Raw genomic sequence first — 114,369 nt, forward strand, 5'->3', positions numbered from 1 at the left:
AGGCAGTCCGAGACTCGGGTGATGAAGTCCGCGAACTGGCCGCCGGCCAGGCCCTGCAGTGCCAGCACCAGTGCAATGGAAACCACTGCAATGATCAGCGCGTATTCCACGACCTGTGCGCCTTCCTCATCCTGGAGGAAGTGGTGCACAGCGCCGCGCCATTGAGGTGATAAGTACATGGTTTCCTCCTGTGAGGGGTGTCAGGGCGAACGCTTGCTGCGTCAAATCATTCGCAGGTCGACGTGGTCAGGCAGTTGGAGACCCGGGTGATGAATTCGCTGAAGCCGCCACCGTCTTCAGTGAGCGCCTTGAGTGCAATCACCAGCGCAATGGAGACCACGGCGATGATCAGTGCGTACTCGACGACCTGTGCGCCTTCGTCGTCGCGGACAAAGGACAGCAGGGAATTGCCAAATTGATGAGCGATATGGGACATGGTGAACCTCAGTGTGTTGAAAGGTGGGAGACACATATGAAACATTGGCTCTAGGCCGGTAGCTGGCGTGCAAGGCCGGTGTGCGGTCTGGACTCCTTTCGAACTCAAGTGGTTGTGATGGACAGTGATGGGTCAGGTGCTACTGGGAATCGGGGCGTCAGGGGGTGCCGCCGCCGCCCCCTCCCGCACCGGAGTTGCTGGAGCTCAATGAGCCGCCAATATTGATGACGTTGACGGCCTGGGGCGGGTTCTTGTAGCTTTGCTCGTACCGCTCTAGGGTGTGCCGGGTGGCACGGCCATCCATGCCGCTGGCGGCATCGGCGCCGATGCCCGGCGTCTTGCCCGCATCAGGGTTGATGGTCATCTGCATGCGGGCAGAGCGGACGGCGTCTCCGAAGCGGGCGTCGTAGTGGGGGGTGGTGCTGCCGCAGCCAGCCAGCAGTGCGGCGGTGGCCAGGGGAAGCAAGGTGGTGCGAATGGACATGGCGGCCTCCGGTTCAGGTGGGCGGGTTTTGGGGAGCCGGGCGGCTGGCCGGGGGCTCAGCCGAAGGCAGCGTCTGCACTTCCGGTGTGGCGGTTGCAGGAACCGGTGTTGCCATGGTGGCCGGTGCATCCGCCGGGGCTTGCTTGGGCGATGGCGGCGGCGTGGAGCTTTCCAGCGCACCGTTCAGGTACACCTCGGCACGCGAAGGCGGCACATGGTTGTCGGTGGGTACGGAGGGCGCTTGGGCCAGTGCCTGTACCAGGCGCGGGGTGATGATGAACATCAGCTCGGTCTGGTCCGTCTGGAACTCGGTGCTGCGGGCCAGTGCCCCCAGCACGGGAATCTCGCCCAGTCCCGGAAAGCGCTTGATGGCTTCGGTGATGTTGTTCTTGATCAGCCCTGCAATGACCAGGCTCTGGCCGTCATTGAGCTGCACCGTGGTATCGGCCCGGCGCACCGACAGCGAGGGGATGACGGAGGTGACCCCGTTGATGGAGGTGAACGGTGAGCCGGTCTGGGACAGGTCGGACACTTCGGACACCAGCTTCAGGTTGACGCGTGCATTGCCCAGCACCGTGGGGGTGAACTTGACGCCGATGCCGAACTCTTTTTCTTCCAGCGTCATCACTGGCACACCGTTGGTGTTGGTCTGCGCCACGGGAATGAAGATCTTCCCGCCGGACAGGAAGCTGGCCTGCTGGCCACTGATGGCCATGATGTTGGGTTCGGCCAGGATGCGGACCAGGCCATCGTCCTTCTGCCCATCGATGTTCAGCGCGCCTTTGCCGACGCGCAGGGCGCTCAGCAGGCCGCCGCCGCCGCTCAGGAAATTCGACACGACGGAGTAGGTGTTCATGCCACCGCTGGTGATGCGCTGGCCGCTGAAGCTGGAGCCCAGCTTGTCGAGCAGGGTCTTGCTCACTTCGGCGATCTTGACTTCCAGCATCACCTGGTGGGGCGAGGTGGTGCGCAGCAGGTTGACGATCTTCTTGCTGTCGCTGTAGGCCCCGGCCAGGGTGACGATGTCGTCCAGGCGCAGCGGATTGCTGATCTCGCCGCTGAGCACCAGGGCGTTGTCGGCGCCCTGGATACGGATGCCGCGTTCCTCGGGCATCAGTTCAGCGAGCTTGGCCTGCAGTGGGCCCGGATCGATGGTGACGACCACATCCTTGATGAAGCAGGTGCCCTGGGCGTTCTGCAGGATGACGTTCATGGCACCCGACTTGCGGCCCCGGAAGAACAGGTCGCGGGGGCTGAGCAGCTGCACTTCGATGTCGGCAATGCCGTTCTGTGCCTGTGCCTGGCCGGCCATGGCGGTGGCGGGGGCTGCCTGGCCGGCTGCGGGTGTCTGGCCGCTCACCAGGATGCGCGCCATGGGCGAGCTCAGGGGGATGACGACGGATTTGCCCAGCGTGACGGTGGCGGGCTCCTCCATGCGGATGGCGGTACATTGCCGGGTGGGCGAGGCGGCACGCGGTGCCGCAGACGCTGCGGCAGGTGCCGCCATGGCCATGGCAGGGGATGCGCCAGCGGGCTGGGCATCGGCGGCCAGCGCGGATGATGCGCTGACCAGCAGCAGGTTCACTGCTGCACAGAGATGGTGGTATTTCACGGCCGGCCTCTCTCTCTCTCTTGGATATGTGGGTAGCGTGGATGTCAGAAGCAGTTGAGGGTGCTGGTGCCGCCCTGGATGACTTCGACACAGGTGGCTGCCGATGGCAGTGGTGCGGGCCGGGCGCGGGGCGCGACGGGCTTGGCCACAGCCACCTTGACGGGGGCGCTGGGCGGTGTGGGTTCGGCCGTGCCGAACAGCTGGTGCTTGGTGATGCCCGCAGTGCTGACGGGATCCTTGTCAATCTGGTTGCGCAGCACCAGGGACAGGTTGCCTACGCTGCGTGCCAGATCCAGTTTCTCGGCCTCTTCCGGGCTGAGTTCGAGCGTGACGGCGCTGACCACCTTGGGCTTGGTTTCGTCGCGATCGGCTTCCTGGGCCACGGCCAGTACCAGCACGTTCTCCAGCACGGTCTTGCTGATCTGGCGCGCATCGTCCGATTTGCCGCCTTGCTCGGTTTGAGCGTTGACCACCACATCCACGTGGTTGCCTGGCAGGGCGAAGCCCGCCACGCCCACCACATCGTTCACCCGCACGGTCATGGCCCGCTTGCCCGGGGCAATGACGGCGGCCAGGCCGCCCCGGGTTCCCACGGGGGCCAGCTTGCCTTCCAGCACCGCCTCCCCGCGCAGCACGCCGACCTTGACGACACGGTCCTGCAACTGCTGGATGTCATGGAAGGCGCCGTTCGGGATGGACCCCCGGGGCCAGTCCACCGTGCTGAGCATGGTGGGAAGAATCTTGCTGCCCAGAGGGATGTCGCTGACAGCGACCACCACCTTGTCGGCATCGATGCTGCCGCGCTGGGCAACCCAGTTGGCGGCGTAGACCGCAGCGGCCAGGCTGGCAAGTGCAGCGAGGACGAACAGACCCAGGGCCTTGAGGTTTTTCATGGGGACCTCCCGCTATACCGTAGTGATGGTTAAACCCAGGTGAATTGCCGGGCGATGAGAAACGATGCGGTGCCCAGCGCAATGCTCACCCCGTAGGGCAGCGTGCCCACGGATGGCGCTGAACTGGCGCGTGCATCGGGACGGATCCCCGCGGCGACGGAGATGAACAGCAGCTGTGTGGTCTGCCGTGTGTTGTGCAGCAGCTTCCTGGCGGCCCTGTGCCACAGTGCGTAGGCCAGGGCAGCAATACCGCCAGCGATGAAGACGAAGATCACGGCATGCCAAGTGCCGTCAGGACCCAGGAATGCGCCCGCCATGGCCATCAGCTTGACGTCCCCCGCGCCCATGGCGCGCAGCAGGTACAGCGGCAGCATGAGCACCAGCCCCAGGCCCAGACCGCCCAGTGCCCAGAGAAATCCGCCGCCGTGGTGGGAGGAGGTGGTCAGGCTGTAGAGCAGGGCGGTGGCTGCACCACCGAAGGTGAGGGCATTGGGAATGCGGCGGGTGCGCAGATCGCAGATGGCGGCGGCCAGCAAAAGCAGCAGCAGCAGCAGCGAGCGTGGCTCGGTGAGCAGTGCGCCCACCAGGTCGGCTCCGGCGCGAAGTTCTGAAAAGTCCATGACCAGCCTCCACTCTCTGTGCTTGCTGAACCGTGTCCGTCACCGTGGCCGGTGTTGATCGGATGCGATCCAAAAGTGACATTGCAAGATAGATAATCTCTATCGGAATATTTATCTTGTTTTGAGAAATATTAGGCCTGGTGGATATTTTTCACAATCGAATAGTGCGTAAGAAATCTCCGATACCCATCGACGCAGTTACATAACCGTCGCTGTAGGCTAAATCGCATCTGACCCCATATGTAATTGCGACGTATTTGTATTTTGTTTACGGTTGGTCGATTCAATAAAGTGGAAAAGACCTTGTATGTCCGGGTGTGCCTGCGCTGGTCGCCAGGTGGGTCGGAGGGGCGGCTACCTGGCCCTACCTGGTTTGCGCCGGATGCCCAGGGTTTGCGCGCCGTGTAGGGCAAATTCCTGTGCGCTTTGGCGCTCCACTTTTGCAAGCAAATCCAGTCTGCCGGCGGCCGATCATCTAGGGATTTAATGGGTATTTATTATTTAAAAAAGATAAATATAAGTGGCAATCTATAGGCAGAACTGAGAATTTTTTGAGATGTGAATAGTAGTTTCTTGTGTAACTGGAAAAATATATATTCACAATTCGTTCAGGTGATATTTGGTTTTTACCAACCAGATAAATATTCAGAATCCGTTCAGGTCAATCACATGGTCCATGGTATTTCCACCTATTTGGAAGTGGCTGCTGGAAAATGCGAGTCAGAAAAAAATCTGCTGTCGCGGAACGCGAACCATCCTTGCGTATCTCCACGCTGCTTTCGGAAAGGTCTGGTGGAAGGGGCCAGGGGGCAGGCCGCAGTGCTTCACCGCAGATTGCGGCGTGCTTTGCCGGTGCATTCCTGCTGGGAGTGCAGGGCACAGCGGTGGCGCGGCATGCTGCAGAAGCGGCATGGGGAAAGCCGCTGTGGAGGCTGGAGCCGGCACCGCACCGTTGCACCGCCAAGAAAAAAAAAGAGCGCTTCACAGGAAGCGCTCTGGGTGCGGGGCGTAGACGGGGTCTACATGTTGTTGGGCAGTGCAGTCACGATCTGCGGGAAGAACCACAGGATCACCAGGGCCAGCACCATCAGGAAGAAGTAGGGTGCGCAGACGCGGGCGATATAGGTGATCTGCTTGCCCGTCATGCCTTGCAGCACAAACAGGTTGAAGCCCACGGGCGGCGTGATCTGCGCCGTCTCCACGGTGATCACCAGGAAGATGCCGAACCACAGGGGGTCGATGCCAGCAGCCTGGATGATGGGCAGCACCACGCTCATGGTCAGCACGATGGTGGAGATGCCGTCCAGGAAGCAGCCGATCACGATGTAGAAGATGCCCAGCACGATGATCAGCATGGCGGGCGACAGGTGGAGGCTGCCCACGAATTCCGCCAGCTGGCGCGGCAGGCCGATGTAGCCCATGGACAAGGTCATGAAGGCAGCCCCGGCCAGGATCAGCGCGATCATGCAGTACAGGCGCGTGGCACCGAACAGGGCGTCCTTGAAGTTCTTCCAGGTCAGCGCGCCTTGCACGGCCGACAGCACCAGCGAGCCGACCACGCCAATGGCGGCGGCCTCGGTTGCCGTGGCAATGCCCGAATAGATGCTGGCGATCACTGCCGCAATCAGCAGCACGACCGGAATCAGGTGGCGCGATTCGTAGATCTTCTCCTTGAGACTCATGGTCCCGTCGGCCTTGGGCACCTTGCCGGGGTTCAGCAGCGCCCAGATCATGATCCAGCCGCTGAACATGACCGCCAGCATGATGCCCGGCAGTACGCCGGCCATGAACAGCTTGGAGATCGACATCTCGGCCGACACGCCGTAGACGATCAGGATGATCGATGGCGGAATCAACAGGCCCAGGGTGGCCGGGCCGCCCAGCGAGCCGATCACCTGGTCCTGCGGGTAGCCGCGCTTGAGCAGCTCGGGCACATTCATCTTGCCCACGGTGGCGCAGGTCGCGGCGGAGGAGCCCGACACGGCCGCAAAGATGGTGCAGCCAATCACATTGGTGTGCAGCAGGCGGCCGGGCAGGGCGTTGACCCAGGGGGCCAGGCCGCGGAACATGCTCTCCGACAGATTGGTGCGGTAGAGGATTTCGCCCATCCACACAAACAGCGGCAGGGCGGTCAGCGTCCAGCTGCTGGCCGACCCCCAGATGGTCATGGCCATGGCATCACCGGCGGCGCGCGCGGTGAAGAACTCCATGCCGAACCAGGCCACGCCAGCGAGGGTCAGGCCGACCCAGACGCCGCCCGTGAGCAGGGCCAGCAGCACCACGATCAGTGCAATGCTTGCGGTAATTTCATTCATGGTGCGCGTCCTCGTTCGCAACGGCCTTGCGCTTGCCCATCAGCTCCAGCACCAGTTCGTCGCAAAAAGCGATGAAGAAAACAATGGTGCCCAGGGCCATGAAGATCTGGGGAATCCACATCGGCGTGGCATCGATGCCCACCGAGATATCGTCAATCTCCCACGACTGGTACACCAGGCGTGTGGAATAGAACGCCAGAAAGCCGGCCAGCGTGGTGGCGATCACCAGGGCAGTCACTTCCATGGTCTTGAGCGCCTTGCCTTTGAGGGCGCCCAGCAGCAGGGTGACGCGGATGTGCTCGCCCTTCTTGAGCGTGCTGGCCAGGGCCATGAAGCCGCAGCCGGCCATGGCATAGCCCGCATAGGCATCGGTGCCCGGGGCGTTGAAGCCGATGACGCGGCTCAACACCGTGAGCAGCACCATCACCAGAATTCCGATCATTCCCAGGCCCGCCAGCCAGGCCGTAGATCCGTACAGACCATCTAAAAATTTGCGCATGCTTGTGTTCCGCAGCAGGGGTTGAACCGGTCCCATCGGACAAGGCCCTTGCGCTGCCTGGTGCAATGCAAGGGCCTTGTTTCAGGGCTGCAACCGATTACTTGGCCTTCTTGTAGGCGTCCAGAATGGCCTGGCCGTCCGCACCGGCCTTTTCGGTCCACTCCTTGACCACGGTCTCGCCGACCTTGGCCAGATCGGCCTTCAGCTGGGCGGAGCCGGTTTCGATGCTCATGCCACCGGCCTTGAGCGCGGCGATGGACTTGGCATCCACTTCCTTGGATTCCTTCCAGCCGCGGGCTTCCGCGTCGGCTGCGGCCTTCAGCACGGCGTCCTGCGTGGCTTTGTCCAGCGCGGCAAAAGCCTTCTTGCTCACGGTCACGGCATTCTTGGGGATCCAGGCCTGCACGTTGTAGTAGTACTTCAGGTTTTCAAACAGCTTGTTGTCGGCACCGGTGGCGCTGGAGGTGATCAGGCCGTCCACCACACCAGTGGCCAGGGCTTGCGACAGCTCGGCTTCCTGCACGGTCACAGGCTGTGCGCCGATCAGCTCGCCGATGCGGGCGGTGGTGGGCGAGTACACGCGCCACTTCATGCCCTTGAGGTCGGCCACCGAGTTGACGGGCTTCTTGGTGTAGATGCCCTGGGGCGGCCAGGCCACCGAATACAGCAGCACCTGGCCTTGCTTGTCCAGCAGCTTCTGCAGCGCAGGCTTTTGCGCCTGGTAGAGCTTGAAGGCTTCGTCGTAGCTGCTCACCAGGAAGGGCAGGCCGTCTGCGCCGAAGATCTGCGATTCGTTCTGGAAGCTCACCAGAAAGAACTCGCCCATTTGCGCATTGCCGGTTTGCACGGCGCGCTTGATCTCGGGCATCTTGAACAACGATGCGCCGAAGTGCGGCGTGATCTTGAGCTTGCCGCCGGTGGCAGCGTCCACCTCTTTCACAAACAGCTCGTTGTTCTTGGAGTGGAAGTTGCCGGGGCCGTAAGCGGTGGCGAAATCCCACTTGGTTTGGGCAGCGGCCGCACCGGCAAAACCGATGCTGGCGACCAAGGTGGCGGTAGCGCAAAAGATGCGACGCTTCATGTTGACTCCTTGAGGAAGGGCTGAAAGATGCAGGTGGTCACGTAAGGCAAGTTACGTGCCAAAAGTAGCATTGGTTTCAACAATCATCCATAGGGGATTTCAACGATGATGCAGTTGCGTAGGTGTTGTAGCTTCTTATTGTTGAGAGTCTGAATTCAGATTGTTCAACTAAATTGGTGCATATCCCTGTGGCGGTGCACCTTCCTGGGGATTGGAATCACGGCAGCTGGCGGGCATAGACGGCCAGCACCATGCGTTCGGATTGCACCAGATAGGTCTCCAATTCCTGGGCAGCCTCCTTGGTCTGCCCATCCATCAACATCTGCAGCAGGCGCGCGTTATGGTCGACGTAGGGGGCATGAAGGTATTCGGGATCGTCCAGCATGCCGAAGGCCAGCCGCAGTTCGGCGGCCAGGTGGGCAAACATGGAGGACAGGCGTGCACTGTCGCTGAGCGCCACGATGCCCGCATGGAAAGCCATATTGGCCGAGCCCACGGTGCGCCAGTCCTTCACCTGGCGGGCGGCCAGGGCGTCGTCCACGGCCTGGCGCATGCGTTTGTGCGCAGGGTGCAGCGGCCATGCCTTCTCCAGCGACTGGCATTCGATCAGCCGGCGCACCCGGTAGATGTCAATGATGTCGGCAATGGAGGGGGTGGCCACGGAGACCCCGCGGTTGGGTTCATGCCGCAGCAGGCCTTCCTTGATCAGCGTGCGGAAGACCTCCCGCAAGGTGTTGCGCGAGATGTCCAGTTGCTGGCTCAGCGCGGCTTCCGACAGGCGCTGCCCGGCGCGCAACTCGCCGTGGATCAGCTGTTGGCGGATGCGCTCGGCCACGGCATCGCTCAGGCTCGTGGATTCGTTGCTGGAGGGGTCACGTGGGCTTGGCATGGCAGATTGGTAAGGAATTTGCTAGATATTGTTGAACAAAGCGCTGGCATGTGGCGCAAGGAGCATACAAGATGGATTTGAACAGCGATCTGGGTGAGAGCTTTGGTGCCTGGAGCATGGGCGACGATACCGCCATGCTCGATATCGTCAGCAGCGCCAATGTGGCATGCGGCTTCCATGCGGGCGATGCCGCTGGCATTCTGGCCACCTTGAAGGCGGCCAAGGCGCGCAATGTGGTCGTGGGCGCCCATGTGGCCTACCTCGATCTGGCCGGTTTCGGCCGCCGCAACATGGATGTGGCCAGCAGCGATCTGGTGGCCGACGTGATCTACCAGATCGGCGCGCTGCAGGGCCTGGCCCAGGCGGCGGGCACCACGGTGCGGTATGTGAAGCCGCATGGCGCGCTCTACAACACCATTGCCCAGGACCGGCGCCAGGCCACCGACGTGATCAACGCCATCAAGGCGATCGATCCCTCGCTGGTGCTGATGGCGCTGGCGGGAGCACCGCTGATCGGCTGGGCGCGCGACGCCGGCCTGACCGTGGTGGCCGAAGCCTTTGCCGATCGTGCCTACACCCCCCAGGGGGCCCTGGTGTCGCGCCGCGAAGCCGGTGCTGTGCTGCACGATGAAACCCTGATCGCCCAGCGCATGCTGACCCTGGTGCGCGAAGGCGTGATCGAGGCCGTGGATGGCTCCATGGTGCGGGTGGAGGCCGATTCGATTTGCGTGCATGGCGACAGCCCCGGGGCGGTGTCCATTGCCCGTGCGCTGCGCCAGCGCTTTGAAGCAGAAGGCGTGCAGATCGCCTCGTTCGTGGCATGAGCTGCATGCGTTTTCTGCCGGTCCACCGCCAGGCCCTCATGGTGGAGCTGGACGATCTGCAGCAGACCCTGGTACTGCTCCAGTCCCTGCAGGCCGAGCCGATTGACGGCGTGCAGGAGCTGGTGCCTGCTGCGCGCACCATCCTGGTGTACTTTGCTCCGCACCGGGTAACGGCGGCGCAGCTGGTGCAGGCAATTGCGGGCCGCAATCTGCAGGGCAGCGTGCAGCGCTCGGATGTGCTGGTGGAAATTCCCGTGCGCTATGACGGCGAAGACCTGGCCGATGTGGCGCAGATGCTGGGCATCAGCGCGCACGAGGTGGTGCAGCGCCACACCGGCAGCGAATGGTCGGTGGCGTTCACCGGCTTTGCACCGGGCTTTGCCTATCTGTCAGGGGGCGACCCCATTTTCAACGTGGCGCGCCGTACCACCCCGCGCACCAAGGTGCCGGCGGGCGCGGTGGCGCTGGCCGGTACGTTCAGCGCGGTCTACCCCCAGGCCAGCCCGGGCGGCTGGCAGATCATCGGCGTGACGGATGCCGCCATGTGGGATCTGGCGCGTGACCTCCCCGCGCTGCTGCAGCCGGGCTACCGCGTGCGGTTTGTCGATGCATCCACCGCCAGCGCCGGGGCAGACCCGCGCCTGGCGGATGCAGCACCCGTCCAGGCTGCGGCGGCGGTGCCCCCCGCAGCCATGGGGGACACCGGCCAGGCGCTGCGGGTGCGCGCCACCGGGTTGCTGACCGTGTTCCAGGACCGTGGCCGCCATGGACAGGCGGGCCAGGGGGTTTCGGCTTCCGGCGCCATGGACCAGGCGGCTTTCAAGAGCGCCAACCGCCTGGTTGGCAATGCCAGCCACCTGCCGGTGCTGGAGACCGTGGGCGGCGGCCTGGTGCTGCAGAGCGTGGGCGAGAACGTGGTGGCCGTGACCGGCGCCGACGCGCCCCTCACTATCACCACCGCAGCCGGCCGCCGCTGGAATGCGCCGCGGTACGCGGCCATTGCGCTGGCCGATGGCGACAGCCTGGGCCTGGGGCAGCCCACGACCGGTGCCCGCTGCTATGTGGCGGTGCGCGGCGGCTACCGGGTGACCCCGGTGCTGGGCAGCGCATCCACCGATACCTTGGCCCTGGTGGGCCCGCCCGCCCTGCACAGCGGTCAGCTGCTGCCTGTGGAAGCGGCCTTGCATGCCGTGGTGGGCGATGCGGCCCTGGCACCAGACCTGCTGCCGGCCCCCGGCCAGGAGGTGGTGCTGGATGTGGAGCTGGGCCCGCGCACCGACTGGTTCACGCCCGAGGCCGTGGCCCTGCTGGCCAGTCAGCGCTGGCAGGTCACGCCCCAGTCCAACCGGGTGGGCCTGCGCCTGGCCGGCGACGTGGCCTTGGCGCGTGCCATCACCAGCGAGCTGCCCAGCGAAGGCACGGCCCTGGGCGCCATCCAGGTGCCTGCCAGCGGCCAGCCGGTGCTGTTTCTGGCGGACCACCCCCTGACCGGGGGCTACCCGGTGATCGGCTGTGTGGCCCCCCACCACCTGGATCTGGCGGGGCAGATCCCGGTGGGTGCATGGATTCGTTTTAAGCCCGTTCGTGCATTTGCAGTGTTGAACCCTGCCGTGGCGGACTGAGGAAGCTGTATGAAAAAAGTCCTGATTGCGAACCGCGGCGAGATTGCCGTGCGCATTGCCCGCGCCTGCGCCGACTATGGTGTGAAGTCCGTGGCGGTGTATGCCAATGCCGACATCGATGCCTTGCATGCCCGCACGGCCGACGAAGCCTATGGCCTGGATGGCGACCAGCCTGCCGACAGCTATCTGCACATCGGCAAGCTGCTGGCGATTGCCCAGAAATCCGGCGCCGATGCGGTGCATCCCGGCTATGGCTTTCTGTCGGAAAGCGAAGCCTTTGCGCGCGCGGTGCTGGATGCCGGCCTGATCTGGATCGGCCCCCGGCCCGAGACCATTGCCCAGTTGGGCGACAAGGTGGAAGCCCGCAAGATTGCGCTGAAGGTGGGCGCGCCGCTGGTGGCGGGCACGCCCGGCCCGGTGCAGAACGCCGATGAGGTGCTGGTCTTTGCACAGCAGCATGGCCTGCCCATCATCATCAAGGCGGCGTTCGGAGGCGGTGGCCGCGGCATGAAGATCGCGTGGCGCATGGACGAGGTGGCCGAGCTCTATGCATCGGCCGTGCGCGAGGCCGTGACCGCCTTTGGCCGCGGCGAGTGCTTTGTTGAACAGTTCCTGGACAAGCCCCGCCATATCGAGGCGCAGGTGATGGCGGACACCCACGGCCACGTGGTGGTGATGGGCACGCGGGACTGTTCGCTGCAGCGCCGCAACCAGAAGCTGGTGGAAGAGGCGCCTGCGCCCTTCATCACCGAGGAGCAGCGGGCACGCATCCACAACGCCGCCAAGGCGATCTGTGCCGAGGCGGGCTATGTCGGCGCCGGTACCGTGGAGTTTCTGCTCAGCGACAACGGCCAGGCCGGGGGCGCCATCTCTTTCCTGGAGGTCAACACCCGCCTGCAGGTGGAGCACACGGTGACCGAGGAAACCACGGGCGTGGACCTGGTGATCGAGCAGCTGCGCGTGGCCGACGGCCTGCCGCTGTCCGTCACCGAGACCCCGGTGCCACGCGCGCACTCCATCGAGTTCCGCATCAATGCCGAGGATGTGGGGCGCGGCTTTCTGCCCACGCCCGGCCCGGTGCTGAAGTTCGTTCCGCCATCCGGCCCCGGTGTGCGCCTGGACTCCGGGGTGGAATCGGGTTCGGTCATTCCCGGCAGCTTTGACTCCATGATGGCCAAGCTCATCGTGACGGGCGCCACGCGGGAGCAGGCCCTGGCCCGTGCCCGCCGTGCGCTGCGCGAGTTCCAGATCGAAGGCGTGGCATCGGTGCTGCCCTTCCACCAGGCGGTGATCGGGCACCCGGATTTTGTGGGACAGGACGGTTTCAAGGTGCATACGCGCTGGATCGAATCGGGCTTTGCCGAGCCGCTGGCCGCTGCCGTGCGTGCCGAGCCGCTGCCCGACGCCAGCCTGGTGCGCACGGCCATCGAGATGGACGGCCGCCGCGTGCAGCTGGGCTTGCCCGCGGTGCTGCTGCAAGGCCTGGCTGCTGGCGGCGGCGGTGCCGTGGCTGTGTCTTCCGCCCCGGAGGCGGTGGATGCAGCGGCCGTGCAGTCCCCGATTGCCGGCAATCTGCATGCCTGGAAGGTGGCGGATGGCGATGCGGTCCAGGAAGGCGATGTGATTGCCGTGATGGAAGCCATGAAGATGGAAATGCAGGTGTCGGCGCACTGCAGCGGGCGCATCACGCTGGCGGCGGCCGCCGGCACGGCCCAGACGCTGGGGGCGGTGATCGCGCACATCCGCTGAATGGAAGGGGCGGCAGATCAGGCTGGGCACCGTGCTTGACATTGACATGATGTCAATCTCTACAGTCATACTCCACAACCTTGGAGAGTGTGATGAACGCTGCAAACAGACTGCCTGCCCATTTCGATTTCACCGTAGAGGGAATGACCTGCGCGTCCTGCGTGGGCCGGGTGGAGCGTGCGCTCAAGAAGGTGCCCGGTGTGCAGGAGGCGGTGGTCAATCTGGCTACGGAAAAAGCCAGCCTGCAGCTGGATGATCCGGCGCAGGCTGCCACCATCCTGCCGTTGGCGGTGGCGGCCATCGAGAAGGCCGGCTATGCCGTGCCCCAGCAGACCGTGGATCTGCAGGTCGGCGGCATGACCTGCGCGTCCTGCGTGGGGCGGGTGGAGCGGGCGCTGAAGAAAGTGCCCGGCGTGCAGGGCGCCAGTGTCAATCTGGCCACGGAGCGCGCGGCCGTGCAGGTCAACGACGGCACCGATGTGGGGGCGCTGATTGCCGCCGTGGCCAAGGCCGGCTACGAGGCCAGCGTGGTGCCGCAGGCCGGATCCGGCAAGGCGGTGGACGACGCGGCGGCCGAGCGGCAGGCGCAGGAGCGGGCCTCGCTGCAGCGCGCGCTGGTTCTTGCCGCAGTGTTTGCACTGCCCGTGTTCCTGCTGGAAATGGGCGGCCACATGGTGCCGGCTTTCCACCATTGGGTGTCCCACACCATCGGCACGCAGAACAGCTGGTACCTGCAGTTTGCACTGACGGCCGTGGTGCTGTGTGGCCCGGGCCGCCGCTTCTTTGAAAAAGGCATCCCCGCCTTGCTGCGCGGGGCGCCGGACATGAATTCACTGGTCGCCGTGGGCACGTCGGCCGCCTTTGCCTATTCGGTGGTGGCCACCTTTGTGCCGCAATGGTTGCCGACCGGCACGGTGAATGTGTACTACGAGGCGGCGGCGGTCATCGTGGCGCTGATCCTGCTGGGGCGCTTCATGGAGGCGCGTGCCAAGGGCAATACCTCCGAAGCCATCCGCCGCCTGGTGCAACTGCAGGCCAAGACCGCCCGTGTGCGCCGCGATGGGGTGGTGCTGGAACTGGATATCGCCCAGGTGCATGCCGGCGATGTGATCGAAGTGCGGCCGGGCGAGCGCATCCCGGTGGACGGGGAGGTGGTCGAGGGCCAGAGCTTTGTCGATGAATCCATGATCAGCGGCGAACCCGTTCCGGTCGAAAAGACCGTGGGTGCCGAAGTCGTGGGCGGTACGGTGAACCAGAACGGTGCCCTGGTGTTCCAGGCCACCAAGGTGGGGGCCGACACGCTGCTGGCGCAGATCATCCGCATGGTGGAGCAGGCCCAGGGCAGCAAGCTGCCGATCCAGGCACTGGTGGACAAGATCACCATGTGGTTTGTGCCCGCGGTGATGGCGGCGGCGCTGCTGACCTTTGCCGTCTGGTTGGTCTGGGGCCCTGCACCTGCGCTGAGCTTTGCGCTGGTGAATGCCGTGGCCGTGCTCATCATTGCCTGCCCCTGCGCCATGGGCCTGGCCACGCCGACGTCCATCATGGTCGGCACCGGCCGCGCCGCGCAAATGGGGGTGCTGCTGCGCAAGGGCGAGGCGCTGCAGCAGCTCAAGGATGCCAAGGTGGTGGCGGTGGACAAGACCGGCACGTTGACCAAAGGCCGCCCGGAGCTGACCGATCTGGTGCTGGCCGACGGGATGCAGCGCAGCCAGGTGCTGGCGCAGGTGGCGGCTGTGGAAGACCGCAGCGAGCACCCGATTGCCCGCGCCATCGTGGATGCGGCCCGTGCCGAAGGTCTGCAGATCCCGGCGATCAGCGGGTTTGAATCCGTCACCGGCTTTGGCGTGCGCGCGCTGGTCGAAGGCCACCGGGTGGAGATCGGTGCGGACCGCTTCATGCGCGAACTGGGCCTGGGTGTGGACGGTTTTGCGGCCGAGGCGCAGCGCCTGGGCGGCGAAGGCAAGACGCCGCTGTATGCGGCGGTGGATGGAAAGCTGGCGGCCATGATTGCCGTGGCCGACCCCATCAAGCCCACGACCCGGCCGGCCATCGAGGCGCTGCATGCGCTGGGCCTGAAGGTGGCGATGATCACCGGCGACAACCGCCACACCGCCGAAGCGATTGCCCGGCAGCTGGGCATTGACGAAGTGGTGGCCGAGGTGCTGCCTGGCGGCAAGGTGGAGACCGTGCAGCGTCTGAAGGCCGAGCACGGCACGCTGGCCTATGTGGGGGACGGCATCAACGACGCCCCCGCGCTGGCCGAGGCCGATGTGGGCATTGCCATTGGCACGGGCACCGACATTGCGATCGAGGCCGCCGATGTGGTGCTGATGTCGGGCGACCTGTCGGGTGTGCCGAATGCGATTGCGCTGTCCAAGGCCACGATGAAGAACATCGGTGAAAACCTGTTCTGGGCCTTTGCCTACAACGTGGCGCTGATCCCCGTGGCGGCGGGCCTGCTGTACCCGTTCAACGGCAAGCTGCTGTCGCCCGTGTTTGCGGCCGGGGCCATGGCGTTGTCCAGCGTGTTTGTGCTCTCCAATGCGCTGCGGCTCAAGCGGTTCAAGGCACCGCTGTAAGACCGCAGGCAGCCGGGGCGAGGCTGCGGCATGAAAAAAGCGCTTCCGGGGAAGCGCTGGAGGGAAGGGCAGTCCGGGGTCAGGACGGCAGCTTGGGCACGTCGATGAAGTCGTCCAGGCTCAGCCCCTTTTCTTTCAGCAGCGCTTCCAGCACAGGCTTCAGGCGGCCCAGGCTGGCTTCCACGGTTTCGCGCACCGTGTCCACCACCACCTGGGTGCTGCGTTCGATCTCGATGTTGACCAGATCGCCCACCTGCTTGCTGCCGAACACGGTCATGCGCAGCGTTTCGGGAATCAGCCAGACCTCGAACCAGCCTTCCTTGCGGTTCACCTCGGCCACCGTCAGGCTGGCGCCGTTGACGGCGATATAGCCTTTGGCAAACACATAGGGGCGAAAGGCTTCGGGAATGCCGAAGCGGATCTTGTGGTTGGTGTCGGTGCGCACGATGTCCAGCAGTGGCGCGGTGAAGTCCACATGGCCGGACAGCGGGTGGCCGCCGATTTCGGCGCCGTCCTTGGCGGCACGCTCCACATTCACATGGGCGCCGGCCTTGTAGCTGCCCAGCGTGGTGATGGCCAGGCTTTGCTGCATCACGTCGAAGGTGGCGCTGGTGGGCGAGAGGTTTTCCGTCACGGTCAGGCAGACGCCGTCGTGCGAGACACTGGCGCCCACCGCCAGGTCCTGGCAGAAGCCTTCGGGGAATTCCATGGTGAAGGTGCGCAGACCGTCCTGGTCGCGCAGCGCGGCAATGGTTGCCACGGCCTGAATGATGCCGGTGAACACGGGTGGGTTTCCTTGGGACGCGGCCGCTGCGCTTGCGCGCGGCAGCCATGGTGCAAAACGCTTATTGTGCCCGCGGCCCTGGCGCACGGCGGGCTTGGCCCTGTTGCCAATGCGGCAGCCGCTCAGGCGGCCAGTGCGGCGCCATCCCAGTGGCCGCTGACCAGGCCCAGAGGCTTTTTCAGTGCCCGCACCCAGGCGCAGTCCGGCCAGGCCTCCATCTGCACATTCATGCCGGCAAATACGCCGTAGCCGGGACCGGCGGCGATCTCCCCGTCGGCCTGCAGGGTCTCGCCTGTGCGGATGCTGCAGGCGGCGCGGATATCGCCCAGCGCCTTGATGCCCCAACCCGCCTGGATGTGGTTGCCGCAGTCCAGGCTGTCCTGGGTGGCAATGCCATGGCCTGCGTCCAGCAGGCCCTGCACGGCGATGCGGCCGCCCGCGCGCAGGCCCTTGCCGCAGTGCAGGGCACCCTGCACGTCCACTTCCTGGCCGATGTGGGCCTGTCCTTGCAGCGTCACATCGCCGCCGCAGCGCAGTTCCCAGCCGGCGCGCAGTTCTGCGGCGCGCAGGGCACCTTGCACTTCCACGCTCCAGGCGGCCTTGATGGTGTTGCCGGCCTGCAGCAGTTCGCCGCAGAAGATGGCGCCGCCGCTGTGGATGTCTTCTCCCGCTTCCAGCGTGCCGGCGCGTATGCCGCCGCCCACCTGCAGGCTGCGCCCCACCAGCAGTTGGCCGCTGACGCGCACATCGCCGTGGACGATCAGCGTGCCGGCGTAGACCAGGTTATCGGCCTCCAGGTGCTCCAGCTCCAGCACGGTGTTGGTGGGACCGAAGTTCTCCAGCAGCCAGCGTGCGTCGTCCACGCGGCCTGCGGCCACCTGGGTGTCCATGGCCGCCTGGTAGTCGCCACCGCCCAGGTTGTTGCGCACAAACCAGCGGTACCCCATGGCGCAGGGGTTCTTGCCGCGCAAGAAAGTTTGGGTCAGTTCCATGTCCATCGTTCAACCTCGTCCATTCCGTGGGGGAAATGGGCGCGTGGCGCGGCCTGCGGGCGTGGTGGGGCCGTGGCTGCGCGCATGCGCCTTTGCATGTGCAAGTCGTGGAGGCCGTGCGGAGGAAAGGGACTGTGTGTGCCTTATGCCTTCCGCACGGCGGCGGAAAGCATGGCCGTAACGCCACTGAGGCTGACGAAGGCGGTCGGCACGCCATGGCGGCGGGTGTGCAGGGCACGCAGCACACAGGCACGCACCTGCGGCACTGCAGCAAGGGCAGCGCGGCGCGGGCGGGCAGAAAGGGAAGGGTGCGTGCAGACCATGGAGGAAAATTGCTGCAAATTATGCCTTGCCTGCTTTTTCGGCACGGGGCGCTGCGGTATCGCTGTTACAAGTCGGCCTGCCAGATGACCGTTTGGGCGATACCTGCACCCTGACAGGTATTGCCTGCTTTGGGTAACATCACGGCCCTTGCGGGCGCGCGCGCCGCTGGGGTGGCCGTTGTTTGTAACAACCGCACCGCCCGGTGTGTGTGCGCGGCATGCCACCGCGTTCCCTGTTTTTGCGGGTTGCAGTTTCCTTCCGGCCTTGGGTGCCGGTGGTTGTCCGCTGCAGCCGGCCCCTATTGCGCGCGACTGCGCACCCTGCCATGCCATCCAACCAACCCCCTTCCTTCTTCAGCCGAATCGCGATTGCGATCGGCAGCTTCTTTGCCATTCTGGGCGACGGCCGCCTGGCGGCCGATGTGCGCCGCGTGCGCGCCGGCGAAGCCCTGGCCGCCGACGTCCAGCCCACGGAAGTGCGCGTTGAAGTGCCGGTCGAGAAGGTGGTGGAAGTCCGTGTGGAAGTGCCTGTGGAGAAGATCGTTGAAAAGACGGTCGAAAAGCGGGTGGAAGTGCCTGTCGAAAAGCTGGTGGAAAAACTGGTTGAGAAGACCATTGAAGTGCCCAACCACGCTGCCGCCCTGCAACTGCTGGGCCTGATGCAGCGGGAAGCCCGGTTTGTCGACTTCATCCAGGAAGACGTGGCGCCCTACACCGATGCGGAAATCGGTGCCGCCGCCCGCGTGGTGCACGAAGGCTGCCGCAAGGTGCTGCGCGAGCATTTCGCGATTGCCCCGGTGCGCAGCGAAGCCGAAGGGACTCGCATCACCCTGCAGGCCGGCTTTGACGCGGCCGCCGTGCGCCTGACCGGCAATGTGGTCGGGCAGGCGCCGTTCACCGGTACCCTGGGCCACCGTGGCTGGCAGGTCACCGAGGTGAAGCTGCCCCAGCTGACCGACAGCCAGGCGGCCAAGGTGCTGGCGCAGGCCGAAGTGGAGCTGTAAACCATGACTGTGTTTGCCTCCATTGCCGCATCCGGTGCGGCCCAGCCCGCAGTGTCTGCTTCCGGCTCTGCTGTTGCTGCCGCGCCCGCCACGACCACAACCCCTGTCCCGTCCGCTGCGGCCGCCCGCTACAGCATTGGCATTGACCTGGGCACCACGCACTGCGCGCTGTCCTATGTGAACAAGACGGCCAGCGACGGTGAAACCGTGGTGCAGGGCGTGCTGGAGATTCCCCAGCTGACGGCGCCCGCCAGCGTGGAAGCCAAGCCGCTGCTGCCGTCCTTTCTGTACCTGCCGCACGAGAGCGAGCTGACCGAGGCCGAGCGCCGCCTGCCCGGCGCGGCCGCGCAGGACTTCATCACCGGCGAGTTCGCCCGCAGCCGCGGTGCGGCCACGCCCATCCGGCTGGTCAGCAGCGCCAAGAGCTGGCTGTGCCACCCCGGCGTGGACCGCCGCGCAGGCATTCTGCCGCCCGATGCGCCCGAGGAAGTCAGCCGCATTTCGCCGCTGACCGCGTCCATCCGCTACCTGGAGCACCTGCGCTGGGCCTGGGAGCAGGCCCATCCCGAGGCCCCGTTTGCCGAGCAGGACATCACCGTCACCATTCCCGCATCGTTCGATCCCGCAGCGCGCGAGCTGACGGCCGAGGCATGCAAGGCCGCCGGCTTTGACCGGCTGACCCTGCTGGAGGAGCCCCAGGCGGCGCTGTACAGCTGGATCCAGGCCAGCGGCGGCCAGTGGCGCAAGCAGGTCCGGCATGGCGACATCATTCTGGTGGTGGACGTGGGAGGCGGCACCACTGACCTCTCGCTGATCGCCGTGCTGGAGCGCGAGGGCACTCTGGAGCTGCAACGGATTGCCGTGGGCGAGCACATTCTGCTGGGCGGCGACAACATGGACCTGGCCCTGGCCTATGGTGTGGCGCGCAAGCTGGCACAGGAAGGCAAGCAGCTGGATGCCTGGCAGACCCGCGCGCTGGCCCATGGCTGCCGCAGTGCCAAGGAGCAACTGCTGGCCGATGCGGCGCTGCAGTCCGTGCCGTTGGTGGTGCCCAGCCGGGGCAGCAAGCTCATCGGCGGCAGCATCCGCACCGAAGTCACGCGCGACGAAGTGCTGGCCATGCTGGTCGAAGGCTTCTTCCCCCAGGTGGCCGTCAGCGACAAGCCCAAGACCCGCGCCCGGGGCGCGCTCACCCAGCTGGGCCTGCCCTATGCCCAGGATGCGGCGGTCACACGCCATCTGGCTGCGTTCCTGACCCGCCAGGTCAACGCCCTGGCCGACATCGACGGCCTGGACGGCGACCAGGTGGACGGTTCCACCTTCCTGCACCCCACGGCCATCCTGTTCAACGGGGGCGTGCTCAAGGCCGGGCAGATCGAGCAGCGCATTGTCGAGGTCATCAACGGCTGGCTGGACGATGAAGCCTGCCCGCCCGTCCGCCTGCTGGACGGTGCCAACCTGGACCTGGCCGTGGCACGCGGCGCGGCCTACTACGGCCATATCGCCACCAGCGGCCGCGGCGTGCGCATCCGCGGCGGCACGGCCCAGTCGTATTACGTGGGTGTGGAGTCGAACATGCTCGCCATCCCCGGCATGGAGCCGCCGCTGTCCGCACTGTGCCTGGTGCCGTTCGGTATGGAAGAGGGCTCGGAAGTGGCGCTGCCTGACGAGGAGTTCGGTCTGGTCGTGGGCGAGCCCGTGCGCCTGCGCTTCTTTGGCTCCAGCGTGCGCCGTGCCGATACCGTGGGCACCATGCTGGACTTCTGGGGGCCGGAGGAACTGGTGGAGCTGCAGGAGATCGAGTTGAACCTGCCGGCAGCAGGCCGTGTGGCCGGCGAGGTCGTGCCGGTGACCTTGCAGGCGCGCGTGACGGATATCGGCACGCTGGAGCTGAATGCCGTGCCGGTGGGCGGAACCGAACGCTGGAAGGTGGAGTTCGACGTGCGTGCGGAGACCGCCGCCGACGCTGCCGCCTGAAGTGGCGGTCCCTGGTGAAAAAGCCCGCTGGCCTATGGGTCTGCGGGCTTTTTTTGTGGATGGATGGCGGCGCCAATGCCCTGCCTGCCAGCAGGGGCCTGGCCTTGCATGCCACGGCATGCGGAACCGGTCTCGGTATGATATTGATAAATCTTTATCAATAGACTGTGAAAACCTTTTCCGCTTCTGCGCCCCTGGCGCTGCCCGGTGCCGGCCGGCTGCAATCGATTGACGCCCTGCGGGGACTGGTCATGCTGTTCATGCTGCTGGACCATGTCCGCGAGACCTTCTATCTGCATCTGCAGGTGCCGGATCCGATGGTGGTGGCCGATACGCCGCCGGGCCTGTTCTTCCCGCGCATGCTGGCCCATCTGTGCGCCCCGGTGTTTGTGTTTCTGACCGGGCTGGGCGCCTATCTGTACGCCAGCCGCCACGCCGATGCCGGGCAGGCGCGGGCGGCGGCTTCGGGCTTTCTGTGGCGGCGGGGCCTGTTCCTGGTGCTGCTGGAGGTGACGGTGGTCAACTTTGCCTGGACCTTCCAGTTTCCCCCGGCCAAGGTGTTCCTGCAGGTGATCTGGGCCATCGGCCTGTCCATGCTGGCGCTGTCGGTGCTGGTGTGGCTGCCGCGCCAGGCCTTGCTGCTGCTGGGGGCGGTGCTGGTGGCCGGGCACAACCTGCTCGACGGCCTGCATTTCCCCGCCGGCCATCTGCTGCACGCGCCCTGGGCCATCCTGCATGACCGGGGCTGGCTGGAACTGGCCGGGGTGCAGCTGCGCACCTCCTACCCGGTGCTGCCCTGGATCGGCGTGATCGCCCTGGGCTATGGCATCGGCCCCTGGTTTGGCAGGGCCTGCGAGGCGGCACAACGCCAGCGCCGCCTGCTGGTGGCGGGCGCGGCCTGTCTGCTGGGCTTTGGGGTGCTGCGCACGCTGAATGTGTATGGCGATGCGCCCTGGCAGGCCGGTGCCAGCACGCTGCACACGCTCATGTCCTGGTTCAATGTGACCAAGTACCCGCCGTCGCTGCTGTTCCTGCTGCTGACGCTGGGGGTCGGGTTGCTGCTGTTGCACGCATTCGAGGCGCGGACCGGCCGCCCCTGGCTGCAGCCGCTGGCCACGCTGGGCGCGGCGCCCATGTTCTTCTACGTGCTGCACCTGTATGTGCTGAAGTTCATGTACCTGGCGGCCGTGGCCGTCTGGGGGACCAACCAGGGGCAGTTGTTCGGCCTGGACCACCTGCTGTGGCTGTGGGTGCTGGCCGCCGTGCTGGCCGTGGCACTGTACCCTGCAGTGCGCTGGTTTGCTGCGCTCAAGCAGCGCCGGCGCGACCTGGCATGGCTCAAGTACCTGTAGGCCGGCGTCGGCGGTGCCGGCGGCGGCACAATACCGCTTCCTTGAAGCAGCCCCCGCCATGACGTCTTCCATGCAACGATCCACCAAGCAGCGCACCGCCATCCAGCAGGCCATGACGCAGGCCGACCGGCCGCTGGCACCGCCGGATGTGCTGGAACTGGCCCAGGCCACACTGCCGGGCCTGGGCATTGCCACGGTGTACCGCGCCCTCAAGGCCATGGCGGAAGAGGGCGTGCTGCGCGAGGTGCACCTGCCCGGGCGCAGCCCCATGTACGAGGTGGCCCACCACGGCCACCACCACCACTTTCAGTGCAAGCAGTGCCAGCGGGTGTTCGATGTGCACGCCTGTCCCGGCAATCTGGCGGGGCTGGCCCCGGCAGGCTTTGTGGTGGAAGGCCACGAAATCACGCTCTATGGCCGCTGCAGCGACTGCGCGGCCCTGCCGTCCTGAAGGCACGCGGCGTGACCCGGCCTTCCGCGTCTGCGGCCTTTGTCGTTGGCATCGACCTGGGCACCAGCCACACCGTGGTGGCCAGCGTGCCCGTGCGCGGCGCGGCGGCCGAGATTGCACTGCTGCACATTCCCCAGCGCAGCACGGCGGGCGAGGTGGCGCTGCTGCCCCTGCTGCCCTCGGTGCGCTACCAGGCTGCGCCGGGTGAGCTGGGCGAGGCCTGGCAGCAGCCCTGGCCACCGCAGGGGGCGTCGGCCGATGCCCCCGCCGTCATCGGCCGCTGGGCGGAGGACCTGGGGGCATCGGTCCCCGGCCGCCTGGTGGCCAGTGCCAAAAGCTGGCTCTCCCACGCCGGCGTGGACCGTACGGCAGCCATCCTGCCCTGGGGGGCTGCAGAAGATGTGGCCAAGGTTTCGCCGCTGGCGGCCTCTGCGTCCTACTTGGCCCATGTGAAAGCGGCCTGGGACCAGGCCCATCCCGCCGCGCCGCTGCAGGACCAGATCGTGGTGCTGACGGTGCCGGCATCGTTTGACGAAGGCGCGCGTGCGCTGACGCTGGAGGCGGCAGCGCAGGCCGGTCTGCCCGGCGTGCAGTTGCTGGAAGAGCCCAAGGCCGCGTTCCACGACTGGCTGGTGCTGCAAGGCGCGCAATGGGCGCAGCAGCTGGCGGACAGCCGCCTGGTGCTGGTGGTGGACGTGGGCGGCGGCACCACCGATCTGACCTTGATCCGTGTGGACCCTGCTGCCGGCGCCGCGGATGGCAGCCTGCCCACCTTGACCCGCACTGCCGTGGGCGAGCATTTGATGCTGGGCGGCGACAACATGGATCTGGCACTGGCCCACCAGCTGGAGCCGCAGTTTGCGGACGCCGGCCAGCGCCTGCCTGCGCAGCGTTTTGCCCAGCTGGTGCAGCGTTGCCGCATGGCCAAGGAGCAATTGCTGGCCGCCGATGCCCCGGAACATGCCCGCATCACCCTGCTGGGGGGCGGCAGCCGCCTGCTGGCGGCCACGCAATCCGCCACGGTGACCCGTGCGCAGGTGCAGCAGTGGGTGGTGGATGGGTTCTGGCCGCCTGCACAGACCACCGACCAGCCGGGCAAGCGCCAGGGTGCGCTGCGAGGGTTTGGCCTGCCGTATCCGGCGGATGCGGCCATCACACGGCATCTGGCGGCGTTCCTGGCCCAGCATGCCGGTGGCGCCTGGCCCGACACCGTGCTGCTGAACGGGGGCGTGTTCCATGCGCATGCGATGGTGGAGCGGCTCACGCAGCAGCTGTCCGCCTGGCGCGGCAGCCCCGTGCGGGTGCTGCACAACCCCCACCCGGACTGGGCCGTGGCGCGTGGCGCCGCAGCCCACGGCCTGGCGCGCGCGCAGCAGGAACATGCGGCATACGACGCCCTCTCTGTGCCCCCTCCAGAACATACTGAAAGCGCTCCGGAAACGACCACCACCCGCAAGCCTGCGGCCGCGGCCCTGCCGGTGATCGGCGGTGGCGCGGCGCGCAGCTACTGGCTGGTGCTGCCGGGCAAAAAGGGCGCAGCCCCGCAAGGCCTGTGCCTGTTACCGCGCGGCACGGAAGAAGGCGTGCGCATGGTGCTGTCGGGCCGGCGCTTTGCGCTCAAGCTGGGCCAGGCCGTGCGCTTCAGCCTGGTGGCGCACAGCGGCAACCTGCCGGCGCAGGCCGGACAGCTGGCAGCGCTGCACGGCGAAGGCTGGGTGGAATTGCCGCCCATCGCCACCGTGCTGCCGGCACCGGAGGGCCACAGCACCGCGCAGATCGAGGTGCAGCTGCAGGCCTGCATGAGCGAGGTCGGCACGCTGGAGGTGCGCTGCGTGGCGGTGGTGGATGCCACCCGGTCCTGGCTGCTGCCCTTCCATGTGCGCGCTGGCGGCCAGGCCGTGGATGCCGGCGCGGCGCCCGTGCCGGCAGAAGGCTCTGAGAACCCGCAGGAAGGGGACAGAACGGCGCAGCACCTGCCCCAGGCCGCAGCCCAGATCGAACGCATCTTTGGCAACCAGGCCCAGGAAGTGGGGCCCAAGGAGGTGCGCCAACTGCGCCAGTCGCTGGAAAAGCTGCTCGGCCCGCGCGAGGGCTGGGAGGTGGCAACGCTGCGCACGCTGTTCGACGCACTGTTGGCGCGGGCCAAGCGCCGCCGCCGCACGCCCGAGCATGAACGCGTGTGGCTGAATCTGTCCGGCTGGTGCCTGCGCCCCGGTGTGGGGGCGCAACTGGACGGCTGGCGCATGGCGCAGGTCTGGGCCTTGTATGCCCAGGGGCTGGCCCATGCCAAGGAGGCCGCCAACTGGACCGAATGGTGGGTGTTCTGGCGGCGCGTGGCCGCGGGCCTGGATGCCGCGCAGCAACTGGCGCTGCTGGAAGACGTGGCCGGCCACATGCAGAAAGCCGTGCAGCAGACGGCACGCAGCGGTGGCAAAAGCAGCCATGGCAGCTATGACGACATGCTGCGCCTGTTTGCGGCTATGGAGGCCGTGCCCTGGCAGTACCGCCAGGAAATGGGCCAGTGGATGCTGCAGCGGCTCCAGCGCGAGGGTGAATCCGTGCAGACCTGGTGGGCCATTGGCCGCCTGGCCGCGCGCCAACCGCTGGCCGCCAATGCGCACCTGGTGATGCCGCTCGAAGCGGCGCAGGAGTTTCTGAACGCCACCCTGGCCCAGGACTGGCGCAAGAACGACACCGCGATGTTTGCCGCGGTGCAAATGGCCCGGATGACGGGCGATCGCGCACGCGATCTGCCGGATGGAGTGCGCACCCAGGTGCTGGAAAAAATGCAGGCCAGCGGTGCGCCCCCGCGCTGGGTGGCCATGGTGGAGCAGGTGGTGCAGATGGACGCCGAAGACCAGAAACGCAGCCTGGGGGACAGCCTGCCGCCCGGGTTGGTGTTGCTGTGAGGGCGGTGCGTGCCGACGGTGGCGGGAGGCTGGGCAGTTTGGTCGACAGCGCCCTGGTGCACAGAAAAATGAACAAAAGGTGGTGGACGTGATACCTGTGGTGGGATCTTTTTCGATGCCCAGGCGAAACCGCCTGGTCCTGGTGCTGCTGGCCTTGCTGGTCATCGCCCTGGGCCTGGCCTCCCGGCGCGGCCTGGTGCCGTTTCCGGCGGCGCTGGGCAACTACCCCGGCGATGCACTCTGGGCCTGGGTGGTGTTGCTGTGTGTGGCCTGGGTACGGCCGGCCATGCCGCGCACCCGGCTGGTGGCATGGTCGCTGGCCATCGCGTTTGGCATTGAGTTTCTGCAGCTCTACCAGGCCCCCTGGATACAGGCGCTGCGCGCCAACAAGCTGGCGTATCTGGTGCTGGGCAATGGCTTTGATCCGCTGGATCTGGTGGCTTATGGGGTGGGCATTGCGCTGGGGTCGGCGGTGGATGGAGCCTGGGGGCGTGCCGTGGCCCGCCGCGTGCAGGAGAGCGGTTATGCGGCGCGGTATTGACTGGCGCCGCGCCGCAGTGCTGGCGCTGTGCGCCAGCCTGTGGGGGGCGTGGGGCCTCCCGGTGCAGGCCGGGACGGCGGGCGCAGCCCCGGCTTCCCAGTTGCGCTGCGGCTGGTGGGAAAACCCCACACCGTCCAATGCCTGGTTGAACGACCGCGACGGCAGCTGGACCGTGGGTTCACAAGGCGGCCTGCAGGCCGAAGGGGACTGGCCCAGCTTCACCGACGCGCAATGGGTGCGCACCAATGGCTATTACGGCTACGGCTGTGCCTGTCTGCGCGTGGTGGCCGACGCCCGCAGCCAGAAGGTGGAGCGCATTCTGTCGGCCCGGGCCAGACCGCTGGCCGCCTGCCGGCAGGACCGGCGACTGCGCGAGCCGCTGCGGCCGGAGTGAGCGGCGTGGGGCGCTGGGTCACATCTGCGTCCCCGCCCGCATGCAAGCCGCTACGATGGCTGCACATGGTGTGCCGGCAAGCCCGTTCCGGGTGCGCTGTGCGCCCACCTACCGTTGTCCCTGCAGGAGTGATTGCATGACCATGCCGACCCAGACCGTGATTCCCCAGCTGCGCATGACCGACGCGGTGCGCAGCCTGCAGTTCTATGTGGACGGGCTGGGTTTTGCCGTGGACTGGGAGCACCGCTTTGAACCCGGCTACCCGCTGTTTGTCCAGCTGTCCCGCGACAGCGGTGCGGGCCGGCAGCTGATCTTTCTGACCCAGCACCGTGGCGACTGCGAGGTGGGCGGTGCCGTCTACTTTGTGGTGCCCGATGCGCGCGCGACGCTGGCAGCGTTCGAGGCGCGGGGCATCTGGCCCACCAATCCGCTGGAGGCCACGCCCTGGGGAAGCTGGGAATTTCTGCTGACCGATCCGGACGGCAACCGGCTGCGCTTTGCGTCGGACCAGGTCTCGGACGCCGTGGAGCACGGGGGCCAGGGCGGGGCTCAGTAGCTGGCGTCCGCGATGGCCTGTCCCACCTGGCGCAGCGCTGGCTCCAGCACGTCCAGCGGCACCGATCCCAGCGCCAGGCGCAGGGCGTGCGGCACCTGGGCGGTGGTGGCGAACGGCTCGGCGGTAGAGACGGCAATCCCTTGCTGCAGCAGGGCCGCCGCAATCTGGTCGGCACGCACTTCGGGCGGCAAGGGCAGCCACAGAAAGTAGGACTGCGGGTGGTGGACCCGGGACAGACCGGGCAGCAGCGTGCCCAGCACGCGGGCTGCCAGTTGTTGGCGCAGCGCGGCGTCTTCGCGTTTGTGCGTTTCCAGCCGGGTGACGGTGCCGTCTTCCAGCCAGCCGCAGGCGATGGCGGCCATCACGCCCGGGGTGTTCCAGGTGGTGGCGCGGATGGCACGCTCCAGCGCGGGCACCCAGTCCAGCGGCGCGGCGGCAAAGCCCACCCGCAGACCGGCCGCCACATTCTTGGAAAAACCGGACACATACACCGTGCGCTCCGGCGCCAGTGCGGCCAGCGGCGGCGGGGCCGGGTCGGCCAGGTAGGCATAGGCGCCGTCTTCGATCAGCGTCAGGTCGTGCGCACGCGCCAGCTCCACCAGCTGCAGCCGCTGCGCAAGAGGCAGCACCCAGCCCAGCGGGTTGTGCAGCGTGGGCATGGTGTAGACCGCACGCACGCTGCGCTGGCGGCACAGCTGCTGCAGCGCGGCCAGGTCGGGTCCCTGCGGTGTGGCGGGAATGGGCAGCAGCTCCAGGTGCAGCTGCTGCGCCAGCAGCTTGAAGCCGGGGTAGGTGAGTGCGTCCACGGCCACCACGTCGCCGGGCGCAAGCCGCGCCATCAGCGCCACGGTCAGGCCGTGCTGGGCGCCGTCCACCAGCACCACCTGCTCACCGCTGACCTGCAGGCCGCGTGCACGCAGGTGCTGGGCCACGGCGGCGCGGTCGCGGGGGCGGCCGCCATGGGGCTGGTAGCGCAGCAGGGCTTCCAGGTCGCCGGTCAGGGCCAGCTGGCGCAGCGCGGTGCGCAGCAGCTCGGCCTGGCTGGGCAAGGTCGGCACGTTGAAGCTCAGGTCCACACTGCCCAGCGCAGCGGGCGGAATGTCGATGCCGTGGCCCGGCGGCAGTGCGGTTTCCTTGACGAAGGTGCCACGCCCGGTTTCGCCACTGACCAGGCCCATGGCGCTCAGCTCGGCATAGACGCGGCTGGCCGTGACCAGGGCCAGGCCTTCGCGGGCCGCGAGCTGGCGGTGCGTGGGCAGGCGCGTGCCGGCCGGCAGCTGGCCGCTGCGGATGGCGGCGGCCAGGCGGTCCACCACGGTCTGGTAGCGGGAGGTGCGGGCAAGGGAAGGGGTGGCCATGGGGCGGATCAGCGCAGCAATTGCAGCCATCGCAACGGCTTTGTATGCATGACAATTTTTTGATTGTATTGGGTTGTGTGCCTAGCATGGCGGCCTTGTTCCTGTTGCACCGCGTTCCACTGCCATGACTCCCTCCGCCCAAGCCGCTTCGACGTCCACCCCTGTCCACAGTTCCCAAGGCTGGCTCAACGGCCTGATCGGGGTGGTGATCTTCAGCGGCTCGCTGCCAGCCACACGGCTGGCGGTGTTGGATCTGCCGCCGGTGTGGCTGACGGTGGCGCGTGCCAGCATTGCCGGGGTGTTGGCACTGGCGGTGCTGCTGTGGTGCCGGCAACCGCGGCCTGCGCGCTCCCAGATGGTGTCGTTGGCCGTGGTGGCCGTGGGCGTGGTGCTGGGCTTTCCGCTGCTGACGGCGCTGGCGCTGCAGCATGTGCCGGCGGCGCACTCGATTGTGCTGGTGGCACTGCTGCCGCTGTGTACGGCGGTGTGCGGGGTGTGGCGCGGCGGCGAGCGCCTGCGGCCGGCGTTCTGGGCGCTGTCGCTGCTGGGGGCGGCCCTGGTGCTGGGGTTCGCGCTGTGGGCCGCTTGGCAGCAAGGGGGGGAGACATCGTTGGTGGGCGACGGGCTGATGCTGCTGGCCGTGGCGGTCTGTGGCCTGGGGTATGCGGAAGGGGCCAAGCTCTCGCGCAGCCTGGGCGGCTGGCAGGTGATCAGCTGGGCGCTGGTGCTGTCGCTGCCGGTGATGCTGCCGCTCACCCTGTGGCTGTGGCCCGCTGACCTGGGCGCTGTGCGCGCCCCGGCCTGGTGGGGGCTGGCCTATGTGGCACTGTTCAGCATGTGGCTGGGCTTTGTCTTCTGGTACCGCGGGCTGGCGCAGGGCGGCATTGCGGCCGTGGGGCAGTTGCAGCTGTTGCAGCCCTTGCTGGGGTTGGCGCTGGCAGCCTGGCTGCTGGGCGAGGCGGTGAGCCCGGCCATGCTGGCGGTGACCGTGGCCGTGATAGCCTGTGTGGCCGGGGCCAAGCGGGTGGCCTGATCTGCCGTGCAGCGCGCCTCAGCGCGCGGTGATGGAATGTGCCACCGGGGCACCGCCGTCTTCGCGGCGCCAGGTGGTTTCCATGCGGAAGCGCGCAGGGATGTACCAGTTGACCGAGGCGGCCAGCAACTGGTCCTGGGTGTCGTAATAGGCCCGCACCACATGCAGGGCCGGGCTGCCGGCGGGCAGGCGCAGCAGGTGCAGCGCGGGATCGGGCATCAGGTCGGCTTCGATGCGTTGGCGGATGCTGTCGGCCTCCACGCCGCACAGCGTCTTCAGCAGCGTGTAGATGCTGGGGTGGTCGCCATGCAGGTGGGCAATGATTTCCGCGAAGGCCGGACGCAGGTAGATCTGTGAGTACGACATGGGACTGACCTGTCCCGTGGGGTGGCGCATGGCGGTCAGTTCCATCCACACCGATCGCTGGGGGCAGTGCAGGATGGCGGCCAGGGCGGCATCGGCCTCCTTGCGCTGGCTGGCCAGCACTTCCAGACGCGTGCTGTCGCCATAGGTCATCGCATCCTGGAAGGTGCTTTCCGAGGTCAGCACATACGGCACCACCGGCTGGGTGGCCCGCACCACGCTGCCGGCGCCGGGCTGCTTGCTGATCAGACCTTCCTCCACCATGCGGCGCGTGGCTTCACGCACCGTGTGGCGGCTGACGCCGTACTGGGCGCAGAGCTGGACTTCCGTGGGGAAGCTGCTGTGCACGGGGTACTGCCCGTTCTGGATGGCGGCGCACAGCTGCTGGTAGAGCTGCTGGTAGAGCGGGCCATCGGCAGCCACAGGGCGTTTGGCCGTGCGGGTGGCGGTGTGCGAAGAGGGCGTGGCGGTTCGGGGCATGCGGGATGCAGTGTCGCAGAGAACGCAATCCTGCGGACAGGTTAAGCCATGTCAAAGCGGGTTTGTCCGTACATTGTTTTAAATGTACGTACATTACATTTTCATGCATCGGATTTGAAAGTGCCCGGCCATGTCTCTCCCCCCTCTCCAGTCCTCCCCGCCACCCGCCCAGCCATTTCAGGGGCTGGTGGTGGTGGAACTGGGTCACAGCGTGGCAGCACCTTTCACCGGACTGATCCTGGCCGAAATGGGCGCCGAGGTCATCAAGGTGGAAAAAGCCGAAGGTGACGATGCACGCCGCTGGGGCCCGCCTTTCTGGGAAGGCGAGGGCGCCTATTTCCAGGCGCTGAACCGCAACAAGCAGTCGGTGGTCTGCAATCTGCGCGATGCGCAGGAGGTGGCGGCGTTGCGCCGTCTGATCGCCGAGCGCGCGGATGTGGTCATCCAGAACCTGCGCCCCGGCCATGTGCAGCAGCTGGGCCTGGATGCGGCCACGCTGCGGGCAGACAAGCCGTCGCTGATCTACTGCAATCTGGGAGCCTTCGGTGCGGTGGGTCCGCTCAAGGACCGCCCGGGCTACGACCCGCTGATGCAGGCCTTCGGCGGCATCATGAGCACCACCGGCGAGCCGGGCCGGGCTTCGGTGCGTGTGGCACCGTCCATCGTCGACATGGGCACGGGCATGTGGGGGGCCATCGGCATCCTGGCCGCGCTGCACCGCCGCCACCAGACGGGGGAGGGCGAGACGGTGGATGTTTCGCTGTTCGAGACCGCCGCCACCTGGGTATCGCTGCTGGCCGGCCAGGTCATGGCCAGCGGCCAGCAGGTGCAAAAGCAGGGCTCGGGAGCGCCCGGCATTGCGCCCTACAAGGCCTATGCCACCCGGGATGGGGAGGTGGTGATCTCTGCCGGCAGCGATGCGCTGTTCCAGCGCCTGTGCGGCGTGCTGGGCCACCCGGAATGGGCCACGCAGGCCCGCTTCATCGACAACCCGCAGCGCGTGGCGCACCAGGAGGCGCTGTACCGCCTGATCGACCCGCTGGTGGCAGCCCGGCCCACCGCCCACTGGGTGGAGGCGCTGGAAGCCGCCGGCGTCCCTTGTGCCCCGGTCAACACCGTGGGCCAGATGCTGGAGCACGCCCAGACCCAGGCGCTGGACCTGGTGCATCCCGTGCCCGGTACGGGCATGCGCTTTGTGGCGCTGCCGCTGAGTCTGGACGGCCAGCGCCCGCGCGTGCGCAGTGCGCCGCCGGCGCTGGGCGCCCATACCCAGCAGCTGCTTTTTCCGGAGCTGGCATGACACAGGAGCCATGGATGGATGTGGTGAACACCGCCTACGAGACGCTGGATGTGGCGCTCGTGGGCCCGCACGTGCTGCAGGTGACGCTGAACCGCCCCGATGCGGGCAATGCCCTCAACACCCAGATGGGGCGCGAACTGCTGCAGCTGTGGAGCGCGCTGACCGAGGATGCCGGCCCGGTGCGTTGCGTGGTGCTGACCGGTGCCGGGGGGCGGATTTTCTGTGCCGGAGGCGATCTGAAGGAGCGCAACGGCATGACGCAGCGCCAGTGGCAGCTGCAGCACGAATTGTTCGAGCGCATGTACTGGACGCTGACCGACCTGCCGCTGCCGGTGGTGGCCGCCGTCAACGGCCACGCCTATGGCGGCGGCATGGAAATGGCGCTGTGCTGCGACTTTGTCTATGCCAGCGAGGTGGCGCGCTTTGCCCTGCCTGAGGTGACGCTGGGCATCATGCCGGGCGCCGGTGGCACGCAGAACCTGCCCCGTGCCGTGGGCGAACGCCGGGCCAAGGAGCTGCTGCTGACCGGCAAGCCGCTGTCCGCCACGCAGGCGCTGGAGTGGGGCGTGGCCAACAGCGTCTACCCCATGGGCGAAGTGCTGGAACGGGCGCACGAGACGGCGGCGGTGATTGCCGGCAACGCGCCGCTGTCGGTACGGCAGATCAAGAAATCGGTGCGCTATGGCGGCCAGATGGAGCTGCGCACGGCATACCGTTTCGAGGTGGAAGCCTACAACCACCTGGTGGGCACCCAGGACCGCATGGAAGGCGTGCGTGCCTTCAACGAGAAGCGTCCCCCCGTTTTCACGGGGCAGTGACGCCCCCGGGAGCCCGTGTTTGAACAGCCAATTGACAGTGCGAGGACAGCCATGACCGAATCTGCCGTGGTCCACATCGAGGCCGGTACCGACTATGCCGACATCCGCGACAGCGTACGCCGCGTCTGTGCCGACTTTCCGGGCGCCTACTGGCGCACGCTGGAGGAGACCGGTGCTTACCCGTCGGAATTTGTCCAGGCGCTGACCGATGCCGGTTTTCTGGGGGCGCTGATCCCCGAGGAGTACGGCGGCAGCGGCATGCCGCTGCGCGCGGCGGCCGTGATCCTGGAGGAAATCCATGCCAGCGGCTGCAATGCCGGCGCCTGCCACGCCCAGATGTACACCATGGGCACGGTGCTGCGCCACGGATCGCAGGCGCAAAAAGACCTGTACCTGCCGCAGATTGCCGCCGGCACGCTGCGCCTGCAGGCGTTTGGCGTGACCGAACCCACCACCGGATCGGACACCACCAAGCTCAAGACCCGTGCCGTGCGCGAGGGCGACAGCTATGTGGTCAACGGCCAGAAGGTCTGGACCTCGCGGGCGCTGTACTCCGACCTGATGCTGCTGCTGGCGCGCACCACGCCGCTGGAGGAGTGCGTCCGCAAGAGCGACGGTCTGTCGGTCTTTCTGGTGGACATGCGCGAGCTCAAGGGCAAGGGGCTGGAGATCCGCAAGCTGCCGGCCATGGTGAACCACAACACCACCGAGATCTTTTTCGACAATATGCGCATTCCGGCCAGCAGCCTGATCGGCGAGGAAGGCAAGGGGCTGAAATACATTCTGGACGGCATGAACGCCGAGCGCATTCTGGTGGGCGCCGAATGCATTGGCGATGCGCGCTGGTTCACCGACACGGCGGTGCAGTACGTCAGCGAGCGCCGGGTGTTCGACCGGCCCATCGGCCAGAACCAGGGGGTGCAGTTTCCCATCGCCAAGGCCTATGCCGAAATGCAGGCCGCCGATCTGGTGCTGCGCCGTGCCTGTGCCCGGTTTGCGGCCGGCCTGCCCTGCGGCGAAGATGCCAACATGGGCAAGCTGCTGGCCTCCGAAGCCTCCTGGCACGCGGCCGAAGCCTGTCTGCAAAGCCATGGCGGCTTTGGCTTTGCCACCGAATACAACGTGGAGCGCAAATGGCGCGAAACCCGGCTCTACCAGGTGGCGCCGATCTCCTCCAACCTGATCCTGTCCTATGTGGGTGAGCACATCCTGGGCATGCCCCGGTCGTACTGAGGAATGGAGATGACGTTTCCTCTGGGCTGCTGCACAGTATCCGTCGATCACATTGCCCCGGCAGGGGCGGTCCCGGTTCCGGTGCGGGCTGAGGGCGCGCAGCGCCAAGGAGCAACACGATGCCGATAGCTGAATTGACCCCGGTGGCGGCGCCGCCCGCCCGCCCGAAGAACCCCTTGCCGCTGACGCAGGCGCTGGCGCGCTATGTGCGGGCGCCGCACTTTGGCGGCCAGGAGGTGGCGGCCTGTGCCTTGGCACTGACCGGCACGCTGGACACGCTGGCCACGCTGCTGGCGGGCCAGAACGAGCCGGTGGTGCGCATCGTGCGTGCCCATCTGGCGGCCAGCGGCACCGGCCCTGCCGAGGCGCCGGCACCGTCGCTGCAGCAACTGCTGGGCACCGCCCAGGCGGCCCTGGTGAATGCCGTGGCCGGCCATGCGCTGGACTATGACGATGTGGCCATGTCAGCCCACCCCAGCACGGTGCTGGTGCCCACGCTGTGGGCCGAGGCGCACCGCCTGGGCGCCAGCGGCGCCGAACTGCTGCGTGCCTATGTGGTGGGCTACGAGGTCTGGGCCGAGCTGTTCAGCCGCGAAAGCGGGCAGTACCACCTCAAGGGCTGGCACCCTACCGGCGTGTTCGGTGTGGTGGGTGCGGCGGCCGGCGTGGCCTACCTGAACCGGGAGGCACTGACCGAAGGCCAGGTGGCGCAGGCGCTGTCGCTGGCGGCCAGTTCGGCGGCAGGGCTGGTGGCCAATTTCGGCACCATGGCCAAACCCTGGCATGCGGGCCGTGCGGCGGCGGCCGCGATCGATGCCGTGCGGCTGGCACAGCTGGGAATGACGGCCGCAACCGATGTGTTCGAGCACCATGCCGGCTTTCTGGCCGCGCTGTCGCCCACCGGCGAATGCGATCTGCAGCGCCCGGCCACCATCGGCGGTGTCCCCCGGCTGCTGAGCTGGGGGCTGTCGATCAAGTGCTATCCGGTGTGCTACTCGGGCCACCGCGTGATCGACGGCGTGCTGCAACTCAAGGCCGCCCATGGGCTGCAGCCCCAGGACGTGCAGCGCGTGGATGTGACCATTGGCAATGCCCAGGCCAGCATGCTGCGCAACCACCGCCCGGTGAGCGGACTGGAGGCCAAGTTCAGCATCGAGTTCGATGTGGCCTGCGCCCTGGTGGCCGGTGATGTGGGCCTGGCCCAGCTGACCGATGCCTTCACCCAGCGCACCGACATGCAGGCGCTGATGGCCAAGGTGCAGGTACACACCACCGAGCGCAGCGACCCGGTCGATCCGGCCTTTTCCGTGGCCGACAGCGTGCGCATCACCACCCGTGACGGCCGGCGGCTGGAGACCGGAGAGATCCGTTTCCCCAAAGGCCATGCCATGCACCCGCTCAGTGCCGAAGCACTGCGCAGCAAGTTCCTGGACTGCGTGGCCTACAGCGGCCTGCCGTGCGACGGCGCCGCGCTGTACGACGCCGTGCGCAGCCTGGACCAGATGCCCGATGTCCGCGCGCTGGCGCAGCATCTCTGAAGGAGGAAGCCGATTCCCTGATACCCCCTGCAAGGCGTGTGCCGTGCACCGGCTCCACAAGGGCCGCATGCCCCGCGCTGCAGCAACCGCCCACCGGCGGTGGAAGACCGAAAGTGAGGCCGTCCCGTCTGGCTGTTGCCGACCGGACGCATGCAAACCCGGTGCGCCGTATGCCAACGATAAACACGGCGCGCTGTTTTGACGGAGTCCACCATGTCCGATCTGTTAGTTGCTTCTTCCTCCGTCTCCTCTGCCGGCTGGCGCCGCCGCGAATGGCTGGCCGCCGGTGCCGGCCTGCTGGGTGCCGGCCTGCTGCCCGGGGCCGCGCGTGCCCAGGGCTGGCCCGACAAGCCCATCCGCATCATTGCGGCCCAGGCGCCGGGATCGTCCAACGATGCCACTTCGCGGGCGCTGGCCGACTATCTGTCCACCAAGCTGGGCGTGCCGGTGGTGGTCGAGAACAAGCCCGGCGGCGTGGGCATGATTGCTGCCGACACCATCGTGCGTGCCCCGGCCGACGGCTACACGCTGCTGATGACGCTGCACAGCCAGCCGGCCCAGGCACCGGCCCTGCTCAAGCGCCTGCCGGTGGATCCGGACAAGGACATCGTGCCGATTGCCGCCATCGGCGTCGGGCCGGTGCCGGGCGTGGTGCACAAGGACTTTCCGGCCAAGACCATCCAGGAAGTGATTGCCTATTCCAAGAAGAAACCGGTCAATGTGGGCAACTACGCCGTGGGGTCGGGCTGGCAGCTGATGCTGGACCAGCTGGTCAAGGACACGGGGGCGCAGTTCAACGTGGTCAACTACAAGGGCACCGGCGCCATGCTGATGGACCTGTATGGCGGCCAGATCGACATGGGGGCCGGTTCGCTGGCCGGCATTGGCGGCGGGCTCAAGCAGGGCAGCGTGCGGCCGGTGGTGATTGCCATGGGCAACCCCTCGTCCAAGCTGCCGGGTGTGCCGACCTGGAAGCAGGCCGGCTTCAGTGGCGCGGCCTACGAGAACCTGCCCGAATGCAATATGTTGTTTGCCAAGGCCGGTACCCCCCAGGCTCTGGTCGACCGCCTGGCCCAGCTGGTGCACAGCAGCTACACCGAATCGGAGCGCATCAAGAGCGTGCGCGAGACCCTGTCCGATGAAGACCCGGCCCTGACCGGTGCTGCGCTGCGCGCCTTCATCGACCGCACCTGGCCCACCTACCGCCAGCTGACCCGGGCGGCGGGGATTGCGGCGAGCTGAGCTTCGCCTTCCGGGTGCTGGACATGGCGCGCCGCAGTGCGGATTTCTTCAGGCGGCACGGCACGCGGGTGCCGGTGCCGCCGTGTGTTGGCAGGGGGCGACAGATGCGGGTTGCATTTTGTGCACGGTCCACGCGGTGGCGCTCGGCGCCCCAGAGGTGGTCGGCTGATCCTTGCGAAATGGGAATGGGAGTATCTCTTTTTCTCATGCCCCGGGATGGCCCGCATTGCTGAGAATGTGCACTGTATGGACGGCTCTCTCCCAGTGCGCACACTTTCCGTTTTGCAGGCCGCGTTGCGTGCGGCGTTCGAGCGCTGGATGGTCTTGTGCGAGCTCACGGCCCGCAGCGACGGTATTGCACCCGAGGAACTGCAGCGGGAGCTGGACTGGCTGCGCGGCCGCAGTGCGCTGCTGGTCCAGCGCAGCACGCCGCAGCAGATGCGCCAGCTCATTGCCGATCTCCAGAACGCCGAATCCTGGGTGCACGCCAGCCTGCGCCTGCGGATGCAGGCCCTGCCTGGGGGGGAGGGTGGTGGCACGCAGGTGACTGCCGCAGGCTGTGGAGGCCGTGCAGCTTTGCTATGTTCCGGCAAATACCAGCACTGCGCAGTTTTCTGCCCTTCCACCACCATGCCTCCTGTCAACCATTTCAAACGTGCCCTGCAAGCCGGCCAGGCCCAGATCGGTCTGTGGTCCACCCTGCCGTCGCCCTATGTCAGCGAACTGATCGCCGGCGCGGGCTTTGACTGGGTGCTGCTGGACACCGAGCACACCCCCACCGATGTGCCGCAGATGCTGCAGCAGCTGCAGGCGGTGGCGGCGGCCCGCCCGCGCGAGGGCCTGGGCTGCAGCCATGCCGTGGTGCGCCCGGCGTGGAACGACAAGGTGATGATCAAGCGTTATCTGGACATTGGCGCGCAGACGCTGCTGCTGCCTTTTGTGCAGAACGCCGATGAAGCCCGCGCGGCGGTGGAGGCCGTGCGCTATGCGCCCCAGGGCCTGCGGGGCATGGGGGGATCGATGCGCGCCTCCAACTTCGGCCGTGACGCCGACTATGTGGCCAAGGCCGCCGACGAGATCTGCCTGCTGGTGCAGGTGGAAACCGGCGAGGCGCTGGACAACCTGGAGGCCATTGCCAGCGTGGACGGTATCGATGGCGTGTTCATCGGTCCGGCCGATCTGTCCGCCAGCCTGGGCTACCCCGGCAACGCGGGCCATCCGGACATGGAGGCGACGATCGACCGGGCGCTGGCCACCATCCGCGCCTGCGGCAAGGCGCCGGGCATTCTGGCGGTGAACCCCGACCGTGCCCAGGCCTGCCTGGACAAGGGAGCGCTGTTTGTCGCCGTGGGCATGGACATGCTGCTGCTGCGCCAGAGTGCCGATGCGCTGGCCCTGCGCTTCAAGCGCCCGGGGGATGCGGCGGTCAGTGCATCCATGTATTGAGTGTGGTGTCCGCCGCTTTCTAGAATGGGTGCTGACGGGCGCCCAGGGCGCACCGCCACTTTCTATCAAAAACGCAGCTGCTTCTGCACTTGCAGCAAGGTTTTCACAGGCATTGGATACTGAAAACCTTTGTGCCGGTGCACCACAGCGCCTGTTTTCCCAATGCCCCTGGAGCGACCGCTCCGGGACTCTCCCTCTCAGCCATGGATGGATTTCGCATGTCGCATGCCTACCCCGATACCCAACTCCTGATCGACGGCCAATGGGTCGACGCCGCCAGCGGCAAGAAGATCGCTGTGCACAACCCGGCCACGGGAGCGGTGATCGGCCATGTGGCCCATGCCGGTATTGCCGATCTGGACCGTGCACTGGCCGCCGCGCAAAAAGGCTTCCAGGTCTGGAAGAACACCAGTGCCCACGAGCGCCAGGCCACCATGCGCCGTGCCGCGCTGCTGCTGCAGGAGCGCGCCGACGCCATTGCCGCCGTGCTGACGCAGGAGCAAGGTAAGCCCCTGGCCGAAGCCAAGGGCGAGGTGCTGGCCGGTGTGGGCATCATCGACTGGTTTGCCGACGAGGCGCTGCGCCTGTATGGTCGCATCGTGCCGGCCCGCCGCAGCGATGTGCTGCAGCAGGTCGTCAAGGAGCCCGTGGGCCCGGTGGCGGCGTTCACGCCCTGGAACTTCCCGGTCAACCAGATCGTGCGCAAGATCAGCGCTGCCCTGGCCACCGGCTGTTCCTTTCTGTGCAAGGCGCCGGAAGAAACGCCTGCCGCGCCCGCCGCGCTGCTGAAATGCTTTGTCGACGCCGGCGTGCCCGCGGGCGTGGTCGGTCTGGTCTACGGTGATCCGCATGAAATCTCCAGCTACCTGATTCCCCATCCGGTGATCCGCAAGGTCACCTTCACCGGCTCGACGGCCGTGGGCAAGCAGCTGGCCGCCATGGCCGGCGCCCACATGAAGCGCTGCACCATGGAGCTGGGTGGCCACGCGCCGGTCATCATTGCCGAAGACGCCGATGTGGAGCTGGCCGTCAAAGCCGCTGGCGCTGCCAAGTTGCGCAACGCCGGCCAGGTCTGCATTTCGCCCACGCGTTTCCTGGTGCACAGCAGCCTGCAAAAGCAATTCACGGAAAGCGTGGTGAAGTACTTTGAGTCCGTCAAGGTGGGCAACGGCCTGGAAGCCGATTCCAAGATGGGCCCGCTGGCCAATCCCCGCCGCGTGACAGCCATGAAGGCGCTGGTGGAAAACGCCCACGCCAAGGGTGCGGATGTGCTGCTGGGCGGCAAGGCCCTGGGCGATGCCGGCAACTTCTATGCACCCACCATCCTGGGCAATGTGCCGCTGGATGCCGATGTGTTCAACAACGAACCCTTCGGCCCCGTGGTTGCCATGCGCAGCTTCGAGAAGCTGGATGAGGCCATTGCCGAAGCCAACCGCCTGCCCTATGGCCTGGCGGCCTATGCCTTCACCCGCTCGCTGAAGTCGGCCCACCAGCTCAGCCAGCAGGTGGAAACCGGCATGCTGTGGATCAACCAGCCGGCCGTGGCCTCGGCGGAAATGCCTTTCGGCGGCATCAAGGATTCGGGCTATGGCTCCGAAGGCGGCACGGAAGCGCTGGAAGCCTATCTGATTCCCAAGGCCGTCTCGATTGCCATGGTGTGAGCACCGGCCCCGCTGGCGGGGCTGCTGCTGCAAAACGGCCACCTGCAGGTGGCCGTTTTGCTTTCTGCCGTGCAGCCGGCTGGCCCGGCCGGTTGCAACATCTGGCTTGTCCTACAGCCAGCGGCCGAGAGGGCATTGCAGGATGCGGTGCAGAAGCACCTGTGTGCCCGCGAAAGGAGCCTCCATGCCCTCCAAAGCCCCTACCTTGCAAGCGCTGTTCGTGCAGCTCGGTCTGGCGGCAGATGAGCTGGCCATCTTGCGTTTCATCCGCCAGCACCGCCCGATGCCCCCCGAGGTGGACATGCTGCATGCCCGGTTCTGGACCCCTTCGCAGGCCGCGGTGCTGTGGCGGCTGCGCCGCCGGGGGCCACACTGGGTGGAAGTGCTGGACCAGTTGGAGGCCGCCTTGCGCGGCCACCACGGCCAGCAGCAGGAAAGCGCCTGACCTCGGTGTTCTTGGGTGAGCGCAGACCGGCAGGGACGGCCCGTGCGATGGGGCGCTGCAGCGGCGTCGGCCCTCAGAGCAGCTGCGGCAGCCACAGATTCAGCAGCCAGCCAGCCCCCAGCAGCCAGCCGAACAACACCAGTGCCAGCAGCAGCGGCCGGGTGCCGGCCGCGCGCACAGCCGCGATGTGGGTGGTCAGGCCCAGGGCGGCCATGGCCAGGGTCAGCAGCAGCGTATCCAGCTGCACACCGGCCTGCACCAGCGCAGCGGGCAGCACGCCCAGGGAATGGATGCCGGCCACCAGCACAAAGCCCAGTGCAAACCAGGGGATGGTGATGCGGCGGTGCGGGGCGGTGGCCTTGACGGAGCCGCTGTCCGCGGGCTGGTGGTTGGCGCGGCGCTCGCTGCGCGCCAGCCACCACGACAGCACCAGCAGAAACGGGGCCAGCATCATCACCCGCACCATCTTGGCAATCACCGCCATGTCGGCCGCATCGCGGCCCACGGCTTCGCCGGCGGCCACCACCTGGGCCACTTCGTGCACGGTGGAGCCCACGTACAGGCCGTACTGCTGGGCGCTCACCTCGAACCAGCCATGCGCCGCATTCCAGTGAAACAGTGCGGGGTAGAGAAAGGTGGCCACGGTGCCGAACACCACCACGGTGGCCACGGCCACCGCCACATCGGACGCCCGGCCCTTGGCCACTGGTTCGGTGGCCAGCACGGCGGCCGCACCGCAGATGGCGCTGCCGGCCCCCACCAGCAGGCTGGTGCGCGGATCCAGGCCGAACACGCGCCGGCCCAGCCATTGGGCCAGCACAAAGGTGCTGGAGAGCACCAGTGCGTCGATGGCGATGCCTGCCCAGCCCAGCTGGCCCATGTCCTGGAAGGTCAAGCGCAGGCCATACAGCACGATGCCGACGCGCAGCAGCCGCGCCTTGGACAGGCCCACGCCGCTGGCGCAGGAGGCGGCCAGGCGGGGGTAGACGGTGTTGCCCAGCACCAGGCCCAGCACGATGGCCAAGGTCAGCGCGCTCAGGCCGCGCTCGGCCAGGGCCGGCAACGTGGCGGCCCACAGGGAGGCGGCGGCGATGGCACCACACAGCAGCAGACCGGGCAGCCACTGCTGCAGGTGCTGGCCGGCACGGGCCCAGACGGACAAGGGAAATGTGGAAGTGGACATGGTAGACACGGCCGTCCACGGGAGTGAAAAGCGTGCCAGGACCGGCCTGGAGCGTGGGCGACGGTCTGCACTTTAGATAATTTGGTTATATTTGTATAACCGATAGTTTGTGTAAAGACTATCGATGAAACAGGTAGATTCATGCGCCAGATCACGCGAAAAGGAGAGCGCCCATGCTGCATCTGACGCTGCGCCAGGTGGAAATTTTCTGTGCCGTGGCCCAGTCCGGCAGCACCGTGGCGGCGGCCCAGGCGGTGTCGCTGTCCCAGTCCGCCACCAGCGCTGCGCTGCAGCAGCTGGAGCGTGCGCTGGGCAGCCAGCTGTTCGAGCGGGTCGGGCGCCAGCTGGTGCTCAACGATGCCGGCCGCGCCCTGCTGCCCCAGGCGCTGGGGCTGCTGGAGCAGGCGCGCGGCATCGAGCAGGCGTTTGTCGTGCAGGGCAGTGGCCTGCCGGTGCGGCTGCGGCTGGCGGCCAGCACCACCATCGGCAGCTATGTGCTGCCGCCGGTGCTGGCGGCGTTGGCGCGCAGCCACCCGCAGGTGGCAGTGGACCTGCAGATTGCCAACACCGCCGAAGTGGCCGAAGCCGTGCTGGCGCTGGAGGTGGATCTGGCCTTGATCGAAGGGGCCAGCCACTGGCCGGGGCTGGAAGTGCAGCCCTGGCTGCGCGACGAGCTGGTCATCGTCAGTGCACCCCACGACCCGCTGGCAAGGCAGGCCGCCGGCCAGCCGCTGGCATCCGACGCGCTGCGCAGTGCCCGCTGGCTGCTGCGCGAGGCGGGCTCGGGCACCCGCGAGATGGTGGAGCACGCGCTGCTGCCGCACCTGCACCAGCTGCATGCGGCCGCCACCCTGGGCAGCTCCGAAGCCATTGCCCGCTGCGTGGCCCAGGGGCTGGGCATCAGCTGTCTGCCACGTGTGCTGGTGCAGCCTTTGGTGGATGTGGGTGAACTGGTGGTGCTGCCCACCGTGCTGCCGCAGATGCAGCGCTATTTCTCGCTGGTGCAGCGGGCGGGCAAGCGGCGTTCGCCGGCACTGCAGGCGTTTGTGGACGCCTGCCGGGCGATTGCGCCGTCCTCCACGGATTGAGTGACCGGGCGGCTGCCAGGGTGGCAGCGGCTTCGCCAACGTGCCACTTCGCTTGCGGCCGGCACTTTTGGCCCTATATTGGAATCACAAGCCCGGCGCGGGCTGCGCAGCGCCGGATGCCATCACCAGGGAGGCCACCATGAAAACCATCGACGAAATGCTGCACCTGGACCTGCTGACCCACGAACAGCACCTGCAGATCAGTACTTGGATTGACGCTGCTGACACCCCCGAAGCCATTCTGCAGATGCCCGCCTCCCTGTGGCAGGCCGTGGAACGCGCCAGCCAGGCCATGGGCGTGAACGAGGATTTGCTGCGGCCGCCGGCACTGGACGCGGGCAACGCCGTCTTCGGCTGACGCGCTGCAGGCGGGGAGCGGAAATCCCCCTACCATCGCGGGCATGCTGCTGAATTCGCCTGCTCCATCCCCGTTTCGTGTTCGCCCGGCCGCTGCCACCGATATCGACGCCATCTTCCATGTCCGGACCTCGGTCCGGGAGAATGCACTCACGGTGACCGAACTGGCGGCGCTGGGCATCACGCCCGCTTCCATCCATGCGGCGATCACAGAGGCTCCGTGTGCCTGGGTGGCCGAACGCGATGGCGAGGTGGTGGGCTTTGCCATGGCCGATCTGCCCGAGGCATGTCTGTTCGCGGTGTTCGTGCTGCCGGAGCATGAGGGGCAAGGGGGGGGACGCCAGCTGATACAGGCCGGAGAAACCGCGCTGTTCCGGCACCACCCGGTCATCTGGCTGGAAACGGATGCGGCCAGCAGGGCCGCTGCGGTGTACTGGCATCTGGGGTGGACACCGGCCGGCGATGCGGGCGACGGGGATGTGCGCCTGCAAAAGCTGCGCCCCTGACGCGAGAGCGGGAGCCGCGCAGGGGATGCCGCCCTGACGGATGCGACACGCAGCTGTGGCAATGGCCTCGGGCATCCCGGTTCGCGCAGGCGTCCACGGCAGCGGCTTCGGTGCGCTGCCGCAGTGGTGCTTACTTCTTGAGCGGAATCGGCGTGCCTGCGGGCACGGCCACAGCGGTGACGCTGTTCTGGGGTGAGCCTTCGATCACCCGGTCGGAATAGGTCATGTAGACCAGGGTGTTGCGTTTGGCATCCACCATGCGCACCACGCGCAGGCGCTTGAACAGCAGCGAGGTCCGTTCGGTGAACACTTCTTCCTGCTGGCGCAGCGGCTGGGGAATCTGGATGGGGCCGGTGGCCTGGCAGACGATGGAGGCTTCAGAGCGGTCTTCGGCCAGGCCCAGCCCGCCCTTGATGCCGCCGGTCTTGGCGCGCGAGACATAGCAGGTCACGCCGCCCACCTTGGGGTCGTCATAGGCGTCGACCACGATCTTGTGGTCCGGGCCAATCAGCTTGAACACCGTGTCCACGGCGCCGATCTCTTCGGATGCGGCGGCGCGGGTGGCCGGTGCCAGGGTGGTCAGGGCCGCCAGCAGCAGGGCGGACAAAGCAGGGCGCAGGGCAATGTGGTGCATGGCTGCCAAGCATACGCGCTGCGCGGGTGCGCGCCGGGCCGGCGATGGCACTGTGCCAGGCCCTGGTTTGCGAGGGACCACGGGCAGGCGTGTACCGGCCGCGGGACAATAACCGTCCTCCACCACGGCAGCCGGGGCGCACCGCGCGCCCAGACTGGTGCCCGGTGGAGCAGGCATGCCATGGCGGTTGCCGGACCCCGGGTCTTTCGGGTGTCTGCGACGGCAGCGCTGCATGCCTGCAGGCCCGGTGCACCGGGTGTCCAGCGCATGGCGCTGGCAGAACCGTCCGCCCCGCGATGCCGGCCCTGGCTGCCGCTGCGTTGCGGCATGGCCCACAGCCCCCGTGCAGTCTCCACGCACGCGCGGCTTCTGAATTCAGAGTTTCCACCCGGTGGCACAGGCTGCGGGGTGGGCTTTTCTTTTCCCGGGGGAAATGGTTTGGTAGGAATGCGAGAGAAGAACGTTGCGGCGTCGCCCGTGCTGGGCCGGTCTGCGCTGCTGTGGATGGCGCTGGCCTGTGGACTGTGCGCGGGCGGCAATTACTTCAACCAGCCGCTGCTGCACTCGATTGCCCGGCACTTTGGTGTGGACCAGGGGGTGGCGGCACTGTCGGTCACCTTGGCGCAGTCGGCCTATGCGCTGGGTCTGCTGCTGCTGGTGCCGCTGGGCGACATGCTGGAGCGGCGCGGTCTGGCGGTGGCCTTGATGCTGCTCGCGGCGGCCGGCCAGGCCATGGCGGGCTGTGCACCGTCGGTGGGCGGTTTCATGCTGGGCACGGTGGTGGCGGGCCTGTTTTCCGTCGCTGCCCAGGTGCTGGTGCCCATGGCGGCGGCGCTGGCCGCGCCCGGCCACAGCGGCCGCAATGTGGGGACCGTGATGACCGGACTGCTGCTGGGCATCTTGCTGGCGCGCAGCGTGGCGGGCCTGGTGTCGGCATGGGCCGGCTGGCAGGCGGTGTACCAGGGCGCAGCGCTGTTGATGGTGCTGGTGGCCTGGTGGCTGTGGCGGGTGCTGCCCACCTCGCGCACGGCGCAGCCGGTGGCCTATGCCCAGGTGCTGTCCAGCATGCTGGAGCTGCTGCACACCCACCGGGCGCTGCGCCAGCGCACACTGGCCAGCGGGCTGGCGTTTGCCTCGTGCAGCGTGCTGTTTGCCACCATGGCCCTGCAGCTGTCGGCCTCACCGCTGGCGCTGGATGATGCGCAGATCGGCCTGGTGGGGCTGGCAGGCGTGGCCGGGGCACTGGTGGCATCGCGCGCCGGACGCTGGGTGGACCGGGGCCTGGGGCGTACCACCTGCACGGTGGGTGCCATCGCACTGGTGGCGGCCTGGCCCATGCTGTGGTGGGGCGGGGAACACCTGGGCTGGTTTGCCCTGGGCCTGGTGGTGATCGACCTGGGCCTGCAATGCCTGAACATCACCAACCAGGCCACGGTGGCCCAGTTGCTGCCGGCGGCACGCTCGCGCATGAATGCCGTCTATATGACGGGGTATTTTGCGGGGGCGGCAGCGGGCTCGGCCCTGGGCACACTGGCCTGGCACTGGGGGCAGTGGCAGGGCGCCTGCCTGCTGGGGGCGGTGCTGGCGCTGGGGGCCGCACTGGCGGCAGTGCGGTTGCGTGCGCCGGCGGGGCAGATGGCTGCCGCCTGAAGTCTCGCGCTTTCTCTGTGGTGGCCGTAGCAGAGGCCACAATCGCAGGCGTGGTCTGCGCATGCCGAACCCGGCATGCGGCAGGCCGTTTTCTGCAGGACACCGCTGTGCACCACCTTGCCTCCCTGTTGCTGATCGCCGGCATTTACCTGGCCGTGCTGGCCAGCCCTGGCCCCAATTTCTTCATCCTCAGCCAGATGGCGCTGGATGGCCGTGCCCGGGCTGCGCGCTGTGTGGTGCTGGGGTTGACGACGGGGTCGGTCGCCTGGGTGCTGCTGTCGATTGCGGGGGTTGCCACCTTGCTGGCCCGGCACCCGCAACTGGGCACGGCATTGCGTGTGCTGGGGGCGGCCTACCTGGTCTGGTATGGCGTCAAGCTGTTGCGCTCTGCCTGGAAAGTGCCGGCGGTCAACGCAGCACCGTCCACGGCGTTGGCGGCGGCGCAGTCGCACTGGGCGGCGTACCGCACCGGCTTGCTGACCGGCCTGACCAACCCCAAGGGTGCGGCGTTTTGGACCAGTGCGTTTGCCGCCATCTTTCCGGATGCGGCGCCGCTGTGGTTCTACGGTGCCACGGTGCTGCTGGTGGCGCTGATGTCGCTGGGTTGGCACCTGGGCATCACGCTGGTGTTCGGCATTCCGGCCCTGCGCAGCGGCTATCTGCGCATCGAGCGTGCCATCAACGGCCTGTCCGGTGCCGCCCTGGTGCTGCTCGGTTTGCAGCGCATGGTGGCGCGCTGAAGGGCGCTTCCAGACGGCACCGGCGCCCTACGCCTGCAGCGGGCCCCCGGGCAGCGGTACCTGCAGGCCCACTTTCAGGCAGTTCAGCGCCACCGAGGTGCGAAAGCGCCGCACATTCTCGTCCCCGCCGAACAGCCGGGTGGTGATGGCTTCGAAATCCGCCATGGTGGCGGCGGTGATGACCAGCAGGTAGTCTGCCTCCCCGGTGATGGCGTAGCACTGCTGCACGGCGGCTTCGTCCTGGATGCGCTGGCGCAGGCCGGCGGTGCGCAGCGGGTGTTCGTCGTGCACATGCACTTCCACCAGCAGGGTCAGCGGGCGGCCTAGGCGGGAGGCGTCCAGCACGGCGGTTTCCGCGCGGATCACGCCGCTGTCCCGCAGCCGGCGGATGCGGCGCTGCACGGCGGCGGCCGACAGGTGCACGGTCTGCGCAATGTCACGCTGCGCCACGGTGTTGTCGCGCTGCAGCAGGGCCAGGATGGCCAGGTCGAAATCGTCCAGAGACAGCGTGGAGGGTGTGGGCATGGAATGAGTGAAAGTTGCGTGAAGCCAGTCTATTCAGAGGCAAAAAACCAGGGGTGGCGCAATATATTCTCGCCATGTCGAATGTACGCAATGCACGCTGGCTGCCGTGGCTGGCCATCTTCGGTTCCGTGGTGTTTCTGGGGCTGGGTACGTCCTGGGCCAAGCACACACTGTTTCCTGCCGTCGGTGCCCAGGGCACGACGGCGGTGCGGGTGGGTTTTTCGGCGCTGATCCTGTGGCTGCTGTGCCGGCCCTGGCGCTGGTCGCTGTCGCCGGCGGACCGGCGGGCCGTGCTGCTTTACGGGGCGGCGTTGGGGGTCATGAACCTGTCTTTCTACATGGCGCTGCGCACGCTGCCGTTCGGCGTAGCGGTGGCGATCGAATTTTCCGGGCCGCTGGCGGTGGCGGTGTGGGCGTCGCGCCGGGCGCTGGACATGGTCTGGGTGCTGCTGGCCGTGGCGGGCCTGGTCCTGCTGCTGCCGCTGGGCCATGCGGTCAGCAGCCTGGACCCGGTGGGCGTGCTGTGGTCGGTGCTGGCGGCGGTGTGCTGGGCCAGCTATATCCTGTTCGGCAAGCGCATCGGGCATCTGCCGGTGGGGCATTCGGTGTCGCTGGGGCTGGCCATGGCGGCGCTGGTGGTGATTCCGGTGGGCGTGGCCCATGCGGGCAGCGCGCTGCTGGCGCCTTCGGTGTTGCTGGTGGGGCTGGGCGTGGCGGCGGTGTCGAGCGCGGTGCCGCTGTCGCTGGAGATGGTGGCCCTGCAGCGCCTGCCGCCCCAGGCCTTCGGCATCATGATCAGCATGGAGCCGGCGGTAGCCGCCGTGCTGGCCTTGCTGCTGCTGGACGAACAGCTGAGTGCCGTGCAGTGGCTGGCGATCAGCCTGATCGTGCTGGCGTCCATGGGCAGCGCACTGGCGGTGCGGCGGTCGGAACCGGCGCCCTGGGCGGCACAGCGGCCGGCCGAAGCCTGAATGCCGCCGGACGCCGCAGCCTTGGCGATCCGTTGACGGCACACACGGGCAAGATGGCACAGACGGTGCCGGGGCCCAGCGGCTCAGGCGCAGTGAGCGCACTTCCTGTCTGCATCGCTCGCGGTGCATCCGAACGCAAAAAAGCCCCGGTGACGGGGCTTTTGCAGGGGCGGTGCAGAGCAGGCTCTGCGGGCAGGCCGGAGATCAGACTTCGGCGATGCGTTTTTGCAGGTGGGCCAGGGCTTCCTCCACCTGGTCGACCAGCACCAGGCACAGGTCGCCGGGCTGCAGACGTGCCAGTGCATGGTCGATGGCGATGAACTCGCCATGGATGTCGGTCACATAGCTGGTGCGGCTGGCGCCTTCCAGGCCCTTGCGCAGCAGGGCGATGACTTCGCCGTCCTCGCGGCCGCGCTGGCAGGCGTCCTGGTACAGGACCACATCATCGAAGGCGTGGCCCAGGATCTGGGTCTGCTCGGTGATGTCCTGGTCGCGGCGGTCGCCGGCACCCGAGATCACCACGCTGCGCTTGTTGCCGGGCATGCCTTCGACCGCCTTGGTCAGCGCACGGATGGCGTCCGGGTTGTGGCCGTAGTCGGCAATGATGGTGGCGCCCTTGTAGTCCATCACATTGAAGCGGCCGGGGGCGTTGTCGCTGTCGTTCACAAAGCCGGCCAGGCCGCGCTTGATGGTGTCCCAGGGCAGCCCGGCACCCCAGGCCGCGCCGATGGCGGCCATGGCGTTGTCGACCTGGAAGCCGATGGTGCCGTTGCGGGTGACGGGAATGTCGCGCAGCGGCACGGATTCGCGCCACGAGCCTTCGGCGGCGACGATGGAGTCACCGTCCACATAGACCACGCGGTTGCCCTGGGCACGGTGGGTGGCCATCACGGGGTGGTGGCGGTCGGCACCGAAGAAGATCACCTTGCCGGTGCAGAACGGCGCCATGGCCGAGACGTGCGGGTCGATGGCGTTGAGCACGCCGTAGCCGTTGGGGGCCACGTTCTGCACGATGACGCGCTTGAGCACCATCAGCTCATCGACGGTGGTGATGAAGTTCAGGCCCAGGTGGTCACCTTCGCCCACGTTGGTGACCACGGCCACCTGGCAGCGGTCAAAGCCCAGGCCTTCGCGCAGAATGCCGCCACGGGCACATTCCATCACGGCGGCATCCACCTCGGGGTGGCCCAGCACGTTGCGAGCGCTCTTGGGGCCGGAGCAGTCGCCGCTGTCGATCTGGCGGCCGTTGACGTACACACCGTCGGTGCTGGTCATGCCCACACGCAGACCTTGCGAGGTGAACAGCTGGCCGATCAGGCGGGCGGTGGTGGTCTTTCCATTGGTGCCGGTCACGGCCACCAGGGGGATGCGGCCGTCGTCGCTGCCGTTGAACAGCAGATCGACCATGGGCACGCCCACGTTGCGGGGCTTGCCATAGGACGGGGCCAGGTGCATGCGCAGGCCGGGGGCGGCGTTCACTTCGACGATACCGCCGTTCTGCTCTTCCAGCGGGTGCAGCACGGATTCGCAGATCACGTCCACGCCGCAGATGTGCAGGCCGATGGTCTGGGCAGCTTCGATGGCGCGGGCCGCCACTTCGGGGTGCACGTCGTCGGTCACATCGGTGGCGCTGCCGCCGGTGGACAGGTTGGCGTTGTTGCGCAGTACCACGCGCTGGCCCTGGGCAGGCACGGATTCGGGGGTCAGGCCTTCGCCGGCGATGCGGGCAATGGCAATGTCGTCCAGGCGGATCTTGGTCAGCGCGGTACCGTGGCCGGTGCCGCGGCGGGGGTCCAGGTTGACGATGTCCACCAGTTCGCGGATGGTGTGTTCGCCGTCACCCAGCACCTGGGGCGGTTCGCGGCGGGCAGCGGCGACCAGCTGGCCGCCCACCACCAGCAGGCGGAAGTCGTGGCCGGGCAGGAAGCGCTCGACCATCACGTCGTCACCGTACTGCTGCGAGGTGGCGTAGGCGGCTTCCAGCTGGGCGCGGGTGGTGATGTTCACCGTCACGCCCTTGCCCTGGTTGCCGTCCTGGGGCTTGACCACCACGGGCAGGCCCACTTCCTGGGCCACGGCCCAGGCGTCGTCCACGTCGGTGACGGGGCGGCCCAGCGGCACGGGCACGCCAGCGGCGTGCAGCAGACGCTTGGTCAGGTCCTTGTCCTGTGCAATGGATTCGGCCACGGCGCTGGTCTGGTCCACTTCTGCGGCCTGGATGCGGCGGGCCTTGGAGCCCCAGCCCAGCTGGACCATGGAGCCAGCCGTCATGCGGCGGAAGGGGATGCCACGGGCCACGGCGGCGTCCACGATGGAGCCGGTCGAGGGACCGATGCGTTCATCTTCGTCCAGCTCGCGCAGGGCCGCGATGACGGGCGCTGCATCGAACGGGGTGTCGTTCAGCGCGGCCTGGATCAGGGCTTCGGCCTGTTCCAGGGCCTGCTTGCCCACGGCTTCTTCGGTGTATTCGACCACCACCTGGAAGGTGCCGGTTTCCAGCGTGGCATGGGTGCGGCTGAACGTCACCGGGCAGCCGGCCTGGGCCTGCAGCGACAGCGTGGCCAGTTCCAGCACATCGGCCAGCGACACCGGTTTGTCGGCGCCTTGCGGCAGCAAGGTACCGATGGAGGGGAAGCGGGCGCGCAGGCGGTCTTCAAAGCCGGCCAGCTGGGCGATGTTGCACTCGGCCGGGGTGCAGAGCACGACGGCCTCTACAGCGGTGTTGCGGCTCCACAGATTGGGGCCACGCAGGGCACGGGTACGAGAGATTTCCATGGTGTGTGTCTCTTTTGAGGCTGCTGCAGCCCGGGATGCGGGCGCAGCGGCAATGCAAGGGTGCGCGGGCGCTCGGTCTCAGGCAGGCTGGTATTCGAAGGTCTTGATACCGGCCGCGATCAGGTCGGGCGCAATGTCCATGGCCCAGGCCGTGGCAATGGCCGCCAGCAGGGCCGAAGTGTCCACCGCATGGCCCGTGGGCAGGCGCAGCGCGTCGAGCGTACCCAGTGCGCGCTCCAGACCGCCGGTGGCCAGAATGACCTGCTGGTTGCGCAGCAGCACGGCACGGCCTTCGTTGGCGCCGCGGTGTGCGGCCACGACGGCGTTGTCGGCCTGGGCGCTGTAGAGCACCACTTCGCCGTCGCACAGCTCGGCCAGGTCGGCCACTTCGGGCAGGTCGGCGTTCAGCACGCCGGCGCCATCGCTGAGCACCACATCGATCTGGGTGCGCAGCACGCGGCGCATCTGGGAGGCTTCGCGCACATCGTGGTCGGCCAGGGTCTCGAAACCGTCCATGTCGGTGACCACGCCCACCAGGCAGCGGTCGTAGGCCAGGCCTTCTTCCAGGATGGAGCGCGAGGTGGTCTGGATCACCGCGGCCTGGGCCAGGCGGTTGGTCAGCAGACGGTGGGCGCCGGCCCAGTTGGCGGTATTGGTCTTCTGCGTCTGGCGATTGTTCAGGAACATGCCTTCGCTGCTGGCCACGCCCGTCAGCTTGCCGGACAGTTGCAGCAGCCAGCCAACCAGGCGGGCGATGAAGGCGTTGTGGCGCGTGCCGACAATGCCCACCAGGGGGATGCGGCCGGCATTGGCGCCGTCTTCACGCGGGAACAGGTGGTCGGCAATGGCCATCCCAACCGGGCGGGGAGCGCCGCTGGTGGGCTTGAGGTGCATCAGCAGGCCGGGACCGGCGTTGACTTCCAGGATAGCGCCCTGGCCTTGCATGGGCTGGGAGACGTCCTTGAGGATCATGTCCATGCCGGCGATGTCCAGGCCCACGATCTTGGCGGCCAGCGTGGCGTAGTAGGCCACATCGGGGTGCACGTCATCGGTGCAGTCGATGGCCATGTTGCCGTTGCGCTGCAGCAGCACGGCCTGGCCCTGAGGAATCACGGAGTCGGGCGTGACATGCTGGCGATTCAGTTCCAGCTTGACGGCGCCGGCATCCAGATTGATCCAGTCCAGCGGGTATTCTTGTTCGGGGCCGCGGCGGGGGTCCTGGTTCAGCACGGCCACCAGCTCGCGCAGCGTGGCCTTGCCATTGCCGTGCACGGACACGGTTTCGCCCTTGGTGGCGGCAACCACCTTGCCGCCCACCACCAGCAGGCGGTGTTCCACGCCGTCGATGAATTTTTCGACGATCACGTCCGAGCCTTCGGGCTCGGCCAGTGCAAAGGCGGCCTTGACGTCCGCTTCCTGGTACAGCTCCAGGGTCACGCCGCGGGCGTGGTTGCCGTCCGAAGGCTTGACGGTGACCGGGAAGCCGATGTCCTGGGCCACTTCCCAGGCTTCTTCGGCATTGGCCACGATCTGGCCTTCGGGCACGGGCACGCCGCAGGCGGTCAGCAGGCGCTTGGTGAAGTCCTTGTCCTGGGCGATGCCTTCGGCAATGGCGCTGGTCTGGTCGGATTCGGCCGTCCAGATGCGACGCTGCGCTGCACCATAGCCCAGCTGGACCAGGTTGCCGTCGTTCAGGCGGATATGGGGGATGCGGCGTTCGCCGGCGGCATCGACGATGCAGCCGGTGGAGGGGCCGAGGTAGCGGTCGTTGATGGCCGTCTTGATGGCGTGGATGGCCGGCTTGCGGTCAAACGGCAGATCGTTGATGGCGGCCATCAGCAGCTTGTGGCCGTATTCCAGCGCCACGCGGGCCACCGCCTCTTCGGGGCAGCGGAACACCATGCGGTAGACGCCGCGCTGGGAAATTTCACGGGTCTGACCGAATTCGGCAGGCATGCCGGCCAGGTTCAGCAGCTCGATGATGACGTGCTCCAGCACATGGCCCATCCAGGTGCCACCTTCCAGGCGCTGGATGAAGCCGCCGCGCTCGCCCACGCCACAGGTGTGTTCGATCAGGTCGGGCAGCCAAGTGGTCAGTCGTTCGTTGAGGCCGGGAATCTTGTTGGACGGGTAGTCTTCCAGCTCTCCCAGATCCAGCCAGACTTCCAACACGGGACGGTAGGTCCAGACGCTGGGGCCGCGCAAGAAGGTGGTGCGCAAGAGTTGGATGTCGTTGAATGTCTTCGCCATGGATGCAGCGCTTGATGAGTGGTGGGCGGGCGGTGTGAAAGGCCACATATCGTCGCTTTTCACAGAGGTTGTCAGCCTAATAGGGGTTTGGAGCGTTAAGTCGTCAGACACCATCGCAATGGGCGCGCACATTGAGTGCATCCATATCCATCCACTGGCAGCGATCCTGCCGGAACGGATACAAACTGTTCAATATGCAACATCACCATTCTGTAGATGCCTCTGGCGTCTCCGATGGCCCTTTCGGGGCTGACTTGCGGGCACAGCTCGCACCCCAAGAAAACGTATTGTCCGCCCTTCCGGTTGACTTGACCCGGGATTTGCGCTTCGCGCCAGGCCTGGTGGCGGTCACGCAAACGCATTTATGGGCCCGTGCCGGGGGCGATACGGCCTGGACTTCCTGGTCCCTGTCGCCGGCGCTGCGCCTGCAGCTGGCAGACCATGCCGGGGTGGGAACGCTGGAGCTGCACGATGGCCAGCAGCGCCTGGCGCTGTGGCGTTTTCGCCTGGCCGCGCAGAACGAGGCCTTCCGCCTGATCCAGCGCTTTGACCAGCAGCGCGAGCTGCTGGCCCAGGGGGGCATCCCGGGCCATGCCCATGAGGACGAGGAAATCCTGTGCGAGACCTGCGGCACCCCCTTGCCGCCCGACAGCGATGAATGCCCCGCCTGCGCCCGCCAGCAGGCTCCCCAGACGTCGACCTGGGTGCTGCTGCGCCTGTGGCGCTTTGCCAAGCCCTACCAGGGCCAGCTGCTGCTGGGTTTTCTGCTGACGCTGGCCACCACGGCCGCGCAGCTGGTGGCGCCGTACCTGACCATCCCGCTGATGGACAAGATTCTGATTCCCTTTCAGAACGGCGAGAAGATCGACCAGGGTCTGGTGGCCTTCTATCTGGGGGCGCTGCTGCTGTCGGCGCTGCTGGCATGGCTGCTGGGTTGGGCACGCACCTTCGTGTTGGCCAAGGTGTCCGAGCGCATAGGCTCGAATCTGCGCACCACCACCTACAACCACCTGCTGAACCTGTCGGTGGATTACTACGGCAGCAAACGCACCGGGGACCTGATGGCCCGCATCGGTGCCGAAACCGACCGTATCAACCTGTTTCTGTCGCTCAACGCGCTGGATTTCGCGACCGATGTGCTGATGATCGTGATGACCTCGGTCATCCTGTTCTCCATCAATCCCTGGCTGGCGCTGGTGACCCTGGTGCCGCTGCCGTTCATCGCCTGGATGATCCACACCGTGCGCGATCGCCTGCGCACCGGCTTCGAGAAGATCGACCGTGTCTGGTCCGAAGTGACGAATGTGCTGGCCGATACCATCCCCGGTATCCGGGTGGTGAAGGCTTTTGCCCAGGAAAAGCGCGAGGCGGACCGCTTTGCCGACGCCAACCTGGTGAATCTGCAGGCCAATGACAAAGTCAACAAGACTTGGTCGGTGTTCACCCCCACGGTCACCTTGCTGACGGAAATCGGCCTGCTCATCGTCTGGGGTTTCGGCATCTATCTGGTGGCCGGTGGCTCCATCACGGTGGGTGTGCTGACAGCGTTCATTGCCTATATCGGGCGCTTCTACACGCGCCTGGATTCGATGAGCCGCATTGTCTCGGTCACGCAAAAGGCGGCCGCAGGCGCCAAGCGCATCTTCGACATCCTGGACCATGTCAGCAATGTGCCCGACCCGGTCAACCCGGTGAAGCTGCCGGGCAAGGCCCGCGGTGCCATCACCATGGAGGACGTGGGCTTCCGCTACGGCAGCCGTGCCGTGATCAAGCACCTGGACCTGCAGATCCAGCCCGGCGAGATGATCGGTCTGGTGGGGCACAGCGGTTCGGGCAAGAGCACGCTGGTCAATCTGATCTGCCGCTTCTATGACGTCAGCGAAGGCTCCATCCAGCTCGATGGCGTGGACGTGCGCCGCATGGCCGTGTCCGACTACCGCAGCAACATCGGCCTGGTGCTGCAGGAGCCGTTCCTGTTCTTCGGCACGATTGCCGAGAACATCGCCTACGGCAAGCCGGATGCGACCCGGGAAGAAATCGTGGCGGCGGCCCGTGCCGCCCATGCGCACGAATTCATCCTGCGCCTGCCCCACGGCTATGACTCGCTGGTGGGCGAGCGCGGCCAGGGTCTGTCGGGCGGGGAGCGCCAGCGTATTTCCATTGCGCGTGCACTGCTGATCGACCCGCGCATCCTGATCCTGGACGAGGCCACTTCGGCCGTGGACACCGAAACGGAAAAAGAGATTCAAAAGGCGCTCGACAACCTGGTGCAAGGCCGCACCACGATTGCCATCGCCCACCGTCTGTCCACGCTGCGCAAGGCCGACCGCCTGGTGGTGATGGACCGTGGCGAGATCGTGGAAGTGGGCCCGCATGACGAATTGATGGCGCTCAAGGGCCATTACTTCCGTCTGTACGACGCCCAGGCACGCCGTGCCGAGGAAGATGCCCAGGCAGCGGGTTTGAAGCTGCAAGTGACGACCGAGGAATAAGCCATGCTGCACACGTCCCATGCTGATCTGACAGGGATGCGCCTCGCGCGCAACACCCATGGCCGCCTGGTGCTGACCCTGGGCAGCGGCCAGGTCTTTGAATCCGTGGTGCCGGTGCGCGCCTTTCCTTTGGCGGCCCCCGAGGAGGGGTTATCCCTGGTGGGCAGCGACGGCAAGGAAGCACTGTGGGTGGACCGCATGGCCGACCTGCCCGCCGACGCCCGTGCGCTGATTGAGGAAGATCTGGCGGTGCGGGAGTTTGTGCCCACTATCCAGTCCATCCGCAAGGTGTCGAGTTTTTCCACCCCCAGCACCTGGGATCTGGAGACCGATCGGGGCAGCGCCCAGATGGTGCTCAAGGCCGAGGAAGACATCCGCAAGCTGGCGGGGCGTACCCGGCTGCTGATCAGCGGCAGCGACGGCGTGCAATACCGGATTCCGGATACGACCCAGCTGGACAAACATTCCCGCAAGCTGCTGGAGCGATTTTTGTAAGCGCTTACTTCCCGCTTTCCGGCGTGAAGTTGCTGTTCCAGGGGCCGTTTGTCGGCCCATTTGTACTGCGCTGGAAATGTTTGTAAAAAAACCTAAACTTTCACTCACGACTGCCGAAAGGATGAAGGAACAGCGGAATTCCGCGTCCACTATCCATACAACACCACCGAGGGCCACGCCATGCAAATACCACCTGTTGATCGCAACCCCATCCAATGGAACTCGCAGGCTGCCAATTTGTATTCCACCGGCGCCTCGGGTCCGGCCCCCATTCGCCCGGTCAACCAGGTGAACAACGTCGAGTCCACCGACAAGATCGGCGAAGGTGCCCAGGCCCGGACGCCCGAAAAGCCCACGGACAAGGACGACCGCAACCTGGACTGGACGCAGCGCGTGGAGCAAAAGGCCGAGGCACAGAAGGCGGTGGAGGAAGAGCAGAAGAAAGAGCCCATCTCCAAGATGCTGATCGAGCACATCCAGTCGCTGTGGCGTGCCAGTGCCATGGCGGTGGAAGCTTCGCTGGAGGCCCAGCAGAAGGAACAGGGCCAGGAGGTGCACCAGAAAGTGCAACCTGCCCGTGCCGCCAGCGAGCGACTGACCTACGAGGATGTCACGGTCAAGCGCACCAACGGTCTGTAATGATCAGCGCCGGCATTGATGAAAAAAGCCATGCGGATGCATGGCTTTTTTCATGGGTGTCGCCAGCGTGCGCTGCACACACGGCGCGCTTACTTGGCCGTGGCTGCGGGGGTGTTGCTGGCCGCGTCGGGGGCAGGCGTTGGCGCGGCAGCCGCCTGGGCGGCCTTGGCGGCATCGCGCCGTGCGCGGTATTTGGCGGCGAATACCCGCACCTCTTCCAGCGACAGGTAGTTGTCCTTGTTGGTGTCGGCTTCGTCAAAACCCGCGTAGAGCTTGGGCACCAGCATCAGCTCCTTGCGGCTGATCTTGCCGTCCTTGTTGAAGTCCAGCATCTGGAAGTCCTTGATGGCCTTGATCTCGCCCTTGGACAGCGGCTTGCCGTCCGGGCCGGTCATGGCCACGGGGTCGATCTGGCCTTCTGCCCAGGCAGGCGCCAGCGGCGCTGCTGCGGCGCAGCACAGGGCCAGGGGCATCAACAGGCGGCGGGACAGAGTGGACTGGGGCATGGGCGCATTTCCAAAAAAGCAGGACAGACCACCAGTGTGGTGCCTGTCTGCAAACCGGGTACGTTGCTGGGGTAAACCAGGGTAAGCCGATGTATCGCCGTCTGGTGGCAGCTACATGGAGTGATGCCGTTCACCGGCGGCCTTATGCCCAGGCTGCTGCGACACGAAATGCGACATGCATTTACTGGAAAGGGGGCGCAGGCCGCACCGGATCAGGGGTTGGCAATGCCGCTGCGCACATGGCCCGCCGGCACATGGGCCGCGGCCGAGGTGACATGACCGGTCTGGTCGTCAAAAAAGAAGTCGGGCTCGAATTCGCGCAGAAACTCCCCCTTGGCCAGACCGCCCAGAAACATGGCTTCGTCCACCCCGATGTTCCAGTCCATCAGCGTGCGGATGGCGCGTTCGTGTGCCGGGGCGCTGCGGGCGGTGACCAGGGCGGTGCGCAGCCGCATGCCGCTGGTGGTGCCGGCCTGGGCGGCTTGCTGGAGCCGGTGCAGTGCGGCCAGCAGCGGCTTGAACGGGCCATCGGGCAGCGGCTGGGCCACATGCTCCATTTCATGGCGCTGGAAGGCATCCAGCCCCAGGGTCTGGTAGACGCGCTCGGCCTCGTCGGAGAACAGCACGGCGTCGCCGTCAAAGGCAATGCGCACCTCCTGCGGATGGGCGGCGCTGGCGCCGGCGGATTCGGTCAGCACCCGGGCGGCGGGGTAGCCCAGGCGCAGGGCTTCGGTCACATCGGCGGCGTTGGCGGACAGAAACAGGTGGGCGCCCAGCGGCCGCAGGTAACCGAAAGGGTCGCGCCCCTGGGTGAACACGCCGCGCTGGATGCTGGAAAGCCCATGGGCCTTGGCGCTGCGGAACACCCGCATGCCGCTGACCGGGTCGTTGCGCGAGAGCAGCACCACTTCCACCCGCTGTTCCTCGGGAGTGTTGAAGGCCAGCAGCTTGCGCACCAGCGGCAGCGCCACGCCGGGCGGGGCCGGCTGGTCGAGTCGGCTGCGCTGCAGTGCCACATAGCCAGCCGGGTCCCGGTCGAAGAGCTGGTTTTCCTCTTCAAAATCGAACAGGGCGCGCGAGGAGATGGCCACCACCAGTTGGTCGTGCAGGGAAACGGGCATGCAGTCTTTCAGCCAGGGCAATGGCCAAGCATAGCGTTTCCCGGCACATGCCTGCTGCCGGCCCGTGGCCAGAGCGCGGTGCTTACCAGTTGGCTTCACGCTCGGGCGCGGCACTGATCCGGTGGATGGACAGGTCGGCGCCGTCGAATTCCTGTTCCTGGCTCAGGCGCAGGCCCATGGTCTTGCGAAGGAGCCCGTACACGGCAAAGCCGCCGGCCGTGGCCCAGGCCACACCCATCAGCGTGCCGATCAGCTGTGCGCCCAGGTGCACGCCACCCAGGCCGCCGAGCGCCTGGGTGCCGAAGATGCCGGCCGCAATACCGCCCCAGACGCCGCACAGGCCATGCAGCGGCCAGACGCCCAGCACATCGTCGATCTTCCACTTGTTCTGTGTCAGTGTGAACATGGCCACGAACAGTGCCCCGGCCACGCCGCCCACCACCAGGGCGCCCAGCGGGTGCATCAGGTCCGAGCCGGCGCAGACCGCCACCAGGCCGGCCAGCGGGCCGTTGTGCACAAAGCCGGGGTCGTTCTTGCCCAGGGCCAGTGCGGCCAGCGTGCCGCCCACCATGGCCATCAGCGAATTGACGGCCACCAGGCCCGAGATCTTGTCCAGGCTCTGGGCGCTCATCACGTTGAAGCCGAACCAGCCCACGGCCAGGATCCAGGCCCCCAGGGCCAGGAAGGGGATGCTGGAGGGCGGGGTGGCGGCAATCGCGCCATCGCGGCGGTAACGGTTGCTGCGCGGGCCCAGCAGCAGCACGGCGCCCAGGGCAATCCACCCGCCCACGGCGTGCACCACCACGCTGCCGGCAAAGTCGTGGAACTCTGTCCCGGTCAGCGACTTGATCCAGGCCTGCACGCCAAAGTGGCCGTTCCAGGCAATGCCCTCGAAGAAGGGGTAGACCAGGCCCACGATGATGGCGGTGGCAATCAGCTGCGGGCAGAACTTGGCGCGCTCGGCAATGCCGCCCGAGATGATGGCGGGGATGGCGGCGGCGAAGGTCAACAGAAAGAAGAACTTCACCAGCGCGTAGCCGTTGTGGGCTGCCAGTTGTTCGGCGCCCACGAAGAAGCCTGTGCCATAGGCCACGGCATAGCCCACGGCGAAATAGACCACGGTGGAGACGGAAAAGTCCACCAGGATCTTGACCAGGGCATTGACCTGGTTCTTGCGTCGCACGGTGCCCAGTTCCAGAAAGGCGAAACCTGCGTGCATGGCCAGGACCATGACCGCGCCCATCAAAATGAACAGGGCATCTGCGCCCTGTTTTAGTGCTTCCATGAAGCGCTCCAGCTGATATTGGTTGTTCTTGGTGCGCGTGCACGTGAAAAGCACGGAGCGCACTAAAAACAAGCAAAAACCGCGCCAGGCGGTAGCTGGGGGGAGGTGGGTGCACCGGTGTGGGGCGCGTGGACTATCGTGCTGCAGCAAGGGGCTGCGCAATGGGACCCCTGCCTGCGCTGGGTGGGATGCCGCAGGGATGGAGGCGACCCGCCCCGTTGTGGTGCGGGCCAGCCGGGGCCTGGGGCCTTACCAGATGGCGGCCTGCGCCGTGATCTCCAGGCTGCGCAGCCGCAGTGCGGGATCGTAGACATCGGACACCAGCATCAGCTCATCCGCCTGGGTGGCCTGGGCGATGGACCACAGGCCGGCACGCATGCGTTCGGGGCCGCCGACCACGCCCATGGCCAGAAAGTCCTGGATGGCGGCTTTTTCCTGGTGGCCCAGGCTGGCCATGTAGTGCTCCACCGGGGGCTGCAGGCGGCCGCGCTGGCCGGTGAGGATGCCCAGCACGCGCTGGTAGGTGCTGCTGGCCAGGAAGTCGGCTTCGGCGTCGGTGGGTGCGGCAATCACCGGCACGCCGACGATCACGTACGGCTTGTCCAGCTGGGCCGAAGGCTGGAACAGCTGGCGGTATAGTGCAATTGCCTGGTGGAGCATGCGCGGAGCAAAGTGCGAGGCAAAGGCATAAGGCAGGCCTTTGGCTGCCGCCAGCTGGGCCGAGAACAGGCTGGAGCCCAGCAGCCAGATGGGCACATGGGTGCCGGCGCCGGGCATGGCGACGATGCGCTGGTGGTCCTGCACCGGGCCCAGCAGGCGCTGCAGTTCGGTCACGTCGCGGGGGAAATCCTCTTCCGATTCCACCCGGTCACGGCGCAGTGCACGCATGGTGGGGCCATCGGTGCCGGGCGCCCGGCCCAGGCCCAGGTCGATGCGGCCGGGATAGAGCTCGGCCAGCGTGCCAAAGGCTTCGGCCACGACCAGCGGTGCGTGGTTGGGCAGCATGATGCCGCCCGAGCCCACGCGGATGGTGGAGGTGCCGCCGGCGATATGCCCCACCAGCACCGCAGTGGCCGAGCTGGCGATGCCCGGCATGTTGTGGTGTTCGGCCAGCCAGTAGCGGGCAAAGCCCAGTTCCTCGGCCTTGCGGGCCGTGTCCAGGGCGATGTCCAACGCCTGGCGCACGGTGCCGCCTTCGCGCACGGCCACCAGGTCCAGCATGGACAGGCGGGGCAGGCGTGGGGGAAAGTCGGTCATGGCAGTTCTCCAGAGGGAAAAATCAAATCGTGTCGCTGTGCGCCGGAAGCCAGTTGGAATGGGTTTTGTGCTTCAGGCGCGGGGTCAGCATGCCCGCTGCTGCGTGGGCAGGGGAGCCGTGCGTCGCTGTGCCGCGCGCCTCACTCGCTGCGGCGGGACATTTCGTTCTTGCAAGTGATGCCGATGATCACGCACCACACCAGCGACAGAATGGCAATGCCCAGGTTCTGGCCGCCGCCGGTTTCCATGGCCAGCACGGAAAACGGCAGTGCCACCAGCGCCGCCAGGCGGATGAATCGGCGCAGGCGTGCCGTGGGCACGCGCTCCTTGAAATACAGCAGCGCTGCATAGCTGGCCACGGCCAGCACGGTCAGGTACAGAAAGGCGTCGCCGCCATAGGGGGCAGCCCAGGTTCGTAGTGATTCCAACATGGGGCCATTGTCAGGCACATGCTGGCGGTCTTGGTGCGGGGCGGGGGATGGCCTCTGGCCTGTGGGGCTGCTGTACTGCTGGGTACATGGATAGTTGCGGTCGGCAGCGGTGGCTCACTTGCGGCGGGATCGCTGGTTCCAGTAGGTGAAGGCCTCGTGGTGTACCTCGATGTCCAGTTCGGCCACGCGGGACTGCAGGTTTTCCTGGGCATCGGCCACGCCCTGGTTGTAGAGCGCAGGGCCCACTTCTTCCACGAAAAACTTCAGCAGCCCGCCGGCGGCGACATTGCCTATGGGCTCGTCCATGTGCTCGCGGAAATAGCGTTCGATGGAGGCAATCGCCTGCTGCTGGGCTTCGGGGGGCAGGGTCAAAGGCATAGAGGTGGACGCGAAATGATGGGCAGGGAGGTGCGGGTCCTGTGGTACCCGCGCTGCCCAGCCGGGATGGATAGCGCCCAGGAGCGGCAGGACGCGCAGAAACGGGCTTTTTCTTGAGAGTGTGTCGTGCGCGGCACGAGGATCCAAGCCCGCACTGCGCAGCGGTCAAAGGTGTTGCTGCATGCCCGCCAGACCGTCCCATGGCAGGGCCAGCCATTGGCCATAGCCCGGCGCGGGCAGGTTCCATTCGGCGCTGGTGGGCAGCCCATTGCCGTGCTGCTGCAGCCATTGCACACAGCGGACCACGCCGGCGTGCGTGACCCAGACCACATCACGCTTGCCCTGCCGGCTGTCGTGGGCCCAGCTGTGCTGCAAGGCCTGTTGCACGCGTTGCAGCATGGCGGCCAGCGATTCCCCGCCGCCGGGAGCGCAAGTGGCCAGGTCGGCAGCCCAGGCATCGATATCTGGGCGGGAGATCTGCTCCCAGAGCTGCCCTTCCCAGCGGCCAAAGTCCATTTCCTGCAGGCGGGAGTCGGGGTGGCGGTCAGGTGCCAAAGCGGGTACGTGTGCAACCAGCGCATCGGCCAGTTGCACACATCGGCGCAAGGGGGAGTGGCGCAGCACGCTTCCGGCAGGCAGCAGGCCCGAAAAATCTTGGGCAGCCTGCACCGTGCGCGCCGCATCGGCGGCCACATCCAGCCGGCCGTAGCAGACGCCGGCATCGACCAACGGGTGTGCATGGCGCAGCAGCCACAAGGTGCTCATGCCATGCTCACAGCAACTGGCGCAGATAGAGCGCCGTGGCCAGCAGCAAGGCCAGTTCGGTGAGCTGCTGGCAGGCGCCCAGGCAGTCCCCCGTCATGCCGCCCAGGCGGCGCCACAGCCAGCGGTGCACCCACCAGATGGTCAGGGCCATGGCCGCCAGCAGGCAGAGCACATAGCGGTAGGTTCCCAGCCAGCTCAGCAGGGCCAGGGCCGGCAGGCTCCACAGCGCGCCGGTGAGCAGGCCTTTCCAGTCCAGCGGCTGTCCCGCGACATGCAGGGTCTTGCTGGCAGCGGCCAGGCCCACATGGGGCAGGGTGTGCATCAGCACCAGTGGCGCAAAGCGTGACAGCACATGGGTGCAGCACACCAGAATCAACACGGGCACCGGGCCCCAGAACGGCTCCATGGTCGCCAGCAGCAGGGCGATCAGCCCCAGCTTGGTGAGCAAGGCCATGGCCAGCGCCATCACGCCATACGCACCGATGCGGGAATCTTTCATGATTTCCAGCGCGCGCTCGGGCGGCACCATGCCACCCAGTCCGTCGGCCACATCGGCCAGGCCGTCTTCGTGGAAACCTCCAGTCAGCCACAGCGTGCCTGCCGTGCTGAGGATGGCGGCGACCAGCGGTGTCCAACTGGTGATGGGCAGCAGCCACAGCGAGGCGCCTAGCAGCAGCGCGGCCCACAGTCCCACCAGCCAGCCCACCCCCGGCAAATGCCCGGCGCTGGCGCGCTGCAGGGCCGGGCTCCAGCCCACCCAGGAGGCCAGGCGCCCGCTGACCGGGATGCGGCTGAAGAATTGCACGGCCAGTAGAAAGTGGCGCAAGGACTGCATGGCGGGTGAAGGACTCCTGGCTTAGGCGCTGTGCGCACGGATGCCGCAGGGAACAAGGTGTGGAACACACAGCGTCGGAACACTGTATCGGATGCGGCGTGCGGAGCTGGCGCCGCCTTTCCCGCCGCAGCGGGAAGGGGGCGGCACGTTACGCCTCTCGAGACGAGAGGGGGCAGCGCTGCCGTGCAGTGCGGCTTATTTCAGGAACAGCTGGTAGGCCGGGTTGTCGGTTTCCTCGACCCAGGGATAGCCCAGTTGCTTGAGGAAGCTCTCGAACTTCTTGCTGTCCTTGGCCGGTACCTGCATGCCGACCAGGATGCGGCCATAGTCAGCGCCCTGGTTGCGGTAATGGAACAGCGAGATGTTCCAGGTCGGGGCCATCAGGCTGAGGAACTTGAACAGTGCGCCCGGACGCTCGGGGAAGACAAAGCGCAGCAGGCGCTCGTCCTGGGCCAGCGGCGAATGGCCGCCCACCATGTGGCGCAGATGTTCCTTGGCCATTTCATCGAAGGTCAGGTCCAGCGCCTCGAAGCCGTTTTTCTGGAAGTTCTTGCAGATCTTCTCGGATTCGCCCTTGGTCGGCGTGGTCAGGCCCACAAACACATGGGCCTTGCTGTCGTGGCTGATGCGGTAATTGAACTCGGTCACGCTGCGTGGGCCGCCGGGCAGCTTGCCCACCACTTCGCAAAAATGCCTGAAGCTGCCGCGCTCTTCGGGGATGGTCACAGCAAACAGCGCTTCGCGCTCTTCGCCCACCTCGGCGCGCTCTGCCACAAAGCGCAGGCGGTCGAAGTTCATGTTGGCGCCGCTCAGGATGGCGGCATAGGTTTCGCCCTTGGTCTTGTGCCGGGCCACGTACTGCTTGATGGCAGCCACGCCCAGGGCGCCGGAGGGCTCGACGATGGAGCGGGTGTCGGTGAAGATGTCCTTGATGGCGGCGCAGACGGCATCGGTGTCCACGGTCACAAAGTCGTCCACCAGGCCCTGAGTGATGCGGAAGGTTTCCTCACCCACCAGCTTCACGGCGGTGCCGTCGGCAAACAGGCCGACATCGGCCAGCTCCACGCGCTGGGCGGCCTGCACCGACTGCTGCATGGCGTTGGAGTCCTTGGTGTGCACGCCAATCACCTTCACGTCCGGCCGCACGGCCTTGATGTAATTGGCCACGCCGGCAATCAGGCCGCCGCCACCAATGGGCACGAACACGGCGTCGAGGCGCTGGCTGCCCAGTTGCTGCAGCTGGCGCAGCATTTCCATGGCAATGGTGCCCTGGCCGGCAATCACGTCCGGGTCGTCAAAGGGGTGGACAAAGGTCAGGCCCTGTTCTTTTTGCAGCTTGACGGCGTGCTTGTAGGCGTCGGAATAGCTTTCACCTGCCAGCACCGCTTCGCCGCCCAGGGCGATCACGGCGTCGATCTTCACCTGGGGCGTGGTGGTGGGCATCACGATGACGGCCCGGCAACCCAGCTTCCTGGCGCTCATGGCCGTGCCCTGGGCGTGGTTGCCGGCGGAGGCGCAGATCACGCCTTTTTGCAGCTGCTCGGCCGACAGATGGGCCATCTTGTTGTAGGCGCCGCGCAGCTTGAAGCTGAAGACGGGCTGCTGGTCTTCGCGCTTGAGCAGCACCTTGTTGTGCAGGCGGCGGCTGAGGCTCTTGGCAATGTCCAGGTCCGACTCCACGGCCACGTCGTAGACGCGTGCATTGAGGATGCGGGTCAGATAGTCGGCAGGGGTGAGGGGTGTCTTCGTCATGGAATAGGTGCCAGAAGCGGTGTCGCAGCGCCGGTGGGCGGTGCGCGAGGGCTACCATCATAGGCATTTGCCGCCCGGATGCTGCAGCGCACACTACGTAGCCGGCCACCGTATGGGATGGTGCTCAGGCCGACATGGGTCGATGTGGTGCCGGCAATCCTGCCGTGTGCGCCGGGGGCAGCACGAAAAAAAGCCCCAAGCCGTTGCGGGCTTGGGGCTGAATCCACCGTTAGAGGAGGTGGAGGAGACAATCGGTGCGGGGACGAAGAGAAAGTCTTCTTCGTGCTGTCCATCCGACAATCGGATAACGCATGATTCGCATTGTATGCAGTTTTCTGTTGCGTCGCAACAAATACTGAATTTTCAGGAACGGCTGAAACTTTCGGCCGGACTACGCTTACGCTTAGCACTAGGGAGAACCTTGATATGGAATGCACCGTCAGCTGGACTGGCGCTACGGGCACGCGCTCGGGCATGGGCTTTATTGCAGAAACCGGTAGCGGCCACATCCTGGCCATGGATGGCGCGCCGGACGAAAAGAACCCCTCCAACGGCGGCCAGAACCTGGCGCCCCGCCCGATGGAGGCGCTGCTGGCCGGCACCGGCGGCTGCACGGCCTATGACGTGGTGCTGATCCTGAAGCGCGGCCGTCACGATGTGCGCGGCTGCAGTGTCAAGTTATCGGCGGAACGTGCCGATACAGAACCCAAGGTGTTCACCGCCATCAACATGCATTTCACCGTGACGGGCAAAGGCGTGCCCGCCACCGCCGTGGAGCGTGCGATCGCCATGAGCCATGAGAAGTACTGCTCCGCCAGCATCATGCTGGGCAAAACGGCGCAGATCACCACCAGCTTCGACATCGTCGAGGGCTGAATAGCAGCACACGGCCCCGTGCACTGTCACGGGGCGCAGGGGCGGGCGTCATTCGCATCTGTTGCTTAAGAGCAACGTAAAAGCGCGTTTTTGGCATTCATGTAGGTGAATTGCTTTGCGCATCCCTCCCCGGTCTGGTGCAATAGGCTCAACTTCCCCACCAGGAGGTTGGCGCGGATGTCGGCCAGGTTGTCCTGTAAGAAGACGATTCCCGCTCCGTAGCCCTCTGTAAACCTTGGAGTAACTCGCAATGAAGAAATCTCTGATCGCCCTGGCTGTGCTGGCTGCTTCCGGCGCCGCAATGGCCCAATCCTCCGTGACCGTGTTCGGCGTGATCGACGAAGCCGTGACCTATGTCAACGGTGCTGACAACTGGAACGGCATCCAATCCGGCGGCAACGCTACCAGCCGTATCGGTTTCCGCGGCGTGGAAGACCTGGGCGGTGGCCTGAAGGCCAACTTCTGGCTGGAAGGTGGTCTGCTGGCTGACCAAGGCACGGGCAATACCGCCGGCCAAACCGGTCTGGACTTCCAACGCCGTTCGACCGTGGGCCTGGAAGGCGGCTTCGGTGAAGTGCGTCTGGGTCGTGATCTGACCGAAGCCTACAAGGCCACCAGCCGTTACGACGTGTTCGGCCAAGTGGGTCTGGGCGTGTCGCGTCTGTGGGCTAACAACACTCTGGGTTCTGGCGCCAACGCAGTTGCTCTGACTAGCCAACGCGTCAGCAACATGGTCACCTACGTGTCCCCCAACATCAGCGGTTTCAAGGCTGCTGTGAACTATGGCTTCGGTGAAGTCGCTGGTGAAAACCGCGACAGCCGTTACGTCGGTGCTGGCCTGACCTATGACAACGGCCCTCTGAGCCTGGGTCTGTCGGGCGAGCGTTCGAACCGTGGCGCCAACAGCAATGTGACGCGTGACGTGACCGCATGGGCCCTGGGTGGTTCGTACGACCTGGGCGTGGTGAAGCTGTCCGCTGCTTACCGCGATTCCAGCGCCAAGAATGTGGCTGGCGACAAGAACAAGGCCAAGGGTTACTACCTGGGTCTGTCCGCTCCTGTTGGCGCTGCTGGCGAAGTGAAGGCTTCGTACAACCGTTACGAAGGCGAAATCGCCGGTGCTGACAAGCACAAGGCCGACCAGTTTGCTCTGGGCTATGTGCACAACCTGTCCAAGCGCACTGCTCTGTACGGTACCTACGCCTACATCAAGAACAAGGATGACGGCGCTCTGGGTCAAACCCTGGGCACTGCCGCCACTCTGAAGGACAACGGCTCGCAGCACGGTCTGCAAGTCGGTATCCGTCACGCTTTCTAATGGAATGCAGGCGCAAGCCTGCTTCGGTTAGCAAGACCAAAAACCAGCCTTCGGGCTGGTTTTTTCGTTTAGGGTTTCTGCCTGTGGCAAAAAAGCACGCGAGTGCACTTTTGTCGCCCCGCCCCTTCTAGAATGAAATTGCACACAGCCAATTACACATATTCACGAAGGAGACAGCTGATGCATACAAAGACCGCGGTGAGCGTGGCAATCGCTCTGGTGGGCCTGGGAGGCTCGCTGGCCGCCCAGGCGCAGAGCAAGGTGGAGTTGTGGGGCATTGTGGACGTCGGCGTGCGCCACACCAACAACGAAGGTGCCGGCAAGGACGGCCTGACCAAGATGATTGGCGGCGGCATGTCCCAGAGCCGCTGGGGCCTGAATGTCGAAGAAGACCTGGGTGGCGGCTCCAAGGCCTTGGCGCACCTGGAGCACCGTTTCAATGCGGATACCGGGGAGAAGGATGCGACAGCGCCTTTCTTCCAGTTGTCCTATGTGGGTCTGCAAGGTCCCTACGGCAAGCTGACCATGGGCCGTCAGTGGAATGTGCTGTTTGATGTGGTGACTTCCACCTACGCATCCTTCCCCTACTCGCCCTATATGGATGCCTACAAGCCGGAACTGGGGATGGCGGCTGGTGCGCGCTCCAGCAATTCGCTCAAGTACACCTTGGCGACGCCGTCGCGCAACTGGGTGGGTACGCTGCAGTATTCGTTTGCAGAAGGTAACAACGCGGACGCCTTGGCAGCCGGTGCCAGCGCCCGGGCTGCGCAGACACAGGCCAATTTGACGTCTCCGGCCAACATCGGCACTACCGCGGCAGCAGCAACCGCAGCAGGATTGACAGTGCAGCAATATGTTGCCGGGCAGGTTGGAGCCGCTGTGAACAGCTACGCCGCAGCCAATATCCCGGCTGTGGCCGGGGGAGCGTTGAAGCAGGTGGGCGGTTTCTTGCGTTATTCCGAGAACGGCATTTCGCTGGGCGGTGGTTATCTGCGCACTTCGCTGCCTGGTGGCTCCGATCTGGATGCATGGACGATGGGGGGCTCCTATCGCTCGGGTCCGTTGTACGTCAATCTGGGCTACGGTCTGAACAAGATCAAGATCGAGCGTGCAGGGTCAACGGATATTGCCGGTCAGATTCGCAATGCGACCGATCTGGCGATCGTGGGCAGCATGTGGTCGGGGCAGACCAATGGCGGCTTCCAGCCGGGTGATGCCAACAAGCGCCAGATGGTGAAGGTGGGCTTTGGCTACCAGATCACCCCGCAGATCAATGCAGGCCTGCATTACTTCCATGCCAAACAATCGGGCGGGGCTTCGGGCCTGTACAACGGCAAGGCCAATTTCATGATCGCCGCCGTGGATTACGCATTCAGCAAGCGCACGGATGCCTATTTCGCGGTGGACCACACACGCATCAGCGGTGGTGCCGGCATGGAAATCGATACAGCCAGCCATGCACGTACCCGCACGGGTATCACTGCGGGTCTGCGTCATCGTTTCTGACGCTGCGCAGCTTGCAAAAAACCGGCCATCGGCCGGTTTTTTCATTGTTCCGGGCTGTGGCGCTTGGACTGGAGGTTGGTGCGCAATTGCTGCAGCTGGTTTTGCAGCTCGGGCCCCATCTGCAGGGCGACGTGGGTGGCGAGCACATCGATGATCAGCAAATGCAGCAGGCGGGAGACCATGGGGCTGTACACGTCATAGCCTTCCGGGTGGTCGGCTGCCAGATGGATGTCGCACAGACTGGCCAGAGGGGAGTGGCTGGCGGTGATGGCAATCACGGTGGCACCGTTGGCCTTGGCAATTTCCGCGGCGTCCAGCAGATCCCGGGTGCGACCGGAATTGGACACGATGACCGCGCAGTCGCCCGGACGCAGCATGGTGGCACTCAGCACCTGGATATGTCCGTCGCTGCTGGACAGGCAGGTGATGCCCAGGCGAAAGAACTTGTGCTGGCCGTCCTGGGCCACGATGCCGGAATTGCCAGCGCCGTAAAACTCCAGCCGCTGGCCTTGTTTCCAGGTGCGCAAAATGGCCAGGCCGGCCTGCTCCAGCTGAGCCGGGGAGGCTGCATTGCGGTACTGCAAAAATGCGGCGACGGAGTTGTCGATGACCTTGACCAGAACATCGGCCGGCTTGTCGTCCGGATCGACACTGCGGTGGATGAAGGGCACGCCTTCATTGGCATGGCCGGCCAGTTTCAGTTTGAAGTCCGCTAGGCCGTCATAGCCCATGCTGCGGCAAAAGCGCACCACCGTGGGTTTGCTGACATGGGCGCGTTCGGCCAGCTCGCGCACCGGCAGATGGGCGAATGCCTTGGGGTCGTGCAGAACCAGTTCGCCCACACGCTGTTCGGCGGGGGCGAGGGAGGGGAGGGAGGCAGCTATCCGGTCCAGCATGACAAACACTTGCGTTATTCAAAAAAGGCACACAGCGCAGGCGCATACACTTACGCCCCAGCGGCCGGAGCTTTTGCCGGCCGATGCAACTGTCAGGCTTTCACATCAGGATCAGAAGTATGAACCAGCTCGAAGCGCTCAAGCGCTGGACGACGGTGGTCGCAGACACCGGTGATTTTCAGCAGATGGAACAGTTTCGTCCCCAGGACGCCACCACCAATCCATCGTTGATTTTGAAAGCCGTGCAGAAACCGGAATATGCCCCATTGCTGCAACAAGTGGTTGCGCAGGGTAAAGGGGCGGAGATTTCTGCGCTGATGGACCAGTTGATCGTGCGCTTCGGGTGCGAGATCCTGACCAAGGTGCCGGGGCGCGTGTCCACGGAGGTGGATGCCCGCCTGTCGTTCGATGTGGCCGCCACCGTGGCGCGGGCGCAGCGCATTGTGGCCCTGTACCGGGCACAGGGTGTGGATACGGCGTCACGGGTGCTGATCAAGGTCGCAGCCACCTGGGAAGGCATCCAGGCCGCCCGCCAGCTGGAGCGGGAAGGCATTCACACCAATCTGACGCTGCTGTTCTCGCGCTGCCAGGCCATTGCCTGTGGCGATGCAGGGGTGCAGCTGATTTCGCCCTTTGTGGGGCGCATCTACGACTGGTACAAAAAGCAGGCCGGTGCGGGCTGGGACGAGGCGGCCATGGCCGGTGACAACGACCCCGGCGTGCAGTCGGTGCGCAGCATCTTTGATTACTACAAGCACTTTGGCATTCGCACCGAGGTGATGGGGGCCAGCTTTCGCAATGTGGGGCAGATTCTGGCCTTGGCCGGCTGTGACCTGCTGACCATTGCGCCCGATCTGCTGGCGCAACTGCAAGCCGCTTCCGGTGACGTGCCGCACAAGCTGAATGCGGCAGCGGCCCGGGACATGGCGTTGGAGCGTGTGCACTATGACGAAGCCGGTTTCCGCTTTGCCCTGAACGCGGACGCCATGGCCACGGAAAAACTGGCCGAAGGCATCCGCGCCTTTGTGGTCGATGCGGTGAAGCTGGAGCAACTGATGCAGGCAGCGGCGGTTTGAATCGGGTATCCGAACAACAAAGAGACACCGTGAATGGGTTGTGATCAGACGTCCGCATGGCAGTCCTTGGCGCTGCTGCGTAGCCAACAGACCCAGGACTGGGACATTCGGGGTGCATTTGCCAGCGATGCGCGGCGGCTGACGGATTTCAGTCTGCAAGCCCCCCATGTGTTTGCAGACCTGTCCAAAAACGCCTGGGATGCACAGGTCGAGGCCGCGCTAATGGCCCTGGCGCGCGAGCGCCGTCTGGAGTCTTGGCGTACGGCCTTGTTTGCGGGGGAGGCCATCAACACCTCCGAGCACCGTGCGGCCATGCACTGGCTGCTGCGCATGCCGGCCGATGGCGGTGAACTGGCGGCAGCCCTGTCCGGTAATGCGGCATTGCAGCAGCCCTTGCGCGATGTGCACCAGACGCTGGATGCCATGCTGGCGCTGTCCGAGCAGGTGCGGGGCGATGCGCTCATCACCGATGTGGTGAATATCGGCATTGGCGGCTCCCACCTGGGGCCGGAAGTGGCGGTGAATGCGCTCGAAGACTGGGTGACCACCGGCAAGCGCTTTCACTTTGTCTCCAATGTCGATGGCCACGAACTGGGCCATGTGCTGGACAAGGTGGATGTCCGGCACACGCTGTTCATCGTGGCCTCCAAGTCTTTCACCACGGCGGAAACCATGCTCAATGCCCGTTCGGCACGGGCATGGTTCATGGCGCAGACGGCCGCACTGTCTGCCGAAGAACAGGCGCAGGCCGTGGCGCGCCACTTTGTCGCGCTGACCACCAACACGGCTGCTGCGGCAGATTTTGGTATCCACACCACCTTGCCGTTCTGGGACTGGGTGGGGGGGCGCTATTCGCTGTGGTCCGCCATCGGCCTGCCGGTGGCGATTGCGGTGGGGGCGCAGCGCTTTCGCGAGATGCTGGCTGGCGCCCACGCCATGGATGCGCATTTCGTGCAGGCGCCGCTGGAGCAGAACCTGCCGGTGCGTCTGGCGCTGCTGGACGTCTGGTACCGCAACTTCATGGGCTATGGAAGCCGTTGCATGGCCGCCTACAGCCATGGCCTGCGCCGCCTGCCGGCCTATTTGCAGCAGCTGGAAATGGAGAGCAACGGCAAGAGCGTGGACCGCGACGGTCGGCCTGTACGGGTGCAGACCTCGGCCGTGGTCTGGGGCGAGCCCGGCACCAACGGCCAGCATGCGTTCTTCCAGATGCTGCACCAGGGCCAGGATGTGGTGCCGGTGGAATTCATCGCCCTGCGCGACGGCGGCAAGCATCTGGGGGCCCACCACCGCAGCCTGGTGGTGAACGCAGTGGCCCAGGCCCAGGCCCTGCTGATGGGGCGTCACGATGGTCGGCCCGAACAGCATTGCCCGGGCAACCGGCCCAGCACTTTCCTGCTGCTGGAACGGCTGGATCCGGCCTCGTTCGGTGCCCTGGTGGCGCTGTATGAGCACCGCGTGTTCTGCTCGGGCGTGATCTGGGGCATCAACAGCTTTGACCAGTGGGGGGTGGAGCTGGGCAAGCTGCTGGCCAGGGACCTGCAGGACCGCATTGCCCGCAAGGACTGGCAAGGGGTGGATGCCTCGACCACGGCGCTGGTGCGCCAGCTGCTGCTGGACTGAACGGCGGCTCCCGGCGACGGTGGTGCCATGGGGTGTGCGCCGTCGCGCCACACCATGGATCTCTGGTGGTGCGGCACATCCCGGGCTTGGATGCTTTCTCTGGGCGCCTTGGAACACCGGGGTGTGTACTGCCGCATCTTTGTCACTCTTGGCTTCTGCCCTCGTGCCGCTCCGTTGGCGGCGGTGGTCCGGTGCATTCCACTGCAACCAATCCCGCCCTTTGACACGTTGCCGCTATCAGTGATTGCTGTGGACGATCCGTCGCTGTATTTTTTGCGCCAATGCAGTTCGCAAAAATTTGCGCGTACTTTACAATTCTTAATGGAACTAAGAATCATTCTTGGTTATCAAGCTGCCAGCCTACGGTCTCCGTCTTAGCCACAGCACTTCTGCTTGCCCGTGGCGGAGCGCATCGTGCTGTTCCCATGGGGTATTCCGTGGTTTCCGCACTTTGAGTCGTTCATGTCCGCTCGCTTTCTCTCTTCCGGTCGCCATGCAGCCCCTGGCGCTGTGCGCGCCTGCGCCCTGGCCGCAGCCTCTTTGTTTTTTCTCCTCGATGCCAGCTGGGCGCAAAGCGCTGCGGCCACTGCCAACACCACCGCCCTGGGCGAAGTGACCGTCACGGAAAAGTCGGCCCCCAGTGTGTACAGCGAGGCCCAGGATTCCTACGTCCCCCAGGGGGTGGAAGTGGGCAAGGCGGCGCAATCGCTGCGGGAGATACCGCAGTCCGTCACCGTCGTCACACGCCAGCGCATGGACGACCAGGCACTGCGCACGCTGGACGATGTGATGAACCAGACCACGGGGGTCACCCGTGAAGAGACCTGGCTGGACACCACCTACCTGTCGCGCGGTCTGGAGATCAAGAACATCCGCTATGACGGCGGTGCGGCCAATTCGACGCGATCCGGCAACCGCAGCCTGGACATGGCGCAGTTCGACAGCGTCAGCCTGCTGCGCGGTGCCGATGGCATGTTCGGTGCTGGCGAGGCCGGTGGTGTCATCAACTTCACCTACAAGCGGCCCCAGGCACAGCGCCAGACGCAGGTGCTGTTGTCCGGCGGCACGCTGAACAACTACCGGGCAGAGCTGGATACCACGGGGGCGCTCAACGCCACAGGCAGCGTGCGCGGCCGCTTTGTGGCGGTCAACCACGATCGCCGTGAAATGGCAGATCCGTCGCGCCTGAAGCGGCAGATGCTGTATGGCGCCCTGGAAATGGACCTGAGCGCCACCACCCTGCTGATGCTGGGTGCCAGCTACCAAAAAGACCGCAATACCGGCTTCAATGCCAGCTTGCCGCGCTACGCCGACGGCAGCGACATCGGCCTGCCACGTGACACCAATATGGGGGCGCCCTGGAACTGGATCGAGCGCGAGAACAAGACGGTGTTTGCCAAGCTGGAGCACCAGCTCTCTTCCGATTGGCAGTTGAAGGCGCAGGTGCGGCATACGCGCTTCCATGAAGGCGTGAATGGCGCGGAAATCGAAAGCGCACCAGACCCGGTCACCCTGGAAGGCGCGGATTGGTGGATTCACCAAAGCAAGACCCGTTCGCGTGAAACCAGCCTGGATGTGAACGTCCAGGGCGGCTTCGATGCCTTCGGTCAACGCCACGATGTGATTGTGGGCTGGGACATGCAGCGCACCAGCGATATCGTTCGCAGCCTCTGGCCGATGATCGGCCCTGCCGATGTGTTCAACCGTATCCCGCCGGTCAACCCCGGCTATCCGCTGGGGGCATGGGACAGCGGTTCGCAAACCAGCACCCAGAAGTCCGGCCTGTATGGTTCTTTGCGTCTGCGCCCTGTCAAGGACTGGGCCGTGGTGCTGGGGGGGCGCTACACCTTGCGGGACAGCAACACCCAGTACGACATGAGCGGGGCACTCAACTCCCGCAGCCGGGAAAACGGGGTCTTCGTGCCCTATGCCGGCGTGGTCTACGACTGGTCCGCCACCACCAGCCTGTACGCCAGCACGGCAGAAATCTACCAGTCGCAGGCAGGCAAGTTCTCCGCCCCCTTGCCAGGCACGCCGCTGGATCCGGTGCGTGGCCGGACCTACGAGCTGGGCATCAAGAGCCAATGGGGCAAGGACCTGATCGCCAGCGCGGCGCTGTTCCGTACGGAAAAAAAGGGCGAGGCAGCCTATGACCCTGCTTACCCGCAAACCAACTGGCGTGGCGGTTGCTGTTATTTCCGGGATGGCTACCTGCTCAGCCAGGGCATCGACCTGGAGCTGACAGGGCGCATCACGCCCAATCTGCAGTTGGCGGTGGGCTACACCTACAACGACAACGAAAACAAGCGCCAGGACGATGCACAGTTCAGCACGATCACGCCGCGCCATCTGTTCAAGGCCTGGGCGGACTACCGCATGACCGGCGCCATGCGCGGCTGGAGCCTGGGGGCGGGTGTGGTGGCGCAGAGCTCGAACTTCCGTTCCGGCGGCATCAATGCCTACAACCCGGTCACGGGCCGCTATGACGGCGCATGGACGCCGTACCAGTTCACCTCGCCTGGCCAGGCCGTCTGGTCTGCGCGTCTGGGCTACGCCATCAATCCGGATTGGAGTGTGGCCATGAACGTGGGCAATCTGTTTGACAAGACCTACTACAGCACCGTGGGCTACGCCGGTTACGGCAACTTCTACGGCGAAAAGCGCACGGTGACGGTCACCTTGAAGGGCCGATTCTGATCGGGCAGGGCGCATGAGCCGCTACCTCGATCGCCATCCAGGCATGGGGTTGGTGCTGCGCATTGCGGCGGCGGTGCTGGGGGGCTATGCGCTTGCCAGCGCCTGGGCGGTGCTGTGCGGGGCCTGGGCCCCCGCACGGGTGGAAGGCATTCTGGCGGGGGAGCAGACCAGCTGGCTGCTCTATGTGATGGCGGTGATCTGGGCCTTCTCCCCGGTGGCTCTGGGCAGGGTGTGGGCCGTGTTGGTGGCTGCCACGCTGGCCATGCTAGCGGCCGCCGTGTGGATGGCGCAGCGGGGAGCTTGAAGCATGCACAAGCAGGCAAAACCTTCGGGTGCAGGGCAAGGCGGTTTCCGGCAGGCGCAGGCATGGCTGCATACCTGGTGCGGCCTGTGGTTCTCCTGGTTGCTGTTTGCGGTCTTTCTGACCGGGACCCTGGCGGTGTTCGAAGACCCCATCACCCACTGGATGACCCCGGAGCACCATGCCGAGGAAGCGGCCGCCGCGCGCGCCGACGGCCCTGGGCCATCTGGGCCGACGGGGTCCATGCACCAGCGTCTGGCCTGGGGCCTGGCCTATATGCAGCAGCAGCACCCCGGCGCCAGCATGTGGGAGCTGTGGCCTGCCGACGCCCAGGGCGCCGGCGAACTGCGGGTGTACTGGCTGGATGCACAAGGCGAGTACGCCGAGGCCCAGCTGGATCCGCGCACGGGCGAGGCCTTGCCGCAGGCGTCCCATCCGCCGCTGCGCCAGACCCTGGGGGGCCACCATTTCGTCAACTTCCACTATGAGCTGCATGCCGGCCAGGTCGGGCTGTGGATCGTCGGGATCGCCGCCCTCGCCATGCTGGTGGCACTGGTCAGCGGCGTGATCACGCACAGGCGCATCTTCAAGGACTTCTTCACATTCCGCCCCGGCAAAGGGCAGCGCAGCTGGCTGGATGCCCACAACGCCGTGGCAGTGCTGACCTTGCCGTTTCAGCTGATGATCGCCTACACCGGGATTGCCCTGTCCGGGCTGACCTTCATGCCGGCGGGCATTGCCGCGTACTTTAGGGCAGGCCAGGACGGCACGCGTGCTTTCCAGGCGGCACTGAACGAACCAGGCAAGCCGGTGCGATCCGGGCAGGCCATGGAGGTGCCGGACCTGGAGCCCTTGGTGCTGCGCGGTCAGGCACTGATCGGACAGCCGGTGCGGGCGGTGGTGATTGACCACCCGGGTGACGCTGCGGCGCGCATTGGCGTGTACGGCTGGAACGACGCGGACAGTGTGCGCCAGCGCCTGAGTCCGACCAGCGGCATGGCCATGTTCTCTGCGGCGACCGGAAGCCTGCAGCAGGTGCGCCTGCCGGGCGCCGTGGATGGCGGTACCCCCTCGTTGGTGCAGTCGGTGCTGGGAGGGCTGCACATGGTGACCTTTGGCGGTCTGGCACTCAAGTGGGTGTACTTTGTGTGCGGCTTGGCAGGCAGCGCCATGATGGCCACGGGTGCGATCCTGTTCGTGGTCAAGCGCCGGGCCAAGCATATGGGGGAATTCGGCAGTGCCACCACCGCGGTCTACCGCCTGATCGAAGGGCTCAATGTGGCGGCCATTGCGGGCCTCGCTGTGGCCTGTGTCGGGTTCTTGTGGGGCAACCGCCTGGTGCCTCTGGGCCTGGCGCACCGGGATGGCAGGGAGCTGGGGGTGTTCTTCGGCACCTGGGCGCTGGCATTGCTGCACGCCTGGATGCGTCCGCCACCCGCTGCCTGGCGTGAACAGCTGGCGGCGCTGGCGCTGCTGTGTGTCTTTTTGCCGGTGCTCAACTTCCTGACCACCGGTGACCATCTTCCGGCCCATATGCTGGAAGGGGACTGGGAAAGTGCGGCCGTCGAACTGTTTGTGCTGGCCACAGGCATCGCTGCGGCCTGTGTATGGTTGCGGCTGCGCCTGCGCCGCGTCCCACAGCCGAAGCCACGGCGCACAGCCACGGTGCCCGTTGATGGGGTGAGCGCCAACGCGATGCCTTCGCGGGTCCGGCCGGAGGGCGGCACATGAACCTGCTGCAGGCATCCCTGCTGGCCTGGCTGTTGTCCTTCGGCGGCATGGTGGCATTGGCCTTCGCCATGGACCGCCATTACACACAATGGACCGGGCGGGAAGAGATCCCGCCGGCGTTGCGTGGGCTGCTGCGCGGTGTGGGTGTGCTGCTGCTGGTGGGCGTCTGGATCCCTAGCGTAGCGGGCTGGAGTGCCTCCGTGGGCACGGTGGTGGCCATCGGTTTCTGGTCGCTGGGCGCGTTGCTGACGGCGGGAGGCATGTCCTGGTCCCCACGCTGGACGGCACGCGCCGGTGCGGTGGCGGCGTTGCTGGGGGTGAGCGGCTGCGTGCTCCCGCTGCTGCCGGCCATGCGGTGGTGAGGCCGGAATGGGAATGTCGGTGGCGCAAGCTGGTTGTTATTGTTTTTTGAAAGTACTCCTTTGATGCAGGTTGGTGGATTGAGGCGTTGGACGGTGGTGGCCCTGGCGGCCGCAAGTGGAATAGCCGGTGTTCTGTGGTGGGCCAGCCGGCCCCACACGGCCTACCAGACGGAGGCGGTGGCCCGCGGGGATGTGGAGGCCACGGTGACGGCCATCGGCACCTTGCAGCCGCGCCGCTATGTGGATGTGGGGGCGCAGGTCTCGGGGCAGATCACGCGTTTGCTGGTGGCCCCCGGTACCACGGTGGAAAAGGGCGCGTTGCTGGTCGAGATCGACCCCAGCGTGCAACGCGCCACGGTCGATGCCGGGCGTGCATCGCTGGCAGGCTTGCGCGCGCAGCTGGCCGAACAGCAGGCACAGCACCGGCTGGCCCAGCAGCAGTGGGAGCGCCAGCAGCAGATGGCCCGGGAAGGGGCCACGCGCGACGAGGATGTGCAGTCTGCCCAGGCACAGCTGGCAGGCGCTGCGGCACGCATCGAGCATCTCAAGGCGCAGATCGAGCAGACCCAGGCCACCCTCAAGGCCGATGAAGCCCGCCTGGGCTACACCCGCATCTATGCCCCCATGGCCGGCACCGTGGTGACGGTCGAGGCACGCGAAGGCCAGACGCTCAACGCCACCTACCAAACCCCCAATATCCTGCGCATCGCGGATCTGACGGCCATGACCGTCTGGACCGATGTCTCGGAGGCCGATGTGCGCCGGGTCAAGCCGGGCATGCCGGTGTACTTCACCACCCTGGGCAGTGCAGGCCAGGACAAGCCGCGCCGCTGGAGCAGCGAAGTGCGCCAGGTCTTGCCGGCACCGTCTGCCAGCGTGGCGCCGGCCGGCAACGCGGCCAATGCGCCTGCAGCAGCCACCAAGGCGGTGGCCTATACGGTGCTGTTCGATGTGGACAACCTGGATGCCGAGCTGATGCCGCAGATGACGGCACAGGTGGTCTTTGTCGCGGAGCGGGCTCCCCAGGCCTTGACGGTGCCCCTGGTGGCGCTGCAGCCTGATGCCAAGGGCGACGGCCAGGTGGTGCGTGTCTTGAACGCGCGCGGCCAGCCGGAATCCCGCGCCGTGCAAACCGGTGTACGCAGCCGCCACCAGGTGGCCGTGCTGCAGGGGCTGGAAGAGGGCGAGAAGGTGGTCACGGGTGAAACCACCAGTGCAGGCGGGCTGCGGTGGCTGCAATGGTGAGCACGGAATCGGCGCCTTCCTCGGTATCTGCAGATCGTTCCGTCCCCCTGATTGCGCTGCGCGGCATCTGCAAGCACTACGGCGGCAGCGGCGGCCAGCCGGAAGTCACGGTCCTGCGCGGCATTGATCTGGACATCCACGCCGGCGAATTTGTCGCGGTGGTCGGCAGCTCGGGCTCGGGCAAGTCCACGCTGATGAACATCCTGGGCTGCCTGGACCGTCCCAGCCAGGGCAGCTACCACTTCCAGGGTCAGGATGTGGGCCAACTGGATGCGGATGCGCTGGCATGGCTGCGGCGCGAAGCCTTTGGCTTTGTGTTCCAGGGCTACCACCTGATCGCCAGCGAAACCGCCCAGGAGAACGTGGAGATGCCCGCCATCTATGCCGGCGTCTCCAAGGAAGCGCGGATGCAAAGGGCGCAGAGCCTGCTGCATCGCCTGGGTTTGAGCACCAGGCTGCACAACCGGCCCCACCAGCTTTCCGGCGGGCAGCAGCAGCGGGTGTCGATCGCCCGGGCATTGATGAATGGCGGCAGCGTGATCCTGGCCGACGAGCCGACCGGCGCGCTGGACTCCCAGAGCGGGGCCGAAGTCATGGCCCTGCTGAACGAGCTGGCCGATGCCGGGCACACCATCCTGCTGATCACGCACGACCGGTCCGTGGCGGCCCAGGCGCGGCGCGTGATTGAAATCCACGATGGCCGCATCGTGAGCGACAGCCAGAGCCGGCACACGGCGGACCAGGACGCGGTACCGGCACAGCCGCGGACCATCCCGGCGGCGAAAGATGCGCCGCACCAGACAGCCACGGCTTCCTGGTGGGCCGATCTGCTGGAAGCGGCCCGCAGCGCCTGGCGCGGCATGGTCGTGAACCGGGTGCGTACCAGCCTGACTTTGCTGGGCATCGTGATTGGCGTGGCTTCGGTGATCGTGATGCTGGCCATCGGGGAGGGGGCGCGCCGGCAGGTGATGGAGCGCATGGGCACCATGGGGACGGCCATTCTCTACATGGGGAGCAAGCCGCCTGCCACCGGCGGACCGGCTGGGCAACTGACCGAGGAGGATTTGCAGGCCGTGCGCGAGCTGCCGGAAATCCGCCGCGTGTTGCCGGTCATCGGAGACCCGGTCACCGTGCGCTACGGCAGCGCGGACAAGCAGCTCTATGTGTTTGCCGCCAGCGAGGAAATGCCGGCCGTTCACCACTGGTCGGTGGCGCAGGGGCGTTTCTACACCCAGGCGGAAGACCATGACCTGGCACCCCTGGTGGTGCTGGGGCACAAGGCCTGGAAGCACTTCTTCCCCGATACCCCGAATCCGCTGGGCAAGCAGCTGATCATCGGCAACTCGGCCTTCGAGGTGATTGGCGTCATGAGCGAGCGCGGGGCAGATTCCGGTGCCCAGGACTATGACGACATGGTGTTCATCCCCTACAACGCGGGCCGGGCCCGCGTCTACCAAAGCCAGACCCAGCCGGACTATGTGGTGGTGGAGGCCATGTCCTCCACCCAGGTCCATGCGGCAGAGACCGCCATGCGCCAGTTGCTGATCGCTCGCCATGCCGGGCGGGAGGACTTTGGCATCGGCAACGCCGCGGCACGCATCCAGGCCGAAGCGGCCACCCGCAAGAGCATGGCCATGATGCTGGGCCTGATTGCGGCGGTCTCGCTGGTGGTCGGCGGGATCGGGGTGATGAATGTGATGCTGATGACGGTCAAGGAGCGCACACGGGAAATCGGCATCCGCATGGCCGTGGGCGCGCGCCAGCGCGACATCCTGCGGCAGTTCCTGACCGAAGCCAGCCTGGTGACCCTGGTTGGCGGCAGCGTGGGCCTGCTGGTCGGGCTGGCGGTGGGGGCGGTGCTGATCGCCGCCGAGGTCGCCGTGGTGTTTTCGGTGCGGGCCATGCTGGGCGCATTTGCCTGTGCAGTGATCACCGGGCTGATCTTTGGCTACAAGCCGGCCCAGACCGCTGCGCGTCTGGACCCGGTACGGGCATTGGCAGGAGAGTAGGAATGCAGGTATTTGCAATCGCCGGGGCATGTGCGGCCCTGTTGGCGTTAATGGGGTGCGCGGCACCCTCGGTGCAACCCGCCGCATGGGCGCCGGCCCTGCCGACCCAGTGGCAGCAGGCGGCGCAGGGGGATCTGCTGCCGGTGAACCAGGATTGGTGGCGCAGCCTGGGCAGTGCCGAACTGGATGCCCTGGTGGCGCAGGCCCACCAAGGCAGCTGGGACATTGCTGCAGCAGCGGCCCGTGTGGACCAGGCCGCTGCCAGTGCACGCCAGGCCGGCGCTTCGCTGCTGCCGGCGATGACGGCCAATGTAGATGCCGGCCGGCAAGGCCGGTTCGGTGGGCAGGCCACCGTCAGCGGGACCCGCTATGGCGCCGCGCTGTCGGCCAGCTATGAGCTGGATTTCTGGGGACGGAACCGGTCTGCGCTGGAGGGGGCCCAGGCCAGCGTGCGCGCCAGCACTTATGACCGCGATACCGTGCAACTGACCGTGACCGCAGGGGTGGCCAGTGCATGGCTGCAAGGCGTTGCCTTGCGGGAGCGTGCCGAGATTGCACACTCCAATCTGCGCAGCGCCGAACGGCTGCTGCAGTTGATTGACTCGCGGGTGCGCGCCGGTGCGGCTTCACCGCTGGACCTGGCGCAGCAGCGCGGGCTGGTGGCAGCGCAGCGGCGCAGCCTGGCCCTGCTGGAGCAGCAGGTGGCCCTGACCCAGACCTCCATGGAGATACTGCTGGGACAAACACCGGCTGCGCCCATGGCGGAGCGCAGCGTGATGGCCCTGCGTGCCCCCGCGCTGGATGCGGGCCTGCCATCGGAACTGCTGGTCCGCCGCCCGGACGTGGCGCGGGCCGAGGCACAGCTGGCCGCCGCCCATGCCGATGTGGCGGTGGCCCGTGCGGCCATGCTGCCGCGCCTGACTTTGACCAGCAGCCTGGGCACCGGCGATGACCGGCTGGGCGGGATGTTCGACAACCCCTTGTATACGCTGGCCGCGGGGTTGGTCGCCCCGGTGTTCGACGCCGGCAGACTGGCTGCGGGCCACGAGCTGGCCCAGGCACGGCAAGCGGAGCTTCTGGCGGTCTACCGGCAAACCATCGTCCAGGCCCTGGGCGATGTGCAGACAGCGCTGCATACGCTGGCTGGGGTGGATGCGCAAATCCTGGCGCACACCCAGGAGCTGGAGCAGGCGCGCCGTGCGCTGGCGCTGGCCGAGGTGCGTTACCGCGCAGGGGCTGAAAGCCTGCTGGCGCTGCTGGAAACCCAGCGCACCCTCTATGCAGCCCAGGACCAGGCGGTCCAGTTGCAGAACGATCGCCTGCAAGGGCATGTGGCCTTGTACAAGGCGCTGGGGGGCGGCTGGTCGCTGCAGACGGCGACGGAACTGCCAGCTTCCTAGGGGCGCAGTTCTCCAGGGCTGCGGTATCCCGCGTGCCCCTGAAGGCATGTGCCGCGTGGAACACGCAGCGCATGCCTTTGTCCTTCGTATCAGGCGGCGCTGCGCTGCAGATGCGGGTTCTGCACAAACAGCTCGGCCGCCCAGTCCACAAAGGCGCGTACCTTGGCGCTCAGGTGGCGGTTGGGCGGGTAGACCACATAGACGGGCAGCAGCGGCTGGGTCCATTCGGGCAGCAGCTGCACCAGCTCGCCGGCATCCAGATGGCTCTGGGCCTGGAAGGTGGTGATCTGGCCCACGCCCCGGCCCGCAACGATGGCCGCCACATAGGCATTGGCTTCGTTCACGGCCAGCTGGGCCGGGCTGCCGATTTCCAGCACTTCCCCGCCGCGGTGGAATTCCAGCGGGTAGCGGCGCATGGAAACCGGTGAGAAATAGATCACGTTGAGGTGGCCGTTCTCCAGATCCAGCGGGTGCTGGGGCGTGCCGTACTGGGCCAGATAACCGGGTGCGGCCACGGTCACGAATTCGAGGTTGCCGATACGCCGTGCCACCAGGGACTGCTCGGACAGCTCGCCGCCACGGATCACGCAGTCCACGTTGTCACCGATCAGGTCCACCGTGCGGTCGCTGACACCCAGGTCGATCTGGATGTCGGGGTAGCGCGCCTGGAATTCGGCCAGCCGCGGAATGATGAGCAGGCGTGCCATGGATGTGCCCACGTCCACGCGCAGCCGCCCGCGCGGCGCGGCACGTGCCTGGCTGAGACTGGCTTCCATGTCGTCAAAGTCGGCCAGCAGCCGCACGACGCGGTCGTAATAGGCTGCGCCGTCGGCCGTGACCGTGACCCGGCGGGTCGTGCGGTTGAGCAACTTGACGCGCAAGCGCGCCTCCAGGGCCTGGACGTGTTTGGTCACCGTGCCCTTGGGCAATTGCAGTGAATCGGCCGCGCGCGTGAACGTGCCGGCTTCGACCACGCGCGCAAACAGGCGCATGGCCTGGATCTGGTCCATGGACTCTCCCTTTTTCCTTCTCTGCCCCGACAGGGGCAGAAGAATTCTCACACGCAGTTCCCTGCTCCATTGTTCGGGAATTGGAAACACTGCGGTGGCAATTGCCCGGTTTATCGGGGCCCTTTGCCGCGCTACATTTGCCCTCATCCGGTTTTGTCCGGTCCTGTTTGGTTCTGTCAGGTCCTGCCCGATCCCATTCGGCCCCACCACCATGTCCACCACCTCCGCTGTCCCGTCGCCACCGTCCGTCTGCACCGATTCCATCCTCACCGTGGCCGGTCAGGAGGTGGCAGTGCGCGTCTACGGCAGCAAGCCGGCGGGCCAGGTGCTCCCTCTGGTGGTGCATTTCCACGGAGGGGCCTTTGTCTCGGGTGATCTGGACAACGGCTGCACCGTGGCCACCCTGTTGGAAGGCGCTGGCGCCCGTGTGGTTTCGGTGGCCTACCCGCTCTCGCCGTTTCCCCAACCGCTGGAAACCGGGTATGCCGTGTTGCAGTGGGCCTACAAGCAGCGCACGCGGCTGGCCGGTGCTGGTGCCCAGGTGTACCTGGCCGGTGAAGAGGCAGGCGGCAATCTGGCGGCCGGTGTGGCCCTGATGGCGCGTGACCAGTCGCATCCGCCGCTGGCAGGACAGATCCTGTTGTCGCCCATGCTGGATCCCTGTGTGGGCACACCCTCGCTGCGCGCGGCCACAGGGACCGCCACCGCCTGCAAATGGGCCGATGGCTGGCTCAAGTTCCTGGGGTGCACGCGCGATGCCGAGCACCCTTATGCCGTGCCCGGTGCCGCACAGCGCCTGGCAGGCCTGCCGCCCACCCTGGTGCTGGTGGGCAGCGACGACCCCATGCACGACGAAGCCCTGGCCTATGCGGCCCGGCTTGAGGCCGCGGGTCTGTCTGTGACCCGCCACGTGTTCAACCAGGCGCAGCAATGGCCCGACGCCCTGCTGCAGCCCGGCACCCGCGCCTGTCCCTGTGCGGACGAGGTGCAGGAGCAGTTCCGCCGCTTCTTTGCAGACAGCCGATGTCGGCCCTCGCCGTGACGGACGCTCCCCCACTGCCACTGAATCTTTGCCTGTGACCGCTGCCTGAGCTCCAGACCGCTGGAGCATGGTCACGGTATCCCCTGACCGGCACCCGCCGGGGCAGGTCCTCCTGTTGTTCGGTTTTTTCCGGCGTGATCTGCCGGAGGGCACCGCTTTGCCCGGATTTTCAGCGTCCTGCCCCCCGGGGCGGGCGCACCACCTTTTAGGAACTGCCATGAACGCACCGCTTTCCCCTGTTTCTTCTTCCTCGCGCCGCTGGTGGACCGCCATCGGCCTGGCCACCGTGGTGGTCGCCGCCGGGGGCGCGGCCCTGGGTCTGCAGGCATCGCATGCCGAGGCACATGCCCAGGCCGCACCGCCCGCCATCCCCGTCTCCGTGGCCGCTGTGGTGCTGCAGGACGTGTCCCTGTGGGACGAATTCTCGGGCCGCCTGGAAGCCGTGCAGCGCGTGGACATCCGTCCACGCGTGGCCGGTGCCGTGCAGGCCGTGCATTTCCGTGAAGGTGCCCTGGTAAAGCAGGGAGATCTGCTGGTCACCGTGGACCCCGCGCCCTATGTGGCGGAAGTGGACCGCGCCGAAGCCCAGGTGGTGGCCGCCCAGGCCCGCCTGTCCTACACCCGCAGCGAGATGGAGCGCGCCGCCCGCCTGCTGCAGGAAAGCGCCATTGCCCAGCGTGAGCACGACGAACGTGTGAACGCCCAGCGCGAAGCCGATGCCAACCTGCGTGCTGCCCAGGCCGCGCTGCAGACCGCCCGGCTGAACCTTTCCTACACCCAGGTGCGCGCACCCGTGGCCGGTCGTGTGGGCCGCATCGAAGTGACCGTGGGCAACCTGGTCAGCGCCGGCGCCAGCGCCCCGGTGCTGACCACCCTGGTATCGGTCAGCCCGATCTACGCCAGCTTCGACACCGACGAACAGGTCGTGGCACGGGCCATCGACGGGCTGGACGGCGGCAAGGGCACCCAGGGCGGGCGTGCACGCATCGAGCACATTCCGGTGCAGATGGGAACCGGTACGGCCGGCAGCACCCCCTTCAGCGGCCACCTGCAGCTCATCGACAACCAGGTCGATGCGCGCAGCGGCACGGTGCGCGTGCGCGCCGTGTTCGACAACGCCGACGGCAGCCTGATGCCGGGCCAGTTTGCGCGCATCCGCATGGGCCAGGCCCAGAGCACTTCGGCCGTGTTGATCAACGAGCGCGCCGTGGGCACGGACCAGAACAAGAAGTTCGTCATGGTCGTGGGCGAAGGCGACAAGGCCGAGTACCGCGAAGTGCAGCTGGGCGCACCAGTGGACGGTCTGCGTGTGGTGACCTCGGGCCTGAAGGCGGGGGAACGCATTGTCGTCAACGGGCTGCAGCGCGTGCGCCCCGGCGCGGTGATCGCGCCCCAGGAAGTGCCCATGGCCGCCAAGGCCGAGCTGCAGGGTGAGCGCGCACCGGCTGCCAAGGCCGCCACCAAGCAGCCCATCGCCTGAATGCGTCCGGCAAGAAAGACCCGCACATGAATCTCTCCCGCTTTTTCATCGACCGCCCCATCTTTGCCGGGGTGCTGTCGGTGCTCATCTTCCTGGCCGGCCTGATCGCCCTGCGCGTGCTGCCGATCTCGGAATACCCGGAAGTTGCTCCCCCTTCGGTGGTGGTGCGCGCCCAGTATCCCGGTGCCAACCCCAAGGTGATCGCCGAAACCGTGGCCACGCCGCTGGAAGAATCCATCAACGGTGTGGAAGGTATGCTCTACATGGGCAGCCAGGCCACCACCGACGGCGTGATGACCCTGACCGTGACCTTTGCCCTGGGTACCGACCCGGACAAGGCCCAGCAACTGGTGCAGAACCGTGTGTCCCAGGCCGAACCGCGCCTGCCCGAGGAAGTGCGCCGCCTGGGCATCACCACGGTGAAGAGTGCCCCCGACCTGACCATGGTCGTGCACATGGTCTCGCCCAATGGCCGCTATGACATCGACTATTTGCGCAACTACGCGGTGCTCAACGTCAAGGACCGCTTGGCACGTATTCCCGGCGTGGGCCAGGTGCAGATCTTCGGCGGCGGCGACTATTCCATGCGCGCCTGGCTGGACCCGCAGAAGGTCGCGCAGCGCGGTCTCTCGGCCGCCGACGTGGTGAGTGCCATCCGGGGCCAGAACGTGCAGGCCGCGGCCGGTGTGGTGGGTGCTTCGCCCGGCCTGCCGGGTGTGGACATGCAGCTGTCCATCAATGCCCAGGGGCGCCTGCAGACCGAAGAGGAGTTCGGCGACATCATCGTCAAGACCGGCGCGGACGGTGCCGTGACGCGCCTGCGCGACGTGGCCCGCCTGGAGCTGGGTGCGGCCGACTATTCGCTGCGCTCCCTGCTCAACAACGACCCCGCCGTGGGCATGGGCGTGTTCCAGGCCCCGGGCTCCAACGCCCTGGACATCTCGGCCAATGTGCGCGCCACCATGGCCGAGCTGCAAAAGCATATGCCCGAAGGCGTGGAATTCCGCATCGCCTACGACCCCACGCAGTTCGTGCGTGCCTCCATCAAGTCCGTGATCCACACCCTGCTGGAAGCCGTGGCCCTGGTGGTGGTGGTGGTGATCCTGTTCCTGCAGACCTGGCGCGCCTCCATCATCCCGCTGCTGGCCGTGCCGGTGTCGGTGGTGGGTACGTTCGCCGTGCTGCACCTGCTGGGCTTTTCGATCAACGCGCTGTCGCTCTTCGGCCTGGTGCTGGCCATCGGCATCGTGGTGGATGACGCCATCGTGGTGGTGGAAAACGTGGAGCGCAACATCGAAGCCGGCCTGTCGCCGCGCGAAGCCACCTACCGTGCCATGCAGGAGGTGAGTGGCCCCATCATCGCCATTGCCCTGGTGCTGGTGGCCGTGTTCGTGCCCCTGGCCTTCATCAGCGGCCTCACGGGCCAGTTCTACCGCCAGTTCGCGGTGACCATCGCCATCTCGACGGTGATCTCGGCCATCAACTCGCTGACCCTGTCGCCGGCGCTCAGCGCGCTGCTGCTCAAGGGCCACCACGAGCCCAAGGATGCGCTGACACGCGGCATGGAACGCGTGCTGGGCGGTTTCTTCCGCCGCTTCAATGCCCTGTTCCACCGCGGTTCCGATGCCTACAGCGGCGGCGTGCAGCGTGTCATCGGCCGCAAGGCGCTGATGCTGGTGATTTATGCCGTGCTGGTGGGCGCAACCTGGGGGCTGTTCAAGCTGGTGCCCGGCGGCTTTGTGCCGGCCCAGGACAAGCAGTATCTGGTGGGCTTTGCCCAGCTGCCCGATGGCGCCACCCTGGACCGCACGGAAGACGTGATCCGCCGCATGGGCGAGATCGTCAAGCAGAACCCGAATGTGGAAGACGCCATTGCCTTCCCGGGCCTGTCCATCAACGGCTTCACCAACAGCTCGAACTCGGGCATCGTGTTTGTCACGCTCAAGCCCTTTGCCGAGCGCACCCGCGCCGACCAGAGCGGTGGTGCTGTGGCGGGCCAGCTCAACCAGGCCTTCGGCAGCATCCAGGAAGCCTTCATCGCCATGTTCCCGCCGCCACCGGTGGCCGGCCTGGGCACGACCGGGGGCTTCAAGCTGCAGATCGAGGACCGTGCCTCGCTGGGCTATGACGCCATGGACCAGGCGGTGAAGGCCTTCATGGCCAAGGCCTACCAGACGCCGGAGCTGGCCGGGCTGTTCACCAGCTGGCAGGTCAATGTGCCGCAGCTCTATGCCGCCATCGACCGTACCAAGGCGCGTCAGCTGGGGGTGCCGGTGACCGACATCTTCGAGACCCTGCAGATCTACCTGGGCAGCCTGTACGCCAATGACTTCAACCAGTTCGGCCGCACCTACAGCGTGCGCGTGCAGGCGGATGCCTCCTACCGGGCGCGTGCCGAAGACGTGGGCCTGCTGAAGGTGCGTTCCACCACGGGCGAGATGGTGCCGCTGTCGGCCCTGATGAAGCTGGAGCCCAGCTTCGGGCCCGAGCGCGCCATGCGCTACAACGGCTTTCTGGCGGCCGATGTGAACGGCGGGCCCGCACCCGGCTTCTCCTCGGGCCAGGCCCAGGCCGCCATCGAGCGCATCGCTGCCGAAACCCTGCCACCCGGCATCGGCTTCGAGTGGACCGAGCTGACCTACCAGGAAATCCTGGCCGGCAATTCCGCCGTGCTGGTCTTCCCCCTGGCCATTCTGCTGGTGTTCCTGGTGCTGGCGGCCCAGTACGAAAGCCTGACCCTGCCCATCGCCATCATCCTCATCGTGCCCATGGGCCTGCTGGCTGCCATGACCGGCGTGTGGCTCAGCGGGGGGGACAACAACGTGTTCACGCAGATAGGGCTCATTGTGCTGGTGGGGCTGTCGGCGAAGAACGCCATCCTGATCGTGGAGTTTGCCCGCGAGCTGGAGTTTGTTGGCCGCACCCCGGTGCAGGCCGCGATCGAAGCCAGCCGCCTGCGCCTGCGCCCCATTCTCATGACCTCGCTTGCGTTTGTGATGGGTGTGCTGCCCCTGGTGCTGTCCACCGGTGCCGGTGCCGAGATGCGCAGCGCCATGGGCGTGGCGGTGTTCGCCGGGATGATCGGTGTGACGGCCTTCGGCCTGTTCCTGACCCCCGTGTTCTATGTGGTCCTGCGCCGCCTGGCGGGCAACCGTCCGCTGCAGCAGCACGGCCACCACACGGCACCACTGGGCGAGCGTGAGCTGCACAGCGGCCCCGGTGCAGCCGCCCACCCCGTGCTGGCCGCACCGCGCGGCTCCAACGAATGAAACCGAGGAATCCGGTGATGACGACTGTTCTTTCTTTTCCCGCGGCGCGCTGGCTGCCGCTGGCGGGGGCCCTGTTCCTGGCCGGCTGTATGAGCCACCCGCTGGCCCCCGTGACCGCCGACGCGGCTTTGCCTGTGCCTGCGCATTTCTCCAACAGCGCTGAAGGCCAAGGCCAGCCCTGGACCACGGCGGCGCCGGCCGAAGCCCAGTCGCGCGGGGCCTGGTGGCTGGGTTTTGCCGACCCGGTGCTCACCGGTCTGGTGGAACGTGCCGCAGATGGCAACACCAGCATCCAGGAGGCTGCGGCCCGGCTGGCCGAGGCGCGTTCCCTGCTGCGCACGGCCGATGCCCAGCGTGCGCCCCAACTGGGGGTGTCCACCGGGGCGGTACGCCAGGCCGGGATCACCACCACCGGCAGCGCCGTGCCGGCCACCGTGGTCACGGCTGGCCTGAATCTGTCGTACGAACTGGACCTGTTCGGCCGGCTTTCCAAGGCCAGCGACGCCGCACGGCTGGACGCCCAGGCGCGCGCCGCCTTGCTGCAGAGCACACGCCTGCTGGTGCAGGCCGAAGTGGCCCAGACCTATCTGCAGCTGCGGGCCGTACAGGCCGAGCATGGACTGGTCACGGCCAGCCTGGCGGCCTACCGCGACACCTTGCACCTGACGCAGCGGCGCTTCCAGGCTGGCGATGTGGCCGAGCTGGACGTGGCGCGGGTGCAGACCGAGGTGGCAGCCACCGAGGCCGAAGCCCTGTCCCTGGCCCAGCAGCAGGCCCAGCTTCAGCATGCGCTGGCGGTGCTGGTGGGCGAGGTGGCCAGCGGCTTTGCCGTGCCCGTCGCTGCGGCCGAAGCGGCCCTGCCTGTGGTACCCCCGGGCGTGCCGGCCACGGTGCTGGCGCGCCGCCCCGATGTGGCGGCGGCCCAGGCTTCCGTCATGGCGGCCCAGGCGCGCGTGGGCGTGGCCGAGGCCGCCTGGTTCCCGGCCATCACGCTGACCGGCAACGGCGGCCATGCCTCGCCCGAGCTGGGCGACCTGTTCAAGTGGTCGGCACGCTCCTGGGGCATTGGTGCACTGCTGTCGCTGCCGCTGTTCGACGGCGGCCAGCGCGCGGCCCAGGAAGAGGGCGCCCGCGCCCGGCTGGAAGCGGCCATGGCCGCCCACCGCGGCCAGGTGCTGACGGCTTTCCGCGAAGTGGAAGACCAGCTCAGCGCGCTGCGGCTGCTGGAAGGCCAGGCCGAAGCCCAGGGCCGCGCCGTGCAGTCCGCACGGCGTGCGACCCAGCTGTCGGATTCGCGCTACCGCAACGGTCTGGTGAGCCAGCTGGAGCTGCTGGATGCGCGCCGCAGCGAACTGCGCAGCCAGCGCCAGGCCTTGCAGGTGCGTACGGCCCAGTACACGGCCACCGTCGGCCTGATCCGCGCCCTGGGCGGCGGGTGGGACGTGGCGCCGCAGACTGCAGCCCAGGAACAGAGCCTGGCCGTGGTGTCACGCTGAACGCAGCAAGGGCAGGGCGGGCCAGGGGCCCGCTCTCCAAAGCATGCGGTGTATCGGGGCATCGCATGCTGCCTCAGGATGGCGTTGCAGAATTGCTGCTGCCAGCGGGACCGTTGTCCCGCGTAGGGACAGTGTCCGGCGGATCGGCAGCCCGAATACACAATAGGATGCTAATGATTCTTGTTTGAGTTGTATTATCGCGCCAGCAACTCAACCGGCTTTCTGCCATGTCATCCGCCTCCAGCCCCTTGCACGCTGACATCAACGCGCTGTACATCGACCACCACAACTGGCTCCATGGCTGGCTCCGCCGGCGCTTGGGGTCGGCGGCAGAGGCAGCCGATCTGGCCCACGACACCTTTGTGCGCTTGCTGACAGGCCGGACGGAGCGCTGTTTCTCCCATCCCGCCGAGGCCCGTGCCTACCTGAAAACCACGGCACAGAATCTGTGCATCAATCTGTGGCGTCGGCAGGAGATCGAGCGGGCCTGGCTGGAAATCCTGGCAACAAGCCCTGAGGCCTCCTATCCGTCCGCAGAGCGCCAGGCCATGGTGCTGCAGGCGCTGGAAGAGGTGGGGCGCATGCTCCAGTCGCTGTCGCCCAAGGCGGCCCGCGCTTTCACGCTGGCCGTGGTCTGTGACATGACCGATGATGAAGTGGGCGTCGAGCTGGGCGTATCCGGACGGATGGTCCGCAAGTATGTGGCGCAGGCCATGCTGGGCTGTCTGACGCTGGCGGCGCGCCAGACCGCTGCGGAGCTGCGGCACGAGCCCCTGCCTTGACTGACACCTGACACCCAGGACGCCGCTGCCGATGCACGCAGAACCTTCCCATACCGACCTTGCGCAGGCTGCGCAGTGGTACGCATGCCTGCGCGATGGCTCTGCCAGTGCCGCCGACCGCGCGGCCTGGCAACGCTGGCTGGCGTCGGCAGACGCGCATGCCGCCGCCTGGCGCTACGTCGAAGACATCAGCCGGGCCTTCGAGCCGGTCCGGACCTTGCCGAGCCCCCGCGCGACAGCGGACCATCTCTCGATAGCCGACCAGCGGTTGCGCACACGCCGGCGCATCCTGGCCAGCCTGGGCATTCTGGCCAGCGGTGGTGTGGTCGGGGCCATGGGCTGGCAGCAGGCCTGGCTGCCGGCAGAGGTGATGGCATGGGGGGCCGACCATCGTACGGCCACTGGCGAATTGCGGCAGCTCACCCTGGCCGATGGCAGCGTGCTGTGGCTCAACACGGCAAGCGCGGTCGACATCCGGTTCGACACCGATGAGCGCCGCATCGTTCTGGTGGCGGGGGAGATCTTCGTCGAGACGGCCCAGGACCAGCGGCCGCTGCGGGTCTACACACCCGACGGTCAGATGCGTGCCCTGGGCACGCGCTTCAATGTCCAGATGACCGTAGCGGGAACGCAGCTGGCGGTCTATCAGGGGGCGGTGGAAGTCCGGACCTTCGCCACCGGTGCCACGCGCATCGTGCTCACGGGCCAGCAGACCCTGTTCACCGCACAGGCCATTGCACCGCTGGAGTCCGGGGACGCCGCACGCGAGGCCTGGACGCAGGGCAGCTTCGTGGCCGACAACCTGCCGCTGCGCCTGTTCGTGCAGGAACTGCGCCGCTACCGCAGAGGACACCTGGGCCTTGCCGACTCCGTGGCCGATTTTGCCGTCTACGGCAACTTCCCCCTGCACGACACCGACCGTGTCCTCCAGATGCTGGCCGCCACGCTGCCGATACGCATCGCACAGCCCATCGCATGGTGGACCACGATCGAAGCGCAAAGCTGAATGTGAAAAATATTTCGGAAACCGGTTCCGGGTTTGGGCGGCTCGCTGGTTACTCCTGACAAGAAGACATCTTTCGCCGTTGCGCTGCTACCCCAGGACGATCTGCACGTTGGCATATTGCATGCCTGCCCAGGCAATCAGATGGATGGTGATTTGTGGTCTTCGCTCCGTCGAACACCTCTTTTCGGAACCTGCCGTCCATGCCATTACGCACCACAACGCGTGCTTCCACGCCGCGCCACCAGAACGCCATCCAGCATCTGGGTATTCCACTGCTCATTCTCGGCGCTGCGATCGGCGTTGCCGCCCATGCGCCTGTGGCGCTTGCTCAACCTTCCACCGCTGCCCAGGGCGTGCGCAGCTATGACATTCCGGCAGGTCCGCTGAGCCAGGCGCTCACCCGCTTCTCGCGGGAAGCGGGGATCTATCTGGCAGGCAACAGCCGCATGGCCGAAGGCAAGCAAAGCCAGGGGCTGCGGGGCAGTTACAGCGTGCATGCCGGGCTGTCGGCGTTGCTCGCGAACACCGGGATCGAAGCCCATGTCCTGCCCGATGGCAGCTACGGCCTGTGGGTCATCCAGGCTGCGGCGCAGGACAGCGCCGAAGGCTCTGCCACGCTCGGTGCGGTGACCGTCACCGGAAACGCCATACGCACCGGCGACACCGAGGGATCCGGCAGCTACGCGGCCACCGGCCCGCTCACGACCGCCACGCGCTTGCCGATGACGCTGCGCGAGACGCCGCAGTCCATCAGTGTGATGACGCGCCAGCGCATGGACGATGAGGGCATCGACAGCATCGAGACCGTGCTGGACCGCACGCCGGGGATTTCCGTGCAGAACATTGGCGCCAGCCGGTTCTCCATCCTGTCTCGCGGCTATGACATCGACAACTACCAATACGACGGCATTGTCACGGCCACCGATATCGTCTCCCAGAACATTCCCCAGTCGCAGGCCGACCTCGCCATCTATGACCGGGTGGAAGTGCTGCGCGGCGCAGCAGGCCTGCTGACGGGAGCAGGCAATCCGTCCGGCACGGTCAATCTGGTGCGCAAGAAGCCGACCCGTGAGTTTCAGGGTTACGCCAGCCTGAGTGCCGGGAGCTGGGACCACGGCCGTGCGGAAGTCGACCTTGCCGGTCCGCTGAACGCCTCCGGAAGCCTGCGTGGCCGCATGGTGGCTGCGCATGAGCAAGGCGGTACGCACATCGACTGGTACAAGCAGAAGAAGAGCGTGCTGTACGGGGTGCTGGAGGCAGACCTGACGCCGCAGACCTTGCTGACCGTGGGGCTGGATTACCAGCACTCCGATCCACGGGGCCAGTCCTCCACAGGCCTGCCACTGTTCTACAGCAATGGCGAGCAAACGGATTTCAGCGCTTCGAAGAATGCGGCGGCACGCTGGAAGCGCAACGAGATGGACGTCTACAACGCGTTCCTGAAACTGGAGCACAGTCTGGACAATGGCTGGAAGCTGGGGCTGACCGCCAACCACATGCGCGGCAAGCGCGACTTCTCGGGGGCCGATGCCAGCTGGGGTTTTCCCAACCAGCAGACGGGCGATGGCGTACGCCTATACGGCGGACTGGGCTCTGCCACCCAGCGGCAAAGCGGGTTTGATGCCCAGGTGCAAGGCCCGTTCGAGCTGTTCGGACGCCGGCATGAGGCGGTTTTCGGCTTCAACTGGTCCGACTTCAAGAACTTCCACGAACCCCAGCAGGGGGCGGGCATCGAAGGCCGCTATGTCAACATCTACGACTGGAACAACGAGACGGCCGGTCCCACCATCACTGGTACCAAGCTCTATGACTACGACGGCTGGCAAAAGCAGAGTGGTGCGTATGGTGCAGTGCGTTTCAAGCCGCGCGACGATCTGACCTTCATCGCCGGAGCCCGGATCAGCAACTACCACTACCGGCTTGCGCTGGCCTACACCGCAGCGGCCTCCGCACGCTTCAACCGGACGACCCGGATGGAAGAGTCCAATGTGGTCACACCTTACGCCGGCGTGGTCTACGACCTCAACCGCGTCCATTCGGTCTATGCCAGCTACACCAGCATCTTCAAGCCGCAAAGCAGCCGTGACCGCTATGGCAATGTGCTGGACCCGCGCGATGGAGACAACTACGAGATCGGCCTGAAAAGCGATTGGCTCGGTGGCAAGCTCAGCAGCACCGTCGCGTTGTACGAGATCCGGCAGAACAACCTGGCGGAAGCCGACAGCGGCCAGACCGTACCGGGCACTTCGCCGGTCGAGGCGGCTTACCGTGCGGTCCAGGGTGCCAAGACCCGGGGCATTGACCTGGAGGTGAATGGCGAACTGGCACGGGGCTGGCAGCTCAGCGCCAGCTACAGCTATGGCACCACGGAAGATGCCAGCGGCCAGCGTATCCGCACCACCTTCCCGCAGCAGATGGCCAAACTCTGGACCAGCTATCGCCTGCCTGGCGACTGGAGCAAGCTGACCGTGGGCGGCGGCGTCAACTGGCAGGATCGCATCTATTACACCGCGACCTCGTCGGGGCTCGCCTTGCGAGGCCAGCAGAAGGCCTATGCGGTGGCCAATCTGATGGCACGCTATGAGATCAATCCCAAGCTGTCGGCCACACTGAACTTCAACAACATCTTCGACAAGAAGTACCTGCAAGGTCTGGATACCACGTTCTACACCGGTATCTATGCGCCAACGCGCAATGTCCAGCTGACCATGCGTTACGCCTTCTGATGGCCCTGAGCGTGGAGTCCCCGCTGATGAAAGCCAATCTGCGTCAATCCATGTCCTGGCTCCACACCTGGGTGGGGCTGGTGGCCGGTTGGGTGCTCTTCTTCGTCTTTGCCACGGGCACGCCCGGCTACTTTCAGCAGGAAATCACGCGCTGGATGCAGCCCGAGCGCGCCTTGGTGCACGCAGAGATGGCCCAGCCGGTACCTGCCGCGCAGCTGCTGACCCTGGCCCTGGACCGGCTCGAGAAAGTGGCCCCCACCGCAGCCAGCTGGCGCATCACGCTGCCGCATGCGTCCTTGAACCCGCGCGGGTGGCAGGAGCTTGCCATCCGCTGGGAGGACATGCCCCAGGCCGGCCGTGAGCGGGGGGCCAGCGGCAACGAAATCCTGGATCCCCAGACCGGGGCGGTCCAGTCGCATGGCATCGAGCCACGCGGCACCCACGGGGGGCTGGGTCTGTACCGCATGCACTACGAGCTGCGCTACATGCCGTTCGACTGGGCCGTGCGCATTGTGGGCCTGTGCACCATGCTGATGCTGCTGGCCATCATCAGCGGCGTCATCATGCACAAAAGAATCTTCAAGGATTTCTTCACGTTCCGGCCCAACAAGGGCCAGCGCAGCTGGCTGGATGCGCACAACGCGCTCAGCGTGATGGCGCTGCCGTTCTTTCTGATGATCACCTACAGCGGCCTGGTGTTCTTCCTGTTCCTCTACATGCCTGCGGGGCGCGACATGCTCTACGGCACCGGTCCCATGGCCAACAAGACCTACTACGACGAACTGCTGGACCGCGTCCACGAGCGTCTTCCCGTCCAGCGGCCCCGTGCAGATCTGGCTGCACTGGTGGCGCAGGCGCAGAGCCAATGGGGCGGGGCTGGCGTGGGCAGCGTGACGCTGGAGCACCGGAAAGGGGAAGCGCCGGTGATCACCGTTGCGGGCATGCACCAGGGCAGTGTCGATTTCTTCAATCCCCCCCGGTTGCGTTTCGACGCGAACACGGCAGCACCGCTGGCCGAGGAGCTGGTTGCGGGTGGCAGTGCCCGCAAGGTCCAGGTTGTCACGCTGAATCTGCACGAGGGCCTTTTTGCCGATATCTGGGGCCGCTGGCTGTACTTCCTCGCAGGCCTGGCGGGGTGCGCCATGATCGCCACCGGCATGGTGCTGTGGGCCGTCAAGCGCCGCAGGCACCATCTGAGTCTGGCGGGGGAGTACCGCGAGCCTCTGGGGCTGCGTCTGGTGGAAACACTCAATGTCGCCACCATCGCCGGCCTGCCCTTGGCCATCGCCGCCTACTTCTGGGCCAACCGCCTGCTGCCCATCGGCATGGCGGGGCGGGCCGACTGGGAGATCCATACGCTGTTTGCCGCATGGCTGGCCGCGTTGTTCTACGCCCTTGCGCGGCCTCTGGCACGTGCATGGATCGAGTTGTGCGGGCTGGCCTGCGCGGCCTACCTGGCCGTACCGCTGCTCAACGCCCTCACCACCGACCGCCATCTCGGGCGCAGCTTGGCTTCCGGCGACTGGGTCTTCGCAGGTTTCGATCTCACGATGCTGGCGCTGGCCGCTGTCCTGGCATGGATGGCCGTGAAACTGCGGCGCCGCCTGGCCGTGACTGAGCAAGGTCTGCCAGCGGGGCAGGCCCTTGACAAGGAGGGCGCATGAGCCATCCCGACACCCCCCCGCTGCGGTACCGGCTGGCCGTGGCCTCCCGGGTGCTGGCGGCAGCCCTGGGCGGCTACGCCGTGGCTGCGGCTTCGACCCGGCTGCTCTCGCTGACCTGGCCTGCGCCGCCTGCCCAGGCCGTCATGTGGGCCAGCATGCTCAGCTTTGTTATCTGGGCCGTTGCCGTGCTCTGGGTGTTTGCCACCCGCAGCGCCTGGCGCGCCTGGTGGGGCCTGTCGGCTGCGACGGGCCTGGTGGTCCTGGCGGAGTGGCTGCTGAGAGCGGGAGGTTGGACATGAACCATGTCTTCTTGAGTGCGGTGCACCTGGGCATGCTGGTGGTCAGCGGCCTGGGTTTGGCGGGGCTGGCACTGGCGACGGACCGCCATGGTGCCCACCTGCTGGGCCATCAACCCACACCGGGGCAACGCCGGTGTGCGCAGGTGGTTGGCTGGCTGCTGCTGGCGACCGCCCTGGCATGGAGTGTGGCCACGCTGGGTGCGGGCATCGGCGTGACGCTGTGGCTGGGCTGGCTGGGCCTTGCGGCCTGGTGCCTGATCTTCGCGTTGCCCCAATGGCCGTGGCAGCCAGTGGAGCCCCAGCGCACTGCGCGGCGCGCGGCAGAAAAGAACATCCCTGCCGCTCCCGTGCCCCTGCGGGACACCCGCGTACGCCGGTGGTGTGCAGGGTTCGCGCTGTGCGCCACGCTGGTGGCTTTCACGGCGCTGCTGTGGCAGGAGCAGATCCATGCCCAGTCGCAAAGGCGTGTGCTGCAAGGCAAGGTGGGGCCCTGGAGCTTCACCCTGGAAGAGGCCGACCAGAAGCCCCCGGAGCTGGTGGCGATGGACATCCCCATGAAAACCTTTCATCTGCGGTTCTGCGAGGCCTGCGACCCAGAGATCCGCCAGGTCACCTTGAAGGTGAACCGGCCGCGCAACACTGGCAGCACGGGGATGGCGTTCATGGGCCAGCGCTGGGAACGCAAGGTGGAAATCCCTCTGCCAGACACACTGCGGGAGGAGAGCGAACTCTGGTTGACGGTGGTCGGAAAGGACGCCAGCGTCTACCAGTCGGCGTGGCGCATGGACCATGTGTCGCCTGCGACGGTGCAGTGGTTCGAGCAGCAAAGGAAGTCCCATGCAATACCGTGAATCCGCCGTCGCCATGCTGCGCTGGAGCTGTGCCGTTGCTGCGCTGCTGTGCGCCGCAGCGCAGGCGCATGAGCCCGTGGCACGCTGTTTTCTGCTGGGTGACAGCACGGTCCGCTGCCGCGGGGTGACGAATGACGGGGATGAGATGCCGGGGGCCAGAATGGACGTTATCGGCCATGATGGACGCACCCTGCTGCAGGGCACACTCAGCGCCCAGTCCACCCTGAGCTTTGCCCGGCCGGCGCAAGCGTTCTATGTGCTGTTCGAGATCGGCCCGGGTCTGCAGACCATCGTTGAGCAGGACGAGATCCGGGCGCCGACCGCCAAGCAGCGCAAAGCGCCATGGCTGCGGCCGTGATGGTCGCACGGCCGACAGTCGCGGGCTTCAGCCTAGCGCTGTCGGCATTCAATCCCCATTTGCTCGAGCAGCTCATTGCGTTCGAGCTTGAACTGATCGCTGGTCGCATGCAGCCATTGGCGCAGGTGCTCGTTGGTGTCTGTTGACTTCTGCCCGCTGATGAAGCGGTAGCTGGCCTTGGACTTCACGGCACAGGGGAAGGGCGCCACGAGCCGCCCGCTCTTGAGTTCGTCATACACCAGGGCCAAACGGCCCATGGCGATACCTTGTCCCGTGAGCGCCGCCACCATGGCCAGCTGCGAGAGGTTGAAGTACACCCCGCCGGGCTTGCTGGGCGGTGCGTCCATCGCCTCGAGCCAGGTGTTCCATTCGACGTTCTGCGTGGCGCTGTGCCAGGGGTTTTCGTCGTGCAGCATCATGCCCGGCGCGATGTCGGCAATGCTGCGGATGTCCGGATGGCGGGCCAGGAACTCGGGCGTGGTGACGGGGATGATCCATTCGTCGAGGAACATCTCCTCGTTCAGGTCAACGTAATGCCCGGGGTCGAAACGGATGCCGGCCTGGATGCCGCTCAGGCCCATGCCGACGCGGTCGAGCATGTGGTATTCGCCATAGATGCGCACCGTGACGCCTGACTTGCCTTGCAGCAGATCGCTCACGCGCGGCGTGAGCCAGAGCATTGCGAAGGAGGGCGAGCAGCTCAGGTTCAGCGGTGCGTTGGTGCTGCGCTGGTCACGCCGCAATTTGCCCACGGCCTGGTTCAGCGTCTCGAACGACTGCTCGGAGACCAGTGACAGCCGCGCCCCCTCGCGCGTCAGCGACAGCGATTTCCCCTCTCGGTAGAACAACGGCACACCCAGATATTCCTCCAGCTTCTTCACTTGCTGGCTGACCGAGCCCTGCGTGACATGCAGCTCCTTGGCCGCGAGCGTGAAGCTGTTGTGCCTGGCCACGGCGTCAAAGCACCTGAGCCAGGTGAGCAGCGACGGCGATAGATGGTTGGTGTTCATTGATGAAACTAATGAATGGATTGACAAGGTTGACTTGTCACATATGCATATCGTCCACAGAATGCAATTTCTGTCGTTTGGGTGTTGATCGCTTGCAAGTGCTGAATTTATATGGGGAAAACACCTATGTCGCAGGATGATGAAGAAGTTTTCAGCCAGGTTTCAACGCTGTGGATCAATGCGGGATGTGTGCCGAAGCCACCTGCTTCCAAAACCTCTGACATTATTATCAGTGATGTTGAAAAAGCGGAGCAGCGCTTGGCGCGCTTCGCCCCCTTGCTCGCCACGCTGTTCCCCGAGCTTGCACAAAGCGGTGGCATCGTGGAGTCGCCCTTGTGCGCGCTGCCGCCTGCGGTGATCGGTGCGGGGCCGTCGTTGCCTGGCAGCTTCTGGGTCAAGGCAGACCATCAGCTTGCGGTGGCCGGCTCGGTGAAGGCCCGTGGCGGCTTCCATGAAGTACTGGAGTTCGCCGAGCGGGTGGCATGGGACAACGGCTTGCTGGTGGGCGAGCACGGCTACCAGACCCTGGGCTCACCGGCTGCGCGCGAGGTGTTCTCGCACTACGAGGTGGCTGTCGGATCCACGGGAAATCTGGGCATGAGCATCGGCATCATGTCGGCTGCGCTGGGTTTTCGCGCAACGGTGCACATGTCGGCCGAGGCCAAGGACTGGAAGAAGCGCAAGCTGCGCAGCCATGGCGTGACGGTGCACGAATATGAGGGCGACTACGGTCAGGCGGTGGCCAAGGGGCGTGAGCTGGCGAAGGCCAATCCGATGTGCCACTTCGTGGATGACGAGCATTCGCTCTCGCTCTTCAGCGGTTATGCCGTGGCGGCGCTGCGCCTGAGTGCTCAGTTTGCTGCGCAAGGCATTGCCGTGGACGAGGAGCACCCCTTGTTTGTCTACATCCCCTGCGGAGTGGGTGGGGCCCCGGGCGGTGTGTGCTACGGGCTCAAGCATGTTTTTGGGGCAGCGGTGCACTGTTTTTTCGTGGAGCCTGAGGACTCGGCGTGCTTTCTGGTGCAGATGCAGAACCCGGACAAGCCAGGTATCAGCATCTACGACGCGGGTCAGCACAATCGCACGATTGCCGATGGCTTGGCAGTGCCGCGCGCGTCGGAGCTGGTGTACCCGCTGATGCGGGAGCGCCTCGCCGGTGTGGTCATCACGTCGGATGAATGCATGCATGCGGACGTGTGGCGCATGCAGTCGCTGGCGAGGTTCAAGGTGGAACCATCGGCGGCCGCTGCGGTCAGCGGGCCGCGTGCGTTGCTGCAATCCGAAGCGGGCCGGCGCTACATCGCGGAGCAGGGCTTGCAGGCACGGATGTTGCGGGCGAATCACATTGTCTGGACGACCGGCGGGGCGCTGATGCCGGGCGACGAATACGAGGCCCTGCTGCTCGAAGGCGAGCGCGCCAGCGATCGGCTGTTTGGCGCACTGGCCGACACGGGTGGCAACTAGTGCGGAGCATCCGCAGGTCACTCCTCCCGCACCTCCCTCCCTTTTTTCATTTCATTCACCCGGCGTGTGTGCCATGCCTTTCATTTCCATTGAGGAAACCACGGAGATTGACGATGAGTAAAGCAATGAGTTCTTTCGCACATGCGGCATTGGCAGCCTCGCTGCTCGCGTGCGGCCTGGTGGGATCCGTCCACGCTCAGGCCAAGACCACGGTCAACGCTGTGATGCATGCCCCGCTGCGCGTGCTGGACCCGATCATCACCACGGCCCACATCACGCGCAACCATGGCTACATGGTCTACGACACGCTGCTGGCCACGGACAAGGACAACCAGATCCGCCCGCAGATGCTTCAGGAGTGGAAGGCTTCCGCTGACGGCCGTACCTATACCTTCAAGCTGCGCGCCGGCCTCAAGTGGCACGATGGTGGTGCTGTGACGGCGGAGGACTGCGTTGCCTCCATCAAGCGCTGGGCCACGCAGGACAAGATGGGCCAGCTGATGACCTCGGAGATGGCCGACATGAAGGTGGTGGATGCCTCGACCTTCACCATCACCATGAAGGAGGCCAGCGACCTGGCCGTGCGCGCCCTGGCCAAGCCCAGCGGCGTGGCGCCGTTCATGATGCCCAAGCGCATCGCGGAGACACCTCCCACACAGGCCATCACCACGGCGATTGGATCGGGCCCGTTCAAGTTCGTGGCCGCCGAGTTCAAGCCGGGCGTGCAGGTGGTCTATGAAAAGAACACCGACTACGTAGCACGCTCCGAGCCGGCATCGGGTCTGGCCGGTGGCAAGAAGGTGCTGGTGGACCGCGTGAAGTGGATCGCCACGCCCGACGCGATGACCTCGGTGAACGCGCTGGTCAATGGAGAGATCGACTATCTGGAGCAGCTGCCTTTCGACCTCGAGCCGATCGTGCGTGCCAACAAGGACATCGCCATCAAGGTGCTGGACCCCCAGGGCTACCAGACCGTCATGCGGATGAACCACTTGCATGCGCCGTTCAACAACAAGAAGATCCGCGAAGCGGCCATGTATGCCGTGGGCCAGGAGCCGGTGCTGCAAGCCATGATCGGCAACAAGCAGTACTTCAAGCCCTGCGCTGCCCTGTTTGGCTGCGACTCGGCCTATGCCAGCCAGGAAGGTGCCGATGTCACCATCAAGGCCAACCCCAAGAAGGCCCTGGAGTTGCTGAAGGAAGCCGGTTATGACGGCACGCCCGTGGTGATCCTGCAGCCCACCGACACGCCTTCGGTCAACACCCAGCCCGTGGTGATCGGTCAGGCCCTGCGCGCAGCGGGCTTCAAGGTGGAAATGCAGGCCATGGACTGGCAGACCGTGGTGACGCGCCGCGCCAACCAGGCGCTTCCCAAGGAGGGCGGCTGGAATATCTTTGCCACCAACAACGTGATGGCCGAAGCGTCCGACCCCCTGCGCGCCTTCGGGGTGGCCGCCAACGGCAAGGGGGCATGGTTCGGCTGGCCCGACGTGCCCGAGATCGAGCGCCTGCGCATTGAGTTCTCGCGTACCGCCGAGGAGGCCAAGCGCAAGCAGCTGGCCGGCCAGATCCAGAAGCTGGTGATTGCCGAAGGCGTGCTGCTGCCCATGGGCCAGTACTACGTGCCGGCCGCGTACCGCAACAGCATCAGCGGCGCACTGGAAGCTCCGGTTCCGGTCTTCTGGAATGTCCAGAAGAAGTAATCAGCCCGCATGAAAAAGTGAGTCTTTCGTCATGATTGCATTTGTACTCAAACGCATGGCTGCGGCACTGCCAGTGATGGTGGTGGTTGCCGCCGTCGTCTTTGCCATCCTGCGCCTCACGCCGGGGGATCCTGCGGCGATTCTGGCGGGAGACTCCGCGACGCCCGAGCAACTCGAGGCCATTCGCCAGAACCTGGGGCTCGACAAGCCGGTCTACCAACAGTTCTTCCACTGGGTCGGTCAACTGCTCAGTGGCGATCTGGGCACTTCCTTGCTGTCGGGCACGCCCGTGCTCGAGATGGTCGTGCAGCGCATGGGGCCCTCCATCGCGTTGTGCCTGAGCACCATCATCGTCGCCATTGTGGTCGCCATTCCGCTGGGTGTGCTGGCTGCATGGCGCCAAGGCAAGCTGTTGGACCGCGCGGTGATGGCCCTGTCGGTGCTGGGATTCTCGATTCCCGTATTCGTCACGGCCTATGTCCTGATACTCGCACTGTCCCTGGGGGCTGGCTGGTTCCCGGTACAGGGCTACAAGCCGCTGTCGGAAGGCCTGTGGCCCTTTCTGCGCTCCATCACCTTGCCAACGCTGGCGCTGAGCTCGGTCTATATCGCGCTGATCGCCCGCATCACGCGCACCAGCGTGATCGAAGTGATGAACGAAGACTTCATCCGCACGGCGCGGGCCAAGGGTCTCAACGAGCGAGGCGTGTTGCTCGGCCACGCGCTGCGCAACGCGGCGGTGCCCATCGTCACCATCATCGGTGTCGGCATCGCCATGCTGATCGGTGGTGTGGTGGTGACCGAGTCGGTGTTCAACCTTCCCGGTCTTGGCCGTCTGGTGGTGGAAGCCGTGCTGGCCCGCGATTACCCGGTCATTCAGGCGCTGATCCTGTTGTTTGCGCTGGTCTATGTGCTGATCAATCTGGTGGTGGACGTGTCCTACACCATCTTCGATCCGCGAATCCGCTATTGAGGTCCAGCATGACGCAACTCTCTTCAAGCCCCCCCGCCATCGCGGTCTCTGCCGCCACGGAAGTGGCCGCACCCAAGCGCTCCCATCTGTGGGCAACGCTCAAGACCTGGCCTGTGATGCTGTCCCTGATCGTGCTGGCAGCCGTCATCTTCGTGGCGATTGCCGCGCCGCTCCTGGCGAGCAGCGACCCCACCGAGATCAACCCCGCACAGCGCCTGCGCCCGATTTCCGCCGAGCATTTCCTGGGAACCGACGCCTATGGCCGCGATGTGTTCAGCCGCATCCTCTACGGTGCCCGCGTGTCGCTGGTCGTGGGGCTGGGCGTAGCGGCATTCAGCCTTGTCGTCGGCCTGTTTATCGGTGTGCTCGCGGGGTATTTTCGCTGGGTCGATGCCATCGTCATGCGTGTCATGGACGGCCTGATGGCCATCCCGGGCATCCTGCTGGCGATTGCGCTGGTGTCGATCTCTGGCGCAAGCCTGCTGACCGTGCTCATCGCGATCACCGTTCCCGAGGTACCGCGGGTGGTGCGGCTGGTGCGTGGTGTGATTCTGAGCGTGCGCAACGAGCCTTATGTCGAGGCGGCGCTCACGCTGGGGACGCCGCTGCCCACGCTGATGCTGCGCCACCTGGTGCCCAACACCATGGCTCCGCTGATCGTGCAGTGCACCTACATCTTTGCCTCGGCCATCCTGACCGAAGCCATCCTGAGTTTCCTGGGCGCCGGCGTGCCGCCCGAGATTTCCTCCTGGGGAAACATCATGGCCGAGGGGCGTGCCTACTTCCAGCTTCTGCCTGGCCTGGTGCTCTACCCCGGTTTGCTGTTGTCGCTGACGGTGCTGAGCGTCAATTTGCTGGGCGATGCCCTGCGCGATGCGCTCGACCCGCGCATGGCCAAGCGCATGTGATGCGCCGCTTTCCGCGTTTACTTCATTTGTGGATCCAGTGATGACACCAAACAATCCATCGAATCCCGCTGTACTGAGCATCCGGAATCTGTGCGTGCAGCTCAAGGGCGGCGACGGCAAGACGCTGGTCAGCGACCTGAGCCTGCAGGTGCACGCGGGCGAGACGCTGTGCATCGTGGGCGAATCGGGCTCGGGCAAATCGCTTACCTCACTCGCCACCATGGGCCTGCTGCCTGCCGACAGCCTGCAGGTGTCCTCGGGCGTGATCGAGCTGGACGGGAAAGACCTGCTGCGCCTGGATGCCGCGCAGATGCGTGCGCTGCGCGCCTCGCAACTCGCCATGGTCTTCCAGGAGCCCATGACCGCGCTGAACCCCGTGCACCGCGTGGGCAAGCAGATAGAGGAAGTGCTGAAACTGCATTCCACGCTGTCGGCCCCACAACGCCGCACCAAGGTGCTGCAGATGCTGGAGGCCGTGCATCTGCCCGACATCGAGCGCATCTACGACTCGTATCCGCACCAGCTCTCTGGAGGTCAGCGCCAGCGCATCGTGATTGCGATGGCGCTGATCCTCAAGCCGCGCCTGCTGATTGCCGACGAACCCACCACGGCACTCGACGTGACCACGCAAAAGCAGATCCTGTCGCTGATGCGTGAGCTGCAGGAAAAGCATGGCACGGCGGTGGTCTTCATCACCCACGACTTCGGCGTGGTGGCCGAAATTGCCGATCGCATCCTGGTGATGAACCGCGGCAAGGTGGTGGAGTCCGGCACACGTGAGGAGATCCTGGCCCGCCCGCTGCAGGAGTACACGCGCATGCTCGTGTCCTCCGTTCCCAGTCTGGTGCCGCATGCACGTGCGCAGCCTGAGGGCGAGACGATTCTGCAGGTGCGCAGCCTGAACAAGACCTATCCGAAGTCCAAGGGTTTTCTGCGCAAGCCCGAGATGGTGCTTGCAGCCAGTGAAGTGTCGCTCACGCTCAAGCGCGGTGAGATTCTGGGCATCGTGGGGGAATCGGGCTCAGGGAAATCAACCGTGGCGCGCTGCATCGTGCGACTGATCGACCCGAGCGGCGGCGAGATCCGGCTGAAGCAGGACGACATCACCCGCCTGAGCCGCAGCGCACTGTTGCCGCTGCGCAAGCGCATCCAGATCGTGTTCCAGGACCCGTACCGCAGTCTGAACCCGCGTCGCCGCATTGGCGATTCGGTCATCGAAGGGCTGCTGAACTACGGTATGCCGCGCGACGAGGCCATGGCCAAGGCGACCGAGGCGATGGATCTGGTGGGGCTTCCGCGCCAGGCGCTGGATCGCTTTCCGCACCAGTTCTCGGGCGGACAACGCCAGCGCATCTGCATTGCGCGCGCACTGGTCATGGAGCCCGATGTGCTGGTGGCGGACGAGGCCGTTTCCGCGCTCGACGTCTCGGTGCAGGCGCAGGTGCTGGACCTGCTCGAAGAAGTGCGCCAGCGCGTGGGCATTGGCGTGCTGTTCATCACCCACGACCTGCGCGTGGCCGCGCAGATCTGCGACAGCATCATGGTCATGAAGAGCGGCCAGGTGGTGGAGGCCGGCACGGTGCAGCAGGTGCTGGGCGCGCCGCAGCAGGCCTACACGCAGGCGCTGATCGATGCGGCGCCGGGACGCCACTGGGACTTCCAGAACTTCCGTCCGGTGACCCAGGCACTGGCGGCCTGACCGGTCCAGATTCCCTTCGTTGCCCCCTGTCCGGGGGCACCCATTCAACAGAGAGAGATAGAAATGGCCAAAATTGTGTATGGCGGGTTTCAGCATGAGACCAATACGTTCGCGCCCGATCTGGCGGATTGGGCGGCATTCCAGGCTGGCGGTGGCTGGCCGGGTTTGGTGTCGGGTGAAAAGCTGTGGCCGACGATCCGCGGCTCCAACATCCCGGCGGCGGGCTTTGTGCAAGCGGCACTCGATGCTGGCGACGAAGTGGTGCCCACCACCTGGTGCGCGGCCAGCCCTTCTGCGCATGTGGAGCGGGAAACCTACGAGCGCATCGCCACCCTGATCCTCGACGGCATCCGGCAGGCGTTGCCGGTGGATGCCGTCTACCTCGATCTGCACGGTGCCATGGTGGCGCAGCATTTTGATGATGGCGAAGGCGAGTTGCTGCGCCGCGTGCGCGCGCTGGTCGGCAGTGGGGTGCCTGTGATCGCGACCCTGGATCTGCATGCCAACGTCACGACGCGCATGCTGAGCGAGGCAGACATGCTGGTGGCCTACCGCACCTATCCGCATGTGGACATGGCCGAAACGGGCGTGCGCGCATACAGCCAGCTCCAGCGCCGTCTGCAGACGGGCAAGCGCCCCGCCATGGCAGTGCAGCGTCTGCCGTATCTGGTGCCCATCTGCTGGCAGTGTACGGACATCGAGCCTGCGAAAACGCTGTACCAGCAGTTGGAGGCAGGCGAGACCCCCGACACCCACATCTCATTTGCCACCGGTTTTCCGGCCGCTGACTTTGAAGAATGCTCTCCGGTGCTCTGGGCTTATGCCGACACACAGGCACATGCTGACGCACTGTTGGCACCGCTTGCGCAGGCCGCACTTGCGGCAGAGTCGCACTTTGCGGGCAAGCTTTACGCTCCCGCAGAAGCCGTGCACTACGCCATGGCGCATGCGGGCAGTGGCAAGCCCACCATCATCGCCGACGCGCAGGACAATCCCGGTGCAGGCAGCAACTCCGACTCCACCGGCATGCTGCACGCGCTGGTGGCGAGCAAGGCGCAGAACGCGGCGATTGGCCTGATCGTCGATGCGGCTTCTGCGGCCAGGGCACATGAAGCCGGCGAAGGCGCACGTGTGCGCCTGTCGTTGGGAGGAAAGTCGGGTGTGCGAGGCGATGTGCCGTTCGAAGCCGAATTCCTGGTCGAGAAAATCTCCGACGGCAAGGTCGATGCCACGGGCCCGTACTACCGGGGCTTCAAGCTGGATCTGGGCGCCTGCGCGTGCCTGCGCATCGAAGGGGTGCGCATCGTCGTCGCATCGCAAAAGGTGCAGATGGCAGACCAGGCCATGTTCCGTGTGGTGGGCATTGAGCCTACTGCGCAGGACATTCTTGTGGTGAAGAGTGCGGTCCATTTCCGCGCCGACTACACGCCGATCGCGCGCGAAATCATTGTCGCAACCGCGCCTGGATCGATGCCTATGGTGCTGGAAAACCTGCCCTGGTCCAAGCTCAAGCCGGGCATCCGCATCGATCCTTGCGGCAAGACCTTCGAGCCGGTGGCCGCCTGAGCGGAGCTGCTTCACCAACCCTGCTCCACACAGGGCGTGGGCCTTCCGCAATATTGCAAGCCAAGTGACGTGCCGCGCCAGCGAGAGTGCCATGGCGGTGGCGGGACGTCACGGGCTGCCTGCGTGAACGGCCGCGCCCGCAAGCGGGCACCCTGACAGAAAGTGCCGGACACCTGCCGTGGGCGACAACGGCCAGAGCTGGGGGCTCCGGCAGGCTCGTCAGCATCGCGTCGCAGGTCTGCGCTGCGTGGAACTTCGCAGAGGGAGCGCACTTGCTCGCAGGGCGCATCGCGTTCCGCGCACTGCCACTCCGTCACCCTGGGCGAGGGCGGGAGCCGACCTCCGGGGTGAGGGCTGTCCGCCAGAGCCCACTGCCTGCTGAAGCTCCTGTGGCCGCGCCAATCCACCGGGCCTGCTGCGGCGCAAGCAAGCCACAGGCTTGGCCGCAGGTGCCGCCCGACGGAGAGGGGGCACAGGGGACGGCGCGGCGGGCTGTTTCAGCGGCGCATCCGGCAGGGCGGCTGCTGCCGTGCGTGCGCGCTCAGGGCCTGCGGTCCAGCATCTGCAGCGCGCCCACGATCAAGGCATGGATGCCTTCCACCAGCTCGGCCTCCATCTCGGCTTCTTCCTGTACGAAGTCGGAGCCTGCCAGCGGCTCCAGCCTGGCAGCGGAATACACCGTATCGGCCGCCGAGATGCAGGAGAACGTCACCGTGGCCAGCAGCCAGCGCGACTGCTCCTTGGTGATGCCGTAGGCCTGCGCAATGTGCGCCTGGTGCTGGTCGATCTTCTCCAGCATGGCGGGCGTGGCCGCCAGGCGACGGATCACAAAAGGCGTGACGCCGGGGTGCGCCTTCACAAATTGCCGCGCTGATGCGGTAAACGCCAGCAGGTACTCCTCCAGCCCGATCTGCTGGGGCGCGGATGCCTGCGGCAACTCCCAGCGGTGGAAGATTTCCTCGGCGATCAGGTGCCGGAGCGCTTCCAGGTTGGGGACATGCTTGTAGAGCGCCATGTGGCTGACGCCCAGCGCGGCCGCCACCCCCACGAACGTGATGTCGGGCAGGCCCATGGCGATGCCGGCATCGGCGATTTTTTCTCTCGTGATGGTCCGTGGTCGTCCGCGGCCAGCGGGCTTGGGGGCGTGGGGCATTTCTTTTCTGTTTTGCAAGGGATCTTGGGGGTTCATACCACCCTTCGATGATCCGCTATTTGCAGGGGTTTGAATTAGTTTATTATCATGAAACTAATTCGCGTTTGCGTTCCATGTTGCATCGGTACGGGCCGATGGCTTTCTTTTTTCGTCAGCATGTCTACCCCTGAAGCGGTTGCCCCGGCAGCCCCCCCCACCAGTCCGGTCACACGGATACTTGCCCCAGTCCGTGGGCGCCTGTTGATTGCCGGGATGTGCGCCGCCGTGGGCGCCATGCTGGCGCTGGTGCCGCTGGCCGTGATGGCGCATATCGCCACACAGGCCTTGTCCGGAGACGTCGGCGACCTATGGGCGGCTGTGGTGCTGGGTGTGGGGTGCATGGCCATTGGCATGGCCCTGGTCATCGCCGGGGAGCTGGTCGCGCACCTGGCCGACAACCGCCTCACCTTCGATCTGCGCATGGCCGTGCTGCAGCGCCTGGGGCAGGTGCCGCTGGGATGGTTCACCGGTCGCGCATCGGGGGAGGTCAAGCAGGCGCTGCAGGATGACATTGCAACGCTGCACAGCCTGACGGCGCACTTCTATACCGCTGTGGGCCGTGCGGCCGGGGCGGTGGTGATTGCTGTGATCTATCTGTTGGCGCTGGACTGGCGCCTGGCGATCCTGGCGCTGCTGCCGTTCCCCGGATTCTTCGTGTTTCTGCGCCATGCCATGCAGGCCAGCGGTGCGCACATGCAGGAATTCGTGGCGCGGCTGGGGCGCATCAACAGCGCCACGGTGGAGCTGGCAGCGGGGATTCCGGTCATCAAGGCCTTTGGTGGTGCGAATCCGGTGCATGCCGGTTACCGGGATGCCGTGGACGGGTTTGCCCGCGCCTTTACGGATTTCACCCGTCCGCTGGTGGTCTCCATGGCGCGTGCGCATGCCCTGATTGCGCCTGTGACCATCCTCGGCGTGGTGCTGGCTTCTGGTGCGGCCTTTGTCGCCATGGGCTGGATGCAGCCGGTTGATGTATTGCCGTTCGCACTGGTCGCGCCTGGCATCTGCGCGCCGCTGTTGCTGCTGCATACCTTGCTGCATGACCTGCAGGGAGCCACCGGCGCGGCCCAGCGCGTGCTGGCATTGCTGGAAACACCGGTGCTGCCGCAGCCTGCCCCTGGGCTGCCGTCCTGGCCTGAAGACAATGCCGTGCGTTTTGAGCAGGTGGCATATGCGTATGAGGGCGGGCTGCCGGTGCTGTCCGGCATCAGCTTCGATCTGCAGCCCGGCACGGTCACGGCCGTGGTGGGTCCTTCGGGTTCGGGAAAATCCACGCTGGCCCGTTTGCTTCTGCGGTTTTTCGACCCTGTGCAGGGGCGCATCACGGTGGGTGGGGTCGATCTGCGGCAGATCACCAGTGCCGCGCTGTACCAGCGCATTGGCTTTGTGCTGCAGGAGGTGCAGCTGATTCACGCCAGCGTGCGCGAGAACATTGCGCTGGCGCGGCCGTCGGCCTCGCTGCAGGAGGTGGAGGCTGCCGCCCGTGCAGCCAATATTCACGATCGCATTCTGGCGCTGCCGCGCGGCTACGACTCCGTGGTCGGGGAGGATGCGCAGTTCTCCGGCGGCGAGCGCCAGCGCCTGAGCATCGCCCGGGCGGTACTGCTGAACCCGCCCATCCTCGTGCTGGACGAAGCCACGGCTGCGGCCGATGCGGAGAACGAAGCCGCCATCCAGGATGCGCTGTCGCGTGTCGTGCGCGGACGCACTTTGCTGGTGATTGCGCACCGGCTCGACACCATCGTGCATGCGGACCGCATTCTGGTGCTGTGCGACGGCGCCATCACCGAACAAGGCACGCATGCGCACCTGCTGGCGCAGGACGGCCTGTATGCGCGGCTGTGGCAACTGGGCGGCCATGCCAGCCCGGCGCAGGAGGCCTTGCCATGCTGAAGACCCTGGTGCAATTGCTGGGCGATGAGGTGCACCTGCTGCGCCGCTACGCCTGGATGGCGGCGGCCTACGGTGTGCTGTGCGGACTGACCATGGCTGCGCTGGCCCCGTTGCTGGCGCACGGCTTGCGTGGCGACGGGCGTGCCGCCATGGGGTGGCTGGTTGCGCTGTTGCTGGGGGTGCTGCTGTCCTGGCTGGCCCGGCGCACAGTGGAACAGGCGGGCGTGCGGGTGGGTGTGGCGGTGCTGCAAAGCGGGCGCCACCGGCTGGGCCAGCACCTGGTGAGCCTGCCCATTGGCTGGTATACGCCGCAGAATACGGCGCGCATCGGCCATGTGGTGACCCAGGGGATGATGGGCATTGCGCAGTTGCCTGCGCATGTGTTCACACCCCTCATCAGCGGTGCGGCCACGGCCCTGATCGTGTGGCTGGCACTGCTGGTGTGGAACCCGGTGCTGGGGCTGGTTGCGGTGATCGCGTTGCCGCTGCTCGTGGGGTCGTTCGCATGGGCCTCCTCCCTGTCGGCGCGCGCCAATGCCGCTTTCCAGAGCGACTTTGCCGAGACCAGCCAGCGCGTGGTGGAGTTTGCGCAGGCCCAGTCGGTACTGCGTGCGTTCAGCGGCGAAGGCAGCAGCACGCGCTTTCTGGAGCAGGCCGTCACCGCACAACGGCAATCCGGGCTGCGGTTGATGGTGTTGTCTTCGCTGTCATCGGTGCTCTGTGTATGGGCCGTGTACCTGGTCTTTGCCGCGCTGTGGGTGGCTGCGGTGTATGGGCTGCATGGGGCTGTCGGTGGGACTTTGCCGGCGGAGGAACTCATAGCCTTCACGGTGTCGCTGCTGCTGGTGGTGCGCTGGATCGAACCGTTGCAGGAAATCGCCGGGTACGCCGAAGTGCTGCGCAGTGCCGGCGCACAACTGCAAGCCGTGCGGGAGCTGCTGGCGGCGCAGCCGCTGCCCCAGCCTGCGCAAGCGGTGCAGGCGGGCGATGCGTCCGTGGAGCTGCGCCATGTGCGGTTTCAGTATCCCGGCTGCGCCGACGATGTGCTGCGCGGCGTGAGCCTGCGGGCAGAGCCGGGCAGCATGACGGCGTTGATAGGCGCATCGGGCTCCGGCAAGTCCACGGTGATGCGCCTGATTGCCCGTTTCTTCGATACCACGCAGGGCGCGGTGTTGATCGGTGGGGTGGATGTGCGCGACATGGGCGATGCGCAGCTGGCCGCGCAGATCAGCCAGATCTTCCAGGACAGCCATCTGCTGTCCGGCAGCATCGCCGACAACATCCTTATCGGCAAGCCGGATGCCAGTGCGGCGCAGGTGCTGCAGGCCGCCCGGCAGGCCGGGCTGGACGAGGTCATTGCGCGCCTGCCGCAAGGGTTGCAGACCCTGGTGGGTGAAAACGGCGCACGCCTGTCCGGTGGCGAGCGCCAGCGCATTGCGATTGCGCGGGCGCTGATCAAGGACGCGCCTATCCTGCTGGTGGACGAAGCCACGGCGGCGCTGGATGCACAGAACCAGTCCACCATCGCGCAGACGCTGGCACGGCTGAAGGGACAGCGCACGCTGATCGTGATTGCGCACCAGCTTTCCACCGTCGCCATGGCCGATCAGATCGTGGTGCTGGAAGACGGCTCCGTGGTGGAGTGCGGCACACCGGCGCAGCTGCAGGCCAGCCCAGGCCGTTATGCCCAGTTCCTGGCGCAGCGCCGCGCTGCCAAAGGCTGGCGCATGGACGCGGCGCACATGCCCGGGGATGCAGTGTGATGCGTGCGCGTTGGGGGCTGGTGTTTGCTGCGCTGTGCGTGGTGTCCGTGCTGCTGGGCGCGCGGCAGATGGTGTGGACCGACCTGCTGTCATTGTCGGGGGATGCCTGGCTCACCCTGACGGCAAGCCGTCTGCCGCGTCTGGCGGCGTTGGTGCTGACCGGGGCGGGCCTGTCGGTGTGCGGTGTGATCCTGCAGCACATTGTGCGCAACAAGTTTGTGGAGCCGGGCACCACCGGTGGGCTGGATGCGGCCAAGCTCGGCATTCTGGTGGCGCTGACCGTCATGCCCGCTGCGGGCACGGTGAGCCGGATGCTGTTTGCGCTGGTGTTCTGCCTGGTGGCAAGCCTGCTGTTCATTGCCGTGATCCGGCGCATCCAGTTTCGCAATCTGGTGCTGGTGCCCGTCATCGGGCTGATGTACGGCAGCGTGCTGACCGCCATGGCCGAGTTCTACGCCTACCGCCACAACATTCTGCAAAGCATGCAGGGCTGGTTGCTGGGCGACTTCTCCCGTGTGGTGCAAGGCCATTACGAGATTCTCTACCTCATCCTGCCCGTGGTGGCGCTGGCCTATCTGTATGCGCACCGCTTCACCGTGCTGGGCATGGGCGAAGACATGGCGGCGAGCCTGGGCCTGGGTTACGCGGCCACGGCCGCCATGGGCCTGGTGCTGGTGGCGTTGACGGTGTCGGCCACGGTGATTGCCGTAGGGGCGATTCCTTTTGTGGGCCTGGTGGTGCCGCAACTGGTTGCCATGCGCTGTGGTGACAACCTGCGGCGCACGCTGCCCTTGGTGGCCCTGGGTGGTGCCTCCCTGCTGCTGGCCTGCGATATTGCGGGCCGGTCGGTGATGTACCCGTTCGAGGTGCCCATCGGTCTGACCGCCGGTGCGGTGGGCGGCGTGCTGTTTCTGGTGCTGATCGTGCGGGGGCTTCGCTGATGCGCATGCCGCTGACCAAGATCTGCTGGCTCACCACGCTGGTGATGGTGGCCCTGGTGTTCACCTTTGTGCTGTGGGATTCAGGGCTGGACATGGATTACGTGATCCCCAAGCGCCTGGTGCGCCTGGCGTCGATCGCTCTGGGCGGCATCTGCGTGGCCGTGTCGGCCATCGTGTTTCAGACGCTGGTGAACAACCGCATTCTGACGCCCTCCATCATGGGGTATGAGGCGGTGTGCCTGCTATGGCAGGCCCTGCTGCTGTTGCTGCTGGGGACGCAGGGAACGGCCATGCTGGGGGTGCGGGGGAATTTCCTCGTGTCCGTGCTGCTGATGCTGGCGTACTCCTGGGTGCTGCAACGGTGGCTGCTGCGCCGTGGCCGCAATGATGTGTATGTGCTGCTGCTGATCGGCCTGGTGCTGACCATGGTGATCGGCACATTCACACAGTTTGTGCAGCTGCGCATCAGCCCCGGCGAGTTCGCGGTGTTCCAGGGCGTGAGCTACACCTCCTTCAACCGCGCCAAACCGGAGACCTTGCTGTACGCCGCCGTGGCGGTGGTGGTTGCTGGCGCCGTGGTCCGCAGAACGCTGGCGGTACTGGATGTACTGGCCCTGGGGCGCGAACAGGCCATCTCGCTGGGCGTGGCGCATGCCCGTTACCTGCAGCTGTATCTGGCGCTGATCGCCATTCTGGTGGCGCTGTCCACCAGCCTGGTGGGGCCCACGGCCTTCATGGGCATCTTTGTGGCCAACATCGTCTATGCCCTGGTGCCGCATGCGCGCCACCGGGTCACCCTGCCATTGGGATGTGCGGTGGCGGTGGCCATTTTTCTCGTCGCTCAACTGTTGGTGGAGCATGTCTTCAACTACAAGACCACCGTCAGCATCCTGGTGAATCTGGTGTGCGGTGTGTACTTCCTGGCACTGGTGGTGCGCAAGCGGGGTGCAGCATGATGGGTGTCCACCATCTTTCCAAACACTATGGCGGCAAGGCGGTGCTGTCGGATGTGAGCGTGGCGTTTCCCGCGCAGCGCGTCACCTCGCTGATCGGCCCCAATGGCGCGGGCAAATCCACGCTGCTCATGGCGATGGCGCGCCTGCTGGAGCCCAGCAGCGGCACGGTGCAATGGCAGGCGCGTGACGCCAGCCGGATACCCCTGGCCGAGTACGCACGGCATGTCGCCACGCTGCGCCAGAGCCCTGGCTTCAACATGCGGCTGACGGTCGAAGAGCTGGTGGCTTTCGGGCGCTTTCCGCACAGCCGCGGTGCGCTGACGGCCGGGGACCGCCAGGCCATTGATGAGGCCATTGCCTTTCTTTCCCTGGAACCGCTGCGCCACGCCTTCATTGACGAGATCAGCGGCGGCCAGCGCCAGATGGCGTTTCTGGCGATGACCATCGCGCAGCAGACCGATGTGCTGCTGCTGGATGAGCCGCTCAACAACCTCGACATGAAACACGCCGTGCAGATCATGCGTGCGCTGCGCCGCCTGTGCGACGAGCAGGGTCGCACCGTGGTGCTGGTGATCCACGACATCAACTTCGCGGTCAATTACTCGGACCACATCGTTGCCCTCCAGAACGGTGCGCTGTGCTTCAGCGGTCCTGCCCGGGACGTGGTGACCGAATCGCGCATGGCCGCGCTGTACGGCCTGGATTTCGAGATCACGCGCACTGCGCGTGGCTGTTTCTGCAATTACTTCACCTCCAGGGAAGACCTCTCATGAATGCACTGCGCAGGCAATTCCTGCTCTCTGCGGCCGGCATGGCCGCCTTGTCCTCCGTGCCCGG

General features: G+C 66.2%; 97 protein-coding genes (1 of these 97 only partly in view). 65 read left to right on the top strand and 32 right to left on the bottom strand.

Going from position 1 to position 114,369, the window contains the following annotated elements; genetic code table 11:
* From QM470_RS13140 to QM470_RS13185, 10 genes are all read right to left on the bottom strand, one after another.
* A partial coding sequence (locus QM470_RS13140; protein ID WP_283339769.1) for a Flp family type IVb pilin occupies positions 1-179 on the bottom strand: 179 nt, incomplete at its 3' end.
* Between the two features lie 47 nt (positions 180-226).
* The gene (locus QM470_RS13145) at positions 227-436 is read right to left on the bottom strand and encodes a Flp family type IVb pilin (protein WP_218333064.1); all 210 of its coding nucleotides are present in this window, start codon (positions 434-436) and stop codon (positions 227-229) included.
* Between the two features lie 157 nt (positions 437-593).
* On the bottom strand, positions 594-920 hold the full coding sequence (locus QM470_RS13150) for a hypothetical protein (RefSeq protein ID WP_218333063.1): 327 nt from the start codon (positions 918-920) through the stop codon (positions 594-596).
* Between the two features lie 13 nt (positions 921-933).
* Positions 934-2,433: a type II and III secretion system protein family protein gene (locus QM470_RS13155; RefSeq protein ID WP_255578297.1), complete on the bottom strand. Its 1,500-nt coding sequence runs from the start codon at positions 2,431-2,433 to the stop codon at positions 934-936.
* A gap of 143 nt (positions 2,434-2,576) precedes the next feature.
* Positions 2,577-3,425 (bottom strand): Flp pilus assembly protein CpaB, encoded by an 849-nt coding sequence (gene cpaB, locus QM470_RS13160; RefSeq protein WP_283339583.1) that lies wholly within the window; start codon positions 3,423-3,425, stop codon positions 2,577-2,579.
* A 29-nt stretch (positions 3,426-3,454) separates the two neighbouring features.
* The gene (locus tag QM470_RS13165; protein WP_218333061.1) at positions 3,455-4,045 is read right to left on the bottom strand and encodes an A24 family peptidase; all 591 of its coding nucleotides are present in this window, start codon (positions 4,043-4,045) and stop codon (positions 3,455-3,457) included.
* 1,019 nt (positions 4,046-5,064) lie between these two features.
* A complete protein-coding gene (locus tag QM470_RS13170) occupies positions 5,065-6,360 on the bottom strand; it encodes a TRAP transporter large permease (protein ID WP_283339584.1) in 1,296 nt (431 codons plus the stop codon).
* A complete protein-coding gene (locus tag QM470_RS13175; RefSeq protein WP_283339585.1) occupies positions 6,353-6,859 on the bottom strand; it encodes a TRAP transporter small permease in 507 nt (168 codons plus the stop codon). The genes QM470_RS13170 and QM470_RS13175 overlap by 8 nt, the downstream gene beginning before the upstream one ends.
* Positions 6,860-6,956: 97 nt before the next feature.
* Positions 6,957-7,940: a TRAP transporter substrate-binding protein gene (locus tag QM470_RS13180; RefSeq protein WP_066540150.1), complete on the bottom strand. Its 984-nt coding sequence runs from the start codon at positions 7,938-7,940 to the stop codon at positions 6,957-6,959.
* A 217-nt stretch (positions 7,941-8,157) separates the two neighbouring features.
* Complete coding sequence (locus QM470_RS13185) at positions 8,158-8,829, bottom strand: GntR family transcriptional regulator (RefSeq protein WP_066540152.1); 672 nt, start codon at positions 8,827-8,829, stop codon at positions 8,158-8,160.
* Between the two features lie 71 nt (positions 8,830-8,900).
* Between QM470_RS13185 and QM470_RS13190 the strand changes: the two genes are divergently transcribed.
* The 4 genes from QM470_RS13190 to QM470_RS13205 all read left to right on the top strand — a co-directional run bounded on the left by QM470_RS13190 (position 8,901) and on the right by QM470_RS13205 (position 15,606).
* Positions 8,901-9,653 (top strand): LamB/YcsF family protein, encoded by a 753-nt coding sequence (locus QM470_RS13190; protein WP_283339586.1) that lies wholly within the window; start codon positions 8,901-8,903, stop codon positions 9,651-9,653.
* A gap of 5 nt (positions 9,654-9,658) precedes the next feature.
* Entirely contained in the window at positions 9,659-11,275 is a 1,617-nt protein-coding gene (locus QM470_RS13195; protein WP_283339587.1) for a 5-oxoprolinase subunit B/C family protein, read from the top strand.
* 9 nt (positions 11,276-11,284) lie between these two features.
* Entirely contained in the window at positions 11,285-13,024 is a 1,740-nt protein-coding gene (locus QM470_RS13200; protein WP_283339588.1) for an acetyl/propionyl/methylcrotonyl-CoA carboxylase subunit alpha, read from the top strand.
* Between the two features lie 92 nt (positions 13,025-13,116).
* A complete protein-coding gene (locus QM470_RS13205) occupies positions 13,117-15,606 on the top strand; it encodes a heavy metal translocating P-type ATPase (protein WP_283339589.1) in 2,490 nt (829 codons plus the stop codon).
* A 79-nt stretch (positions 15,607-15,685) separates the two neighbouring features.
* Here QM470_RS13205 and QM470_RS13210 read toward each other — a convergent pair whose 3' ends face one another.
* Positions 15,686-16,390, bottom strand: a complete 705-nt coding sequence (locus QM470_RS13210) for a riboflavin synthase (protein ID WP_066540159.1) — start codon at positions 16,388-16,390, stop codon at positions 15,686-15,688.
* Positions 16,391-16,512: 122 nt separating this feature from the next.
* Complete coding sequence (locus QM470_RS13215) at positions 16,513-17,388, bottom strand: hypothetical protein (RefSeq protein ID WP_349307068.1); 876 nt, start codon at positions 17,386-17,388, stop codon at positions 16,513-16,515.
* A gap of 643 nt (positions 17,389-18,031) precedes the next feature.
* On the opposite strand from QM470_RS13215, the gene QM470_RS13220 reads away from it, so the two are divergent.
* The 8 genes from QM470_RS13220 to QM470_RS13255 all read left to right on the top strand — a co-directional run bounded on the left by QM470_RS13220 (position 18,032) and on the right by QM470_RS13255 (position 26,889).
* A complete protein-coding gene (locus QM470_RS13220; RefSeq protein ID WP_283339591.1) occupies positions 18,032-18,709 on the top strand; it encodes a DUF2760 domain-containing protein in 678 nt (225 codons plus the stop codon).
* A gap of 3 nt (positions 18,710-18,712) precedes the next feature.
* On the top strand, positions 18,713-20,686 hold the full coding sequence (locus QM470_RS13225; protein WP_283339592.1) for an Hsp70 family protein: 1,974 nt from the start codon (positions 18,713-18,715) through the stop codon (positions 20,684-20,686).
* Positions 20,687-20,853: 167 nt separating this feature from the next.
* Complete coding sequence (locus tag QM470_RS13230; protein ID WP_283339593.1) at positions 20,854-22,038, top strand: acetyltransferase domain-containing protein; 1,185 nt, start codon at positions 20,854-20,856, stop codon at positions 22,036-22,038.
* Positions 22,039-22,108: 70 nt separating this feature from the next.
* A complete protein-coding gene (locus tag QM470_RS13235; RefSeq protein ID WP_283339594.1) occupies positions 22,109-22,489 on the top strand; it encodes a Fur family transcriptional regulator in 381 nt (126 codons plus the stop codon).
* A gap of 11 nt (positions 22,490-22,500) precedes the next feature.
* Positions 22,501-25,398, top strand: a complete 2,898-nt coding sequence (locus QM470_RS13240) for an Hsp70 family protein (protein WP_283339595.1) — start codon at positions 22,501-22,503, stop codon at positions 25,396-25,398.
* Positions 25,399-25,513: 115 nt separating this feature from the next.
* Positions 25,514-25,939, top strand: coding sequence for a ribosomal maturation YjgA family protein (locus QM470_RS13245; RefSeq protein ID WP_283339596.1), 426 nt, complete (start codon positions 25,514-25,516; stop codon positions 25,937-25,939).
* On the top strand, positions 25,923-26,333 hold the full coding sequence (locus QM470_RS13250; protein WP_283339597.1) for a DUF4087 domain-containing protein: 411 nt from the start codon (positions 25,923-25,925) through the stop codon (positions 26,331-26,333). The genes QM470_RS13245 and QM470_RS13250 overlap by 17 nt, the downstream gene beginning before the upstream one ends.
* 136 nt (positions 26,334-26,469) lie before the next feature.
* Positions 26,470-26,889: a bleomycin resistance protein gene (locus tag QM470_RS13255; protein ID WP_283339598.1), complete on the top strand. Its 420-nt coding sequence runs from the start codon at positions 26,470-26,472 to the stop codon at positions 26,887-26,889.
* Here the strand turns inward: QM470_RS13255 and QM470_RS13260 are convergent.
* Positions 26,883-28,277: an aminotransferase-like domain-containing protein gene (locus QM470_RS13260; protein WP_283339600.1), complete on the bottom strand. Its 1,395-nt coding sequence runs from the start codon at positions 28,275-28,277 to the stop codon at positions 26,883-26,885. The two genes, QM470_RS13255 and QM470_RS13260, sit on opposite strands and share 7 nt — an antisense overlap.
* A gap of 94 nt (positions 28,278-28,371) precedes the next feature.
* Between QM470_RS13260 and QM470_RS13265 the strand changes: the two genes are divergently transcribed.
* On the top strand, positions 28,372-29,280 hold the full coding sequence (locus tag QM470_RS13265; protein WP_283339601.1) for a DMT family transporter: 909 nt from the start codon (positions 28,372-28,374) through the stop codon (positions 29,278-29,280).
* An 18-nt stretch (positions 29,281-29,298) separates the two neighbouring features.
* Here QM470_RS13265 and QM470_RS13270 read toward each other — a convergent pair whose 3' ends face one another.
* Positions 29,299-30,123, bottom strand: coding sequence for a GntR family transcriptional regulator (locus QM470_RS13270; protein ID WP_066540183.1), 825 nt, complete (start codon positions 30,121-30,123; stop codon positions 29,299-29,301).
* 130 nt (positions 30,124-30,253) lie between these two features.
* Here QM470_RS13270 and QM470_RS13275 point away from each other — a divergent pair, with 130 nt between their 5' ends.
* The 8 genes from QM470_RS13275 to QM470_RS13310 all read left to right on the top strand — a co-directional run bounded on the left by QM470_RS13275 (position 30,254) and on the right by QM470_RS13310 (position 39,806).
* Positions 30,254-31,423, top strand: coding sequence for a CaiB/BaiF CoA transferase family protein (locus QM470_RS13275; RefSeq protein ID WP_283339602.1), 1,170 nt, complete (start codon positions 30,254-30,256; stop codon positions 31,421-31,423).
* Positions 31,420-32,241 (top strand): enoyl-CoA hydratase/isomerase family protein, encoded by an 822-nt coding sequence (locus QM470_RS13280; protein WP_280012557.1) that lies wholly within the window; start codon positions 31,420-31,422, stop codon positions 32,239-32,241. The genes QM470_RS13275 and QM470_RS13280 overlap by 4 nt, the downstream gene beginning before the upstream one ends.
* Before the next feature lie 51 nt (positions 32,242-32,292).
* On the top strand, positions 32,293-33,474 hold the full coding sequence (locus QM470_RS13285; RefSeq protein ID WP_283339603.1) for an acyl-CoA dehydrogenase family protein: 1,182 nt from the start codon (positions 32,293-32,295) through the stop codon (positions 33,472-33,474).
* 119 nt (positions 33,475-33,593) lie between these two features.
* The gene (locus tag QM470_RS13290; protein WP_283339604.1) at positions 33,594-35,012 is read left to right on the top strand and encodes an MmgE/PrpD family protein; all 1,419 of its coding nucleotides are present in this window, start codon (positions 33,594-33,596) and stop codon (positions 35,010-35,012) included.
* Between the two features lie 213 nt (positions 35,013-35,225).
* Positions 35,226-36,254 (top strand): Bug family tripartite tricarboxylate transporter substrate binding protein, encoded by a 1,029-nt coding sequence (locus QM470_RS13295; RefSeq protein ID WP_280012561.1) that lies wholly within the window; start codon positions 35,226-35,228, stop codon positions 36,252-36,254.
* A 630-nt stretch (positions 36,255-36,884) separates the two neighbouring features.
* Positions 36,885-37,700, top strand: a complete 816-nt coding sequence (locus QM470_RS13300; RefSeq protein ID WP_283339770.1) for an HpcH/HpaI aldolase family protein — start codon at positions 36,885-36,887, stop codon at positions 37,698-37,700.
* A gap of 218 nt (positions 37,701-37,918) precedes the next feature.
* A complete protein-coding gene (locus QM470_RS13305; protein WP_279999005.1) occupies positions 37,919-39,361 on the top strand; it encodes an NAD-dependent succinate-semialdehyde dehydrogenase in 1,443 nt (480 codons plus the stop codon).
* A 184-nt stretch (positions 39,362-39,545) separates the two neighbouring features.
* Positions 39,546-39,806 (top strand): DUF2789 family protein, encoded by a 261-nt coding sequence (locus tag QM470_RS13310; RefSeq protein ID WP_280012564.1) that lies wholly within the window; start codon positions 39,546-39,548, stop codon positions 39,804-39,806.
* 73 nt (positions 39,807-39,879) lie between these two features.
* On the opposite strand, the gene QM470_RS13315 is transcribed toward QM470_RS13310, so the two are convergent.
* On the bottom strand, positions 39,880-40,989 hold the full coding sequence (locus QM470_RS13315) for a YeiH family protein (protein WP_283339605.1): 1,110 nt from the start codon (positions 40,987-40,989) through the stop codon (positions 39,880-39,882).
* A gap of 173 nt (positions 40,990-41,162) precedes the next feature.
* Between QM470_RS13315 and QM470_RS13320 the strand changes: the two genes are divergently transcribed.
* The 3 genes from QM470_RS13320 (at position 41,163) to QM470_RS13330 (ending at position 42,940) form a co-directional block, all read left to right on the top strand.
* Positions 41,163-42,077: a LysR family transcriptional regulator gene (locus QM470_RS13320; protein WP_283339606.1), complete on the top strand. Its 915-nt coding sequence runs from the start codon at positions 41,163-41,165 to the stop codon at positions 42,075-42,077.
* Between the two features lie 139 nt (positions 42,078-42,216).
* Complete coding sequence (locus QM470_RS13325) at positions 42,217-42,435, top strand: hypothetical protein (RefSeq protein WP_066540824.1); 219 nt, start codon at positions 42,217-42,219, stop codon at positions 42,433-42,435.
* A 43-nt stretch (positions 42,436-42,478) separates the two neighbouring features.
* The gene (locus tag QM470_RS13330) at positions 42,479-42,940 is read left to right on the top strand and encodes a GNAT family N-acetyltransferase (protein WP_283339607.1); all 462 of its coding nucleotides are present in this window, start codon (positions 42,479-42,481) and stop codon (positions 42,938-42,940) included.
* Between the two features lie 130 nt (positions 42,941-43,070).
* On the opposite strand, the gene QM470_RS13335 is transcribed toward QM470_RS13330, so the two are convergent.
* Positions 43,071-43,574 (bottom strand): CreA family protein, encoded by a 504-nt coding sequence (locus tag QM470_RS13335; protein WP_272972053.1) that lies wholly within the window; start codon positions 43,572-43,574, stop codon positions 43,071-43,073.
* Between the two features lie 447 nt (positions 43,575-44,021).
* Here QM470_RS13335 and QM470_RS13340 point away from each other — a divergent pair, with 447 nt between their 5' ends.
* Positions 44,022-45,224 carry an MFS transporter gene (locus tag QM470_RS13340; RefSeq protein ID WP_283339608.1) on the top strand — a complete coding sequence of 401 codons (1,203 nt, stop codon included), beginning with the start codon at positions 44,022-44,024 and terminating at the stop codon, positions 45,222-45,224.
* A 107-nt stretch (positions 45,225-45,331) separates the two neighbouring features.
* The gene (locus tag QM470_RS13345) at positions 45,332-45,964 is read left to right on the top strand and encodes a LysE family transporter (protein WP_283339609.1); all 633 of its coding nucleotides are present in this window, start codon (positions 45,332-45,334) and stop codon (positions 45,962-45,964) included.
* Between the two features lie 27 nt (positions 45,965-45,991).
* Here the strand turns inward: QM470_RS13345 and QM470_RS13350 are convergent, their stop codons facing one another.
* Positions 45,992-46,489: an Lrp/AsnC family transcriptional regulator gene (locus QM470_RS13350; RefSeq protein ID WP_192334759.1), complete on the bottom strand. Its 498-nt coding sequence runs from the start codon at positions 46,487-46,489 to the stop codon at positions 45,992-45,994.
* 74 nt (positions 46,490-46,563) lie between these two features.
* On the opposite strand from QM470_RS13350, the gene QM470_RS13355 reads away from it, so the two are divergent.
* A complete protein-coding gene (locus QM470_RS13355) occupies positions 46,564-47,460 on the top strand; it encodes an EamA family transporter (RefSeq protein ID WP_283339610.1) in 897 nt (298 codons plus the stop codon).
* A gap of 204 nt (positions 47,461-47,664) precedes the next feature.
* Here QM470_RS13355 and cphA read toward each other — a convergent pair whose 3' ends face one another.
* Positions 47,665-50,235: a cyanophycin synthetase gene (cphA, locus tag QM470_RS13360; RefSeq protein WP_066540226.1), complete on the bottom strand. Its 2,571-nt coding sequence runs from the start codon at positions 50,233-50,235 to the stop codon at positions 47,665-47,667.
* A 78-nt stretch (positions 50,236-50,313) separates the two neighbouring features.
* Entirely contained in the window at positions 50,314-52,485 is a 2,172-nt protein-coding gene (locus tag QM470_RS13365) for a cyanophycin synthetase (RefSeq protein WP_283339611.1), read from the bottom strand.
* A 194-nt stretch (positions 52,486-52,679) separates the two neighbouring features.
* Here QM470_RS13365 and QM470_RS13370 point away from each other — a divergent pair, with 194 nt between their 5' ends.
* From QM470_RS13370 to QM470_RS13380, 3 genes are all read left to right on the top strand, one after another.
* Positions 52,680-54,977, top strand: a complete 2,298-nt coding sequence (locus QM470_RS13370) for a cyanophycin metabolism-associated ABC transporter (protein WP_283339612.1) — start codon at positions 52,680-52,682, stop codon at positions 54,975-54,977.
* A gap of 3 nt (positions 54,978-54,980) precedes the next feature.
* Positions 54,981-55,472: a cyanophycin metabolism-associated DUF1854 family protein gene (locus QM470_RS13375; RefSeq protein WP_283339613.1), complete on the top strand. Its 492-nt coding sequence runs from the start codon at positions 54,981-54,983 to the stop codon at positions 55,470-55,472.
* 180 nt (positions 55,473-55,652) lie between these two features.
* Positions 55,653-56,111, top strand: coding sequence for a hypothetical protein (locus QM470_RS13380; protein WP_066540240.1), 459 nt, complete (start codon positions 55,653-55,655; stop codon positions 56,109-56,111).
* A gap of 89 nt (positions 56,112-56,200) precedes the next feature.
* Here QM470_RS13380 and QM470_RS13385 read toward each other — a convergent pair whose 3' ends face one another.
* From QM470_RS13385 to ilvA, 9 genes are all read right to left on the bottom strand, one after another.
* Positions 56,201-56,617: an EF-hand domain-containing protein gene (locus tag QM470_RS13385; protein ID WP_283339614.1), complete on the bottom strand. Its 417-nt coding sequence runs from the start codon at positions 56,615-56,617 to the stop codon at positions 56,201-56,203.
* A gap of 212 nt (positions 56,618-56,829) precedes the next feature.
* Positions 56,830-57,738 (bottom strand): 5'-nucleotidase, encoded by a 909-nt coding sequence (locus QM470_RS13390; protein ID WP_283339615.1) that lies wholly within the window; start codon positions 57,736-57,738, stop codon positions 56,830-56,832.
* A gap of 82 nt (positions 57,739-57,820) precedes the next feature.
* On the bottom strand, positions 57,821-59,023 hold the full coding sequence (locus QM470_RS13395) for an ammonium transporter (RefSeq protein WP_283339616.1): 1,203 nt from the start codon (positions 59,021-59,023) through the stop codon (positions 57,821-57,823).
* A 249-nt stretch (positions 59,024-59,272) separates the two neighbouring features.
* On the bottom strand, positions 59,273-60,280 hold the full coding sequence (locus QM470_RS13400; protein ID WP_280012579.1) for an LLM class flavin-dependent oxidoreductase: 1,008 nt from the start codon (positions 60,278-60,280) through the stop codon (positions 59,273-59,275).
* A 140-nt stretch (positions 60,281-60,420) separates the two neighbouring features.
* Positions 60,421-60,711 carry a hypothetical protein gene (locus QM470_RS13405; protein ID WP_066540245.1) on the bottom strand — a complete coding sequence of 97 codons (291 nt, stop codon included), beginning with the start codon at positions 60,709-60,711 and terminating at the stop codon, positions 60,421-60,423.
* A 114-nt stretch (positions 60,712-60,825) separates the two neighbouring features.
* Positions 60,826-61,089 (bottom strand): DUF2164 domain-containing protein, encoded by a 264-nt coding sequence (locus tag QM470_RS13410; RefSeq protein ID WP_283339617.1) that lies wholly within the window; start codon positions 61,087-61,089, stop codon positions 60,826-60,828.
* Positions 61,090-61,254: 165 nt separating this feature from the next.
* Positions 61,255-61,854 (bottom strand): histidine phosphatase family protein, encoded by a 600-nt coding sequence (locus QM470_RS13415; RefSeq protein ID WP_283339618.1) that lies wholly within the window; start codon positions 61,852-61,854, stop codon positions 61,255-61,257.
* A 7-nt stretch (positions 61,855-61,861) separates the two neighbouring features.
* On the bottom strand, positions 61,862-62,689 hold the full coding sequence (locus QM470_RS13420) for an adenosylcobinamide-GDP ribazoletransferase (RefSeq protein WP_283339619.1): 828 nt from the start codon (positions 62,687-62,689) through the stop codon (positions 61,862-61,864).
* Positions 62,690-62,884: 195 nt separating this feature from the next.
* Positions 62,885-64,441, bottom strand: coding sequence for a threonine ammonia-lyase, biosynthetic (gene ilvA / locus QM470_RS13425; RefSeq protein WP_066540258.1), 1,557 nt, complete (start codon positions 64,439-64,441; stop codon positions 62,885-62,887).
* A 426-nt stretch (positions 64,442-64,867) separates the two neighbouring features.
* On the opposite strand from ilvA, the gene QM470_RS13430 reads away from it, so the two are divergent.
* From QM470_RS13430 to QM470_RS13440, 3 genes are all read left to right on the top strand, one after another.
* Positions 64,868-65,317 carry an OsmC family protein gene (locus QM470_RS13430; protein WP_283339620.1) on the top strand — a complete coding sequence of 150 codons (450 nt, stop codon included), beginning with the start codon at positions 64,868-64,870 and terminating at the stop codon, positions 65,315-65,317.
* A gap of 250 nt (positions 65,318-65,567) precedes the next feature.
* Entirely contained in the window at positions 65,568-66,635 is a 1,068-nt protein-coding gene (locus tag QM470_RS13435) for a porin (protein ID WP_283339621.1), read from the top strand.
* A gap of 180 nt (positions 66,636-66,815) precedes the next feature.
* Positions 66,816-68,141: a porin gene (locus QM470_RS13440; RefSeq protein WP_283339622.1), complete on the top strand. Its 1,326-nt coding sequence runs from the start codon at positions 66,816-66,818 to the stop codon at positions 68,139-68,141.
* 41 nt (positions 68,142-68,182) lie between these two features.
* Here QM470_RS13440 and QM470_RS13445 read toward each other — a convergent pair whose 3' ends face one another.
* Positions 68,183-69,037 (bottom strand): MurR/RpiR family transcriptional regulator, encoded by an 855-nt coding sequence (locus tag QM470_RS13445; protein WP_283339623.1) that lies wholly within the window; start codon positions 69,035-69,037, stop codon positions 68,183-68,185.
* A gap of 119 nt (positions 69,038-69,156) precedes the next feature.
* Between QM470_RS13445 and tal the strand changes: the two genes are divergently transcribed.
* The 9 genes from tal (at position 69,157) to QM470_RS13490 (ending at position 81,481) form a co-directional block, all read left to right on the top strand.
* Complete coding sequence (gene tal, locus QM470_RS13450; protein WP_283339624.1) at positions 69,157-70,113, top strand: transaldolase; 957 nt, start codon at positions 69,157-69,159, stop codon at positions 70,111-70,113.
* Positions 70,114-70,146: 33 nt separating this feature from the next.
* Entirely contained in the window at positions 70,147-71,736 is a 1,590-nt protein-coding gene (gene pgi, locus QM470_RS13455) for a glucose-6-phosphate isomerase (RefSeq protein WP_283339625.1), read from the top strand.
* Between the two features lie 462 nt (positions 71,737-72,198).
* Positions 72,199-74,433: a TonB-dependent siderophore receptor gene (locus QM470_RS13460; RefSeq protein WP_283339626.1), complete on the top strand. Its 2,235-nt coding sequence runs from the start codon at positions 72,199-72,201 to the stop codon at positions 74,431-74,433.
* 13 nt (positions 74,434-74,446) lie between these two features.
* On the top strand, positions 74,447-74,737 hold the full coding sequence (locus QM470_RS13465; protein WP_283339627.1) for a hypothetical protein: 291 nt from the start codon (positions 74,447-74,449) through the stop codon (positions 74,735-74,737).
* Positions 74,738-74,740: 3 nt separating this feature from the next.
* Complete coding sequence (locus QM470_RS13470) at positions 74,741-76,465, top strand: PepSY-associated TM helix domain-containing protein (protein ID WP_283339628.1); 1,725 nt, start codon at positions 74,741-74,743, stop codon at positions 76,463-76,465.
* Complete coding sequence (locus QM470_RS13475; RefSeq protein WP_283339629.1) at positions 76,462-76,827, top strand: DUF3325 domain-containing protein; 366 nt, start codon at positions 76,462-76,464, stop codon at positions 76,825-76,827. Before QM470_RS13470 ends, QM470_RS13475 begins: the two co-directional genes overlap by 4 nt.
* 63 nt (positions 76,828-76,890) lie before the next feature.
* On the top strand, positions 76,891-78,072 hold the full coding sequence (locus QM470_RS13480; protein WP_283339771.1) for an efflux RND transporter periplasmic adaptor subunit: 1,182 nt from the start codon (positions 76,891-76,893) through the stop codon (positions 78,070-78,072).
* Positions 78,066-80,081, top strand: coding sequence for an ABC transporter permease (locus QM470_RS13485; protein WP_502846843.1), 2,016 nt, complete (start codon positions 78,066-78,068; stop codon positions 80,079-80,081). The genes QM470_RS13480 and QM470_RS13485 overlap by 7 nt, the downstream gene beginning before the upstream one ends.
* 2 nt (positions 80,082-80,083) lie before the next feature.
* Positions 80,084-81,481, top strand: a complete 1,398-nt coding sequence (locus QM470_RS13490; protein WP_283339631.1) for an efflux transporter outer membrane subunit — start codon at positions 80,084-80,086, stop codon at positions 81,479-81,481.
* A gap of 89 nt (positions 81,482-81,570) precedes the next feature.
* On the opposite strand, the gene QM470_RS13495 is transcribed toward QM470_RS13490, so the two are convergent.
* Positions 81,571-82,491 carry a LysR family transcriptional regulator gene (locus QM470_RS13495; RefSeq protein ID WP_283339632.1) on the bottom strand — a complete coding sequence of 307 codons (921 nt, stop codon included), beginning with the start codon at positions 82,489-82,491 and terminating at the stop codon, positions 81,571-81,573.
* A 211-nt stretch (positions 82,492-82,702) separates the two neighbouring features.
* Here QM470_RS13495 and QM470_RS13500 point away from each other — a divergent pair, with 211 nt between their 5' ends.
* The 11 genes from QM470_RS13500 to QM470_RS13550 all read left to right on the top strand — a co-directional run bounded on the left by QM470_RS13500 (position 82,703) and on the right by QM470_RS13550 (position 97,464).
* On the top strand, positions 82,703-83,533 hold the full coding sequence (locus QM470_RS13500; protein WP_283339633.1) for an alpha/beta hydrolase: 831 nt from the start codon (positions 82,703-82,705) through the stop codon (positions 83,531-83,533).
* Between the two features lie 217 nt (positions 83,534-83,750).
* Positions 83,751-85,013, top strand: a complete 1,263-nt coding sequence (locus tag QM470_RS13505; protein WP_283339634.1) for an efflux RND transporter periplasmic adaptor subunit — start codon at positions 83,751-83,753, stop codon at positions 85,011-85,013.
* 26 nt (positions 85,014-85,039) lie between these two features.
* A complete protein-coding gene (locus tag QM470_RS13510) occupies positions 85,040-88,282 on the top strand; it encodes an efflux RND transporter permease subunit (protein ID WP_218333021.1) in 3,243 nt (1,080 codons plus the stop codon).
* Between the two features lie 17 nt (positions 88,283-88,299).
* Positions 88,300-89,778, top strand: a complete 1,479-nt coding sequence (locus QM470_RS13515; RefSeq protein ID WP_283339636.1) for an efflux transporter outer membrane subunit — start codon at positions 88,300-88,302, stop codon at positions 89,776-89,778.
* A 227-nt stretch (positions 89,779-90,005) separates the two neighbouring features.
* Positions 90,006-90,560, top strand: a complete 555-nt coding sequence (locus QM470_RS13520) for a sigma-70 family RNA polymerase sigma factor (protein WP_283339637.1) — start codon at positions 90,006-90,008, stop codon at positions 90,558-90,560.
* Between the two features lie 31 nt (positions 90,561-90,591).
* A complete protein-coding gene (locus tag QM470_RS13525; RefSeq protein ID WP_283339638.1) occupies positions 90,592-91,566 on the top strand; it encodes a FecR domain-containing protein in 975 nt (324 codons plus the stop codon).
* 200 nt (positions 91,567-91,766) lie between these two features.
* A complete protein-coding gene (locus QM470_RS13530) occupies positions 91,767-94,292 on the top strand; it encodes a TonB-dependent siderophore receptor (protein ID WP_283339639.1) in 2,526 nt (841 codons plus the stop codon).
* Positions 94,292-95,956 carry a PepSY-associated TM helix domain-containing protein gene (locus QM470_RS13535; RefSeq protein WP_283339640.1) on the top strand — a complete coding sequence of 555 codons (1,665 nt, stop codon included), beginning with the start codon at positions 94,292-94,294 and terminating at the stop codon, positions 95,954-95,956. Before QM470_RS13530 ends, QM470_RS13535 begins: the two co-directional genes overlap by 1 nt.
* On the top strand, positions 95,953-96,255 hold the full coding sequence (locus QM470_RS13540) for a DUF3649 domain-containing protein (RefSeq protein WP_283339641.1): 303 nt from the start codon (positions 95,953-95,955) through the stop codon (positions 96,253-96,255). Before QM470_RS13535 ends, QM470_RS13540 begins: the two co-directional genes overlap by 4 nt.
* Complete coding sequence (locus tag QM470_RS13545; RefSeq protein ID WP_283339642.1) at positions 96,252-97,106, top strand: DUF3325 domain-containing protein; 855 nt, start codon at positions 96,252-96,254, stop codon at positions 97,104-97,106. The genes QM470_RS13540 and QM470_RS13545 overlap by 4 nt, the downstream gene beginning before the upstream one ends.
* Positions 97,093-97,464 carry a hypothetical protein gene (locus QM470_RS13550; protein ID WP_283339643.1) on the top strand — a complete coding sequence of 124 codons (372 nt, stop codon included), beginning with the start codon at positions 97,093-97,095 and terminating at the stop codon, positions 97,462-97,464. Before QM470_RS13545 ends, QM470_RS13550 begins: the two co-directional genes overlap by 14 nt.
* Before the next feature lie 32 nt (positions 97,465-97,496).
* On the opposite strand, the gene QM470_RS13555 is transcribed toward QM470_RS13550, so the two are convergent.
* Positions 97,497-98,474 (bottom strand): LysR family transcriptional regulator, encoded by a 978-nt coding sequence (locus tag QM470_RS13555; RefSeq protein WP_283339644.1) that lies wholly within the window; start codon positions 98,472-98,474, stop codon positions 97,497-97,499.
* Positions 98,475-98,600: 126 nt separating this feature from the next.
* On the opposite strand from QM470_RS13555, the gene dsdA reads away from it, so the two are divergent.
* From dsdA to QM470_RS13585, 6 genes are all read left to right on the top strand, one after another.
* Positions 98,601-99,938, top strand: a complete 1,338-nt coding sequence (dsdA, locus tag QM470_RS13560) for a D-serine ammonia-lyase (RefSeq protein WP_283339645.1) — start codon at positions 98,601-98,603, stop codon at positions 99,936-99,938.
* Between the two features lie 125 nt (positions 99,939-100,063).
* Positions 100,064-101,641: an ABC transporter substrate-binding protein gene (locus tag QM470_RS13565; protein ID WP_502846844.1), complete on the top strand. Its 1,578-nt coding sequence runs from the start codon at positions 100,064-100,066 to the stop codon at positions 101,639-101,641.
* A 31-nt stretch (positions 101,642-101,672) separates the two neighbouring features.
* Positions 101,673-102,614 (top strand): ABC transporter permease, encoded by a 942-nt coding sequence (locus QM470_RS13570; RefSeq protein WP_066540308.1) that lies wholly within the window; start codon positions 101,673-101,675, stop codon positions 102,612-102,614.
* Between the two features lie 8 nt (positions 102,615-102,622).
* Positions 102,623-103,522, top strand: coding sequence for an ABC transporter permease (locus tag QM470_RS13575; protein ID WP_283339646.1), 900 nt, complete (start codon positions 102,623-102,625; stop codon positions 103,520-103,522).
* 40 nt (positions 103,523-103,562) lie between these two features.
* The gene (locus tag QM470_RS13580) at positions 103,563-105,221 is read left to right on the top strand and encodes an ABC transporter ATP-binding protein (RefSeq protein WP_066540312.1); all 1,659 of its coding nucleotides are present in this window, start codon (positions 103,563-103,565) and stop codon (positions 105,219-105,221) included.
* Between the two features lie 63 nt (positions 105,222-105,284).
* Entirely contained in the window at positions 105,285-106,787 is a 1,503-nt protein-coding gene (locus tag QM470_RS13585; RefSeq protein WP_279998120.1) for a M81 family metallopeptidase, read from the top strand.
* Between the two features lie 541 nt (positions 106,788-107,328).
* Here the strand turns inward: QM470_RS13585 and QM470_RS13590 are convergent.
* Positions 107,329-107,940 (bottom strand): TetR/AcrR family transcriptional regulator, encoded by a 612-nt coding sequence (locus tag QM470_RS13590; RefSeq protein ID WP_283339647.1) that lies wholly within the window; start codon positions 107,938-107,940, stop codon positions 107,329-107,331.
* Between the two features lie 156 nt (positions 107,941-108,096).
* Between QM470_RS13590 and QM470_RS13595 the strand changes: the two genes are divergently transcribed.
* The 6 genes in view from QM470_RS13595 to QM470_RS13620 are tightly spaced (each overlapping or abutting the next) and all read left to right on the top strand, a layout consistent with a single transcriptional unit that may run on beyond the window.
* Positions 108,097-109,872 carry an ABC transporter ATP-binding protein gene (locus QM470_RS13595; RefSeq protein WP_283339648.1) on the top strand — a complete coding sequence of 592 codons (1,776 nt, stop codon included), beginning with the start codon at positions 108,097-108,099 and terminating at the stop codon, positions 109,870-109,872.
* The gene (locus QM470_RS13600; protein WP_283339649.1) at positions 109,866-111,635 is read left to right on the top strand and encodes an ABC transporter ATP-binding protein; all 1,770 of its coding nucleotides are present in this window, start codon (positions 109,866-109,868) and stop codon (positions 111,633-111,635) included. Before QM470_RS13595 ends, QM470_RS13600 begins: the two co-directional genes overlap by 7 nt.
* Positions 111,635-112,576 carry an ABC transporter permease gene (locus QM470_RS13605; RefSeq protein ID WP_283339650.1) on the top strand — a complete coding sequence of 314 codons (942 nt, stop codon included), beginning with the start codon at positions 111,635-111,637 and terminating at the stop codon, positions 112,574-112,576. The genes QM470_RS13600 and QM470_RS13605 overlap by 1 nt, the downstream gene beginning before the upstream one ends.
* On the top strand, positions 112,576-113,532 hold the full coding sequence (locus tag QM470_RS13610; protein WP_283339652.1) for an iron chelate uptake ABC transporter family permease subunit: 957 nt from the start codon (positions 112,576-112,578) through the stop codon (positions 113,530-113,532). Before QM470_RS13605 ends, QM470_RS13610 begins: the two co-directional genes overlap by 1 nt.
* Positions 113,529-114,305: an iron ABC transporter ATP-binding protein gene (locus QM470_RS13615; RefSeq protein WP_283339653.1), complete on the top strand. Its 777-nt coding sequence runs from the start codon at positions 113,529-113,531 to the stop codon at positions 114,303-114,305. Before QM470_RS13610 ends, QM470_RS13615 begins: the two co-directional genes overlap by 4 nt.
* Positions 114,302-114,369, top strand: the 5' end (the start) of a protein-coding gene (locus tag QM470_RS13620; protein ID WP_283339654.1) for a siderophore ABC transporter substrate-binding protein. It continues 874 nt past the right edge of the window; only the first 68 of its 942 coding nucleotides appear in the window; its start codon is at positions 114,302-114,304; its stop codon lies beyond the right edge, outside the window. The genes QM470_RS13615 and QM470_RS13620 overlap by 4 nt, the downstream gene beginning before the upstream one ends.

The organism is Comamonas sp. 17RB (assembly GCF_030056555.1).
In the GTDB taxonomy this organism is placed as follows: Bacteria; Pseudomonadota; Gammaproteobacteria; order Burkholderiales; family Burkholderiaceae_C; genus Comamonas; species Comamonas terrigena.

What these genes read in the sequence shown, in the direction of transcription:
- QM470_RS13145 (WP_218333064.1), bottom strand. Translation starts at nt 436, where the DNA reads ATGTCCCATATCGCTCATCAATTTGGCAATTCCCTGCTGTCCTTTGTC.
- QM470_RS13150 (WP_218333063.1), bottom strand. Translation starts at nt 920, where the DNA reads ATGTCCATTCGCACCACCTTGCTTCCCCTGGCCACCGCCGCACTGCTG.
- QM470_RS13155 (WP_255578297.1), bottom strand. Translation starts at nt 2,433, where the DNA reads ATGGCCATGGCGGCACCTGCCGCAGCGTCTGCGGCACCGCGTGCCGCC.
- cpaB (WP_283339583.1), bottom strand. Translation starts at nt 3,425, where the DNA reads ATGAAAAACCTCAAGGCCCTGGGTCTGTTCGTCCTCGCTGCACTTGCC.
- QM470_RS13165 (WP_218333061.1), bottom strand. Translation starts at nt 4,045, where the DNA reads ATGGACTTTTCAGAACTTCGCGCCGGAGCCGACCTGGTGGGCGCACTG.
- QM470_RS13170 (WP_283339584.1), bottom strand. Translation starts at nt 6,360, where the DNA reads ATGAATGAAATTACCGCAAGCATTGCACTGATCGTGGTGCTGCTGGCC.
- QM470_RS13175 (WP_283339585.1), bottom strand. Translation starts at nt 6,859, where the DNA reads ATGCGCAAATTTTTAGATGGTCTGTACGGATCTACGGCCTGGCTGGCG.
- QM470_RS13180 (WP_066540150.1), bottom strand. Translation starts at nt 7,940, where the DNA reads ATGAAGCGTCGCATCTTTTGCGCTACCGCCACCTTGGTCGCCAGCATC.
- QM470_RS13185 (WP_066540152.1), bottom strand. Translation starts at nt 8,829, where the DNA reads ATGCCAAGCCCACGTGACCCCTCCAGCAACGAATCCACGAGCCTGAGC.
- QM470_RS13190 (WP_283339586.1), top strand. Translation starts at nt 8,901, where the DNA reads ATGGATTTGAACAGCGATCTGGGTGAGAGCTTTGGTGCCTGGAGCATG.
- QM470_RS13195 (WP_283339587.1), top strand. Translation starts at nt 9,659, where the DNA reads ATGCGTTTTCTGCCGGTCCACCGCCAGGCCCTCATGGTGGAGCTGGAC.
- QM470_RS13200 (WP_283339588.1), top strand. Translation starts at nt 11,285, where the DNA reads ATGAAAAAAGTCCTGATTGCGAACCGCGGCGAGATTGCCGTGCGCATT.
- QM470_RS13205 (WP_283339589.1), top strand. Translation starts at nt 13,117, where the DNA reads ATGAACGCTGCAAACAGACTGCCTGCCCATTTCGATTTCACCGTAGAG.
- QM470_RS13215 (WP_349307068.1), bottom strand. Translation starts at nt 17,388, where the DNA reads ATGGACATGGAACTGACCCAAACTTTCTTGCGCGGCAAGAACCCCTGC.
- QM470_RS13220 (WP_283339591.1), top strand. Translation starts at nt 18,032, where the DNA reads ATGCCATCCAACCAACCCCCTTCCTTCTTCAGCCGAATCGCGATTGCG.
- QM470_RS13225 (WP_283339592.1), top strand. Translation starts at nt 18,713, where the DNA reads ATGACTGTGTTTGCCTCCATTGCCGCATCCGGTGCGGCCCAGCCCGCA.
- QM470_RS13235 (WP_283339594.1), top strand. Translation starts at nt 22,109, where the DNA reads ATGCAACGATCCACCAAGCAGCGCACCGCCATCCAGCAGGCCATGACG.
- QM470_RS13245 (WP_283339596.1), top strand. Translation starts at nt 25,514, where the DNA reads ATGCCCAGGCGAAACCGCCTGGTCCTGGTGCTGCTGGCCTTGCTGGTC.
- QM470_RS13250 (WP_283339597.1), top strand. Translation starts at nt 25,923, where the DNA reads ATGCGGCGCGGTATTGACTGGCGCCGCGCCGCAGTGCTGGCGCTGTGC.
- QM470_RS13255 (WP_283339598.1), top strand. Translation starts at nt 26,470, where the DNA reads ATGACCATGCCGACCCAGACCGTGATTCCCCAGCTGCGCATGACCGAC.
- QM470_RS13260 (WP_283339600.1), bottom strand. Translation starts at nt 28,277, where the DNA reads ATGGCTGCAATTGCTGCGCTGATCCGCCCCATGGCCACCCCTTCCCTT.
- QM470_RS13265 (WP_283339601.1), top strand. Translation starts at nt 28,372, where the DNA reads ATGACTCCCTCCGCCCAAGCCGCTTCGACGTCCACCCCTGTCCACAGT.
- QM470_RS13270 (WP_066540183.1), bottom strand. Translation starts at nt 30,123, where the DNA reads ATGCCCCGAACCGCCACGCCCTCTTCGCACACCGCCACCCGCACGGCC.
- QM470_RS13275 (WP_283339602.1), top strand. Translation starts at nt 30,254, where the DNA reads ATGTCTCTCCCCCCTCTCCAGTCCTCCCCGCCACCCGCCCAGCCATTT.
- QM470_RS13280 (WP_280012557.1), top strand. Translation starts at nt 31,420, where the DNA reads ATGACACAGGAGCCATGGATGGATGTGGTGAACACCGCCTACGAGACG.
- QM470_RS13285 (WP_283339603.1), top strand. Translation starts at nt 32,293, where the DNA reads ATGACCGAATCTGCCGTGGTCCACATCGAGGCCGGTACCGACTATGCC.
- QM470_RS13290 (WP_283339604.1), top strand. Translation starts at nt 33,594, where the DNA reads ATGCCGATAGCTGAATTGACCCCGGTGGCGGCGCCGCCCGCCCGCCCG.
- QM470_RS13295 (WP_280012561.1), top strand. Translation starts at nt 35,226, where the DNA reads ATGTCCGATCTGTTAGTTGCTTCTTCCTCCGTCTCCTCTGCCGGCTGG.
- QM470_RS13300 (WP_283339770.1), top strand. Translation starts at nt 36,885, where the DNA reads ATGCCTCCTGTCAACCATTTCAAACGTGCCCTGCAAGCCGGCCAGGCC.
- QM470_RS13305 (WP_279999005.1), top strand. Translation starts at nt 37,919, where the DNA reads ATGTCGCATGCCTACCCCGATACCCAACTCCTGATCGACGGCCAATGG.
- QM470_RS13310 (WP_280012564.1), top strand. Translation starts at nt 39,546, where the DNA reads ATGCCCTCCAAAGCCCCTACCTTGCAAGCGCTGTTCGTGCAGCTCGGT.
- QM470_RS13315 (WP_283339605.1), bottom strand. Translation starts at nt 40,989, where the DNA reads ATGTCCACTTCCACATTTCCCTTGTCCGTCTGGGCCCGTGCCGGCCAG.
- QM470_RS13320 (WP_283339606.1), top strand. Translation starts at nt 41,163, where the DNA reads ATGCTGCATCTGACGCTGCGCCAGGTGGAAATTTTCTGTGCCGTGGCC.
- QM470_RS13325 (WP_066540824.1), top strand. Translation starts at nt 42,217, where the DNA reads ATGAAAACCATCGACGAAATGCTGCACCTGGACCTGCTGACCCACGAA.
- QM470_RS13330 (WP_283339607.1), top strand. Translation starts at nt 42,479, where the DNA reads ATGCTGCTGAATTCGCCTGCTCCATCCCCGTTTCGTGTTCGCCCGGCC.
- QM470_RS13335 (WP_272972053.1), bottom strand. Translation starts at nt 43,574, where the DNA reads ATGCACCACATTGCCCTGCGCCCTGCTTTGTCCGCCCTGCTGCTGGCG.
- QM470_RS13340 (WP_283339608.1), top strand. Translation starts at nt 44,022, where the DNA reads ATGCGAGAGAAGAACGTTGCGGCGTCGCCCGTGCTGGGCCGGTCTGCG.
- QM470_RS13350 (WP_192334759.1), bottom strand. Translation starts at nt 46,489, where the DNA reads ATGCCCACACCCTCCACGCTGTCTCTGGACGATTTCGACCTGGCCATC.
- QM470_RS13355 (WP_283339610.1), top strand. Translation starts at nt 46,564, where the DNA reads ATGTCGAATGTACGCAATGCACGCTGGCTGCCGTGGCTGGCCATCTTC.
- cphA (WP_066540226.1), bottom strand. Translation starts at nt 50,235, where the DNA reads ATGGAAATCTCTCGTACCCGTGCCCTGCGTGGCCCCAATCTGTGGAGC.
- QM470_RS13365 (WP_283339611.1), bottom strand. Translation starts at nt 52,485, where the DNA reads ATGGCGAAGACATTCAACGACATCCAACTCTTGCGCACCACCTTCTTG.
- QM470_RS13370 (WP_283339612.1), top strand. Translation starts at nt 52,680, where the DNA reads ATGCAACATCACCATTCTGTAGATGCCTCTGGCGTCTCCGATGGCCCT.
- QM470_RS13375 (WP_283339613.1), top strand. Translation starts at nt 54,981, where the DNA reads ATGCTGCACACGTCCCATGCTGATCTGACAGGGATGCGCCTCGCGCGC.
- QM470_RS13380 (WP_066540240.1), top strand. Translation starts at nt 55,653, where the DNA reads ATGCAAATACCACCTGTTGATCGCAACCCCATCCAATGGAACTCGCAG.
- QM470_RS13385 (WP_283339614.1), bottom strand. Translation starts at nt 56,617, where the DNA reads ATGCCCCAGTCCACTCTGTCCCGCCGCCTGTTGATGCCCCTGGCCCTG.
- QM470_RS13390 (WP_283339615.1), bottom strand. Translation starts at nt 57,738, where the DNA reads ATGCCCGTTTCCCTGCACGACCAACTGGTGGTGGCCATCTCCTCGCGC.
- QM470_RS13395 (WP_283339616.1), bottom strand. Translation starts at nt 59,023, where the DNA reads ATGGAAGCACTAAAACAGGGCGCAGATGCCCTGTTCATTTTGATGGGC.
- QM470_RS13400 (WP_280012579.1), bottom strand. Translation starts at nt 60,280, where the DNA reads ATGACCGACTTTCCCCCACGCCTGCCCCGCCTGTCCATGCTGGACCTG.
- QM470_RS13405 (WP_066540245.1), bottom strand. Translation starts at nt 60,711, where the DNA reads ATGTTGGAATCACTACGAACCTGGGCTGCCCCCTATGGCGGCGACGCC.
- QM470_RS13410 (WP_283339617.1), bottom strand. Translation starts at nt 61,089, where the DNA reads ATGCCTTTGACCCTGCCCCCCGAAGCCCAGCAGCAGGCGATTGCCTCC.
- QM470_RS13415 (WP_283339618.1), bottom strand. Translation starts at nt 61,854, where the DNA reads ATGAGCACCTTGTGGCTGCTGCGCCATGCACACCCGTTGGTCGATGCC.
- QM470_RS13420 (WP_283339619.1), bottom strand. Translation starts at nt 62,689, where the DNA reads ATGCAGTCCTTGCGCCACTTTCTACTGGCCGTGCAATTCTTCAGCCGC.
- ilvA (WP_066540258.1), bottom strand. Translation starts at nt 64,441, where the DNA reads ATGACGAAGACACCCCTCACCCCTGCCGACTATCTGACCCGCATCCTC.
- QM470_RS13430 (WP_283339620.1), top strand. Translation starts at nt 64,868, where the DNA reads ATGGAATGCACCGTCAGCTGGACTGGCGCTACGGGCACGCGCTCGGGC.
- QM470_RS13435 (WP_283339621.1), top strand. Translation starts at nt 65,568, where the DNA reads ATGAAGAAATCTCTGATCGCCCTGGCTGTGCTGGCTGCTTCCGGCGCC.
- QM470_RS13440 (WP_283339622.1), top strand. Translation starts at nt 66,816, where the DNA reads ATGCATACAAAGACCGCGGTGAGCGTGGCAATCGCTCTGGTGGGCCTG.
- QM470_RS13445 (WP_283339623.1), bottom strand. Translation starts at nt 69,037, where the DNA reads ATGCTGGACCGGATAGCTGCCTCCCTCCCCTCCCTCGCCCCCGCCGAA.
- tal (WP_283339624.1), top strand. Translation starts at nt 69,157, where the DNA reads ATGAACCAGCTCGAAGCGCTCAAGCGCTGGACGACGGTGGTCGCAGAC.
- pgi (WP_283339625.1), top strand. Translation starts at nt 70,147, where the DNA reads ATGGGTTGTGATCAGACGTCCGCATGGCAGTCCTTGGCGCTGCTGCGT.
- QM470_RS13460 (WP_283339626.1), top strand. Translation starts at nt 72,199, where the DNA reads ATGTCCGCTCGCTTTCTCTCTTCCGGTCGCCATGCAGCCCCTGGCGCT.
- QM470_RS13465 (WP_283339627.1), top strand. Translation starts at nt 74,447, where the DNA reads ATGAGCCGCTACCTCGATCGCCATCCAGGCATGGGGTTGGTGCTGCGC.
- QM470_RS13470 (WP_283339628.1), top strand. Translation starts at nt 74,741, where the DNA reads ATGCACAAGCAGGCAAAACCTTCGGGTGCAGGGCAAGGCGGTTTCCGG.
- QM470_RS13475 (WP_283339629.1), top strand. Translation starts at nt 76,462, where the DNA reads ATGAACCTGCTGCAGGCATCCCTGCTGGCCTGGCTGTTGTCCTTCGGC.
- QM470_RS13480 (WP_283339771.1), top strand. Translation starts at nt 76,891, where the DNA reads ATGCAGGTTGGTGGATTGAGGCGTTGGACGGTGGTGGCCCTGGCGGCC.
- QM470_RS13485 (WP_502846843.1), top strand. Translation starts at nt 78,066, where the DNA reads ATGGTGAGCACGGAATCGGCGCCTTCCTCGGTATCTGCAGATCGTTCC.
- QM470_RS13490 (WP_283339631.1), top strand. Translation starts at nt 80,084, where the DNA reads ATGCAGGTATTTGCAATCGCCGGGGCATGTGCGGCCCTGTTGGCGTTA.
- QM470_RS13495 (WP_283339632.1), bottom strand. Translation starts at nt 82,491, where the DNA reads ATGGACCAGATCCAGGCCATGCGCCTGTTTGCGCGCGTGGTCGAAGCC.
- QM470_RS13500 (WP_283339633.1), top strand. Translation starts at nt 82,703, where the DNA reads ATGTCCACCACCTCCGCTGTCCCGTCGCCACCGTCCGTCTGCACCGAT.
- QM470_RS13505 (WP_283339634.1), top strand. Translation starts at nt 83,751, where the DNA reads ATGAACGCACCGCTTTCCCCTGTTTCTTCTTCCTCGCGCCGCTGGTGG.
- QM470_RS13510 (WP_218333021.1), top strand. Translation starts at nt 85,040, where the DNA reads ATGAATCTCTCCCGCTTTTTCATCGACCGCCCCATCTTTGCCGGGGTG.
- QM470_RS13515 (WP_283339636.1), top strand. Translation starts at nt 88,300, where the DNA reads ATGACGACTGTTCTTTCTTTTCCCGCGGCGCGCTGGCTGCCGCTGGCG.
- QM470_RS13520 (WP_283339637.1), top strand. Translation starts at nt 90,006, where the DNA reads ATGTCATCCGCCTCCAGCCCCTTGCACGCTGACATCAACGCGCTGTAC.
- QM470_RS13525 (WP_283339638.1), top strand. Translation starts at nt 90,592, where the DNA reads ATGCACGCAGAACCTTCCCATACCGACCTTGCGCAGGCTGCGCAGTGG.
- QM470_RS13530 (WP_283339639.1), top strand. Translation starts at nt 91,767, where the DNA reads ATGCCATTACGCACCACAACGCGTGCTTCCACGCCGCGCCACCAGAAC.
- QM470_RS13535 (WP_283339640.1), top strand. Translation starts at nt 94,292, where the DNA reads ATGGCCCTGAGCGTGGAGTCCCCGCTGATGAAAGCCAATCTGCGTCAA.
- QM470_RS13540 (WP_283339641.1), top strand. Translation starts at nt 95,953, where the DNA reads ATGAGCCATCCCGACACCCCCCCGCTGCGGTACCGGCTGGCCGTGGCC.
- QM470_RS13545 (WP_283339642.1), top strand. Translation starts at nt 96,252, where the DNA reads ATGAACCATGTCTTCTTGAGTGCGGTGCACCTGGGCATGCTGGTGGTC.
- QM470_RS13550 (WP_283339643.1), top strand. Translation starts at nt 97,093, where the DNA reads ATGCAATACCGTGAATCCGCCGTCGCCATGCTGCGCTGGAGCTGTGCC.
- QM470_RS13555 (WP_283339644.1), bottom strand. Translation starts at nt 98,474, where the DNA reads ATGAACACCAACCATCTATCGCCGTCGCTGCTCACCTGGCTCAGGTGC.
- dsdA (WP_283339645.1), top strand. Translation starts at nt 98,601, where the DNA reads ATGTCGCAGGATGATGAAGAAGTTTTCAGCCAGGTTTCAACGCTGTGG.
- QM470_RS13565 (WP_502846844.1), top strand. Translation starts at nt 100,064, where the DNA reads ATGAGTTCTTTCGCACATGCGGCATTGGCAGCCTCGCTGCTCGCGTGC.
- QM470_RS13570 (WP_066540308.1), top strand. Translation starts at nt 101,673, where the DNA reads ATGATTGCATTTGTACTCAAACGCATGGCTGCGGCACTGCCAGTGATG.
- QM470_RS13575 (WP_283339646.1), top strand. Translation starts at nt 102,623, where the DNA reads ATGACGCAACTCTCTTCAAGCCCCCCCGCCATCGCGGTCTCTGCCGCC.
- QM470_RS13580 (WP_066540312.1), top strand. Translation starts at nt 103,563, where the DNA reads ATGACACCAAACAATCCATCGAATCCCGCTGTACTGAGCATCCGGAAT.
- QM470_RS13585 (WP_279998120.1), top strand. Translation starts at nt 105,285, where the DNA reads ATGGCCAAAATTGTGTATGGCGGGTTTCAGCATGAGACCAATACGTTC.
- QM470_RS13590 (WP_283339647.1), bottom strand. Translation starts at nt 107,940, where the DNA reads ATGCCCCACGCCCCCAAGCCCGCTGGCCGCGGACGACCACGGACCATC.
- QM470_RS13595 (WP_283339648.1), top strand. Translation starts at nt 108,097, where the DNA reads ATGTCTACCCCTGAAGCGGTTGCCCCGGCAGCCCCCCCCACCAGTCCG.
- QM470_RS13600 (WP_283339649.1), top strand. Translation starts at nt 109,866, where the DNA reads ATGCTGAAGACCCTGGTGCAATTGCTGGGCGATGAGGTGCACCTGCTG.
- QM470_RS13605 (WP_283339650.1), top strand. Translation starts at nt 111,635, where the DNA reads ATGCGTGCGCGTTGGGGGCTGGTGTTTGCTGCGCTGTGCGTGGTGTCC.
- QM470_RS13610 (WP_283339652.1), top strand. Translation starts at nt 112,576, where the DNA reads ATGCGCATGCCGCTGACCAAGATCTGCTGGCTCACCACGCTGGTGATG.
- QM470_RS13615 (WP_283339653.1), top strand. Translation starts at nt 113,529, where the DNA reads ATGATGGGTGTCCACCATCTTTCCAAACACTATGGCGGCAAGGCGGTG.